At 45.1% G+C, this 115,343-nt stretch carries 110 protein-coding genes (2 of these 110 only partly in view); 53 read left to right on the top strand and 57 right to left on the bottom strand.

What is annotated here, in order from left to right; genetic code table 11:
- Positions 1 to 2,570 carry the 5' portion of a VCBS repeat-containing protein gene (locus tag GVN20_RS01495; RefSeq protein WP_166556638.1) on the bottom strand. The gene continues 859 nt to the left of window position 1, outside the view, so 2,570 of the gene's 3,429 nt are visible here — the first part of the coding sequence; the start codon lies at positions 2,568 to 2,570; its stop codon lies off the left edge, out of view.
- A 130-nt stretch (positions 2,571 to 2,700) separates the two neighbouring features.
- Between GVN20_RS01495 and GVN20_RS01490 the strand changes: the two genes are divergently transcribed.
- From GVN20_RS01490 to GVN20_RS01470, 5 genes are all read left to right on the top strand, one after another.
- The gene (locus tag GVN20_RS01490) at positions 2,701 to 3,897 is read left to right on the top strand and encodes a DUF4249 domain-containing protein (RefSeq protein WP_166556637.1); all 1,197 of its coding nucleotides are present in this window, start codon (positions 2,701 to 2,703) and stop codon (positions 3,895 to 3,897) included.
- A 28-nt stretch (positions 3,898 to 3,925) separates the two neighbouring features.
- Entirely contained in the window at positions 3,926 to 6,319 is a 2,394-nt protein-coding gene (locus GVN20_RS01485; protein WP_166556636.1) for a TonB-dependent receptor, read from the top strand.
- 144 nt (positions 6,320 to 6,463) lie between these two features.
- Positions 6,464 to 7,549, top strand: coding sequence for an ATP-grasp domain-containing protein (locus GVN20_RS01480; protein ID WP_166556635.1), 1,086 nt, complete (start codon positions 6,464 to 6,466; stop codon positions 7,547 to 7,549).
- Positions 7,542 to 8,669 carry a hypothetical protein gene (locus GVN20_RS01475; protein ID WP_166556634.1) on the top strand — a complete coding sequence of 376 codons (1,128 nt, stop codon included), beginning with the start codon at positions 7,542 to 7,544 and terminating at the stop codon, positions 8,667 to 8,669. The genes GVN20_RS01480 and GVN20_RS01475 overlap by 8 nt, the downstream gene beginning before the upstream one ends.
- Entirely contained in the window at positions 8,659 to 9,633 is a 975-nt protein-coding gene (locus GVN20_RS01470) for a Rieske 2Fe-2S domain-containing protein (protein WP_166556633.1), read from the top strand. Before GVN20_RS01475 ends, GVN20_RS01470 begins: the two co-directional genes overlap by 11 nt.
- A 5-nt stretch (positions 9,634 to 9,638) precedes the next feature.
- On the opposite strand, the gene GVN20_RS01465 is transcribed toward GVN20_RS01470, so the two are convergent.
- The gene (locus GVN20_RS01465) at positions 9,639 to 10,307 is read right to left on the bottom strand and encodes an MCP four helix bundle domain-containing protein (protein ID WP_166556632.1); all 669 of its coding nucleotides are present in this window, start codon (positions 10,305 to 10,307) and stop codon (positions 9,639 to 9,641) included.
- A 138-nt stretch (positions 10,308 to 10,445) separates the two neighbouring features.
- On the opposite strand from GVN20_RS01465, the gene GVN20_RS01460 reads away from it, so the two are divergent.
- On the top strand, positions 10,446 to 11,444 hold the full coding sequence (locus tag GVN20_RS01460) for a hypothetical protein (RefSeq protein WP_166556631.1): 999 nt from the start codon (positions 10,446 to 10,448) through the stop codon (positions 11,442 to 11,444).
- 38 nt (positions 11,445 to 11,482) lie between these two features.
- On the opposite strand, the gene rnr is transcribed toward GVN20_RS01460, so the two are convergent.
- Positions 11,483 to 13,849, bottom strand: a complete 2,367-nt coding sequence (rnr, locus tag GVN20_RS01455; protein ID WP_166556630.1) for a ribonuclease R — start codon at positions 13,847 to 13,849, stop codon at positions 11,483 to 11,485.
- Positions 13,850 to 14,157: 308 nt separating this feature from the next.
- Here rnr and GVN20_RS01450 point away from each other — a divergent pair, with 308 nt between their 5' ends.
- The 5 genes from GVN20_RS01450 (at position 14,158) to GVN20_RS01430 (ending at position 17,629) form a co-directional block, all read left to right on the top strand.
- On the top strand, positions 14,158 to 14,493 hold the full coding sequence (locus GVN20_RS01450) for an arsenosugar biosynthesis-associated peroxidase-like protein (RefSeq protein WP_114463701.1): 336 nt from the start codon (positions 14,158 to 14,160) through the stop codon (positions 14,491 to 14,493).
- Between the two features lie 92 nt (positions 14,494 to 14,585).
- Positions 14,586 to 15,650 (top strand): arsenosugar biosynthesis radical SAM (seleno)protein ArsS, encoded by a 1,065-nt coding sequence (gene arsS / locus GVN20_RS01445; protein ID WP_166556629.1) that lies wholly within the window; start codon positions 14,586 to 14,588, stop codon positions 15,648 to 15,650.
- Positions 15,651 to 15,886: 236 nt separating this feature from the next.
- The gene (locus GVN20_RS01440; protein WP_206023175.1) at positions 15,887 to 16,201 is read left to right on the top strand and encodes a helix-turn-helix domain-containing protein; all 315 of its coding nucleotides are present in this window, start codon (positions 15,887 to 15,889) and stop codon (positions 16,199 to 16,201) included.
- Between the two features lie 105 nt (positions 16,202 to 16,306).
- Positions 16,307 to 16,486: a hypothetical protein gene (locus GVN20_RS01435; protein WP_206023174.1), complete on the top strand. Its 180-nt coding sequence runs from the start codon at positions 16,307 to 16,309 to the stop codon at positions 16,484 to 16,486.
- A 51-nt stretch (positions 16,487 to 16,537) separates the two neighbouring features.
- On the top strand, positions 16,538 to 17,629 hold the full coding sequence (locus tag GVN20_RS01430; protein ID WP_166556628.1) for a hypothetical protein: 1,092 nt from the start codon (positions 16,538 to 16,540) through the stop codon (positions 17,627 to 17,629).
- Here the strand turns inward: GVN20_RS01430 and GVN20_RS01425 are convergent.
- From GVN20_RS01425 to GVN20_RS01410, 4 genes are read right to left on the bottom strand one after another with little or no spacing between them, the layout of a single operon-like run.
- Complete coding sequence (locus GVN20_RS01425) at positions 17,616 to 18,443, bottom strand: metallophosphoesterase (RefSeq protein WP_166556627.1); 828 nt, start codon at positions 18,441 to 18,443, stop codon at positions 17,616 to 17,618. The genes GVN20_RS01430 and GVN20_RS01425 overlap by 14 nt on opposite strands.
- Entirely contained in the window at positions 18,440 to 19,783 is a 1,344-nt protein-coding gene (locus GVN20_RS01420; protein WP_166556626.1) for a sodium:solute symporter, read from the bottom strand. Before GVN20_RS01420 ends, GVN20_RS01425 begins: the two co-directional genes overlap by 4 nt.
- A 6-nt stretch (positions 19,784 to 19,789) precedes the next feature.
- Positions 19,790 to 21,232, bottom strand: coding sequence for a SusD/RagB family nutrient-binding outer membrane lipoprotein (locus GVN20_RS01415; RefSeq protein ID WP_166556625.1), 1,443 nt, complete (start codon positions 21,230 to 21,232; stop codon positions 19,790 to 19,792).
- 36 nt (positions 21,233 to 21,268) lie between these two features.
- Positions 21,269 to 24,508: a SusC/RagA family TonB-linked outer membrane protein gene (locus GVN20_RS01410; RefSeq protein ID WP_166556624.1), complete on the bottom strand. Its 3,240-nt coding sequence runs from the start codon at positions 24,506 to 24,508 to the stop codon at positions 21,269 to 21,271.
- Between the two features lie 177 nt (positions 24,509 to 24,685).
- Between GVN20_RS01410 and GVN20_RS01405 the strand changes: the two genes are divergently transcribed.
- From GVN20_RS01405 to GVN20_RS01395, 3 genes are all read left to right on the top strand, one after another.
- The gene (locus GVN20_RS01405) at positions 24,686 to 25,969 is read left to right on the top strand and encodes a sterol desaturase family protein (protein WP_166556623.1); all 1,284 of its coding nucleotides are present in this window, start codon (positions 24,686 to 24,688) and stop codon (positions 25,967 to 25,969) included.
- Positions 25,970 to 26,077: 108 nt separating this feature from the next.
- On the top strand, positions 26,078 to 26,851 hold the full coding sequence (locus GVN20_RS01400; RefSeq protein WP_166556622.1) for a serine protease: 774 nt from the start codon (positions 26,078 to 26,080) through the stop codon (positions 26,849 to 26,851).
- Between the two features lie 21 nt (positions 26,852 to 26,872).
- On the top strand, positions 26,873 to 27,577 hold the full coding sequence (locus GVN20_RS01395) for an SDR family NAD(P)-dependent oxidoreductase (protein ID WP_166556621.1): 705 nt from the start codon (positions 26,873 to 26,875) through the stop codon (positions 27,575 to 27,577).
- Between the two features lie 36 nt (positions 27,578 to 27,613).
- Here the strand turns inward: GVN20_RS01395 and GVN20_RS01390 are convergent, their stop codons facing one another.
- The 4 genes from GVN20_RS01390 to GVN20_RS01375 form a co-directional block, all read right to left on the bottom strand.
- The gene (locus GVN20_RS01390; RefSeq protein ID WP_166556620.1) at positions 27,614 to 28,243 is read right to left on the bottom strand and encodes an outer membrane lipoprotein carrier protein LolA; all 630 of its coding nucleotides are present in this window, start codon (positions 28,241 to 28,243) and stop codon (positions 27,614 to 27,616) included.
- A gap of 181 nt (positions 28,244 to 28,424) precedes the next feature.
- Complete coding sequence (locus GVN20_RS01385; RefSeq protein WP_166556619.1) at positions 28,425 to 30,953, bottom strand: DNA translocase FtsK; 2,529 nt, start codon at positions 30,951 to 30,953, stop codon at positions 28,425 to 28,427.
- A 170-nt stretch (positions 30,954 to 31,123) separates the two neighbouring features.
- Complete coding sequence (locus GVN20_RS01380; RefSeq protein WP_166556618.1) at positions 31,124 to 32,176, bottom strand: quinone-dependent dihydroorotate dehydrogenase; 1,053 nt, start codon at positions 32,174 to 32,176, stop codon at positions 31,124 to 31,126.
- 76 nt (positions 32,177 to 32,252) lie between these two features.
- Complete coding sequence (locus tag GVN20_RS01375; protein ID WP_229598940.1) at positions 32,253 to 33,998, bottom strand: hypothetical protein; 1,746 nt, start codon at positions 33,996 to 33,998, stop codon at positions 32,253 to 32,255.
- A gap of 103 nt (positions 33,999 to 34,101) precedes the next feature.
- On the opposite strand from GVN20_RS01375, the gene GVN20_RS01370 reads away from it, so the two are divergent.
- A complete protein-coding gene (locus GVN20_RS01370; RefSeq protein ID WP_114463714.1) occupies positions 34,102 to 35,259 on the top strand; it encodes an acyltransferase in 1,158 nt (385 codons plus the stop codon).
- On the opposite strand, the gene GVN20_RS01365 is transcribed toward GVN20_RS01370, so the two are convergent.
- Positions 35,245 to 36,051: a polysaccharide deacetylase family protein gene (locus tag GVN20_RS01365; protein ID WP_166556616.1), complete on the bottom strand. Its 807-nt coding sequence runs from the start codon at positions 36,049 to 36,051 to the stop codon at positions 35,245 to 35,247. The genes GVN20_RS01370 and GVN20_RS01365 overlap by 15 nt on opposite strands.
- Positions 36,052 to 36,184: 133 nt before the next feature.
- Between GVN20_RS01365 and upp the strand changes: the two genes are divergently transcribed.
- Genes upp through GVN20_RS01350 form a run of 3 tightly spaced genes read left to right on the top strand, consistent with a single transcriptional unit; the run spans position 36,185 to position 40,391 of the window.
- Positions 36,185 to 36,829 carry a uracil phosphoribosyltransferase gene (upp, locus tag GVN20_RS01360; RefSeq protein WP_114067819.1) on the top strand — a complete coding sequence of 215 codons (645 nt, stop codon included), beginning with the start codon at positions 36,185 to 36,187 and terminating at the stop codon, positions 36,827 to 36,829.
- Complete coding sequence (locus tag GVN20_RS01355; protein WP_166556615.1) at positions 36,795 to 39,935, top strand: sensor histidine kinase; 3,141 nt, start codon at positions 36,795 to 36,797, stop codon at positions 39,933 to 39,935. The genes upp and GVN20_RS01355 overlap by 35 nt, the downstream gene beginning before the upstream one ends.
- Before the next feature lie 30 nt (positions 39,936 to 39,965).
- Positions 39,966 to 40,391: a barstar family protein gene (locus GVN20_RS01350; RefSeq protein WP_166556614.1), complete on the top strand. Its 426-nt coding sequence runs from the start codon at positions 39,966 to 39,968 to the stop codon at positions 40,389 to 40,391.
- A 63-nt stretch (positions 40,392 to 40,454) separates the two neighbouring features.
- Here GVN20_RS01350 and GVN20_RS01345 read toward each other — a convergent pair whose 3' ends face one another.
- The 5 genes from GVN20_RS01345 to GVN20_RS01325 all read right to left on the bottom strand — a co-directional run bounded on the left by GVN20_RS01345 (position 40,455) and on the right by GVN20_RS01325 (position 46,285).
- Entirely contained in the window at positions 40,455 to 40,808 is a 354-nt protein-coding gene (locus GVN20_RS01345) for a YraN family protein (RefSeq protein WP_166556613.1), read from the bottom strand.
- Positions 40,809 to 40,840: 32 nt separating this feature from the next.
- The gene (locus tag GVN20_RS01340) at positions 40,841 to 41,716 is read right to left on the bottom strand and encodes an AraC family transcriptional regulator (RefSeq protein WP_166556612.1); all 876 of its coding nucleotides are present in this window, start codon (positions 41,714 to 41,716) and stop codon (positions 40,841 to 40,843) included.
- A gap of 1 nt (position 41,717) precedes the next feature.
- Positions 41,718 to 43,601, bottom strand: a complete 1,884-nt coding sequence (locus tag GVN20_RS01335) for a monovalent cation:proton antiporter-2 (CPA2) family protein (RefSeq protein ID WP_166556611.1) — start codon at positions 43,599 to 43,601, stop codon at positions 41,718 to 41,720.
- Entirely contained in the window at positions 43,598 to 44,164 is a 567-nt protein-coding gene (locus tag GVN20_RS01330; protein WP_229598939.1) for an NAD(P)H-dependent oxidoreductase, read from the bottom strand. The genes GVN20_RS01335 and GVN20_RS01330 overlap by 4 nt, the downstream gene beginning before the upstream one ends.
- Before the next feature lie 210 nt (positions 44,165 to 44,374).
- The gene (locus GVN20_RS01325; protein ID WP_166556609.1) at positions 44,375 to 46,285 is read right to left on the bottom strand and encodes an AAA domain-containing protein; all 1,911 of its coding nucleotides are present in this window, start codon (positions 46,283 to 46,285) and stop codon (positions 44,375 to 44,377) included.
- 230 nt (positions 46,286 to 46,515) lie between these two features.
- Between GVN20_RS01325 and GVN20_RS01320 the strand changes: the two genes are divergently transcribed.
- From GVN20_RS01320 to GVN20_RS01310, 3 genes are read left to right on the top strand one after another with little or no spacing between them, the layout of a single operon-like run.
- A complete protein-coding gene (locus GVN20_RS01320; RefSeq protein ID WP_166556608.1) occupies positions 46,516 to 47,355 on the top strand; it encodes a sugar phosphate isomerase/epimerase in 840 nt (279 codons plus the stop codon).
- 33 nt (positions 47,356 to 47,388) lie between these two features.
- Positions 47,389 to 48,510: a Gfo/Idh/MocA family protein gene (locus GVN20_RS01315; protein ID WP_166556607.1), complete on the top strand. Its 1,122-nt coding sequence runs from the start codon at positions 47,389 to 47,391 to the stop codon at positions 48,508 to 48,510.
- A gap of 28 nt (positions 48,511 to 48,538) precedes the next feature.
- Complete coding sequence (locus tag GVN20_RS01310) at positions 48,539 to 52,330, top strand: PVC-type heme-binding CxxCH protein (protein WP_166556606.1); 3,792 nt, start codon at positions 48,539 to 48,541, stop codon at positions 52,328 to 52,330.
- 63 nt (positions 52,331 to 52,393) lie between these two features.
- Here the strand turns inward: GVN20_RS01310 and GVN20_RS01305 are convergent, their stop codons facing one another.
- The 8 genes from GVN20_RS01305 to GVN20_RS01270 form a co-directional block, all read right to left on the bottom strand.
- Positions 52,394 to 53,485 carry an acyltransferase family protein gene (locus GVN20_RS01305; protein WP_166556605.1) on the bottom strand — a complete coding sequence of 364 codons (1,092 nt, stop codon included), beginning with the start codon at positions 53,483 to 53,485 and terminating at the stop codon, positions 52,394 to 52,396.
- A gap of 45 nt (positions 53,486 to 53,530) precedes the next feature.
- Positions 53,531 to 54,715, bottom strand: coding sequence for a cytochrome-c peroxidase (locus GVN20_RS01300; protein ID WP_166556604.1), 1,185 nt, complete (start codon positions 54,713 to 54,715; stop codon positions 53,531 to 53,533).
- 64 nt (positions 54,716 to 54,779) lie between these two features.
- The gene (locus GVN20_RS01295; protein WP_166556603.1) at positions 54,780 to 55,697 is read right to left on the bottom strand and encodes a PD40 domain-containing protein; all 918 of its coding nucleotides are present in this window, start codon (positions 55,695 to 55,697) and stop codon (positions 54,780 to 54,782) included.
- Positions 55,698 to 55,898: 201 nt separating this feature from the next.
- The gene (locus GVN20_RS01290; protein WP_166556602.1) at positions 55,899 to 56,441 is read right to left on the bottom strand and encodes a dihydrofolate reductase family protein; all 543 of its coding nucleotides are present in this window, start codon (positions 56,439 to 56,441) and stop codon (positions 55,899 to 55,901) included.
- A 20-nt stretch (positions 56,442 to 56,461) separates the two neighbouring features.
- Positions 56,462 to 56,788 carry an MmcQ/YjbR family DNA-binding protein gene (locus tag GVN20_RS01285; protein ID WP_166556601.1) on the bottom strand — a complete coding sequence of 109 codons (327 nt, stop codon included), beginning with the start codon at positions 56,786 to 56,788 and terminating at the stop codon, positions 56,462 to 56,464.
- Between the two features lie 67 nt (positions 56,789 to 56,855).
- Positions 56,856 to 57,365: a YdeI/OmpD-associated family protein gene (locus GVN20_RS01280; RefSeq protein ID WP_166556600.1), complete on the bottom strand. Its 510-nt coding sequence runs from the start codon at positions 57,363 to 57,365 to the stop codon at positions 56,856 to 56,858.
- 57 nt (positions 57,366 to 57,422) lie between these two features.
- Complete coding sequence (locus GVN20_RS01275; RefSeq protein WP_166556599.1) at positions 57,423 to 57,857, bottom strand: SRPBCC domain-containing protein; 435 nt, start codon at positions 57,855 to 57,857, stop codon at positions 57,423 to 57,425.
- Positions 57,858 to 57,911: 54 nt separating this feature from the next.
- Positions 57,912 to 58,607, bottom strand: a complete 696-nt coding sequence (locus tag GVN20_RS01270) for a YafY family protein (RefSeq protein WP_166556598.1) — start codon at positions 58,605 to 58,607, stop codon at positions 57,912 to 57,914.
- Positions 58,608 to 58,812: 205 nt separating this feature from the next.
- Here GVN20_RS01270 and GVN20_RS01265 point away from each other — a divergent pair, with 205 nt between their 5' ends.
- The 8 genes from GVN20_RS01265 to GVN20_RS01230 all read left to right on the top strand — a co-directional run bounded on the left by GVN20_RS01265 (position 58,813) and on the right by GVN20_RS01230 (position 66,846).
- The gene (locus GVN20_RS01265) at positions 58,813 to 59,166 is read left to right on the top strand and encodes a YciI family protein (RefSeq protein WP_166556597.1); all 354 of its coding nucleotides are present in this window, start codon (positions 58,813 to 58,815) and stop codon (positions 59,164 to 59,166) included.
- A gap of 8 nt (positions 59,167 to 59,174) precedes the next feature.
- On the top strand, positions 59,175 to 60,422 hold the full coding sequence (locus GVN20_RS01260; protein WP_166556596.1) for an RNA polymerase sigma factor: 1,248 nt from the start codon (positions 59,175 to 59,177) through the stop codon (positions 60,420 to 60,422).
- Between the two features lie 333 nt (positions 60,423 to 60,755).
- Entirely contained in the window at positions 60,756 to 61,763 is a 1,008-nt protein-coding gene (locus GVN20_RS01255) for a c-type cytochrome (protein WP_166556595.1), read from the top strand.
- Positions 61,764 to 61,798: 35 nt separating this feature from the next.
- Positions 61,799 to 63,034: a hypothetical protein gene (locus GVN20_RS01250; protein ID WP_166556594.1), complete on the top strand. Its 1,236-nt coding sequence runs from the start codon at positions 61,799 to 61,801 to the stop codon at positions 63,032 to 63,034.
- Positions 63,035 to 63,058: 24 nt separating this feature from the next.
- Positions 63,059 to 64,000 carry a hypothetical protein gene (locus GVN20_RS01245; RefSeq protein ID WP_166556593.1) on the top strand — a complete coding sequence of 314 codons (942 nt, stop codon included), beginning with the start codon at positions 63,059 to 63,061 and terminating at the stop codon, positions 63,998 to 64,000.
- Positions 64,001 to 64,056: 56 nt separating this feature from the next.
- Positions 64,057 to 65,211: an FAD-dependent monooxygenase gene (locus GVN20_RS01240; protein WP_166556592.1), complete on the top strand. Its 1,155-nt coding sequence runs from the start codon at positions 64,057 to 64,059 to the stop codon at positions 65,209 to 65,211.
- 61 nt (positions 65,212 to 65,272) lie between these two features.
- Positions 65,273 to 65,848 carry a hypothetical protein gene (locus tag GVN20_RS01235; protein ID WP_229598938.1) on the top strand — a complete coding sequence of 192 codons (576 nt, stop codon included), beginning with the start codon at positions 65,273 to 65,275 and terminating at the stop codon, positions 65,846 to 65,848.
- Positions 65,845 to 66,846: an alpha/beta fold hydrolase gene (locus GVN20_RS01230; RefSeq protein ID WP_166556591.1), complete on the top strand. Its 1,002-nt coding sequence runs from the start codon at positions 65,845 to 65,847 to the stop codon at positions 66,844 to 66,846. The genes GVN20_RS01235 and GVN20_RS01230 overlap by 4 nt, the downstream gene beginning before the upstream one ends.
- Before the next feature lie 55 nt (positions 66,847 to 66,901).
- Here GVN20_RS01230 and GVN20_RS01225 read toward each other — a convergent pair whose 3' ends face one another.
- The 3 genes from GVN20_RS01225 to GVN20_RS01215 form a co-directional block, all read right to left on the bottom strand.
- The gene (locus tag GVN20_RS01225; RefSeq protein ID WP_166556590.1) at positions 66,902 to 67,786 is read right to left on the bottom strand and encodes a pirin family protein; all 885 of its coding nucleotides are present in this window, start codon (positions 67,784 to 67,786) and stop codon (positions 66,902 to 66,904) included.
- Positions 67,786 to 68,409 carry an alpha/beta hydrolase gene (locus GVN20_RS01220; protein WP_166556589.1) on the bottom strand — a complete coding sequence of 208 codons (624 nt, stop codon included), beginning with the start codon at positions 68,407 to 68,409 and terminating at the stop codon, positions 67,786 to 67,788. Before GVN20_RS01220 ends, GVN20_RS01225 begins: the two co-directional genes overlap by 1 nt.
- A gap of 61 nt (positions 68,410 to 68,470) precedes the next feature.
- Positions 68,471 to 69,445: a VOC family protein gene (locus tag GVN20_RS01215; protein WP_166556588.1), complete on the bottom strand. Its 975-nt coding sequence runs from the start codon at positions 69,443 to 69,445 to the stop codon at positions 68,471 to 68,473.
- Between the two features lie 331 nt (positions 69,446 to 69,776).
- Here GVN20_RS01215 and GVN20_RS01210 point away from each other — a divergent pair, with 331 nt between their 5' ends.
- Positions 69,777 to 70,730 (top strand): helix-turn-helix domain-containing GNAT family N-acetyltransferase, encoded by a 954-nt coding sequence (locus GVN20_RS01210; RefSeq protein ID WP_166556587.1) that lies wholly within the window; start codon positions 69,777 to 69,779, stop codon positions 70,728 to 70,730.
- Between the two features lie 30 nt (positions 70,731 to 70,760).
- Here the strand turns inward: GVN20_RS01210 and GVN20_RS01205 are convergent, their stop codons facing one another.
- The 7 genes from GVN20_RS01205 to GVN20_RS01175 form a co-directional block, all read right to left on the bottom strand.
- Positions 70,761 to 71,717: a VOC family protein gene (locus tag GVN20_RS01205; RefSeq protein ID WP_166556586.1), complete on the bottom strand. Its 957-nt coding sequence runs from the start codon at positions 71,715 to 71,717 to the stop codon at positions 70,761 to 70,763.
- Positions 71,718 to 71,799: 82 nt separating this feature from the next.
- The gene (locus GVN20_RS01200) at positions 71,800 to 72,672 is read right to left on the bottom strand and encodes a helix-turn-helix domain-containing protein (protein WP_166556585.1); all 873 of its coding nucleotides are present in this window, start codon (positions 72,670 to 72,672) and stop codon (positions 71,800 to 71,802) included.
- Between the two features lie 50 nt (positions 72,673 to 72,722).
- Positions 72,723 to 73,025: a Dabb family protein gene (locus tag GVN20_RS01195; RefSeq protein WP_166556584.1), complete on the bottom strand. Its 303-nt coding sequence runs from the start codon at positions 73,023 to 73,025 to the stop codon at positions 72,723 to 72,725.
- Positions 73,026 to 73,222: 197 nt separating this feature from the next.
- Positions 73,223 to 73,474, bottom strand: a complete 252-nt coding sequence (locus GVN20_RS01190; protein WP_166556583.1) for a hypothetical protein — start codon at positions 73,472 to 73,474, stop codon at positions 73,223 to 73,225.
- 14 nt (positions 73,475 to 73,488) lie between these two features.
- Complete coding sequence (locus tag GVN20_RS01185; RefSeq protein ID WP_166556582.1) at positions 73,489 to 73,701, bottom strand: hypothetical protein; 213 nt, start codon at positions 73,699 to 73,701, stop codon at positions 73,489 to 73,491.
- Positions 73,694 to 74,404: an OmpA family protein gene (locus GVN20_RS01180; protein WP_166556581.1), complete on the bottom strand. Its 711-nt coding sequence runs from the start codon at positions 74,402 to 74,404 to the stop codon at positions 73,694 to 73,696. Before GVN20_RS01180 ends, GVN20_RS01185 begins: the two co-directional genes overlap by 8 nt.
- Before the next feature lie 458 nt (positions 74,405 to 74,862).
- Complete coding sequence (locus GVN20_RS01175; protein ID WP_166556580.1) at positions 74,863 to 75,015, bottom strand: lmo0937 family membrane protein; 153 nt, start codon at positions 75,013 to 75,015, stop codon at positions 74,863 to 74,865.
- A 200-nt stretch (positions 75,016 to 75,215) separates the two neighbouring features.
- On the opposite strand from GVN20_RS01175, the gene GVN20_RS01170 reads away from it, so the two are divergent.
- The gene (locus GVN20_RS01170; RefSeq protein WP_166556579.1) at positions 75,216 to 76,070 is read left to right on the top strand and encodes a tryptophan-rich sensory protein; all 855 of its coding nucleotides are present in this window, start codon (positions 75,216 to 75,218) and stop codon (positions 76,068 to 76,070) included.
- A gap of 145 nt (positions 76,071 to 76,215) precedes the next feature.
- Here GVN20_RS01170 and GVN20_RS01165 read toward each other — a convergent pair whose 3' ends face one another.
- The 5 genes from GVN20_RS01165 to rpoN form a co-directional block, all read right to left on the bottom strand.
- Positions 76,216 to 77,649: a hybrid sensor histidine kinase/response regulator gene (locus tag GVN20_RS01165; RefSeq protein ID WP_166556578.1), complete on the bottom strand. Its 1,434-nt coding sequence runs from the start codon at positions 77,647 to 77,649 to the stop codon at positions 76,216 to 76,218.
- Positions 77,649 to 78,119 (bottom strand): response regulator, encoded by a 471-nt coding sequence (locus tag GVN20_RS01160; RefSeq protein WP_206023173.1) that lies wholly within the window; start codon positions 78,117 to 78,119, stop codon positions 77,649 to 77,651. The genes GVN20_RS01165 and GVN20_RS01160 overlap by 1 nt, the downstream gene beginning before the upstream one ends.
- Positions 78,120 to 78,165: 46 nt before the next feature.
- Positions 78,166 to 79,767, bottom strand: coding sequence for a PAS domain-containing protein (locus GVN20_RS01155; RefSeq protein WP_166556577.1), 1,602 nt, complete (start codon positions 79,765 to 79,767; stop codon positions 78,166 to 78,168).
- The gene (locus GVN20_RS01150; protein ID WP_166556576.1) at positions 79,767 to 81,242 is read right to left on the bottom strand and encodes a sigma-54 dependent transcriptional regulator; all 1,476 of its coding nucleotides are present in this window, start codon (positions 81,240 to 81,242) and stop codon (positions 79,767 to 79,769) included. Before GVN20_RS01150 ends, GVN20_RS01155 begins: the two co-directional genes overlap by 1 nt.
- Positions 81,243 to 81,392: 150 nt before the next feature.
- Complete coding sequence (gene rpoN / locus GVN20_RS01145; RefSeq protein ID WP_229598937.1) at positions 81,393 to 82,814, bottom strand: RNA polymerase factor sigma-54; 1,422 nt, start codon at positions 82,812 to 82,814, stop codon at positions 81,393 to 81,395.
- 262 nt (positions 82,815 to 83,076) lie between these two features.
- Here rpoN and GVN20_RS01140 point away from each other — a divergent pair, with 262 nt between their 5' ends.
- Both GVN20_RS01140 and GVN20_RS01135 read left to right on the top strand, forming a co-directional pair.
- Positions 83,077 to 84,471, top strand: coding sequence for a CHASE3 domain-containing protein (locus GVN20_RS01140; RefSeq protein ID WP_166556574.1), 1,395 nt, complete (start codon positions 83,077 to 83,079; stop codon positions 84,469 to 84,471).
- A gap of 29 nt (positions 84,472 to 84,500) precedes the next feature.
- A complete protein-coding gene (locus tag GVN20_RS01135; RefSeq protein WP_166556573.1) occupies positions 84,501 to 84,947 on the top strand; it encodes a response regulator in 447 nt (148 codons plus the stop codon).
- Here the strand turns inward: GVN20_RS01135 and GVN20_RS01130 are convergent.
- The 3 genes from GVN20_RS01130 to GVN20_RS01120 all read right to left on the bottom strand — a co-directional run bounded on the left by GVN20_RS01130 (position 84,940) and on the right by GVN20_RS01120 (position 86,176).
- Positions 84,940 to 85,431: a hypothetical protein gene (locus tag GVN20_RS01130; RefSeq protein ID WP_166556572.1), complete on the bottom strand. Its 492-nt coding sequence runs from the start codon at positions 85,429 to 85,431 to the stop codon at positions 84,940 to 84,942. The two genes, GVN20_RS01135 and GVN20_RS01130, sit on opposite strands and share 8 nt — an antisense overlap.
- Complete coding sequence (locus GVN20_RS01125; RefSeq protein ID WP_166556571.1) at positions 85,421 to 85,786, bottom strand: phage holin family protein; 366 nt, start codon at positions 85,784 to 85,786, stop codon at positions 85,421 to 85,423. Before GVN20_RS01125 ends, GVN20_RS01130 begins: the two co-directional genes overlap by 11 nt.
- A 78-nt stretch (positions 85,787 to 85,864) precedes the next feature.
- Positions 85,865 to 86,176, bottom strand: coding sequence for a YtxH domain-containing protein (locus GVN20_RS01120; RefSeq protein WP_166556570.1), 312 nt, complete (start codon positions 86,174 to 86,176; stop codon positions 85,865 to 85,867).
- 258 nt (positions 86,177 to 86,434) lie between these two features.
- Here GVN20_RS01120 and GVN20_RS01115 point away from each other — a divergent pair, with 258 nt between their 5' ends.
- Positions 86,435 to 86,800 carry a response regulator gene (locus GVN20_RS01115; protein WP_166556569.1) on the top strand — a complete coding sequence of 122 codons (366 nt, stop codon included), beginning with the start codon at positions 86,435 to 86,437 and terminating at the stop codon, positions 86,798 to 86,800.
- Between the two features lie 277 nt (positions 86,801 to 87,077).
- Here GVN20_RS01115 and GVN20_RS01110 read toward each other — a convergent pair whose 3' ends face one another.
- A complete protein-coding gene (locus tag GVN20_RS01110) occupies positions 87,078 to 87,350 on the bottom strand; it encodes a YtxH domain-containing protein (RefSeq protein WP_166556568.1) in 273 nt (90 codons plus the stop codon).
- 30 nt (positions 87,351 to 87,380) lie between these two features.
- Positions 87,381 to 87,650, bottom strand: coding sequence for a hypothetical protein (locus GVN20_RS01105; RefSeq protein WP_166556567.1), 270 nt, complete (start codon positions 87,648 to 87,650; stop codon positions 87,381 to 87,383).
- Between the two features lie 190 nt (positions 87,651 to 87,840).
- On the opposite strand from GVN20_RS01105, the gene GVN20_RS01100 reads away from it, so the two are divergent.
- Positions 87,841 to 88,335, top strand: coding sequence for a PA2169 family four-helix-bundle protein (locus tag GVN20_RS01100; RefSeq protein WP_166556566.1), 495 nt, complete (start codon positions 87,841 to 87,843; stop codon positions 88,333 to 88,335).
- 128 nt (positions 88,336 to 88,463) lie between these two features.
- Complete coding sequence (locus GVN20_RS01095) at positions 88,464 to 89,033, top strand: RNA polymerase sigma factor (protein ID WP_166556565.1); 570 nt, start codon at positions 88,464 to 88,466, stop codon at positions 89,031 to 89,033.
- Between the two features lie 14 nt (positions 89,034 to 89,047).
- Here GVN20_RS01095 and GVN20_RS01090 read toward each other — a convergent pair whose 3' ends face one another.
- The 5 genes from GVN20_RS01090 to GVN20_RS01070 form a co-directional block, all read right to left on the bottom strand.
- Positions 89,048 to 89,842 (bottom strand): transglutaminase family protein, encoded by a 795-nt coding sequence (locus GVN20_RS01090; protein ID WP_166556564.1) that lies wholly within the window; start codon positions 89,840 to 89,842, stop codon positions 89,048 to 89,050.
- 75 nt (positions 89,843 to 89,917) lie between these two features.
- On the bottom strand, positions 89,918 to 90,310 hold the full coding sequence (locus tag GVN20_RS01085) for a hypothetical protein (protein WP_166556563.1): 393 nt from the start codon (positions 90,308 to 90,310) through the stop codon (positions 89,918 to 89,920).
- 101 nt (positions 90,311 to 90,411) lie between these two features.
- The gene (locus GVN20_RS01080; protein ID WP_166556562.1) at positions 90,412 to 90,870 is read right to left on the bottom strand and encodes a hypothetical protein; all 459 of its coding nucleotides are present in this window, start codon (positions 90,868 to 90,870) and stop codon (positions 90,412 to 90,414) included.
- 36 nt (positions 90,871 to 90,906) lie between these two features.
- Entirely contained in the window at positions 90,907 to 92,721 is a 1,815-nt protein-coding gene (locus GVN20_RS01075) for an alpha-amylase family glycosyl hydrolase (RefSeq protein ID WP_166556561.1), read from the bottom strand.
- Positions 92,722 to 92,849: 128 nt separating this feature from the next.
- A complete protein-coding gene (locus GVN20_RS01070; protein WP_166556560.1) occupies positions 92,850 to 94,043 on the bottom strand; it encodes an AI-2E family transporter in 1,194 nt (397 codons plus the stop codon).
- 147 nt (positions 94,044 to 94,190) lie between these two features.
- On the opposite strand from GVN20_RS01070, the gene GVN20_RS01065 reads away from it, so the two are divergent.
- The gene (locus tag GVN20_RS01065) at positions 94,191 to 94,445 is read left to right on the top strand and encodes a hypothetical protein (protein WP_166556559.1); all 255 of its coding nucleotides are present in this window, start codon (positions 94,191 to 94,193) and stop codon (positions 94,443 to 94,445) included.
- 105 nt (positions 94,446 to 94,550) lie between these two features.
- On the opposite strand, the gene GVN20_RS01060 is transcribed toward GVN20_RS01065, so the two are convergent.
- The 3 genes from GVN20_RS01060 to GVN20_RS01050 all read right to left on the bottom strand — a co-directional run bounded on the left by GVN20_RS01060 (position 94,551) and on the right by GVN20_RS01050 (position 96,683).
- Complete coding sequence (locus GVN20_RS01060) at positions 94,551 to 95,210, bottom strand: porin family protein (protein ID WP_166556558.1); 660 nt, start codon at positions 95,208 to 95,210, stop codon at positions 94,551 to 94,553.
- A gap of 165 nt (positions 95,211 to 95,375) precedes the next feature.
- The gene (locus GVN20_RS01055) at positions 95,376 to 96,134 is read right to left on the bottom strand and encodes a ThuA domain-containing protein (RefSeq protein ID WP_206023172.1); all 759 of its coding nucleotides are present in this window, start codon (positions 96,132 to 96,134) and stop codon (positions 95,376 to 95,378) included.
- Between the two features lie 105 nt (positions 96,135 to 96,239).
- Positions 96,240 to 96,683 carry a sterol desaturase family protein gene (locus GVN20_RS01050; RefSeq protein ID WP_166556557.1) on the bottom strand — a complete coding sequence of 148 codons (444 nt, stop codon included), beginning with the start codon at positions 96,681 to 96,683 and terminating at the stop codon, positions 96,240 to 96,242.
- A 156-nt stretch (positions 96,684 to 96,839) separates the two neighbouring features.
- Here GVN20_RS01050 and GVN20_RS01045 point away from each other — a divergent pair, with 156 nt between their 5' ends.
- The 4 genes from GVN20_RS01045 to GVN20_RS01030 all read left to right on the top strand — a co-directional run bounded on the left by GVN20_RS01045 (position 96,840) and on the right by GVN20_RS01030 (position 100,942).
- Positions 96,840 to 98,564, top strand: a complete 1,725-nt coding sequence (locus GVN20_RS01045; protein WP_166556556.1) for a M3 family oligoendopeptidase — start codon at positions 96,840 to 96,842, stop codon at positions 98,562 to 98,564.
- A gap of 174 nt (positions 98,565 to 98,738) precedes the next feature.
- Positions 98,739 to 100,103 carry a M28 family peptidase gene (locus GVN20_RS01040; RefSeq protein WP_166556555.1) on the top strand — a complete coding sequence of 455 codons (1,365 nt, stop codon included), beginning with the start codon at positions 98,739 to 98,741 and terminating at the stop codon, positions 100,101 to 100,103.
- Positions 100,104 to 100,395: 292 nt separating this feature from the next.
- Positions 100,396 to 100,536: a type II toxin-antitoxin system HicA family toxin gene (locus tag GVN20_RS30085; protein ID WP_409033833.1), complete on the top strand. Its 141-nt coding sequence runs from the start codon at positions 100,396 to 100,398 to the stop codon at positions 100,534 to 100,536.
- Position 100,537: 1 nt separating this feature from the next.
- Positions 100,538 to 100,942, top strand: a complete 405-nt coding sequence (locus tag GVN20_RS01030) for a hypothetical protein (protein WP_166556554.1) — start codon at positions 100,538 to 100,540, stop codon at positions 100,940 to 100,942.
- Here GVN20_RS01030 and GVN20_RS01025 read toward each other — a convergent pair.
- The gene (locus GVN20_RS01025) at positions 100,939 to 102,429 is read right to left on the bottom strand and encodes a DUF1501 domain-containing protein (RefSeq protein WP_166556553.1); all 1,491 of its coding nucleotides are present in this window, start codon (positions 102,427 to 102,429) and stop codon (positions 100,939 to 100,941) included. The two genes, GVN20_RS01030 and GVN20_RS01025, sit on opposite strands and share 4 nt — an antisense overlap.
- An 83-nt stretch (positions 102,430 to 102,512) precedes the next feature.
- Here GVN20_RS01025 and GVN20_RS01020 point away from each other — a divergent pair, with 83 nt between their 5' ends.
- The 12 genes from GVN20_RS01020 (at position 102,513) to GVN20_RS00965 (ending at position 113,381) form a co-directional block, all read left to right on the top strand.
- Positions 102,513 to 103,601 (top strand): sensor histidine kinase, encoded by a 1,089-nt coding sequence (locus GVN20_RS01020; RefSeq protein WP_166556552.1) that lies wholly within the window; start codon positions 102,513 to 102,515, stop codon positions 103,599 to 103,601.
- A gap of 169 nt (positions 103,602 to 103,770) precedes the next feature.
- Positions 103,771 to 104,406 carry a response regulator transcription factor gene (locus GVN20_RS01015; protein WP_166556551.1) on the top strand — a complete coding sequence of 212 codons (636 nt, stop codon included), beginning with the start codon at positions 103,771 to 103,773 and terminating at the stop codon, positions 104,404 to 104,406.
- Positions 104,403 to 104,990, top strand: a complete 588-nt coding sequence (locus GVN20_RS01010; RefSeq protein WP_166556550.1) for a hypothetical protein — start codon at positions 104,403 to 104,405, stop codon at positions 104,988 to 104,990. Before GVN20_RS01015 ends, GVN20_RS01010 begins: the two co-directional genes overlap by 4 nt.
- A gap of 1 nt (position 104,991) precedes the next feature.
- Positions 104,992 to 105,738 (top strand): hypothetical protein, encoded by a 747-nt coding sequence (locus GVN20_RS01005; protein WP_166556549.1) that lies wholly within the window; start codon positions 104,992 to 104,994, stop codon positions 105,736 to 105,738.
- Positions 105,739 to 105,972: 234 nt separating this feature from the next.
- A complete protein-coding gene (locus GVN20_RS01000) occupies positions 105,973 to 107,607 on the top strand; it encodes a hypothetical protein (RefSeq protein WP_166556548.1) in 1,635 nt (544 codons plus the stop codon).
- Positions 107,608 to 107,826: 219 nt separating this feature from the next.
- Complete coding sequence (locus GVN20_RS00995) at positions 107,827 to 108,855, top strand: serine protease (protein WP_166556547.1); 1,029 nt, start codon at positions 107,827 to 107,829, stop codon at positions 108,853 to 108,855.
- A 59-nt stretch (positions 108,856 to 108,914) separates the two neighbouring features.
- Positions 108,915 to 109,856, top strand: coding sequence for a trypsin-like peptidase domain-containing protein (locus tag GVN20_RS00990; RefSeq protein ID WP_166556546.1), 942 nt, complete (start codon positions 108,915 to 108,917; stop codon positions 109,854 to 109,856).
- 44 nt (positions 109,857 to 109,900) lie between these two features.
- Entirely contained in the window at positions 109,901 to 110,182 is a 282-nt protein-coding gene (locus GVN20_RS00985; RefSeq protein WP_206023171.1) for a hypothetical protein, read from the top strand.
- A 322-nt stretch (positions 110,183 to 110,504) separates the two neighbouring features.
- On the top strand, positions 110,505 to 111,254 hold the full coding sequence (locus GVN20_RS00980; protein WP_166556545.1) for a hypothetical protein: 750 nt from the start codon (positions 110,505 to 110,507) through the stop codon (positions 111,252 to 111,254).
- A gap of 9 nt (positions 111,255 to 111,263) precedes the next feature.
- Positions 111,264 to 111,677: a hypothetical protein gene (locus GVN20_RS00975; protein WP_166556544.1), complete on the top strand. Its 414-nt coding sequence runs from the start codon at positions 111,264 to 111,266 to the stop codon at positions 111,675 to 111,677.
- The gene (locus GVN20_RS00970) at positions 111,674 to 112,693 is read left to right on the top strand and encodes a sensor histidine kinase (protein WP_166556543.1); all 1,020 of its coding nucleotides are present in this window, start codon (positions 111,674 to 111,676) and stop codon (positions 112,691 to 112,693) included. The genes GVN20_RS00975 and GVN20_RS00970 overlap by 4 nt, the downstream gene beginning before the upstream one ends.
- A gap of 10 nt (positions 112,694 to 112,703) precedes the next feature.
- The gene (locus GVN20_RS00965) at positions 112,704 to 113,381 is read left to right on the top strand and encodes a LytTR family DNA-binding domain-containing protein (protein ID WP_166556542.1); all 678 of its coding nucleotides are present in this window, start codon (positions 112,704 to 112,706) and stop codon (positions 113,379 to 113,381) included.
- Here GVN20_RS00965 and GVN20_RS00960 read toward each other — a convergent pair.
- The 3 genes in view from GVN20_RS00960 to GVN20_RS00950 are tightly spaced (at most 60 nt apart) and all read right to left on the bottom strand, a layout consistent with a single transcriptional unit that may run on beyond the window.
- Positions 113,345 to 113,650, bottom strand: a complete 306-nt coding sequence (locus tag GVN20_RS00960) for a DUF433 domain-containing protein (protein WP_229598936.1) — start codon at positions 113,648 to 113,650, stop codon at positions 113,345 to 113,347. The genes GVN20_RS00965 and GVN20_RS00960 overlap by 37 nt on opposite strands.
- Before the next feature lie 51 nt (positions 113,651 to 113,701).
- Positions 113,702 to 115,012, bottom strand: a complete 1,311-nt coding sequence (locus tag GVN20_RS00955) for a deoxyribodipyrimidine photo-lyase (RefSeq protein WP_166556541.1) — start codon at positions 115,010 to 115,012, stop codon at positions 113,702 to 113,704.
- Positions 115,013 to 115,072: 60 nt separating this feature from the next.
- A protein-coding gene (locus GVN20_RS00950) for a CBS domain-containing protein (RefSeq protein ID WP_114463424.1) crosses the window boundary here: on the bottom strand, positions 115,073 to 115,343 show its 3' portion. The gene runs 146 nt beyond the window's last position; only the last 271 of its 417 coding nucleotides appear in the window; the start codon falls outside the window, past its right edge; the stop codon is at positions 115,073 to 115,075.

The following is a 115,343-nucleotide window of genomic DNA, read 5'->3' as shown; positions in this document are numbered from 1 at the left end:
CTCGCATCAGTGACCATTCCCAATCCATTATTGGGCATAATTTCTTTGGTTACGTCTTTAAAATTCCCTTTACCGTCATTTTGCAACAAATAACTTCGCGGGTCCAGACCGTACTGTCCTGAAATCATCCTTGTACCAACAAACAAGTCCACGTCCCCGTCGCGGTCGTAGTCGGCGGCAGTCACACAAGAGCCATTTTCAAAAACATTGGGCAACCCGCGGCTAAGGGCAAAATTGCCTTTACCATCATTTAAATAGAGTTTATCGGCCAAAACAGCTTCACCAGTTAGGAATTCATTACCTCCCGTGACTACATATAAATCCAAATCTTTATCGCCATCAGCATCAAAAAAAGTAGCTGCGGTTTCATCAGCTAAGGCAGGAGAGCCAAAACTTGTTTTGGATATTTCTGAAAATGTACCATCGGTTTGTTGCGCAAACAATGCCCGTCTTTTTCCAGAACCTCCACCAACGTACACGTCATCCAATCCATCGCCGTTGAAGTCGGCAACAGCAAGGGCCGGCCCTTGGGTAGAATACATCTGCTTGAGCAGCCCATCACGGTTGTAGTCTACAAAATTGTTTTCTTCATGTACAAAATCAAGCTTTACTTTGTCAGTTATTTGTTCAAAAGAGTACCTGTTGGTTGTGTAAGGTATTTTCCACTGTTTTTTGGCAGTAGTATACTTTAATTGCAGTTCGGTATCGGCCTTAATGTCAGTGAAAGACTGCATTTTATCATCGGGCCAAATCACGGTTATTGAATCAATTTGCGGGTTATTCCCCAAGCCAAAGACCAAATTCAAGTCACTCGACGACTGAAACCCTCGGTTGGGCATTTGTTGTAAATACTGCATTTTCCCTTTTTGGTAGAGATATACCTTTGCGCCAATTCCATCAGGATTGGCCTGAGTCCCTTTGAGTTTTACGCGTAAAAAATGAGTACGCAGTTTTTCGACAGAATGATTTCGAAATACACCCAAAGCAGCATTATTGTTATTGACGACCAAATCCAAATCTCCATCATTATCGAGGTCGCCATAGGCAGAACCATTAGAAAAATTTGCTTCGCCCAGCCCCCATTTGGCAGCATTATCTTCAAAATGAAGATTTCCTTTGTTATGAAAAGCAAAATTTGGTATTGGCGTGGATGAAATCATATCCACAAATTTGCGGTAGTCAAACTGCAGCTGACCTTCTATCAATGCTTGGATATTATTTCGGTCTGACAAAAAAGCTACATAGTCTTGGTCTGTCAGGTTACGAACAATGCCGTTGGCCACAAACAAATCTTTTTGTCCATCATTGTCCATGTCAAAAATCAATGCGCCCCAACTCCAATCCGTAGCATGTACTCCAGCCAGTTGCCCTACTTCGGCAAAAGCAGGGGTTTCTACGGCTGACTTTTGAGGGTTAGTTTCAACTTTCGTGCCCTGATTCAGGTGCAGCATGTTGCGCATGTATTGATGCCAATAGTCTTGTTTTTCTTTGAAAGCGGTCAATTCATAGCTTTCAAAAACTGAGTTCATTTTAAGGCGTTTATCGTCTCGTGGGAGCATATCGGTCACAAAGATATCAAGCAAGCCGTCGTTGTTGATGTCGGCAATATCTGCCCCCATGGAAGATAGGCTGATGTGCTCCATACTTTCTTCAAGAGATTCTTTGAATGTGCCGTTTTGCTGATTGATGTAAAGATAATCCCGCTCATAAAAATCATTTGAAATATAGATATCAAGCCAGTTGTCGTTGTTGACATCGCCAATGGTAATTCCCAATCCGAAAGCAATCAAACTGCCAAAAATTCCCGCCTCCTCGCTTACGTCCGTAAAATGCGGTTTTTGTCCATTGGGTTTTTGTTTGCTGATCAATTCATTCCTGAACAACTTGTGACCACCCAGCGAATCGCGAACTGAGCGCAGATTTTTGTAGTTTAGCTTATTAACGGGTTGAAAGCTATTATTGAGCAGATACATATCTAAATCTCCGTCTCGGTCATAATCAAAAAAGGCGGCATGGGTCGAATAGCCTCCATCGACTAGGCCGTACTCGGTAGCTTTGTCGATAAACTTAGGAACACCATCTTTACCAATTCCCTGATTGATAAACAGTTCATTACCGCGCAGGTCACCTTTGATATTGCCCGCATTACAAACATAGATATCCATAAGCCCATCACCATTTACGTCGGCAAATGTGGCACCGGTGCTCCATGCTTTTGCGCCTCCCACCCCAGCAGGCAAGGTAACATCATCGAACTCCCAGAGGTCTGTTTTATTTTTACCTTTGTTGAGAAACAATTGATTTTTTTCAAAATTGGATGTTACAAAAATATCCGCCCATCCATCATTGTTTACATCGCCGATCGCTACTCCGCCGCCATTATAAAAATTGCGATAGTTAAATACATTGAGTTCTTTTTTATCTTCAATACGATTAGCAAAATTGATACCTGTTTTGGAGCCAGGCATTGCTTCAAAAAGGTTTTTATCAGCTGGTTGTTGGCAACTTTGCCACAAAACAGAAGCACAAAGGAGTGCAGGAAAAGGAAGAATGGACCGTTTTTTCATCATAGGTATTTTACTCATCTACAAAAATAATAAACATTTGGTCAGTACTTTTATATTAACGAAATCAATGCCCAATCATTTACCCAGAAATCATTATACTTGTATCAGCGTTAACCTATGAATGCACTTACCTATGCGTTTCAACTTAAAATTATTGGGCATAGTATTGCTCATTGCAGGGTTCATTTGGGGGTGTGTAGATTTATACAAAGTTGATATACAGACCGCTAAATCGTATCTGATTGTAGAGGGGAGCCTCAACGATTTGCCCGAGCGGCAATTTATTTCAATCTATCGGACCAAGGCAAATACGGTTTTTAAAAGTTCAGATTTTACATCTACCATTGTTGCACAAAAAGACAGCTACGATCCCGTAAGAGCAGCTAAAGTGCAAGTGGTTGAGAATGGTAGTATTACCTATTCTCTAAGTGAAGAAACTCCAGGTTTTTATGTAATGCCCTTCACTTTTTTAGGTAAACCAGGAAGCAGCTATCAGTTATTTATTGAGCTTTCTGATGGAAAAAAGTACCGCTCAACCATTGAAACCATGGCCAAAGTGCCACCTATTGAGCGTATTTACGAAAAGTTTAATCCCAAAGGTATTCTTGACCGCAGTACCAGTATCGGCAACATTGCCACCAATGACTTTTATGTAGATTTTACCGACCCCGTCGATGAGCGCAACTTTTATCGCTGGTCATCAATCACTTACGAAATTCAAAAAATATGTGCTACCTGTCGTGGCGGACTTTACTATAAAGATGCGGGCTCATTGATAGAGTGTCAGACTGACAATAGACTATCGGTCAATAACCTCTTCGATTACGAAGCAGAGAGCCTGTGTTGGGATATATTTTACGGTAATTCACTGGATATTTTTTCGGATGTATATACCAACGGTAAAACTCAAAAAGATAAATTGATTGCCCAAATTCCTCTTTATCAGTCAAATCCGTGTTTGGTCGTTATTCGTCAGGCAAGTCTTTCTCCCAATGCCTATCGCTACCTCAAATTGGTGCAGGATCAGTCAATCAATACCGGTACATTGGCCGATACCCCCCCCGCGCCAATCAAAGGAAATATTGTCAATGAAGCTGATAAAGCAGAGTTGGTATTGGGCTATTTTATGACCGGGATGGTCAATGAAAACCGCTATTGGCTTGATCGAAAAAATACATCTGGTGGACAGCCAGACGGCCTTTTCTATATTAAAAATGGTCGAGAACCTAACTTAGAACCCCCGTTTCTGTATCGTCTCAGTGTTCCTAAAGCAATTTGTGTGAATAGCGAAAATCGCACCTCAAATTCACCTTCTGGATGGCGTTTTTAACGATAACCTTGCTTTGTGCCCATGCATTATGAATTTTAAATTTTTACCTCTTCTCCTCCTGTTTACGTTTGAGGGTTTTGCACAACGTATTATCAAAATGGAAGGAACCATTGTGGACTCACTCTCAAATCAGCCTATCAGCGGAGTGGCGGTATCGACGGTTGCCAACAATAAGATTTATGGACAAATCTCCGATCAATCAGGTCGTTTTGCATTGTTTCTTCCTGCGGGAGATCATATCATTTCATTCAAATTGTCGGGGTATGTACCTCAGTGGCGTTCTATAAACGAAAAATCGCCTGACCAAACACTGACTATTTATTTTCAAAAAGTAGAGCATCAACTTGAGCAGGTGATTGTATCTACCAAGGGGTATGATGAAAATATCAGGAAGCCTCTGTTGGGCGTCAATCAAATTGACATCAAAGCTTTGAGCAAAATCCCTGCGGCCTTTGGCGAGTTGGATTTTTTGCGTGGTATACAGATGTTGCCAGGCGTTTCGAGTGTTGGAGAAGCCTCCAATGGTGTTAATATTCGAGGAGGGACCACCGACCAAAACCTGATTCTTGTGGATAATACCCCTATTTTTAATCCTACCCACATGTTTGGGCTTTTCTCGGTGATTCCGCCAGATGCCATCAGCAACTTGGATCTTTATAAGGGCAATGTACCTGCCCGTTTTGGTGGGCGTGCGGCGGCCGTCATGGACATTTCTCTCAAAACACCAGATGTAACCAAATTTAAAATGACTGGCGGTCTGAGTTTGATTTCTGAAAAATTAATGGTCAATGTCCCTATTATCAAAGACCGTTTGGCAGTGTATATTGCGGCACGAGGTGCGTTTCACGATTTTTTACTACCTGTTTTTTCAGAAGATCTAGACAGTGTCAGGACGCGCTTCAGCGAGGTAGTTGGAAAACTCTTTTGGCGGATTAATGCTAAAAATACCTTATCGCTGATGGGCTATTTCAGCAATGATTATTTTCAAACCAACCTGCTCGCCACTTTACCCAATGTAGTAGGCGAAACCACTTTCTTTGAACATAAAACCAACAACTATGCCCTCAAATGGGTGAGTCTGCTGACACCCAAGTTAGATTGGCAAACGACGCTTACCGTAGCTAACTATGACCCCACTATAGGTACCATCGAAACGGCCACTCGCAACAGAGTACGTTTAGAATCAGGCGTTTATCAAAAACAAGCTACTTCCGCTTTTAATTATCAAGGCAAAAACTCCAAATGGGAACTGGGCACAAGCTTTACCAAATACCATATTAAGCCTGGGATATTAAACCCAGGAAACAGTACAAGTGTAAATGCACTGACACTTCCTTCCGAGTTTTCGCAGGAAGCAGATGTATTTATTGATGGTGAAATTTCGAAAAAACAATTTGCGGCGACTTTTGGGCTGCGATACTCCTATTTCATGGCCTTGGGCCCTGCTGATTTACGCACCTATCAGCCCAATGAGCCCAGAGATGATTTGTCAGTAATTGAATCTCAACGCATCGACAAAGGCAAAATCATGAAGGCGTATGGAGGTTTTGAGCCGCGTTTAGGAATACGCTACGCTCCAAACAATGCACTGTCTTTTAAGATAGGATACAATTTAATGAGGCAATACATACAGATTGCTTCCAATACCACAACACCTATTCCTACCTCACGCTGGAAAACCAGCGATGTGCATATTCGTCCGCAAGTGAGCCACCTGATTACCGGTGGATTATACCGCTCTTTTAAAAATGATATTTATGATTTTACTCTGGAAGGTTATTTCCGAAAGTCAGAAAATAGCATTGACTATAAGCCTGGAGCTGATTTTTTGTTACAACCTTTTCCCGAAACCCAATTAGTGCAGGGCCTAAGCAAAGCCTATGGAGTGGAGGTAATGTTTTCAAAAAAGAAAGGGAATTTTACGGGTTGGATTAACTACACTTATGCCCGTACTTTTAACAAAACGTATGCTGATGTGAATGTGTTGGAACAGGTCAATAACGGCAATTGGTACCGGGCCAACTATGACCGCCCCCATAGTTTCAACCTGTCTATTAATTTAACGGCAGATAAGCACAACTCCTTTTCTTTTAACTTTGTCTATTCTACTGGGCGGCCGTATACCGAGCCAGTTGGGTTTATTGAATACCTCAACAATTTTTATCCTTATTTCGACGAACGCAACAATAACCGAATCCCGGCTTATCATCGCTTAGATTTGGCTTGGCATATCAAAAACCCCTCCATGAAAGAGGATAAGCGTTGGAAAGGGAACTGGGTGTTTACCGTTTATAACCTTTATGCCCGAAAAAATGCCTATTCTGTCTTTTTCAAAACCGAAAATGGTGCAGCCCGAGCCTATAAACTCCAAATATTTGGCGCTCCTATTGTTTCGCTTGCTTATAATTTTAACTATGAATAGCTTGTTTGCCCTTTCTCCTGCAAAAAATAAAACAAGAAAATAGTACAGGAACCTATGTTTCTAACTGTTTGAAAGTTATCTGGCATAGTTTTACAATAGATTAGACCGCTTTAGAAAAATCATTTTTAACAAAAAACCTTAGCTGTGCCGCAAAACATCCTTATTTTGGGGGCAAGAGCGCCCATTGCCCTTGAGATGGCGCGGAGCTTTGGCAAACAAGGCCACCGCATCGTCATGGCAGATTCGTTGCGGTTAACCTTGGCGCGGTGGAGCAAGTACGTAGCGGTTTATTACCATTTACCACCGCCCGCTTACGCATTTGGAGCATTTCAAGAAAAACTCAAGCAAATCATTATCGACGAAAAAATAGACCACTGCCTCCCCACTTGTGAGGAGGCTTTTTTCGTGGCCATGACCAAAGACTCCTTGCCTTGTCAAGTCTGGACGGCTGGCCTTCAATTGATGCACCAACTCCACCGAAAAGATGCCTTTATTGAGCTGGCTAAAGGATTTTTTATCGTACCTGATACGGTAAATGCGGCGGATTTCAACGATTTTGAAAATGCAAATGCCTACGTTTTCAAGCCCATTTATTCCCGTTTTGCTAATTTTACGCTCCTCCGACCAACGGTTGCCCAAATAAAACAAATCCCTGATTCAACGGCGTGGGTAGCTCAACGATTTATTAGTGGCAAAGAAGTCTGCGTTTATTCCATTTGGGCCCACGGAACCCTAAAAGCCCTTACAATTTATCACCCTAAATACCGCGTCGGAAAAGGCTCAGGAATTTATTTTGAACCCGTTACTCATCAAGCGCTTATCTCTTCCATCAAACGATTTGGGGAAGCGATTGGTTATCATGGCCAATTAAGTTTTGATTTTATCATTCAGCCCGACGGTACGCCTGTGGTGCTGGAATGCAATCCGCGCGGCATCAGCGGGGCGCATTTGATTGGCAATGATTTGGCGCGCTGTTTTCTAGATGATACTTTCCAACTTCTTAATCCGAGCCAAAAGCACATGGCCGTTAAATTTGCTTTTCTGATTACGCAGCCGCACTTGATGTTGAATCGGGATTTTTACCGAGCCAACGACGTGATTTTCAGCGGCAATGACCCCTTACCGTTGTTTTTACAACCGTTGAGTTTGGTAGAAATCTTAAAAATCAAGTTCTTGCAAAACAAAACGCTGTTACAGGCTTCTACTCAGGATATTGAGTGGAATGGATAAATTCATGATCAAGTGGCTGCTTCCTTCGCAAATTCCTAACCCGCAAATACGGGCGTGGGCGGAATTGTTTGAGCAGCATCCGTCCCAACAACTCATTGAAAACGTTCGTACAGATTTTCGACTTTTATCCATCAACGACCGCTGGTTTCTGCCCGTCACCATCAATAATACAGAGTTTGATAATTCTTACGTTTGCTCTCCCTACACCGCTTGCGTAACCTACTCGATTGAAGAACTTGACCGAAATATCCGAAATCCTTTTCTGAACAAATCGTTGAACCTACTCCTGAAAGGCACATCTAATTGGCTGATTCGCAACGAAATAAACAAAACCATTCACGTCAATAATTTTCTACTTTCCACCAACCCTTACCCCGATTGGCATGGAATCTATTTGCCGCAAATTGTCCGTTTTCTGACCGAACAATTCCCCCAACACACCCTCATTTTTAGGTCACTCAACCAAGTTCAACATTCTCTTTTGCTACACGAATTTGAACGATACGGGTTTCGAACTGGCGCTAGTCGGCAGGTATATTATTTTCACCCACACGCCCAAACCTGGTCTAAACACAACAACATTGGCAATGACCGCCGACTGGTACAAAAATCTGAACTGACTTACGTCTCACCCACAGAAATTGGTGGTTATGTTTCGCAAATCAGAGAACTTTATAATCAATTATACATCCAAAAATACTCCCAACACAATCCGCGCTTTACGGAATTGTTTTTTGAGAAAGCATTTTCCAATCAACTTTTTCGGCTTGAAGGATACCGCAACGACGAAGGGTTATTGAAATCGGTGGTGGGTTTGTTTGAATTAAACGGCACTATCACCTCACCCATCGTGGGTTATGACACATCCGAAAGTCTTAAAAAAGGGCTCTATATTCAAGCCATTGATTTGATTTTCAGACGAATGCACCAAACCAACCAAGTACTGAATCTAAGTTCTGGGGCGGCATCTTTCAAGCGATTACGCGGCGGACAGGGCCATTTGGAATATTCAGCCATTTATTTCAACCATTTGCCAGCCGCACGCCAGCAAATGTGGAAAACGCTGTTATTTTTACTCAACAAAATCGGTATTCCGTTGCTTGAAAAATATGAGTTATAGCGAAAATACCTGGTGGCCGCTGGGGTTTGAGCGTGATTTCAAGGCCAATCAGCCCTGTCCTGTTTCATCACGTTTTGGTGCGTTGGTTATTTATAAAACCAATAACCAATGGGCGGGATTTAAGGATATTTGTCCGCACCGTGGTGCACCGTTGTCGCAGGGCTGGGTGCAAAACGGCGAATTGGTTTGTCCGTATCACGGCTGGTGTTTTAACAATAAAGGCAAAAATACATTTGTACCCGTCATCAACAAGGCCACCGATGCTGCGTTGGAGTGTATTTCGCTTCGCATAGAGGGTGGTATTGTGTGGGCAAGCGCTTCTGAAAATGCGCCATTCCCTGCCATTTCTGCCCAAACACAGGATATAATACTGGGGGGAAACACCACCGCAAACTTGCTCAATACGTTAGAGAATTTTCTAGAAGGCAGCCATACCCACTACGTACACAACGGCTTTATTCGCTCAGAAAACACAAAACGCACTCCTCTTAAAGCGCGCCTTTTCCCAAAACCTAATGGTTTTATGGTGGTGTATGAAGCCGAACCAGCCAAAGGATTGCTCACTAAACTACTGCCCAAAAACTACCAACTTCTGACCCCAACGGCGCATTATATTTATCCCAACATCGCAATTTTAGAATACCTTACCCAAGACCAACAGCCGTTGATTAGGATTGAAGCCTGTCTCAATGAATCCAAGGCGGGATGTACTTATGCGGCGCGGGTTTTTCTGCGGCGCCCTTGGTTGCGTTTTTTGGGTAAATGGGTCGTAAAAAAACTGTTTGGAATCATTATCCATCAAGACAAGCGCATCCTAGAAATGCAGAAAAACAACCTAGATAACTTCCCACAACGTAGTTTTGTGTCTACATCGGCCGATACCGTGGGCAAGGAGTTGTATTTTTGGTTGTATCAACCCCATCAAAAGGCATCAGAAGCTATTGATTTTGAGGTGTATTGGTAAATATTTTAGTTTAATGACGGATTTTGCGGCGTTTTTGGAAACGTAGATTTTGAAGCAAAAATCAATACGTGGACCAATAATCCCAGCACAATCAGCAAAGACAGTTCAAATCGGTTTTGAGAAGCCGAGCCAAGAACGATTTGTCGCGAGCTATTTGCCACTTTTTCTCCTTCTGAAATTTGAATATTGGACAGCAAATTCAGGTCATTTGACATCACATAAAACGACTTATTCAACACTTTTTTGGCGTTTACGATGTCGGCTACCCCATCGTTTTGGTAAAAATAACGCTTTTCCAAGCGCAAGTCTTCGGCCACGTGAGATTTGAATTTGCTGAAAATAACCTCCTCCGCAGGCGTTAGCTTGGTTTTTTCAAATTCATGAATCAGCGCATTAATCGCCTCATTGTGTCGAGAAAGTTGCCCTTTAATCCGATTTACATCCTCATACGCCACACAGCCATCAATGACTATCTTCTTATCTGATAAGTGATGATAGAATTTATAAATGTAGCTTTCTGCGAGCAGTCGGTCCTCATAAACCGTAGAAAACGCCTCTCCTAACTCCGTAAAACTTTGTTTATCAAGCAGATTTTTGACAAATAACAATCCAAAAATAACCGTCAATAGCACGGCAATTTTTAATTTTTGTTGCAAACTATACGCCCATTTCATGGTGAGGAAGGTTAAAAAGTGCGACGAATCAATTATTGGAGCTATTTTTCAAAGATACAAAATCTGTATTAAACCCACGGAAAACGTTTTGGATAAAATCACCGTATATTTGTAAAAACCATTATCTATTTCGGGGAGATGAAACAGTGGCTAAAAGTAGGAATGTGGCTGAGCATTGCCGCCCTGACGGGATGCGATTTGATATTGCCCAAAGCCGAGAGAACCAACGACAATCAGGCAACAACGGGAAAATGTCTGCCCGACCAACCCGTTTCTTTTTTGGAAGAAACCAACCCCGAACGGGGTTTTTATAACCCCAAAGACAGCCTTTACTACGGCACCATCGTTTACGGCGTTTTTTACCGAGGCGGAATTACCAATCCGTGTGAGTTGGTAAAACGCCCGTTTTCCTATAAAAATGTTATTTCACGAAAGTTCAAAATCGTTTGGGAAGGACCCAAAGGCGTCACCTCCGACCGTCAGGCTACCCGGGCATTGATTCGTTTTACGGATAAAGGCTACCAGGATGACGTAGATCGTGACTTACCAAAGCCCGATACGCTTTACCCTTTTCCGTACGAAATCACCGTCAAAGAAGATTCAGGCTACGTGACCCTGCCCACCGCCCGCGAGTACAAATTAGCCCTCCGCAAAGGCTATTCAGGTTTACTCAACGAAGTTAAGTGCGCCGAGGTAAGCCTTTCGACAACGCCTGCTTTTGATACACAGCGTGTCATTTTGGAAAATGCCGGCACGGCCAGCTGGTCGTCGCGTTATTTTTTCAAAGCCGCCGATTTTGCCCCCAACGTTGAATACATCGTTGTGCGTGAAAAGGAATGTGCTACCTGCAACGTTCCCACACCTACCCTCACCGCTTCTACTACTACGGTTGGAAAAGGGGAGGAAACAATTCTCTATTTTTCAGGATGTCCCGTGGTTGATGGAGCTCAAGGACCATTGGAATGGTTTTCACAAACCGATGGAAATTCAAAAGAATTAGTCCAACGCTTCAGCTATTCGGCCCGCAATGAGCGCCGATTTTATCCCCAAGTGACCACCACTTATTACCTACGCTGCCAAGGAGATTGGTTTTGCAAACCGCAAAAAGAAGTAAGTATTCGGATAGAAGTAAAATAGTTGGAAGCTATTGGTTATCAATAGCTTCCAACGGACTACTATCTGCGTTTTCGGCGGGCGCCTTTATCTTTAGGCGATGAGCCAGCGCTGCGTTGACGACTCCGTTCGGTGGTATTTTTAAACGATGAAGTACTGCGCGTTGGGTTGGCATCGGCCAACACCAAATCCATGCTTCTACGCGAAATATTGGTCTCTTTGACCTTTACTTTTACGGCATCACCAAAAGTGTAAAACTTTTTGGTGCGCTGCCCTACCAAGCGGTAGTTTTCTTTATCGAGTTCGTAATAATCGTCGTTGAGGTCATTCATCCTCACCAGTCCTTCAGACGCGGTGTCGGTGATTTCCACAAAAATCCCGAATTCAGTCACACCCGTAATGATACCATTCCAAACACGGTCTGGCTCCATGGAAGCCATAAACTCCACTTGTTTGTACTTGATACTCGCACGCTCGGCATTGGCGGCCAATTGCTCCCGCGCCGAGGAATGCTTACAGGCCGGCTCAAGTTCGGCACGGTCGGGAGAGGGCTTTCCATCCAGATAATGTTGCAACAAACGATGCGCCATCATATCCGGATAGCGTCGAATGGGCGACGTAAAGTGCGAATACCGCTTAAACGCCAACCCAAAGTGCCCCGCGTCCTCGGTGCCATAACGGGCCTTGGCCATGGTCCGAATTGCCAACTGTTCGAGCGCATTTTGTTCGGGCTTTCCTTCAAGGTCTTCCATCAACTGGTTCAGCGACTGGGCGGCAAGTTTTTCATTCTCAAATTTCATTTTATAACCCAAACGCCCCGCAAAAGCGGCAAATATGCGCAATTTTTCCATATCAGGCTCTTCGTGAACCCGATATACCATGGTGTTTGGATGGCCTTTGTCTTTTGATTTTTGATAAATGAATTCAGGTACTCGTCGGTTGGCCAAAAGCATAAACTCTTCGATGAGCTTGTGCGCATCTTTGCGCACTTTGGTATAAATTCCGAGTGGTTTTCCTGCTTCATCCAATCGAAATTTCACTTCAACAGTTTCAAAATTAACCGCTCCTTTGGCAAATCGGTCTGCTCGAAGTTTATGCGCCAATGTGTTCAAAAGCGTCAATTCTTTGGCATACGGCAACGGCGCAGAAAGGTCAACGAATCCCTCTTCTGTGGCGGCTTTATCGGCGGCAGCCTGCATTTCCAAGATTTCCTGCGCTTCTTCGTACGAGAATCGTTTGTCGGAATGAATCACCGTACGTCCAAACCACTCGTGTTTTATCTTAGCTTCTGGTGACATTTCAACCACCACCGAAAACGTGAGTTTATCTTCGTTAGGGCGTAGTGAGCAGAGATTGTTGGAAAGTTTTTCGGGCAACATGGGCACGGTTCTATCCACCAGATAGACCGACGTGGCGCGTGCGTAGGCTTCCTGTTCCAAGGCTGTTCCAGGGCGCACATAATGCGTCACGTCGGCGATATGGATGCCGATTTCATAGTTTCCGTTGTCTAAAAACCGCACCGAAAGTGCATCATCAAAGTCTTTGGCGTCGGCAGGGTCAATGGTAAAGGTCGTTATATCGCGCATATCTCGGCGACGCCCTATCTCTTCGGCAGAAATGGTATCGGGAATTGCGTTGGCCTCGGCTTCGAGTTCTTCGCTAAAGCGAATCGGCAAGCCAAATTCCGCCAAAATGGCGTGCATTTCGGTTTCGTGCGAACCTGCTTTTCCGAGCACTTCTACTACTTCTCCTTCCATGCGGCGCGAGCGCGTGGCGTACTGGGTCAGGTGGATGAGTACTTTATCGCCATCCTGTGCCCCTTTAAGCTTATTTTCAGGAATGTACACATCTTCATACATCCGGCGGTTGTCTAAAGCCACAATGCCGTACTTCGGCCACAGTTCGATTTCACCCACAAATTCTGTTTTTCCCCGGGCAATGACCTCTTCTACGCGTCCTTCACGACGACGACCGCTGCGATAATCGCTGAACAGCGTAATACGTACTGTATCGCCATCAATGGCTCCGCGCAAATCATCGGAGTCCACCCACACGTCGGCATTTTCCGAAAGTTTGGAGCCTTCGGGCAACGGCGAATCCATGACAATAAACGCGTAGTTTTTGTTGACGTGTTCTACTTTTCCAATCAGCACATTGGCACTTACGTTGGATACGTACAAACCTTCTGGCGTACGTTTGATGCGTCCTTCTTCAATAAGCTCATCGAGTAAACCATTCAGAATCAACTGCATTTTATGGTCATCGGCATCAAAATGGTCGTGAAGCTGTTGCAGTTCAAATGGCTGTTCGTTATTGATTTCAAAAAAAGCGGCAATCTCTGATTTGAATTCGTCCAAAAAAGTAACAATCTTTTTTTGGGAGCGAGTTTTTTTGTTTTTTACCTCGCTGTTTTTTTTTCTTTTATTCATACTTAAAATTACTTCTGCTTAAATAACCATTTTTTACGGAAAAACATTACATAATAAGCTCATTGATTCCCGTCGGCTCGTCACGTGGCGGGCTTTGCTACACTTTTGGGATAATTATAGCTGCTTACCAAAAGCTACATTTCAATGTCTCTATCCGTATCTTTTTTACCCTATTAAAAGACAAAACCCTACGAAAGATAGTTATAAATACACACACTGCCCCGAACATCTTAAATTTATGTACAACGGTCCAAATCTAACATTGCTATATTTACGTAATTATAGATAACCATAAACATTCTCGCTTTATGTCGACGTATTACAATTCCGAAGACCTCAAGAAATTTGGTAGTATCGGGGCCTTTGGGGCGAAAGATTTGGCCAACGATTTTTTTAAGTACTACGGCGACGTATTTGCCGAAGGGGCACTCACCTCCCGCGAAAAATCGTTGATTGCACTTGCCGTGGCTCACGTACTCAAATGCCCGTATTGCATTGACGCTTACACGACCGATACGCTCGAAAAAGGCTGCTCAGAAGACGAAATGATGGAGGCGGTTCACGTAGGGGCCGTAATGGCAGCGGGAATTACCCTGGTACACAGCACCCAAATGATCAACAAAGCAAAAGAACTAACAATGTAAAATGAGGAGCGAGAAGTCAGAAGTGAGGAGTCAGAAGTGAGTATAAAAAACTTCTGACTCCTCACTTCTCGCTCCTGACTCCTGCCCATAATATGAATCCTGTCAAATCACTGAAAGCCCGAAAGCACGAACTGGGCGAATCTGCGTTTCAATTGGAGGTGTTAAACGACCGCCTAACTTTGGGAAAACACCTTCCGTCTTTTCGTGAGAAGCTAGAACCTATTGGCCTTTTTCCGCTGAAGCCCACCGAAATCGACATTTTTCAAGTCAACATGGGGAAAATGTGCAATCAGGTATGTAAGCATTGCCACGTAGATGCTGGACCAGACCGTAAGGAAATCATGACGCAAGAAACCATGCAGTTGTGTTTGGGTGTCCTGCAAAAACATAAATTCAAGACCATCGACCTCACGGGCGGGGCACCTGAGATGAATCCGCATTTTCGGTGGTTTATTGAGCAAATCAGGGCCATCGACAATGACATCAACATCATCGTTCGGTGTAACCTGACCATTATTTTGGCCAATAAGAAATACCACGATTTACCCGATTTTTTTAAGCAACACCGCATTGAAGTGGCTTCGTCGTTGCCGTTTTATACCGCCACCCGCACCGATTCGCAGCGCGGCGATGGCGTCTTTGAAGATTCCATCAAAGCGCTCCAAATGCTCAATGCCGTCGGCTACGGGCAGGAAGGCAGCGGCCTGACGCTTAATTTGGTCTACAACCCGGCGGGGGCTTTTCTGCCGAGCGGACAGGCAGGCATGGAAAAGGAATTCAAACGGGCGTTGAAGGCAAAATACGGTATTGAATTCAATCATTTGTTTTGCATCACCAACATTCCCATCAGTCGCTTTTTGGATTATCTGTTGGTGAGCGGCAATTACAGTGAATACATGGAAAAACTCGTCAACTCCTTCAATCCGACAGCGGCGGCCAACGTCATGTGCCGCACAACGCTGTCTATCGGTTGGGATGGGTACTTATACGATTGCGATTTTAATCAAATGCTGGACCTGAAAGTAGCAGGAAAAGCCAAGCACCTGCGGGATTTTGACATGGAGGCGTTGACCCAACGCTCCATCATCATCAACCAGCATTGTTATGGATGTACGGCGGGAGCTGGCAGTTCGTGTGGCGGAGAAGTAGCCAAATAAGTTGTTTGCAGCTTGACAGACAAATCGGTATCGGATGGCTTCGGTACCGATTTTTTTGTTTTTGAGTGGTATTCTTTAAACCACGGAGTATCACGGAGTGATAAAACACGGAGGTGCACTGAGTTTTTAGTGCATTTCTGTGTAACTCGGTGCAAAACTCCGTTGATTTGTTAATGATTTAGGTTTCAAAATTTTCTTAACTATCTGAAAGAGAAAGAATTAAAAATAAAGAAAAAATGAAAACATACACCTTAGATCAAGTGCAGGATACCTTAATTGGAAAAATCGGAACACCCGAACGTGACCTATTTGAGTATGAACTTCAAATGGACATCGTTGGCAAAGCCATTAAGCAAATACGCCGGGAAAGAAACTTGACACAAGAAGAATTAGGGAAACTTATCGGTGTGCAAAAAGCGCAAATTTCCCGACTTGAAAGTAACGCCAATAATGCCACAATGGACACTTTACTCAGAGTTTTTACTGCACTAAAAGCCAAAGTGACATTACAGGTTGAATTACCTAACCTGAATATTAATGTTGGACAATAATTTCTTCCCATAAGTGCCATATAATACACTATTTGGGCGTATATCTCGCCAAATGCAAGGCATTTACATCAAATAGTGCCTTTAAATGCTCTTTTTGATGTAATTATGTTTTCAGTAGCACAGACCGGTATCAGTGAAATCCTGTTTAGCCATCTGCTTACGGCATTGCTATCCCGCTCCGAAGCGGTTGAAAAAATGATTGCTGCTTCATTCCTCAACGAAACTACCAAAAGAAATTATTGGCAGGCTTATCAGGGGCGGTTGAAGCAGTTGGGGAAAGAGTGAGGATGCTCGGAGCACGGAAAAAGGAAACACGGATAATTTTTCTATATACAGATGAAAATAAACAAAGTTCACGAAATAACATTTGATACTAACGAGACCATTATCTCGGCAACTGTATCGAATAGAGAAGAATTGATTTTATTAATGAGTTCGGGTGGTGTGATTAGGTATAAAATCAATGAGAAAAACGGGCAATATCTGTTTTCAGTAAAAAGTGATCTTTATAGTGATGGTGGCTTCGATATAACAGCGCAATCAACTATCTACACATTAGGTACAATCGTAGTTGTGGTTAATGACTATAAAAGACATGGCTATATCCACTACCCTGAAAAATACCGCGCACTACATTTATGGCGGAAAGATTATCACGCAGATATTTCCTGTTACCCAATTGCTTTGTTTAAGAATGAAATAGGAGTTCCACATATTATTTATGGAGCGGCTTGGAATCATGTCCAAATAATGAACCTTGATACACGACAGATTCTTACAGCGGCTAAGTCGCTAATTGAAGAAAATGCAGAAGAAAAACATATTGAGTTTTATAAGGCGTTCAGCGTAGATGACGAAGAGCCATGGCCTCGTCCGTACGACTATTTTTTCGGAAAATTGCTCGTTTCCCCGGATAATAAGAGATTTTTAAGTGCCGGTTGGGTTTGGGGCTCTTCTGACGCTTATAATGTCTATGATATTGAACACTTTATTAGAAGCAACAGAATAGCAGATGTTAAAATCGATGCTTGGGAGCATGAAAATAGAGCGGTTTGTTGGATAGATGGTGAAACGGTGGCAATTGCATACAATCCATTTACCGAAGAAGATGAAAATTCAACAGCAGATTCACCTTGTCAAATCCATTTTTACAAAATTGATGGAGAAAATGCTGTATTGGAAAAGCAAATACCGATTATTGGATTAGACATTTCAGATTTGAAGATTTATTACAATAAAAATCTGAACTCAATAATTGCTCATTCAGGCAAAATAGGTATAGCAATAATCGAATTGGATGGACAAATTATATTTCAAGACACCAATTTAAAGGTTGATGAATACTTTATTGAAACAAGTTTATTCATTCAGAAATCAGACAAAACTATATCAGTTTATGAGATAACAACCACTTCTACAACTCAATAGCCACGCCCTGCAAAGCCGTTTCTTCGTCGGGCAGGATATCGCAGTTGTCCCAGAGGCCCGTTAGGAGGGTTTCGGAATAGGAATAGGGCAAGCCGTTTTCCATCATGAGTTGGTTGGCTTCGCCGGCATCGTACTCAAAACTTCTGAATTCGTACGAAAAGGTATCGTTGGCATCGTCCAACATGACGTACCACACGCGGGGTGTGCCGTCGTTGGCGGGCATTCCGATCACGCCGGCGTTGAGCCACAATTTATCATCTTGGGCATCTGCAAACGGCAATCCGCAGTGTCCCGCCAGAATGACATCCGCTTTTGCCGTTTCAAAATTGGCCGCTTTTACTTCCCACGGCGTGGATTTAAACACAAATTCCGAGATATTTTGCATCGAGCCGTGCAGCACCTTTACGCGTTTTTGGGCGTATTCAAAATCAAGGAAAAGGGGTAACGTTGCGAGGTAGTTCAGGTTACGTCGGGTCATCCGAACGGCGGTGTACGGAAACCACTGTTTGGCAAAAAAATCACACCGACTGCCTTCGGAAAAATTACAACCACAGTCGTCGGTGCCGTTGAGCAGATTTTGTTCTACGTTTCCCTGAATCGCCCGAATGCCCCAGTCTTCCAGAAAATCCAGGCACTCGACGGGCGAGGCGCAGTAGCCGGCAATATCGCCCGTGCAAATGATGTTTTGCGCGGGAATATTTTCCTTCGTTGCCCATTGATACAATTCTTCCAACGCCTGATAATTGGAGTAAACACCCCCAAAGATCAGGACTTTTCCGCGCAGGGTACCGATATGTTGCGTTTCAGGCGTCACTTTCTTTTAAACAGAACAGGTATAAAAAACAAGGTAAAACAACCTATTGTTCCGACGACGTTAATGCTGAGCAGGTCGGCGTATTTGCCGTCGGAAAATTGAATCCAATGAACATCTTTGACAAAAATGGTGGTTAGTCCGCACGCAATGCCAAACAGGACCGAGCCGTAAAAAGACCATTTCGGAGCTTTTATCCACCAAAACAGAAAGATAGGCGCCAATCCCAGCACCATCGTGCCGCTAATGGTCGTGGCCGAAAGAATTTCGGGATTCAGAAATACGGGCAATGTTCCGAACAAAGCGCACAGCACCATCGTGATGCGCCCTTTGCGCACACTGATTCCTTTTTCTTTGAGCAAGTCCAAATGAATGAGCTTAGTAGACGACGAAAAGGTTGAATCAATCGTAGAGGCCGCCGAGGTCACCATGATGGAATTCATCATCAGCATCATGGGCAAACCAAACAGTTTGGCGACTTCCACCGTGGCGGGCGCGGGCAGACCTTTCATGGAACCAAAAATGCCGACAAAACTGAACAGAATGATGCAGACAACACCAATTACCGTCGCCATCGCAAAAGAAACCAACGTAGTGCGGGGCGGCGTAATAAAGCCCCGGTCGGTCATGATGGGGTCGTGGAAAGGATAACTCAACGATTGAAGCAACGCTACGCACAATAAGTTGACGCCCTGACTCATTTTCCATTCGCCTTTGCTTGCCAAAGCCGCAATGCCGCCGGGCGTTTGGGGAATCAGCACGGCCAAAATGAACACCAAAAGTACCATAAACAGCACCAAGTGAATCATATCGGTAAAAATCGAACTCCGCATCCCGCCTTTGAGCGTGTAGGCCAACGTCAAAATCGTAAACACCGCAATGGACGAAAAATACGGAATGCTCCCCTGCTCGCCGAAATAAGTGCCGATAATGATGGTGTTGGACCAAATCTCGTTGATGAGTCGAAAGCCGATCAACAACGAAAACAGCCCTACCGCCACTTCCCCGTAGCGCGTTTCCAAAAAATGATGGATACTGCGAAATTGCCCTTTGATCCGCATTTGGTAGATTAGCACGCCCGCTACCATAAACGAAAGGTAATACCCCGCGTAGGCCACTCCACCCACGATTCCAAAGGCATAGCCCAAATCGGCGGCGTTGGTAATGGATTTGGCAAAGAGCCACGAAATGACCAAACTGCTCGTCAGCCACAGCGAATTGGGCGGTACATTATCTTTGCTTCCCTTAAAAAAATCGTTGGTTTTACTCGTCAGCGGTGAGACCACAAACAACAGGAGACTCGACCCGATCATAATCACCCACTGCCACGTAATTGCATCCATACAAAATTATTTATCCCACCAAACGGGCGAATTTACACTGTTGTTATTGGTTTTGGACGCGGCCGTTCTAAAATTAGCATTATTCAGAGCATCTTCGGTGGTAGGATAAGGCAATCGCACCGGAATCAGGTTTTGATTCAAACTCGCTGAGATGGTTTTCAGTTTTGGAAAACCCGTCCGTCGGTACTCGATCCAACCTTCGTAGCCGTTGATAATGTTGGCCAACCATTTTTGTGTAATGATCTGTTCTACAGGATTGGCCCCGTTCAGTCTATAGGCCGCCGGGGTGGTTTTGAGATAAGTATCGGGCAATGTAGTTCCCCAATACTCAAAGGCTTGGGTTACGCCCGTTTCGTAAAGTTGTTTGGCGTCGGCGGTAATAAAACCCTTTTCGGCGGCTTCGGCCATCAGGAAATTGACTTCAAAACTTGTTAGAAAATTGGCTTTGAGCCTGCCCGCCTCTTCCCGAAAGATACGTCCCGCAAAGGAATAATTTCCGACCGAAATGGAGAGTTTGGAAGCATCCGGCCCGTTGAGCAATCCTTTGTAGACGTTGGCATTATTGGCCGTGGGCCGAAAGAAAACCTGCTTACGCGGGTCATTCAGTTTTGTCAAAATCTCTTCGACTGTTTCTGACATGATAAAGAGGTTAAAGTCACCAACGCGCGCCGTGGACATGCGAAAGTTATTGGGCTGCGAGGCCGTAAATTGGTACACCGCGTTTTCGGAAGGCAACTTGATGTAGTCTCCGCCGGCGTAAATTTTCGCCAATTCGGCAGCCACATTCTCCTGCGCCGACACTCTCATCAGGTACTTGAACTTCAGTGAATTGGCCAACTTTCGCCAGGCTGACAGGTTACCTCCAAAAATAATATCTCCCTGCAACGCCTGCGCCCCTTTGTAAGCACTGATGACACTGACGGCTTTCGTAAGGTTTTCAATGATGCCGTCTTTGCCCAGATAAATATCCCGTTGTGCGTCGTATACGGGTGTTACATTTCCCTCTTTTCCTTTCAACGACTGACTGTAAGGCACATCGCCGTACAAGTCCGTCAGCACGCCGGTCAGGTACGCTTTGTAGATCAGGGCCGGGCCTTCGTAGACCGCATACGCCGGATTGGAGCGGGATTTGGTGAGTAATATCTCGTTGTCGCGGAGATTTTCGTACAGAAACGCCCAGGGATTTCCGCCGTATTGCGCTTCGGTAAGGCTGTGACGGTCGAATAAATTGAAATCAATGGCGGTGAATAATTGCCCCAGCAGATTGCCCGCCACAAAACCTTCGTACGACATTTGGTCAGCGAAATCGAAGAGCACTTTACGAAACAACAGCTCAGGCTGCACGTCTACGGGCGCTACGGGATTAACGTTGATCTTTTCAAAATCATTGGTGCAACTTCCCAACATCACCAACACGATGACTGAGAAATGAGCGATATATTTTTTCATGATTGGATGCATTTGTACAACAAAAACGTCGATGATTTAGAAGGTCAAACTCAATTTAACGCCCAAGCTGCGCGAGGTAGGATAACTCATATCTTCCACGCCCGACAAAAATTTCTGTCCCTGAAAGGCCGTTTGCTCGGGGTCAAAATGGCGCATATCGCTGATGGCAAACACATTCCGCGCTACCAACGAAACACTGATGGATTGAATGTGCTTTCCCAACGCAGAAGCGGGCAGTTGGTAGCCCAATTGCACTTCTCTCAGTTTCACATACGACGCATTGTAGGTATTATTTTCTTCGTGATTGCGGTCATAATACTGACGATAATACGTTTCGGCCGACACCGCCACGGTATTGGGTTGATAGACGGGACTTTCGGTGGTTCCGGTATTCACCACGCCTTTGGCCACAATACCCGTCTCAGGACGGTCAGCGGTTTCGATCAATTGGCCACCCACAGCTGCCAGCGCCAACGTGCGCGATACCAAAATCCCGCCCTGCCGCCAATCGACCAAAAACGCAGCGTTGATGTTTTTATAGGTGAAATTGTTATTGAAACCCACCATAAAATCAGGATTGTAATTACCCAACTTTTTCAAGGTGTTATCCGCAATGTACCCGCCCGTTTTGTTGATCACAAAGTCGCCATTGGCGTTTTTCAGATAGCCCGTTCCCCACATATCACCCATTCGTCCACCTTCCTGCACCTGGTACCAAACCGTCTGATTGACAATATCATACACGCGATTGTAAGCCAACGTAATGGTCTTGACCTGCTCAGGCAATGATTCTACCCGATTGCGATAAGCGGTAAAATTGATCAACGTATTCCATTTAAAACGCCGCCCGCGCACCGGAGTAATATCTGCGATGGCTTCCAAACCTTTGCTCCGAACCGCACCGCCGTTGACATTTTGCTGTACATATCCCGATGAAACCGCAATCGGCAGCGAGAGGATCTGATTTTTATTTAACGAGTTAAAATAGGTCACATCCAACTTCAGGCGGTCGTTGAAAAAACGCACATCGGTTCCAAATTCCACAGACGTGATGCTCTCGGGCTTGAGATTGGCATTGGGAATAAAATTTTGGTCACTGAAACTCGGCAACCCACCCACGGGCGTACGCGACGTAAAAGTTCCGTTGGTCTGGAACGGATTGGTGTCATTGCCCACCTGCGCGTAACTCGCTCGGACTTTCAGAAAAGAAATAATTTCGGGCAATTTGATGGCGTTGGAAACCACAAACCCCGCCGAAACCGACGGATAAAAAAACGACGTATTGGCCACCGAAGTAGCCGTAGCCAACGCGCTCGACCAATCATTACGGCCCGTAATATCCACAAACAGCATATTTTTAAACCCGAATTTGGCAATGCCGTACAGGCTGTTGATGCGTTTGTTATCCGCATTTTGAAAGTATTCCAACGGCGACGAAGCATTCGCCAACGAATACACGCCCGGTTGCGCCAGCGACAGAGCCTGTATCTGCTCCAAGTTGGCTTTGCGGTTCATTTGATTGCCTCCCACCGATACATCTACCGAAAAATCGCTGAGCGTTTTAGAATAATTTGCCAGAAAATCGGAGTTTATTTCCCGATAAAAAACGTTTTGCTCCGCATACGCTCCCGTTTTAAAACGATTGGAACTGAACGCTCTTCTGAACGTGCGATCTTCGTTTTGGTAATCCATGCCCGTCCGTACTGTCAGCGAAAGTTCTTTGGTGAAATCATATTTCAAGGATACATTTCCAAATAACCGATCGCGGTTGAACGCGTTGCGGTTTTCGAGTAATGTAAAATAGGGATTGTCGAAAAACGTGTAGTTGTACGAATACTGCTGCACATTTTCCAGTCCCGGCTGCCAATACTCTTTTAATGAGTTTATATCGGTAGACCTTCCCAACCAACCCACCATGGCATAGTTGGTGTTTTCGGAGCCGTATTTGGTCGCGGGACGATTTTTGCTGCCCGTATTCACATAATTGAGGGTCGACAGGATTTTCAGCGACGAAGTCGGGCTGAAGGTAAAAGCGGCTGAAACGGTTTTACGCTTCAGATCCACGCCCGGAATAATGGATTGGCTGGCTAAATCAGTTAATGAGAGGCGTGCGTTGTTTTTGTCATTGCCTGCCGTAAAGGCCAGATTATTAATACGGGTATAGCCTGTTTTATAAAAATCTTTGACGTTGTTGGGGTGAGACACAAACGGCGTCGGCGTAATGGGCAACCCGCCGTGAATCGCCAAATCACCGCCGCGCACCACTCGCCCATCGGGCAAGGTAACGGGGCTGTCAAACTGCGGAATCAAAAGCCCGGCGTCGAGTTTTGGCCCATAACTGTAGGTGATATTATCATTGACACCTCCGCCCAAGCCGTCTTTGAACGCAAACTTGCCACTGTTGCCCACGCCATATCCGTTCTGAAAAACGGGTAGTTTGAAGGCCGTTTCGGCATAGTTGGTTGAGTTGAACGACACGCCGATGCCTTTTTGAGTTCCTCCTGTTTTGGTCTTAATGATGATGACCCCGTTGGATGCCCGTGTTCCGTACAGGGCGGCGGCGGCCGGTCCTTTGAGCACCGTTACTTTATCGATGTCGTCGGGGTTGATGTCCATGGCACCGTTGCCAAAGTCAACTTCCTGAAAACCAGCGGCATCGTCGTTGACATTATTTACGATGGTGTTATTGTTGATAGGAATTCCATCTACCACAAACAAAGGGTTGGAATTGGTAAACGAAGACTCGCCCCGAATGGTAATCTTGGTCGAAGAGCCCACACCCGTGGTTCCGGCCGTGATGTTTAACCCCGCTACTCGTCCAGCCAAATTATCCAGAAAATTGGTGGATTTTACCTTGCTGATTTCACGGGCATCCACCTGTTGCACCGCAAAACCCAAGTTCTTAGACTCACGCTCCACGCCCAACGCAGTGACGATGACCTCGTCTAATAATTTACCTGGTTTCAGATAAACAGTCACATTGGCTTGATTGCCGATAGTTACTTCGGTAGTCTGAAAACCCACGAAGGAAATTTTAACTTTCTGAGTGTTTTCAGGAATAAGCAAACTAAAAACACCATTGATGTCGGTTATTACCCCCTCATTCGGTCCCGTATTAACAGATGCTCCCGCTAGTGGTTGAGCGGTTTCTGCATCCAAAACCGTCCCAGTCAATTTTTTGAGCTTTTGGGCTATAACGACGTGCGAACCCGCACAAAACAGCAACAATGAAAAACTAAAAATTTGAATGGACTTTTGTAAGTATAATAGCTTCATCGTAAAAAAATATACGTTTTAATAATATACGGTAAAACCCCATAAAGAGTTTTGACTTTTATGCACTGAGGTATTTATCCATGAATAGCACAATCAATTACTGATAAAATTAAATTATTTTTACCTTTGTACCACTAAAACAGTATGCTTGCCTACTACCTTTGAAGCACAATACGAATGGAAACCTACGGAAGAATTTTGCTCATTGCCATGCCCATTTTTTTGGGGTTAGTTTTACTGGAAAAAATCTACGGTTGGGCGGTCAAAAAACAGCCTTTCCGCACCATGGATATGCTCTCCAGCATGAGCTCAGGCTATACTAATATCATTAAGGATGTGTTGGGGCTGAGTGTTTCTATTTTAACGTACGGTTGGATGGTCGAACACTGGGCCATTTATACCATTCAGTCCACGATTGCCACTTACGCCGTGGCGTTCATCGCGCTTGATTTTTCGGGCTATTGGGTTCACCGTATGAGTCACGAAATCAACTTTTTTTGGAACAAACACGCCATCCATCACAGCAGCGAAGAATTTGATTTGGCCTGTGCGCTCCGGCAAAGCATCTCGTCGTTTGTCAGTTTGTTTACCATTTTTTTGCTCCCAGCTGCGTTGTTGGGCGTTTCGCCCACGGTCATTTCCATTGTTGCCCCTTTGCATCTTTTTGCCCAGTTCTGGTATCATACCGTGTATATCAATAAAATGGGCTTTTTAGAACACATCATCGTCACGCCTTCACACCACCGCGTGCATCATGCCATCAATCCCGAATATTTGGATAAAAACCACGGACAAATCTTTATCATTTGGGATAAACTTTTTGGAACATTTCAGAAAGAATTACCCCACGTTCCGCCCGTTTACGGCATTACACGACCAGCCCAAACGTGGAATCCCATTAAAATCAATTTCCAACACCTATGGCTGCTCATTAAGGATGCTTACCGCACCAACAGTTGGCGGGATAAACTTCGTATTTGGTTTATGCCCACAGGTTGGCGCCCAGCTGATGTTGAGGAAAAATACCCCGTTTCTAAAATTGATGACCCTTACCATTTTGAAAAATACGCTACCAAAGCCTCCACTACCCTTTTAGTTTGGACGTGGGTTCAGTTTTTGTTTACGTTTGCCCTCATCAATTATTTTTTTCTGAACATTGCCAAAATCGGCACGCCCAATATTTTTGTATACGGCGGCTTCATCTTCCTGAGCGTATTTGCCTATACCGAACTCATGGACCGCAACCCGTACGCTTTGGCATGGGAAGGGCTCAAAAACAGCATCGGGCTCTGGTTGATCTATACCACCGATTGGTTCGGCATCGGCCAGTCCTTGCCTTGGATCACGCTCGTGCTCAGTACGTATTTTGTGCTTGCCACTATTATTACCGGTCTGTTTGTTTGGTTCGATATTCGCAAAGATCATGCCGCTCAACCTGAAAAGAAATGGGCAACTGCCTGATAATCTTTGGCCCAGGCATGATTTTTTAGTGAACTGATTAGCAAAACCGCTTGTTGTTATCAGTTCACTAATCGGTTTGCCTCACTTTGCGGCAAATACCTTACAATTATGAATCGTTTACGGGTTGAAAATTCGGGGTTTGCTCCCTACCGATATATATGCCTTTTAGAAATTTTTCGCGTCGACTTTGAAGGAAACCCTCTGCCCTACGTCAGTCGCTCGACGGGCTTTTTGGTTGACAAAAATGTCATCATTACGGCGGGACATTCGCTGAATGAAACAGAATCACGCATCAGTCATTTTAAGGTGTATCCCTTCATCAATGCGGTGTTACCACCGCATATCTATTGGGTAGACATTCCCCCCTTCACGTTTAAAATCCACTCAATTCCTGACTACAAAAATCCAAATTGTTACGTTAAAGACGATTTTGGCGCAATAATGTTGGATACGGACGCCGTTTATCAGCAGATGGGAGGGCACTTTGATTGGAACGAGAACTACTTAGTAGCCGAAAATTTGACCGAAAACAGCCCCATTCACATTGCAGGCTACCCCATCGACAAGGCTGATTTTGAGATGTGGAGGGAAGAAGGCCGAGTCATTGAGGTTACGAAACACTGCCTTATCCATTCATTCACCACGACCCAACGAAACAGCGGCTCACCAATATGGATTGAGCACCAAGGCCGATTCATGGTCGTGGGCATACACGTATCTGGCAACGCTGCCTCCTGCGGCTACCGGCCCGAAAACCGTAAATTCGGAAGTGCCGTGTTGCTTACCAAGCACGTATATGATATCATTTCGGGATGGATAGCTTCGCGTAATCAAACTTTTTCGCAACAGTCTTTTAAACACTCTTCGTACACATTTGGTTAAAATGACAAACGTAAACCTACTATGTCATTTCAGGGAAAGAATATTTTGATTGTTGGGGCAAGTTCAGGCATTGGGTACGCCCTTGCCAAAACATTGGAAACCGAAGGAGCTGTGCTTTTTACCGCTTCGCGAACAGCCCCCGAAAATCTAAAAAGTCAACACATCACTTGGGACGTAACCCAACCAGCCACGGGTATTTTTGATGTCTTGCCAGATATACTCCACGGCATTGTGTATGCTCCGGGCACGATTTCGCTCAAGCCCTTTCAGCGCTTTTCGACGGCCGATTTTCAAGCCGATTTTCAAATCAATGTGTTGGGCGCGGTGGCCGTTTTGCAAGCCAATTTGGGCAGATTGCGTAAAGCAAACGGCGCATCTATTGTACTTTTTAGCACGGTAGCGGTACAGACTGGTATGGGATTTCACGCGTCAATCGCTACTTCCAAGGGGGCGATTGAAGGACTCACGCGTTCGTTGGCGGCAGAATTTGCAGCAGCCAAAATTCGCTGCAATGCCTTGGCACCTTCACTCACTGATACGCCTTTGGCGAGCGGTTTGCTTTCAAGCGATGAAAAACGGGAAGCCTCGGCCAAGCGACATCCACTGGGGCGCGTTGGCACTCCTGATGACGTAGCATCGGCTGCCAAGTGGCTGCTTTCTGACGAAGCAAGCTGGGTAACGGGGCAGATAATTGGCGTAGATGGAGGCATCGGGAAGTTGAAATAACTCCCCGATGTTATTTTTGTAAGAAATAATTCTGACTTATCGAAGGTCAATTACCTCTACCCCTTTGAATTGGGCAGGATCAAAAGCGAAGAATTTATCTTCCACCTTTACATTGGGCGTAAGCTTATCTACTTTAAACGTCAGGCGCTGTCCGCTGCGCTGGATTACTTTCCAACTCCTGACGGATTTGTCTTTTTTGTCTACTTTAATCTGGACTTTAGACACCTTACTTTCTTTCTTTTCGGGCGAAAGCTCTACTACTTCATACACGCGTCCGCTTTCGGTGACTTCTTCGATAAACACGTATTTGTAGCCTTTTTTGTAGATGGTATACACCTTCGTCGGGTCAATGTCGCCCACTTCTTTAGGATCGTAGGTATTGATGGTCGCTTCGTTGCTTTCTTTGATGTAGGTGGTCATCACCTTGCCATCATTAAAAATTTCTTGACCAGCCATTTTCAACCGAAACTTCGTTCCTTTTACGGTCGCGTCCCCTTTCAGGGTTTCTTTGGAGCCTTCATTGGTATACGTGAAGGCAACCTTGAACGAGGTCATTGTTTTGTACTTATTGCTCATCGCGTCTAAGATAGCGGTGGCACGTTTGTCATTTTGGGCTTGGAGGAGCGTAGTCGCAAAGAGCGATGCTATAACCAAAAATTTTCTCATTGTCGTAGGTTTAATTACTCTTTTTAGACAGTTTTTCCTTTTGATGGTTTAAAAACTGTACCGTAATAACAAAATATACGTTGCAAAGTTACCACAAGTCCGTTAACAAGCGACAAAACCTTTACAAACAGCTACGTGCTGTTCGATGAAAACGTCAAAGGCTGGCTTATACTTTCTTCAATTAAAAGTTTTTGAGCATTTGTTCCAACGATGCAATATCAGTAATGAGTACTTCACGCGCTTTGCTTCCCTCAAAAGGCCCCACAATACCCGCCGCTTCCAGTTGGTCCATGATGCGCCCCGCGCGGTTGTAGCCCAGTTTAAGCTTGCGCTGAATCAACGATGTACTTCCCTGCTGACTGATAACGATAACTCGCGCAGCCTCATCAAACATAGAATCACGGTCGGCCAAGTCAACGGCTTCGCGGTCGGTTTCTTCATCGTCTCCGCTGAATTCAGGCAGGTTGTAAGCCGACGGATAACCGCGTTGGTTTCCGATAAAATCACACACTTCATCAATTTCGTCGGTATCGGCAAATGCACATTGTAAACGAATCATGTCTGAGCCCGACGAAAGCAGCATGTCTCCCATACCCACCAGTTGCTCAGCTCCGCCCGTATCCAGAATGGTGCGAGAATCTATTTTTGAGGTAACTCTAAAAGACAAACGTGCGGGGAAGTTGGCTTTAATCAAACCCGTAATCACATTAACGGAAGGGCGTTGCGTAGCAACTACCAAGTGAATGCCGATGGCCCGCGCCAACTGCGCCAAACGCGCAATGGGCTGCTCTACTTCTTTGCCAGCGGTCATCATCAAATCAGCCAACTCGTCGATAACCAGCACAATATAAGGCAGAAAACAATGCCCGCGCTCGGGACTCAACTGCCTTTGCGTAAACTTAGCGTTGTACTCTTTGACGTTGCGAACGCCCGCTTCTTTCAACAAATTGTAGCGATTGTCCATCTCAATACAGAGGGAATTGAGCGTATGAACCACTTTTTTGGTATCCGTAATGATGGCTTCTTCGCTGTTGGGAAGCTTGGCCAAAAAATGCCGTTCAATTTTGTTAAACAACGTCAATTCCACCTTTTTCGGGTCCACCAACACAAATTTTAGCAACGCTGGGTGTTTTTTATAAATCAACGAAGCCAATAACACATTCAATCCGACTGATTTTCCCTGCCCTGTGGCACCCGCCATCAATAAGTGAGGCATTTTGGCCAAATCTGTGATAAAAAACTCGTTTGAAATGGTTTTTCCCAAGGCAACGGGCAAGTCAAACGTACTTTCCTGAAATTTCTTACTTGCTAATACCGACCGAATAGAGACCATTTCGCGGTTTTTGTTGGGCACTTCGATTCCGATGGTCCCTTTGCCGGGCATGGGCGCAATGATACGAATCCCCAACGCCGCCAAACTCAATGCTATATCATCTTCTAAGCTTTTAATTTTGGAAATACGTACCCCTGCTTCCGGAATAATCTCATACAGTGTAACGGTCGGCCCAATCGTTGCTTTGATGCTGGCAATACTTATACCATAGTTACCGAGCGTTTCCACAATCCGGTCTTTGTTGGCTTCCAACTCTTCTGCCGTTACTTTTGAGCTCCCTTCACCACGATTATGCAACAAATCAAGCGTTGGGAATTGGTAATTAGGCAAATCAAGCGTTGGGTCATAGGGCCCATGCTCGGCCACCAAATCGTTGGCTAAGTGGTCAGCATTCGCAAAGGGTACTACGGGAATTTTTGTGGTTGTTCCTGAAACGGGTATCTCATCCGCGGGGCTTTTCTCATCTGTCATCTCATCTGCATTTTCAACAATCAGCGTCAACCCACCAGAGACCGGTTTGGCCGCTGCTTTTCCGTTGGGTAGGTTCCCGTTCAATTCAATCGTTTTAGCTCTTTCAGCTTCAACGGTCACGGTTTCTTTTTTAGGCTGCGCAACGGCGGGAGCCACCACTTCTTCCTCCTCGTCTTCTACGGTTGGTTCAGAATATTTATCTTCTTCCGAAACCACTTCTAAATCAAGAGGCCTTGCTCTTCTTTTGATGGGGTTCTCAAATCGGTCGGCCAATTCATCAAATGAATTAATGCCGTGAAAATAAACGAGCACCGTTCCGAAGCCTCCCAAGACCACAAAGAAGCTCCCCCAGCCGATGTAATGGTCCATTAAACTATTGATTTCGTAGCCGATTCCACCGCACAGAAAACTCATCGAACGCACAGAATCCGTTTTTAAAACGAGAAATCCGAAAAACAGACTAAGCAAAAAAATGTACACTAAGGTGAGTTGTGTGGTGCGTTGGAGTGGTAATAATTCACGCTTTTGCGCAATTTTAAAACCGATCAGAAACAGCAAAAACGGAAACCCTAAAGCCGCTATCCCAAACCACCGAAAGATAAAAAAGTGGGAAAGCAACAGGCCAAAAAATCCCATTCCGTTTTGAGTCTCCTGGGAAGAGATGCGAAGTTTAGTGGTAAAAGCAGAATCCACCACGCTTTGGTCAGCCGCGCCCGTAAACAGATACCACACAAAGGCGCCCAGCATGTACAGCGACAAGAACACCAATGCCCAACCCCACATTTTTTGTTTGCGCGGATCTGAAGGCATTTGCTTAAACGGGGCGTTCGGTTGCCCCATATCGCTGCCGGCAGTGCTTTTTCGCTCACGCTTTTGGGGCGTTGAAGGAATAACATTCTTAGCCATCGATGAAAAAAGGTTAATGTTTATCAATGAATCGTTAATGAGCGCAACTATCAAAAACCGATCAAAACGAAGACAGCCAGTGCGTACGGGTTCCCTGCATCATCCATGATGATGTATTCAAGTAGGGGGTATTCATGCGCAAGCGCTTTTTATGGGGTAAAATTGAAGCTCTATTTCAAGGATTTACAAATCCGCTTGGCCAAGGCCGGTCCTTCATAAATAAAACCCGTGTAAATCTGCACTAAACTCGCTCCTGCATCCAATTTTTCGCGGGCTTCTTCTGGTGAACCAATCCCTCCTACGCCAATGACGGGAAAGGAGTGATTTGACTTCTCGCAAATATAACGAATAACTTCGGTCGAACGATGTGTCAATGGGGCTCCGCTTAGCCCACCAGCTCCGATTTTTTTTACGGTTTCGCCATCGGTTGCCAAATCTGCGCGACTAATGGTCGTATTTGTGGCAATAACACCGGCTATTTTTGACGTAGTGACAATCTCGACGATATCGTCTAATTGGCTATCCGTCAAGTCGGGAGCAATTTTAAGAAGAATGGGTTTAGGGGCCTTTCCTACTACGGATGATTGCCGATTTTCCAATTCTAGACTTCTTTTCTTTAAGGACAACAAAATCTTGGTTAAAGGCTCTTTTTCTTGTAAGTCGCGCAGGCCAGGCGTATTGGGCGAACTTACATTCACTACAAAATAGTCAACGGTATCGTAAAGCTCGTCAAAACATTTGAGGTAATCATCGAGGGCATTTTCGTTGGGCGTTAGCTTATTTTTACCAATATTTCCCCCAATCAGGATGTTGGTTTTACGTTGACGCAGTCGTTTGGCCGCCGCCGCCGCTCCCTGATTATTGAACCCCATGCGATTGATGAGCGCCCGGTCGGGCTTCAACCGAAACAACCTTGGTTTATCATTTCCAGGTTGGGGCAAAGGCGTTAGGGTCCCGATTTCAACAAAGCCAAAGCCCAAACACGCCATTTCTTCTACGAGCTCCGCATTTTTGTCAAATCCAGCGGCCAAGCCTACGGGATTTTTAAACTTCAGGCCAAAAACTTCCCGCTCCAGCGAAGGGTCTTCGTAGGTAAATAATTGCCTGAACAAAAGCGGAACGCCTGGAATTTTAAACAAGAATTGGAGGGTTCCGCACACAAAATGATGCACCTGCTCGGCATCAAAGCGAAACAAAATCGGAAGGATGAGCCACTTATACATGGCCACAAAAGTAATAAAAAAATAATCGTCGGACGGTTTAAAACCGTTCGACGATTGGATTACGGCCAATTAACCCTTAAAATACCTGTTGGCGATAGGGGATATTGAGTCGAATCCCAAACGTAGCCGAGGTTGTACTCAAGTTTTGGGATTCCAACGGACTCTCCTGTTGACGTACCATCAATCGACCATCAATGAAAAAATTATGTTTGAGCATATACGACATCCTCATGTCGGCAAAAGTGGTGTTGACGGGCGTTCCCTGGCCGATAAAATTGCCTACGTCCCGCGCCCGAAAGTCATCGTAGGGGCGATAAATATTGCCACCATAATTCCATGAATCCGAATCTACGCCTCGCTTAGAGTAGGTAAACGTGCCGTAAACCGTCAAACGGCGCGTGGGCTGATAGCGGAGTAAGCCCACCACTTCCCAAAAATTTGCCCCCAGTGGGTGCGCCAATGATTGATCATAATGCACATAATTATTGAATCCATTTTTGTGCGAATAAGTAAAAGGGCGCGCCACGTTGTATTCAGCCTGTAAATCTAAGTTCTTGATACCCAAGGCATCCACGTATTTAAGACCCGCCTGAAATGCATATTTTTTACCCCAAGAACCATTTTTTCCAAAATATTCGGAGGTTTTGAACTCATCCAACATGAATTGGCTATAAAATCCAAAGTGTTTGAGAAAATTCCAACGAAAATCCACCCCTAGCAAAGCATTGTCAGAACTGCCCAAATAGGTTTCGAGGTAGCGGTAAAAGATGATAGGATTGAGATAATTGAGGTCAAAGGTGTTGTTTTCTCTCCCAAATACTTCTGCCTCATAGATACCCAAGCTGATGTTTTTGGATAAGTTGATGCTGAGGTGGTGAATAGCGGCAAATTTTTTGTTGATAGGCTCTTCGGGCCTCCGACCCACTTGGTTGTAGAGCATGTTCGCCCAAAGGTTGGTATACTGGAATCGCCCCAACTGTGTCGTCATTTTTAGGAATAAGTAAGGCGAACTCCAGTCCGAGAGCAACATAGAGCGGTATCCGCTCCCCATCACGTTTTTATCGTGTCCAAATTGAAGATTGATTTGTTTGATAGGATTGAAAGTAATGTACCCTCTGGCCGAAATAAAATCTACCCCATACGTGCGGATGCTTTTGACAAAACTTTCACCGGGCAATACATACAGCGGATAGCCCAAATAGATTTCTCGAACGTTGAGGGTATAATCTCGTACATACTTACCAAACATTCCCTGCGTATCGGTAACGTAGGTATAAAAACCCAGTTTTTTACCAATAACGCCTCGCATCTCCACCCCCCGTGCCGTCAGCCACAAATAATCTTTGGAGCTGTTTTCTCCGCCTAAAATCAAATGCGTGACAGGGCTTAAATGCAAATCTAAATCCTTGTTTTGAATAGAATAAAAATCAGAAGGCCGCTCGTAGAAACGTTTCATAAACCGTTTTTGGCTCATTGGCGTTTTGTTAGTAGACCACTCCCAGTTATCCTGCCGTAAATAATGAAGATTAAAATAGTCTATGTCGTTGAGCGGCATGGTACGGTCAGCCTCGATACTGTCTAATAGACTCACCACCGCCTTGCGCTGAAATGGCTTCACCCCAATATGAAAATCTTCGGACAAGCGGCCCCGACGAATTTCAAAACGGTCAATCAAATGATAGTAGTCATCGTTGAGTGGCACAAACTGTGATTGGGCAAAAGAAGGTATTTGTAAAACCAACAACCATAAGAAACCGTAGAAGCTACCCCGCACAAAACACCGCTCTTTTTCCGTGCTTCTTCCCTGTTTCTGTAATCCCATAAGCAGTAGTAATTGTCTAAAACTCATATACGCTGTTAAATTATATCGCTACTTGGCGCAAATTAAGTTATTTTTGTAGCTCTTTAAACAATAGTTTATCCTCTTGAGTAAGTCTTCAAATACCGTATATTTCCCCAATCTTAACGGCGTGCGCTTTATTGCCGCCTTTTCGGTACTCATACACCATATTGAGCAAGTCAAAGAAGTGTTCAAAATTCCGCATTTTTATGATTATCACCTCATAAAAAGTATGGGAAAATTGGGGGTTGATTTATTTTTCGTACTGAGCGGCTTTTTGATTACCTATCTTTTGCTGCACGAAAAAGGCCGTTTTGGGGCCATCAATACCCGTGATTTCTACATTCGGCGTATTTTGCGGATTTGGCCGCTCTATTTTTTAATTGTCATTTTAGCTTTTTTTGTCTTTCCTCATATCCCCTTTTTTGTAGCACCAAACAACGAGATTTCGTTCATGGCGCACAATTTTTATGAGCGTTTGTCACTTTTTTTGATTGTTTTACCCAACATTGGCTTCATCCTTTACGGCTCGCCTTACTTATCAGCCCAAACCTGGTCCATCGGTGTAGAAGAACAATTCTATTACCTCTGGCCTTGGATTATTCAACACCTAACCTGGAAACGCCTGTTAATTACACTAACCGTTTTTTCACTGGGAACTTTCGGTGTGTTTTATGTTTATTACCATTGGGTGGGCAATACGTTCTATGCAAACAACGTGCCTGAAATTATCCGCTTCTTTTTCAGTCAATTCCGTATTTTAACCCTCGTCACCGGGGGCGGCTGTGCGATGCTGGTCTACTACCGCAAAGAAAAAATCCTTAATGTACTTTTTCGCAAAGATGTCCAAATCGTAGTTTACGGTCTACTGCTTTTTTGTCTTGCTACGGGTGTTCACATCAACCACGTCAACTTAGAATTTTACGGGCTATTTTTTGCGTATTTTATTCTCAACGTTTCGAGCAACCCCCGCTCAATTGTCAACTTAGAATACGGCTGGATTTCGTACCTCGGTAAAATCTCCTACGGACTTTATATCTACCAAACAGCTTTTATTGTGTTAAGCGTCCACCTCATTCAATGGGCTTTTGGCAAAGACTTACCACATCTTACCTTCAACCTCATTCTTTATCCGCTGGCTACCTTTCTAACCGTCGGTGTGTCGGCGTTGTCGTATCACTATTTTGAAAAACCTTTTTTGAAACTAAAAGAGCGATTCAGCTCACACTCAACGACCCGATAATTGAATCAGTTCCGCCATTGTGTACGATTTGAGGCCCATTCGTTGGGCTTCGGCCAGCACATTTTCCAACCGACTCACCGAAAACGCGTACGGCTCATCTGATGCCACAAACAAAGGGCGGTGCCCCAAAAGCATCAGAACGGAATGTGTATTTTTGGCACGAATCAAGCCATCCTTCAATTGCGCATCGGTGATGTTAGTGTATTGATCAATCAACAGCGAATGTACTTTAGGGTTGCCGTCAAAATGGTAGTAAATATCGTCGATGGCAAAAACGGGCTGCCGAAAAGTAAGCCAAGACACTCGTCGCTCGGTCATGGACACATCACGCAACAGCGTAAAATAATCTTTCAGCAGGCGTCGGTCCGTGTACCACGTTTGTTGGCCACCTACGTGCGCAAAAGTCACGGGATTAAAGCCCGCTTTACGCATGGAAAGCAGCTCGGCTTCGATTTCATAACGGTAAAAATCTTCCAACGCTCCTCCGCCCCGCAGCCAATCCAATACCCGAATATGCGCGGCTCCGTGGGCTCCGATTTCGTGGCCGTCGCGCACCAATTGGTGCAACTGCCCAATTTCTTTGGGCGTAAGGCTGTCAAACTGCGTAACGTAAAAAGTAGCCTTGGCGTTATATTTCTTTAATAAAGGCCGCAGGCGGGTCCATTCTTCTACGTAGCGATCATCAAACGAAAGCGCAATGCCCGCAGCCGGGGTGTTTGTGTCCAGCGTTGAATCTTGGCATCCAGATAGGCCCAAGCCAATAATTGGCAACAGAAGCAGTAGCTTTTTCATGCGTTTTGGGAGCGGAGATTTGGGTGGATTCCAAACCCTGTTCTATTTCACTTTGCTTTTCCGCAAATGAGTTCGTATTATCGTTGCTACAAATGTAACGCCACAAAACCAAACCGCCTATTTCATCTTCATTATGTTTGTCCTTACTCAACAACCATCAATTGCTAATCATTTTTTAGCCGAGCTGCGCGATGTCAATATTCAGCAGGACCGCCTGCGTTTTCGTCGTAATTTAGAGCGGGTAGGTGAACTTTTGGCCTATGAAATCTCAAAATCGTTGCCGTATCGTCAGGCCGACGTTGTTACCCCATTGGGCAAAGCCTCTACGCGGTTGTTACGACAACCTCCAGTGTTAGCCACAATTCTACGCGCCAGCCTACCTTTTCACCAAGGTTTTCTGCATTTTTTTGACCAAGCCGACAACGCGTTTATCGGTGCTTACCGAGGGCATCACATCGGCGACGACGAGTTTGAAGTAGAAATGGATTACATCACAGCCCCCGATTTGCAGGATCGCACACTGATTTTGATGGACCCGATGCTCGCCACGGGACGTTCTATTGAGAAAGTGTATCACGCCTTGTTGCGTTTTGGAATTCCCGCCCAAACCCACATTGCTGCCGTCATTGCCAGCCCAGAAGGAGTGTCGTATCTGCAAAATCGGATGTCTGAGTGCCGCCTTTGGGTAGGAGCCATTGACGAAAAACTGGACGCTCGCTACTACATCGTTCCTGGTTTAGGTGATGCGGGCGACCTCTCGTTTGGCCCTAAACTATAACTTTTCGCTCATCCAAACCATGTATTTACGGGGCTATCATATCAAACTATTGTTTTTATGGTGGGGCCTACGTTTTTCTACATTTGCCCAAATCCAATCACAACTCAACTTTGATAACTATACCCAACGAGAAGGACTAGCCTCCGATATTACGGTCGATGCCCTAAAGGATAAACGCGGTTTTCTCTGGATTGTAACCCGCAATGGATTGTGTCGTTATGACGGCCTTCATTTCAAAAATTACACCTATGACCCCACCGATATTCACGGCATCAGAGGGCGTAGACTCTACGCCATCACCGCCGACTCTACGGGCCGAATCTGGGTTAGTATGGAAACTGGAGTGTGCTATTATGACGAAACACACGACAACTTTCAGTACGTTTATTATAAAAAAAACAACGGGAGGTGGGTTTTTATGCCCATTCTGGCCGATGGCCCAAACATCTGGATAGCCGCCAACGGTGCGGGCCTGATGAAGTACAATTGGGTAAAAAAAAGACTTTTTGCCACGAAGCTAAGCGAGCGAAAAACCAACTATTTCTTACGGCTTTTTAAAAGCCGTAAAGGAGATATTTGGGTAGGCACAATTCACAGCGGGTTGTTCAGGTATTTTCCTAAAACCAATACTTACAAGGAATACGCCCACCAAGACCCAAACACCGAATACAGCGAAAAAAACGAAATTAACAGCATCACGGAAGATACCGAAGGTAAAATTTGGGTAGGGTCAGAAGGCGGGGGCGTTCAATCTCTTGAGGTAGAAAGTGGCAAATTTGCGTTGTATTATCCCGAACAGAAAAACCTCAAAAAGCCATTTGCTGTCATAAAAAAGGTAGCATTTTTTCCTCAACTTACTGGCGACTCTATTTTATGGTGCGGCACCTTCGGCAAAGGGCTATTTACTTTTAATATTCACACGCACGTTTTTACCAAAGCACTCGTCAATCCTCCCCTTGAGACGAATTTGGTCAGTCCATTTGTCAATAATTTTTACCTTGACAATCAAAAAAATCTGTGGATTATGACGCAAATGGGCGTCAGTAAAGTAGTTTTTGACGACAACCGAATTCGTTCTCTCAAGTTGCCTTTCCTACAAGAGCTGGGAAACCCTTACATCGACAACAGTATTTTTGAGTTAAAACCCGACCCCCACGATTCTAATATTTTGTGGATGGCTTCGTGGGGCTGCGGCGTGTTGAAATACGATTTTAAGCGTCAAAAACTACTCAAATCTTATCTGAATACCGATGCCAACGTGGGGCACCGAAACCTGCGCTCGGTCTATTTTGACCGCCAAAATCGGCTATGGGCAGGCACCGAAGACGGGCTTTTTTGGTATGATCCCGTTCATGATTCTTTTCAAGAATTTGCGCTTCAACCTTCCCATCAAGGTGCCAAGAAAGTAATTTATGACATCGTGGCCGACGCTTCTAATACGCTTTGGGTGGCTTCGAGCGGGGGAATTCTGCGCATTGATGCCCAAACCCAGCGCGGCCAACAGTTCAGCACGGAAGCGGGGCTTTCTGATTTTGTTGTCAACCGATTATTACTTGATAATCAACAGAATCTTTGGGTAGCAACCCGAAAAGGGCTTAATTATTTTGATACTAAAACGCACAAAATCACGCAGTTTATTCAGCAAAACCCTACCAACGACGACCTGAATGTGATTTTAGGAATGGATTTTGACCAAAAAGGTAAGCTTTGGATTGCCGCGCGAGGCGGCCTTTCGGTGTTGGATGTTCCGCAAAAAACGTTTAGGAATTTTACCGAAAAAGAGGGTTTCAATGCCAGTCAATGCAATGACTTATTTATTGATTCTGACCAAAATGTGTGGATAAGTACGCAGGGAAATTTGTATGTTTTTGACAAAAAAAATCAGAATTTTCGTCAATTTACGGTAAATGACGGCTTATTCGGCAGTTTTATGTACGACCGCATCAGCGCCGTTAATGGGCAACTTTTTGTTAATTTCATTGGGGCAGTCAGCTACTTTTGTCCTTCAAAGTTACTCCAAAACCCCGCCTCAGCCCCCTTGGTTTTTACTGGTTTTAAAGTGCTGGAGCAGGAAATTCCTTTTAATCAAAACCAAGTAGCCTCCTCGCCCATCAATATTCATTACCACCAAAATATCATTACCTTTGAATTTACGGCCTTGGACTTTATTAATCCCCAAAAAGCCGTATTTAGCCATAAACTAGAAGGGTTTGCCAACGACTGGTCAGCCCCTCACGCCAAGCATACTATTACATATACCAACCTCGACGGCGGAGACTACACTTTTTGGGTAAGAACACTCAATGATTCAGGAAAATGGAATGCCCCTATTTCCTTTAAAATATCAATTGAGCCGCCTTTTTGGAAAACTTGGTGGTTTCGTGCCCTGACATTGACGTCTCTCTTAGGGATTTTGTACTGGTTTTATCGGGCAAAATTGATCCAAGAACGCCGAGAAGCAAGCATTAGACAACAACGGGCTGAAGCAGAAAACAAGGCGCTACGGGCGCAAATGAACCCCCATTTTGTGTTCAATTGCATGAATACCATTGAGTATTATATACTTAGCAATCAGGCAGATAAAGCCTCCGCTTTTCTACAAAACTTCTCTCTTTTGGTAAGAAACATCTTAGAAAATTCACAGTATGACCTGATTCCACTCACGCAGGAGCTGGATACGTTGAAACTGTACATTGAGCTAGAAAAAGAACGCGCCGAAGGGGCTTTTTCTTACGACATAACGCTGGATGAAACCGTACCCAACAAATGCCAACTGCCACCGTTGATTCTACAGCCTTTTGTAGAAAATGCCATTCTGCACGGATTAAGGCACAAAACCAATGAAAAAGGACAGCTTTCCATTAAAATTTGGCAGGCCGATAAAAGCCTTTGGGTCGAAATTCAGGACAATGGTGTAGGCCGAAAAGCGGCCGCCGAAATTCATCAAAAACAACAACGCAAAAAACAATCGCTAGGCATGAAAGTAACCGCCGATCGAATATCAGCGCTTCCCACTACCGAAGGACAGCCCCGGGGGGCTTTTAAGGTGGAGGATATTTTTCCGACGGGTACGCGGGTTACGATTCAATTACCCCTTTATTTGTAAACAATAGTACAAATTTCAACTGATTAATTTATGGCAAACATTATCCTTTTGTCTTCCGAACAGGGCCTTACTAACTTTAAAAATTACAAACTCGCCCAAATCGACGGCACCAAAACCCAAACATTAAGCGATTTTTACAATGAAATCGAAAAAGCCCTTAATCTGCCTGATTTTGAACCAGATATGGATTTATTGGACGGCCTACTGAATGATTTATCGTGGATTAAACAAGCCAACATAGCACTCTACATCACGCATTTTGACGCTTTTCTAGCCCGCGAAAAAGAAAGAAAAATGGTTGAACTCCTCAGCCTATTGGATGCCACCGCCGAAGATTGGAAATGGCTCGACGATGATGATGACATCCCGAAGAAAAACATCAAAATTCTGATTCAACACAGCGAACGAGCAACGGCTATTTTAGAAAAAGAAGAAATCGCTTTTGTTACCATGTAAAAAGTGTGTTAAATCCATGGCTACGATCCGACGTTTTTGAACCGTCAGACCGTAGCCATTTTTTTAATAGAAGGCGTCTTCAATGTGCTCAATCCGGGTGGTATGCTGCGTAATAATGACCGAGATTACGTCAAAACGAATGTCACCCTGCCAGTCCGTATCAAAAATATACTGCTCGGCGGCTTTCATAATGAGCCGGCGCTTGGTGGCATCCACAAACTCCTCGGGCATTCCAAAACTGACGTTGGTGCGGGTTTTTACCTCAACGAAGGTCAGGATTTTGTTCTTTTTGGCAATAATATCAATCTCCGAATGGCGAAAACGATGGTTACGAACCAAAATTTCGTAGCCTTTGTCCTGCAAAAAAGCCGTCGCTTTGTCTTCACCGAGCTTACCCGTTTCTAAGTGTTCTGCCATAATTTGCCCTGTTACGATTGAGGGTTAATAATTTATTCCCCACCTCTCATATACACCTTCTGGTACTGCAAAGGTGACTTCCCCGTTTGGTTTTTAAACTGGCGGTTGAAATTTGAGACGGTGTTGAACCCGCTTTCGTAACATATTTGGGTAACAGAATATTTTTCTTGCACCAACAGCTTGCACGCGTGACCGATGCGAATTTCGCTCACAAAGTCCGAAAAAGTTTTGTTGGTACGACTTTTAAAGTACCGACAAAAAGCCGCTTCTGTCATGTTGGCCAGTGCAGCGACTTCGTTCAGACGAATCTCTTCTTTGAAGTGTTTCATCACGTATTCATACACCCGCTGCATCCGCTCGGTCTCCGATACTTTATGGGTATTGACGTACCCAACGCTCGTAATGTACATCACTTCCGAAGAATTTGCCAAGTGATGTAGCGTGGTCAACAATTCTAAAATGGTCTCAAAACCTTGATTAGACGCTATTTTTTTGAGGTTTTCTCTTACCATTTGGCGGGCCGCTCCCCTAATGTCCAACCCTCTTTGCCCTTTTTCCAACAACTGTTTTAAAACGTGCATTTCGGGTTTATCAAAGAAACCCTCGCCCAGAAAATCTTCTGTAAAGTACGCCACGATACCGTGGGTTTTTAGTTGTGGGTTTCCCTCAAAATACGCCCGATCGCTCCGCCAGAGGTGCGGAATATTAGGTCCTAAAAAAACGGTATCACCCGCCTCAAAGTGCCTGATATCGTCACCTATGAAGCGTGTACCAGTTCCTTCAAGCACCGTAAAAAGTTGATAATGTGGATGAAAATGCCAATTGGGGTCAAAATGAGCTTCTTGCAGCTCAATCGTCGTAAACGATGCCGATGGCAGTTGTAGTTCTTTTCTTACAGGAATACGCATCTCATTTTTTGGGGTCGTTTTGGGTTACTACTTGCCTTAAGTGTTCGCTGTCCCAGCTTATATCTGTCTCTTCTTTGGCCAGAAATAAGTCGTTTTGCAGGATTTGCTCCTGCCACTGTACTTGCTCACGTACCGATAATGCATACTCTTTCACATTATGGCGATTTTTTGATAGTTTTTCTAGCGATTGCTCATCGTAATGAATAAATTTTTGCCCCTGCCGGGTGGCGGTGTATTTTCGAAAGCCCAACTTGACCATTGCATCCACCCCTAATCTAACCGCCGTATCGAGCGTTTCGCGATAGATATGCTCCACATGCATGTCCATAAGGTCATAGGCATCATAGCGATTGCGTGCCCGGGCAAAAATGCGCAGATTAGGATATTTTTTCTTGGCGGTTTCCACCAACAGATGGTTCAATTCTGGCGGGTCGATGGCCGCAATCAAAATGGCCGCTTCTGAAGCCCCAGCGGCTTCCAGCAAGTCCACTCGGGTAGCATCGCCAAAATACACCTCAAACCCCATTCGCCGCAGTAAATCTACCCGGTCCGAATCATTATCTAAAATTGTAGCTTTGATTCCATTGGCTCGCAAAAACCGCCCGACGGTACTCCCAAAATGCCCAAACCCGGCGATGATTACTTTGTGTTGGGTATCAATCGTGTCGGATTCTTCCTGCTCATCGCCCTTGGTTTTTACGCCAAAATAAGGCTCTATCAGCTTTTCATTGAGCAATAAAACCAACGGAGTGGAAGCCATCGTAATGGCAACGACGGCCATCAGTTTTGCATTCCAAACGGCGTCCAATAAATTAATTTGGCTAGAAAATGACAACAAAACGAAGGCAAATTCTCCCACCTGACTAAGTCCAAAAGAAAAGATGAGGTTTTGGTCACTGCTCATTTTGAACAGTTTGCCCGTAATAATCAAAACGATAAATTTTAAGACCAGTACCAACACCACCAGCAGCGCAATGGTGGCAGGGTCGCTCATGATTTGGTCAAAATCAATGGTGGCACCCACGCTCACAAAAAACAATCCAAGCAATAATCCCTTAAACGGCTCAATGTCGCTCTCCAACTCATGCCGAAACTCGGTATTGGCCAAAACCATTCCAGCCAAAAATGTACCCAACGCAGGGCTTAATCCTACCGCCTGCATCAGCGCCGCTACGCCTACCACGATAAACAACGCCGCTGCCACAAACAACTCGCGCATTTGGCTTTTGGACACAAATCGCAGAAAAGGAACGACCAAGAACTTCCCGATTAGCAAAATCAATCCCACCACAACAAAAACCGAAATCGCCTGAATCCAAGCGGGTTGCTCCGAAAAAAGCGACGCATGGGTCTCTGCCCCCGCATGTGGTGTACCCAAAAGCGGCAAAAGTGCCAAAATGGGAATGACGGCAATATCTTGGAAAAGAAGTACCGAAAAGGAGGCTTCCCCAGCGATGGTTCTTGATATATTTTTTTCTTTCAATGTTTGCAAGACAATCGCCGTCGAAGACATCGAAAACGCCAACGCCACCGCTAAGGCCATTTCCCATTGCCATTTCATCAACAGAAAACTGATAAAAAGTAAGACAGTTGTCCCCGCTACCTGAAGTCCTCCCAACCCGAGAATGGCTTTTCGCATTTCCCAGAATTTGCGGGGATTAAGCTCTAAACCAATCAAAAAAAGCATCATCACCACCCCAAATTCTGAAGCGTGCATGATGTCTTGCCCGTTTTCACCCACAAAACCCAACACAAAAGGCCCAATCAATATACCTGCTACCAAATACCCAAGCACGGAACTTAACCCGATTTTTTTGGCAATAGGCACAAGGACAATCGACGCCCCCATAAATACTAATGCTTGAAATAAAAATCCTGTGCTCATTTTGAGGTCGCTATTTTTTTGAGAAGATCATTAATGTACGTGTGTTGATATAGGTTTGGTTGGTATTGAATATCCTGCCAATTGTCCAAAAATAGCCCAAGCTCAGTAGCATAGTCCGCAAAACCCTGTTTGTCTAAGCGGTGGGTACCGTGAATCACAAAAGGAGGGAAATAATTCATCTTGCAGAGATTCGCCGTTTGTTCAAAAGGCCGAAGAAACTCTCTGATAGTAAACCGATTATGACCACTTTCTTGATACGCCTGTACACCTCCCCCTACCGTAATGGTCTGTAAAATGGATTTTCCTTCTAAGGCATCTCCACCTGGCCCATACGCCCAACCTACCTCCAGCACCATGTCTATCCATTGCTTCAACAACGGCGGACAACTATACCAATAAAAAGGATGATGCCAAATAATCATCTCGTGTTGTAAAAGGAGCTCTTTCTCGTACTCCACATCAATGTTAAAATCAGGATAGCGTTCATATAAATCATGAAACGTGACATCCTCTCGATCGGAGTACGACTTTAAAATCAAACGATTGGCTCGGGATCTTTCCAAAAGTGGGTGCGTGAAAAGAACAAGAACCTTATTTTTTTCAGGAAGCATGATTGAGTATATAAGGTATAATGGGTTGCGTAAAATCGGATGTAAAAGCCGAGATGCTGGCTAATACAACACAGTGTTTTTCATCGTTGTTAGCGAATATTGGCATTTTTTGCCACAAAAGAAAGAAAAACTCTTTTTTCTAGTTAAAATAAAGTCATATTTCTACATCAATTCCCACGCGCTCTGATACGCGTCGAGGCATTCGACGTAGGTAATAAAATCAGCGTAAAAGGGAAATTGCGCCAAGGTAGCGCTATCGCCCACTACGACGAGTTTCTTGCGGGCGCGGGTCATGGCCACGTTCATCCGGCGGATGTCGGCCAAAAAACCAATGATTCCTTCGCTATTGCTGCGGGTCATGCTGATATAGACCACGTCGCGTTCTTGTCCCTGAAAACTATCCACGGTATTGACGGCAATCTGAGCCCGATACTGTTGCAGTTCGGGCACGTGGCTGAGTTGTTCGGCCAGCACCTGAATCTGCTGTTTATAAGGGGCAATCACGGCAATGCTCGGAAAAGTTTCGGCCGTTTTTTTGGTTTCCCATTCGGCCGTAAGGAGCACGAGGTGCTTGAGGAGCAAGGCCGCCTCTTCAGGATTGGTACTGCTGGTGCCTTCCAACTTTTCTTCAAAGCCACAACCAGCAGTGTCAATAAACAACACGGGTTTATCGTCTGCAAAAAGCCGCCGCTGCGCCACCGACGCGTGCGCTTTGAGTTTGTTATGATAAAAGATCTGGGAAGAATAACCCATAATTTGCTCATTCATTCGGTATTGTTCTTCGAGCAACGTAACGGCCTCGGGATGCGTGTTTACGCACTTTTCGAGCAAGGTTGTACTGAGTCCGTTTTTGGCCGCAACGTCCGATTTTATGGTGGGAGATAATTGGCAATGGTCGCCCGCCAGAATCACTTTTTGGGCTTTCAGCACTGGAATCCAACACGCAGGCTCAAGCGCCTGGCCCGCCTCATCAATCACGACCGTATGATAACGCAACTCCCTGACTGTGTAATGATTGGAGCCAACCAACGTAGCCGTAACCACCTGCGCTTTTACCAACAAATCATCGATGATGTACTGCTCAGTATTGCCCACTTCTTTCATAATCTTATGGGCTTCGTCAAAAAGTAACTTGCGTTGGTCACGTTCGGATTTGCCAAAATTACGTTTGTACTTGTGGGCCATACCCTTAAACTCCTGCGCCTGTTTTTTTAGGCGCTTCGCTTCTTTCATTTGGGGGTGTTCGGCCATTTTGCTGTCGAGCGTCAGCGCCATCAATCGTTCGGTGACGCGGGCAGGATTGCCAACGCGCAGCACATTGAGCCCTTCTTCGTGCAGTTTTTCACTCAACAAATCTACCGCTGTATTGCTCGGCGCTACTACAAGCACCTTTTGATTTTCGGTCTTGACCAACGCCTTGATTGCTTGCACCAAGGTCGTGGTTTTCCCCGTTCCTGGAGGCCCGTGTACGATAGCAAGCTCGTTGGCACTCAAAATTTTATGGACGGCAGATTGCTGCGAAGAATTTAATTTTGGAGCGTTGAAGTAAGGAATGTGCTCTTGAAAAGTCGGCTTTTGTTCTCCCGTTAAAATATGAACCAGCCTCGCAGTGGGTTCGCTTATGCTTTTGTCATACACCGCCGCCGCCTGCTTTAGGGCAGATTGCATTTCTTCGTAACTGTTATCGTCAAAAAGAACGTCAATGCCTAGTTTCCCATCCCGCGACCACTCTGGCAGCTCATCAATGCGCAAGGTTATTTTCAGGCGATTGCCGTTTTGATGCGTTACGGTTCCTTCAACACGGTCATTTTTGGGGTCGTGGTTACAAAAAAATACGGCAGGCATCCCAAACCGAAATTGGTGCGAAATATCTTGGTGGGTGGTGCGTTCGAGTTCAACGGTCAAATAATCTCCCCGGCTCATTTCAGATCCTCTGATTGCTACCGGATACCACGTCAAGCCGTTGGCCCGGCGCTCGGCCACTGAAGATTGCTCGGTGAGTTTACGGTACTGATTATGGTCTTCTTCCCGTTCGGTTTTTAATAAATCAAGCAGCTTTTTAAAATACTCCATGCCCAAAGGTACGAGATAGTGGCCTAAATGACGTTTTTAATGCGTTGATTTTTCCATTTATTGGCTTTTTAGGAGCTATTGAATTAACTTAATTTTAACAATAATTATATTCATTCATTTATTTTTGGTCAAAATTCAGTCAAAACAAGCAAAAGGAAGGGAAGTTTTTAGCATTATTTTACTATTATTTTGTACTTGAAATTTTTTGCCCCTGTCCATTCCTTTTCTATATGAAATTCAGCATGAATCTGCTCCTATGGGGCACCCAAATTGACGAAAGCCTTTTCCCAACGCTTGACCTGATTCAGGAGATTGGGTTTGAAGGCGTAGAAGTTCCGATTTTCAACCCCAATCCCGACGCTTGGCATGGCTGGCGCAAAAAACTCGATGAACTCGGCCTTCACCGCGAATGTGACACCTTTTGCGGCCCTAATGAAAACCTCATCAGCGCCGATGCTTCCATCCGCGCCAATGCCCTTACCAACCTCAAAAGAACCGTCGATTGCGGTGCCGTTTTGGGCGCCACGAAGCTCATGGGGCCGTATCACTCGGCATTGGGCGTTTTTACGGGCCAACCCGCCACGGCCGACGAATGGAAATGGGGCGTAGAAGGTATTCACCAACTAGCCGAATACGCCCAAAATCAAGGCATTTTGCTCGGATTGGAGTACTTAAACCGGTTTGAGTTATACCTCACAAGCTGCGGCGACGAACTCATTCATTTTGTGGACGACGTCAATCACCCAAACTGTAAAATTATGTTTGATACCTTCCACGCCAATATTGAAGAGAAAAACATCGGCGACTGTATCCGTAACATGGGCGACCGCATTGCGTTTATTCAACTTTCCGAAAACGACCGCAGTACCCCGGGCAAAGGCAATGTTGACTGGGCGGGGGCGTTTCAGGCCATCAAAGACATCAATTACGACGGTTGGCTGAGCATTGAAGCCTTTAGTCAGAAGCTTCCTGCCGCCAATATTTGGCGAAAAATGTTTGACTCCGAAGAGCAACTGATGCGCGACGGACTGGCATTTATCCGCAATTCATGCAACAGCATAGGAATATAAAACACATTTTTTGATAAAAAATCAAACCATATCATGTCTAAAAAAATCAACATCGCCATCGTAGGACTCGGTTTTGGAGCCGAATTTATCCCCATCTATCAGCGTCACCCAAACGCCAATATGTACGCCATTTGTCAGCGGAATGTTGAGAAACTCAACGCCATTGGTGACGCTTTCAACATTGATGTGCGTTATTCCAATTATGATGAATTATTGAAAGACCCCAACATTGACGCCGTCCATATCAACTCTCCCATCCCCAACCATGCCGAGCAAACCTTAAAGGCATTGCGCGCGGGTAAACACGTGGCCTGTACCGTTCCGATGGCTACCTCGGTAGAAGACTGCATGGAAATCGTAAAAACCTGCAAAGAAACGGGCAAAAAATACATGATGATGGAAACAGTAGTATACGCCCGTGAGTTTTTGTTTGTGAAAGAGTTATATGAAAAAGGCGAACTCGGTAAAGTGCAGTTCCTGAAAGCATCTCACCAGCAAGACATGGATGGATGGCCTGACTACTGGCCCGGTTTGCCTCCTATGCACTACGCCACGCACTGCGTAGGTCCGGTAGCAGGCTTGCTGCGGTTGGAAGCAGAATATGTTTCATGTTTCGGTTCGGGAACAATTCGCGAAGAATTGGCCAAAATCCACAACTCACCATTTGCCGTGGAATCAGCCCATATCAAGTTCAAAGACAGCGATTTGAGCGCGTATGTGTACCGTTCTTTGTTTGACGTAGCCCGCCAATACCGCGAAAGCTTTGAGGTTTATGGCTCTAAAAAATCATTTGAATGGCCGCTTATCGAAGGAGAAGAAGCCGTGATTCATACCGCCAAAAAAGAAGAGCATGAGATTCCAGAACGCGTAGCTACACCTGATTACGCTCATTTGTTACCCGAAGAAATTCAGGCATTTACCACGAGAGGTGTGTATGATGTTGAAGAAAATACGCACCTTTCGTTTACCCAAGGAGCTGGCCACGGTGGCTCACACCCTCACTTAGCCCATGAATTTTTGACGGCTCTGGTCGAAGACCGTGACCCATTCCCCAATGCGGCCCAATCGGCCAACTGGACATCGGTAGGTATTTTGGCGCACGAATCGGCCATGCAGGGTGGCAAGATTATGTATTTGCCTGATTTTAATGCGTAACTTCGAAATCATCTGAATGAACCATACAATGAAACGTCTCCTACCCATTGTTTTACTCGCGATTTTGACGTGGCAATGCGCTACGCAAAAACCCGCACAAACGGCCCAATCCAACCAACCCGTGACTCCACGCCGGTTGGAAATTCTGTTTCTGGGCGACAATGGCCACCACCGCCCCATCGAGCGTGTGCCCGCCATCATGTCTGCGCTGGGAAGCAAGGGCATCAACTTTACCTATTCTGACCAATTGGAAGACCTCAATCCGACCAATCTGGCCAAGTATGACGGTGTATTGCTTTATGCCAACTGGGATACTATCAGCAAACCTCAGGAGCGTGCATTGGTAGACTACATTGCCAGTGGCAAAGGGTTCATTCCAGTTCACTGCGCATCGTATTGTTTTCGCAATTCCGATGAATTGGTAAAAATCATGGGTGGCCAATTCTGGCGGCACACGTGGGACACCATTCGTCCTGTTTGGACCAATCCCAACCACCCTGCCATCATGGGCGTGAAGCAGTTCAAAACACTCGACGAAACCTACCTCCACAGCAAACTCCAACCCGACAATCTGGTATTGACCGAGCGCGAGATTCAGCCCGACCAGTACAAAGATAAGCCCAACGCCAAAACGGAACCATACACATGGGTACGTACCCACGGAAAAGGTCGTATTTTCTACACGGCTTATGGTCACGACGACCGCACTTGGAGCCAGCCCGAGTTTATGAAAATGCTCGAAAAAGGAATTCGTTGGGCCGTGGGTGACCAAGCCGTCAAAAACCTAGATGCTCTTGACCCGCTACCGTTTACATATAAAGAAGCTAAACTTCCTAACTACGAAAAACGCCCTGGCCCGCAATTGCAGCAAAATGCCGTCACGCCTGAGCAATCTATAAAACATATTCAGGTACCCGCCGATTTTACCTTGGAGTTGTTTGCAGCAGAGCCTAACGTAATGCACCCCATTGCCATGAGCTGGGACGAGCGGGGTCGTTTGTACGTTTTGATTACCAAAGATTATCCCAACGAACGCAAAGATACAGGGGGCACTGACTATATCCTCATTTGCGAAGACACCGACAAAGACGGTAAGGCCGATAAGTTTACGCGGTTTGCCGAAGGATTAAGCATTCCAACGGGCATGGTATTTGCCAATGGCGGGCTCATCGTCAGCCAAGCACCGCACATGCTTTTCCTGAAAGATACCAACGGTGACGACAAAGCGGACGAAAAGAAAATCCTTTTCTCGGGCTTTGGTACGGGCGACACCCACGCGGGTCCAAGTAACTTACATTATGGTTTTGATAACTGGATTTGGGGTTGTGTGGGCTATTCTGGATTCGAAGGAAAACTCAAAGACAACACCGACAGTCTGAAATTCGGACAGGCATTTTTCCGTTTCAAACCCGATGGTTCTAAAATGGAATGGATTACCAGTACCTCCAACAACACGTGGGGAATGGCTTTCAACGAAGCTGGCGATGTGTTTGGCTCCACGGCCAACAACTCACATGGCTGGTACATGGCCATCCCGCACCGTTATTTTACGGGCAATACAGGCATGGGCCGCGACAATGGTAGCCGAGGTACCGATACCCACAAAGACATGAAGCCCATCACCCCACGGATTCGTCAAGTAGACGTTTTTGGGGGCTTTACCGCCGCCGCAGGACATAATTTTTATACCGCACGGGCCTTTCCTAAGAAATACTGGAACCAAATTGCCTTCGTCGCTGAGCCTACCGGTCACGTACTGCACCAAAACCAAATGGTAAAAAAAGGTACTGATTACGAAGACAAAGAAGCCTTCAACCTCATGGCGGGTGCCGACGAGTGGTTTTCGCCCGTTTTTGCCGAAGTTGGACCCGACGGGGCCGTTTGGGTAGCCGACTGGTACAGTTTTATTATTCAACACAATCCTACTCCACAGGGCTTTGGCAACGGTAAAGGAAATGCTTACGACACCGATCTTCGCGATTATACCCACGGACGAATTTACCGAGTAGGCTACAAGCAGGCGCCTGCCTACACACCAATCTCATTGAGCAAAGACCGCCCAGCGGAATTGGTGGCAGCCCTGAAAAACTCTAATATGTTTTGGCGAAATCACGCCCAACGTATGTTGGTGGAAAGAGGCAATAAAGACGTGGTACCCCAACTGATTGCGTTGGTCAATGATACATCTGTGGACGAAATTGGCCTGAACCCTGCCGCAATTCATGCCCTCTGGGCGCTAGAAGGTTTGGGAGCTATGAATGATGAAAGTGTTTTGAAAGCCGTTACTTCTGCTCTAAAACACCCAAGTGCGGCCGTTCGCAAGAATGCCGTGCAAATTCTGCCTCCTACGGCCGCTACTGCACAAGCGCTGTTGACCAATAATACCCTGAACGACAAAGAGCCGCTCGTGGTGCTGAATTCTCTTTTGAAATTTAGCGAAACACCACTAACTCCCGAAGCTGAAAAAACCATTTTGGCTCGTTTCGAAAGCTCAAATGAAGCCGATGACCGTTGGCTTCCAGATGCATTCTCGATTATCCTGAACGCACACGGCGGAAAATTAATGAAAGCCTATTTGGCAAAACGTACCGTCGGCATGAAAGCAGAGGTCGCACCGTCGCACGGCGCACCGTCGAAGGCATCAGCACCCATGAACCATGACCACAGTGCTATGCACGGGCCCAATGCAGCCCCACCGCAAGCATCGACTACCAATCATACTGCACACGCCGCCACCAAGCCTGACTTAGCAATTACCAACATTACCACCACTCCCGCTCAGCCTTTTGTACGAGAGTATGCCGCTATCGCGATTGAAATAACCAACAAGGGAACTGCCATTCCGAAAGAAACCGTTCCTGTGGTGAAAGTTCAAATCGAAGGCTTGGGACTCAAAATCAATTTGGTAAGTTATCAATTGAAAAATGGTATCGGCGCGGGTGAAACCATTCAATTGGTCGAAAGTAACAACGGCCCTTGGGTTGGACGGATGGGATTTACGGCCGAACAGGCGGGAAAATTGCGCATTAGCGCCAGCATCGACCCCGATAACCTGATTTCCGAAGAAGATGATGTTAAGAACAACTCATTTGCCAAAACCTTTGAAGTAAAACGCCCCGCCAAACTTTCTGACTTTGCGTTGGAGCGCGCCGCCCGGAGCTATGCTTCCTCTACGGTAAGCCCAGATTCGGTTATTGCGTTGATTGTCAAAGCCAATACGCTAGACAGCGAAGCTCGTTATGCAGTGTTGAAAGGAATCGTAAATGGTTGGAATCCGCGTCGTAAAGTGACAACCAACGATGCCAACAAAATGCTGTTGGTCAGCACCAAAGAAACTATTTCGGAAGATTTGAAAGCCAAATTCACGGGAATTGTAGAGTCTTTCGGAGCAAATACATTGGTTCCCGTTGACCCGAATTTGCAGGTTATCAAAATCAAATCTATCAAGGAGGCGATGAAGTTTGACATCAAAGAATTTACAGTCATTGCGGGCAAACCCGTTGAGTTGGTTTTTGAAAACCCCGACGCTATGCAACACAACTTGGTGATTATCAAACCTAAATCAACGGATATTGTAGGAAATGCCGCCGACAAGATGATTACGCAAAAAGATGCGGCCGAGAAAAACTACGTTCCCAATCTGCCGCAGGTAATCGCGTTCACGCCGTTGGTCAACCCCGACCAAACCTATCGCCTTACCTTCACGGCACCAACTGAACCAGGCAATTACCCGTACATCTGTACGTTCCCTGGCCACTGGCGCCTGATGAGCGGGGTGATGAAAGTGGTGAAAGAGGAAGTGAAGACGACGAGTAAGTAATCAAATCTATAGAATTGTAAAAAAGCGGCGCTGCACGATTTGCGGCGCCGCTTTTTTATATTGTTACACTTTTATAATGATTCCTTTTTTATACATCACGTACAGAATTACAAACCAAATCGTGATAAACGTGAGCGCTCCTGCCAAGGAGGCGTTGTAAGGGTTATTGAACCAAACGCTTATCAGATTTTTCTGCATCCAAACCTGCAAACCTACGGGCCCTTCTGGCGTATTAATTTTAAAAAGTGGTAAGGTACGAGGAATAACCCCTGACAGAAAAAAGACCGTAATGGCATTGACGCCAAAAGCCACGAAAGGAGCCGTCCAGCGGCGGTAGCCCTGCACATCAATCAACCAATAACAGATTGCTAAAGCGACCATGGCCCAGCCCCCCGCATAAAGTACAAAAGAACTCGTCCAGAGGGATTTGTTAATAGGGAAAAATTCGTTCCAAATTAGCCCGCCGATGATGAGCGCATTGCCCCAAAGAAATAGCCACGCCATTTTTTCGGCATCGGTTCGTTGGCTTCGCAACCATTGCCCCGTCAACACACCCAACATGCCAGTGCCAATGGCGGGGATAGTACTAAAAATTCCTTCGGGGTCCCATACTTTTGCCGACCGCCACAAATGCGCAGTAGTCAGCAGATTGCGGTCTACCCACGCGCCCAAGTTGGTGGTAGGCTCCAAATTGGCGTATCCTATCCCTGGCACGGGCACCAACGTCATCAATAACCAGTAGGCTGTAAGCAGTATAACAGTGATAAGCATTTGCGTATTGCGAGAGGTTTTGATAAAAATCAACGAGCAAACCAAATACACAAGGGCAATCCGCTGCAAAACGCCCGGAATACGAACGTTGGCAAAATCAAACTTTGGATACAAATTTAGGAACAATCCCAAGCCAAATAAAATCGCACTGCGCCTGATAATTTTAGAGATAGATGGCGTGGTCTTGGCCATGGCGAAGGATATAGATACCCCCACAATAAACAAAAAAAAGGGAAAAATGAGATCGGTGGGCGTGCATCCGTGCCAATGAGCGTGGAGTAAAGGCGCATAGACGTGCTCCCAATCGCCGGGGTTATTGACCAAAATCATGGCCGCGACGGTAATGCCACGAAATACGTCCAAAGAAAGTAAGCGGTTTTGCATAGTTTGATGACGGAGGGGGTTTACTATGCAAGTTAAGCAAAATTATCAGTTGAGATTGCCCCCGGGCTTCAAGCCACTAGGCACGCGTTGGGGCACCGAACGGTCAAATTGGTCGTCATTGAGGGTATTCAGAAATTCGACAATCAACGAAATATCTTTGAAATCCACTTTGAGATTTTCAACAATCGGGTCGAGTTGCTCTTTTTTTACCTTCGGATTACGGATTTTATCCCCCGCCAAATCTTCGTAAAATTCGAGCACATGTTCTAGCGTTTTGAGCGTACCGCTGTGCATATACGGTGCCGTATAGCGCAAATTCCGCAAGCTTGGCGTCCTAAATTTGTATTGATTATCCACCCCAGCATCCGACTGTGCTAGCTTTTCGTTATCAGCAACGCCCAATGCGTGCAATTGATAATCCGAAAGCATCGGGCCATTGTGACACTTGGCACATCCCGATTTCAAAAATGCCTGCATTCCATCCACTTCATTGATAGAAAGTGCATTTTTATCGCCCCGCAGATATTGGTCAAAACGAGAATTTCCACCCACCAGCGTACGCTCGTAAGCGGCAATGGCTTTGGCCATATTTTCTACCGTAATGGGTGATTCCATCGGAAAAGCCGCCCGAAAAAGGGATTGGTATTCTTTGTTTTTTCTCAACCGATTCACCACGCTGTCAAGCGCTGCTTCCGAAGCATACTGATGCCCGCGCATCTCTTCCAAGGCTTTGATGGGTTCCAAGGCCTGATTTTCAAGACTTTTGGCTCGCACATCCCAAAACATGGGCGCGTTGGAGGGAGTAGTAGCGGTAGCGAGCGTAATCCCATTAAAGGCCGCATTCAGAATGGTTTGCGAATTTCGTTTGACGAAAGGAATATCATTTGGAACATTAAACGTCCGCTTACTGCCCATACCTCGCCCATTTGCCCCGATAGAAAGCTCAAGACTTTCGGCAAACCCAAACTCTGGATGGTGACAAGTAGCACAGGCAACGTCTCTATGACCAGATAAAATGGGATCAAAAAACAGCAGACGTCCAAGAGCAACTTTCTCATCTGACGGAGCATTATCGGCGGGAAAAGGCACTTCGGTGGGCAAAGCGGCCAATTTGCTTATATCGTCTTGCTCCACTATTTTCTTTTGAGTCTTTTCTTCTCCACAGCCCCACACCGTCACCGTCATCCATAAAGCCACCGCCATCAATGGACGCAAAGCCCGTTTATTCATACATTTATACCTGATTTTGGAAGGCAAGAGTACAAAGATGCTGAATATCAGGCAATGACTTGTGTCACTCTACCTTATAGGTTACAAAAATAATCTTTTTCCCATCCGGCGACCAACATGGCACATTCAGCGTGCCTTGTCCACCCACAAAAGTCTCCGTTAGGTCTTTGACCTGTTTTGTTTTAAGGTTCAACAATCGCAATTTTACTTCTTTTCCTATCGGATGTTTTCCTTTTTGATCTTCCAAATAAGACATATACACCAGCCATTTACCATCAGGGCTTGGGTGCGCAAACCAGTTATCAAATTCATCATCGGTGAGTCGTTCTTGGTCAGTTCCGTCGGGCTTCATCCGAAAAATCTGCATTCGGCCCGTTCGATTGGAGTTAAAATAAATAAACTTGGAATCATGCCCGTATTCGGGGCCCTCGTCTAAGCCAGTAGTACTGGTCAACCGAATCTCATCGCCTCCCGCCGTGGGTAATTTATAAATATCCCATTCGCCGTTGCGCTGGGCTGAGTAAAGTATATTTTTCCCCGAACGGCTCACGCTGTGCCAAAAAGAAGGGGCTTTTTCGGTCAACAAAAGGGGCGTTCCGCCTTCGATAGGAACTTTAAAAATGCGGGAGTTATTGTTGATACCCGCTCGAACATCGTTGTAACTAAAAAAAATACTTTTACCGTCGTAGCTGATGCCGTGTGCGTTGTTGCAACGGTTGGCAAATTCGGTGTCAACTACACCCAACGATTCGCCTTTTAGGGATATTTTCTCCAGCAAACCTTTACTATTAATGATAAAATACTTTCCATCCCGCGACCAATTGGGTGATTCCAACAGGAAACCAGCCGTCAAAATCACCTGTCTTTTGCCACTCCTAACGTCCATTACCTCGACATTACTTTTTATTTTTCCGGTAACGGGCGCTTGAGATAAAGCGAGTTGCGCACTTAAAAGGCTTATTAATACAATGTACTTTTTCATAAAGGGCGATATTAAACAGCGTATATCACGAACAATAGCATAAACTTTGCCAAAAGCAAAAAACTTAGATTTTAGCTCATAATTAACCACAAAAAATGAGAGAATTTAAGTAATCAAATCTACTTAAACTCTCTCATTTTTTATACTCTTCTGACTTTAATTAAAGCATAATAAGGTTTTTTGCAAACATCCCATTCTCCCTTATGCGGTCTCTGTCGTATCCCACTTGCAGTCGTATTTCAAGGATACTAATCCTGTTTCATACACTTTTGAATCGGTCAATGTCAGCCATCTTCGTTCTTTTAAACTACTAAAAAGTGGCTTTCCTGCCCCCAAAATAATGGGGTGAATCGACAGCCAAATCTCATCTACCAGACCAAGATCCATGAGGGCATTGGTAAGTTCAGCGCCCCCAAAAAGCCAAATGTCTTTGCCTTTTTGGTTTTTGATTGCTTTAACTCTCGCTTCAATATCTCCGCTGATGAGTGTTTTTTGGGGGCTTATATCGGCCTCGGTGAGGGTGGTGGAAAAAATATATTCCCTCATTTTGGGAAGCCAGCTCTCCTGCCCATCCCCTGCCAAGGCCATTTCGTAGGTTTTTCGACCCACAAAAATGCTATCTATCCGCTTAAAAAACTCATTTAATCCATAATCCTGATCGGTAAAGCACCAGTCGTATTCTCCATTAGGGCCTTCTATGTAGCCGTCTAAACTTACAGCTAGGCCTAAAACAATTTTTCTCATAGTTATCGGATTGTTTCTACTTACCTTTTTCGCTTTGGTTTTTCTGCAATGATATTGTTGTACGCAGTTTCGATGGCTTCGATAAAAGCACTCTTCCTGACTCGGTTGAGGTCAACGTGCGTCCAACCATACACTCCCCATTTGTTGGGGACGGGATAAAATGACGTGTCTTCGCAGTAAATTACCTGTTGTTCAGGCGTTAGTTTCAAGGTTACCCACTTGTTTTCGATGTTGAACGTCGCAAAAATTTTGCCGTTGATTTTGTAAGCAGGTTTATCAAAATGAGGTACCTCCACCACGTTGGGCATTGAAGATAAAATTTCATGGGCTTGTTCTAAATCAACCATAGCATAAAAAAAACAATAAGCTGTCAAAAGGAATGGGGAGCAACGAAATTACTTCATAGGTCGACGTTTACTTCTCTAGGTCGCGAAAATACCGCAAGGTTTCGCCATAATTCAACCCCATCATCATGCCCTTGATCATCATCGAAATGCGCTTGGTTTTGGTTTCTATCGTCTTGGCCGATTCAATCCATTTGCTGTAATAATTTTGGTGACTGGTAGGCAAACTATTGAAATACGCCAATGCTTTAGGTTCATCTTCCAAACACGCCAGCAAATCGTCGGACTGTGGCAAGGGGTCGGTATCTATTTCAAGCTCGACCTCAATGGTTGCGCCTTCTTTTTTTCGGATGCCGCGCCGCATATCGACATTGACAGGAATAATAAAACCGCCCTCGCCCATGGGCAAAAGAGCCACCAGTTTGATAGAATACCCATCTAACATGCCCTTTACCCGGTACGACGTTCTAACGCCAGGGTTGAGTTCGTTGGCAATATGGGCTGGAATTTCAAAATAGGTCCAGCCCGTTTTTTCTCCTTTTTTATCAAATTTTAGCAGCAATGCCTTGAAAGAAACCATTCGTTCATCGGTTGTCGGCGGCCAATTTACCCCTTATTCAGCTTATTAACGAAGCGCTCACGCTTTATTTTCCACCAACTTTTGCATTTCTGCCAAAATAGCCTGCCAGTTACTTTCAGAGTGGGCAAGGGCTTCTTCGTCTTTCAGATTGTCCTGCGTGATGGTCAACTGTGTTCCACCCTCGGCGGCCTCCAAAATGTATTCAATGTTGGCATAATTTTCAGGAATATCCTCCGTACCGCTGAATGAACTCCAATAGTTGTACGACAGATAACGCTCAGGTTCAAAGGCCAATACCGTTCCTTTGTCTTCGTAAGTTACACCATCCCACTCGCCCGTAAAGCGGACTGGCCCACCCACTTTCCAATCGGTAATTAGGGTGGTCCCGAAAAAATATTCTTTTACAACGGCAGGATTTGTAAGGGCATCCCAAACGGCAGAAGCTGGGGAATGAATGAGAATTGGTGTTTTCAGGGCTAATTTTGTATTCATAAAAGTGCTGTTTTTTGGTTTTCGTAGCAAAGAAAACACCCTTCACTGACAACCCTATGTCAGTACCATTCGCATTTCTTGTTGTTTTATATAATCGTTGAGGTGCTGGTGGTTGGCTTTTCGAAAAGGTTTATACGTATTCTGTAATTTCAGGATGCGAGCCACCTTAAAGTCACGGTAGTCATTTCGTAGCCAACACCACCCAATTACGTGCCACGCCATAGAATAAAAAACCATCCCAATCGGCTCAATTTCACGCAAGCTTACCTCTTGACCCGCATTTTGATAATGTAGTTGCAAAATGGTCTGGGTCGTAATTGACGTTTGAATTTCGGCCAAGTATTCAAAATTATGATTGGGGCAAGACACACTCGTCACCACCTTATCTTCCAGATGTTCAACGTGTTCTTTCTGCTGATGTTTAAGCACGGCCTTCACTTTATTGAGCGCCGAATGATAATGCCGTCGGATAGATTTGTCAGTAAAGCGCTCCACAATCGACTCCACCAACACCAGCGCATTGGCTTCTTCGGTGCTGAACATGACGGGGGGCAAAAAATAGCCCTGCATAATATAATATCCCTTGTTTGACTCAAACCCAATCGGAATCCCAATTTCTTCCAGTGCCTTTAAATCACGATAAACGGTACGAACACTCATACCAAAGCGCTCAGACAATACCTCGGCTGAGGTATATTTTCGAGATTGCAGGGTAATGGCAATAGCCAATAAACGGTCGATGCGGTTCATGGGAAAAAACAGAAAAATGATAAACAGAAAAATTCAAAAAGTAAAAGTATTGGCTCGCAGATTCAAAATCGATTGGGGAACACGAGGTTCGAATAATTTATTTTTAAAATTAGAAAAAAAAATCTTCTTGGCTGTCCAGTTTTGATTGAGTCGTTCGTCATTCGTACAAATTCAATAAATTCGTTCACAAAAAACACAACTTACCATGAACAAGTACATGCTCGCCTTCTGGAATGCCATTCCTTCTGAAGAGTCTTTTGCCCAACTGTCGCCCGAAGCGATTCAGGTGGAAATCGAAAAATGGAATAATTGGATTGGAGGAATTGCCGCCCAAGGCAAAATGGTGACCGCCGAAGCACTGCACAATACGGGAAAAACAGTCTCTGGCTCCGCCAAGATTGTTACTGATGGTCCTTTTACGGAAGGCAAAGAAATCATCGGTGGCTTTATGATTCTCACGGCCGACAGCCTGGAAGAAGCCGTAGAACTATCAAAAGGCTGCCCTATTTATGACTCGGAGGGTCGGGTGGAAGTGCGTCAAATTCAAGTTTTTAATTAATCTTCAGGATGACGGAAGTCAATCGGATGGCGGAGCATCTTTTTCGACATGAGTCGGGAAAGATGCTCGCTGTACTCACGCGGGTATTTGGTTTTTCCAACTACGATACCGCCCGCGATGTGGTTCAAGATACTTTATTGGCCGCTCTGGAACAGTGGAAACTGAACGGCATCCCCGAAAACCCAACGGGATGGCTCTATACTTCGGCCAAAAACCGAGTGCTCGACCGGCTCCGCAGGGAGAAAAAAATGGCCGAAATAAGCCCCGAAATTGCCTACGAATTCCAATCAGAACAGCAAATGCAGCAGCACATAGACCAATTGTTTCTGGAACATGAAATGGAAGATAGCCAGCTCCGGATGATGTTTGCGTGCTGCCACCCAAGTTTACCTCCCGAAGCCCAAATAACGCTTATTCTACGAACACTCTGCGGGCTAAGCATTACCGAAATCGCCAACGCTTTTTTATCCAACGACGAAAACATTACCAAACGCCTCTACCGGGCCAAAGACAAAATCCGCAGCACGCCCATTGAGTTGGAAGTGCCCTACGGCAATGAACTTCCAACGCGACTAGATACGGTTTTAAAGGCTGTTTATCTGCTTTTCAACGAAGGTTACAATTCGCAGCACCCCGACCGGCTTATCAGGCAAGACCTGTGCGAAGAAGCCCTCCGACTAGGCACACTATTGAGTCAGCATCGGTATACCGACCTCCCCAAAACCGCCGCGCTGCTATCGTTGATGTATTTTCAAGCGTCAAGGTTTGATGCCCGACAGGATGAAGAAGGAAATATTATTTTGTTAGCCCATCAAGACCGCCAAAAATGGAATCGGGGGCGGATAGACGCAGGAATTGCCTTCTTAAATAGAGCCTCTCAAGGACCCGACATCAGCAGCTACCACCTCGAAGCCGCTATTGCCTCCTATCACGCCCGGGCTGAGCGTTTTGAAAGTACTAACTGGCAGGCCATTATGTATCTTTATCGGCTGTTGGAACAAATCAATCCGAGCGTAATGGTACAATTCAACAAAGCCATTGCCACGGGGTTTGCAGAAGGGCCACAACGCGGCACGGAAGCCTTACTGAACATAAAAGGGCTTGAAAACAATGCTTATTATCACACCGCACTGGGTGACTTTTTTGCGCAATTGAAAGACCCTAATAATGCAAAAACGCACTATGAAACCGCCATTCTGTTGACAAAGTCAAAGGCTGAATGGCAGTTGATATGGAAGAAAATAGAGATGCTTTAATTGAGACTTTCTGAGCAAATTCAAAACATCGGTAATACCAACACGCCAACTATTCTATACTGCTTCCGATAAAGCCTACCCAAAATAGGCCTGCCGTTGTACAACGACTGAACGGGCGGTTGTTCCGTTACAGCTCCTTCAAATGACGTTTCATCAGGGACGCTATTGAAAATCCCCCTTCCCATTGCCCAATTTTGTATCGTCAATCAGCCAAACAAAGGCCTCTTGACGCAATGCAGCCATAAAACATACCGCAAAAACCCTCCGTTGGAAACGCCGCCGTTTGCCGCTGCAGTGCTATAATTCAGCCATTTTTTCCAACAATTTCAAGTCATGAAAACCATCCTTCGTTTCATTTTTATCGGTCTGGCCGTGGTGGTCACGGGCGTTAGTCTTGTACTGGTCTATGTTAAATTTTGGTTGCCCGATGTAGGTGCCGCTCCCGAATTAAAAATCAATACTACGGCCGCCCAGATTGAACGGGGGCGCTACCTAGCCAATCACGTCAGTGTGTGCATGGATTGCCACAGCACCCGCGACTGGAACCTTTTTGCAGGCCCACCCAAGGCGGGTACCGAGGGCAAGGGGGGTGAGCGCTTCGGCCCAGAGATGGGATTGCCGGGCACTATTTATTCGCGCAATATCACCCCTGCTGGCGTGGGCCACTGGACCGACGGCGAGTTGTTTCGCGCTATTACCTCAGGGGTAACCCGCGAGGGCAAAGCCCTGTTTCCGTTGATGCCTCACCCTTCCTATGGCCGTATGGATCAGGAGGATATCAAATCCATCATTGCCTACCTCCGCTCTCTCAAGCCCATTTCAAACGAGGTGCCTGATTCAGAATTAGAATTTCCAATGAATTTTATTGTCAATACCATTCCGCAAAAACCCAATTTTCAAACTCGCCCCGACACAACCGACCAGATAGCCTATGGACGCTACATGGTCAATGCCGCTGGCTGTGCCGAGTGCCACACCAAAAGAGAAAAAGGAGAACATGTGGCAGGAATGGAATTTGCGGGAAGTGCAGAATTTGCCTTACCGGGGGGTATTGTACGTTCGGCCAACCTTACGCCTGATGCCGAAACTGGGCTAGGACGCTGGACCAAAGCTGCCTTTATAGCTCGTTTCAAAGCCCTCGACCCAGCCACTGGCTATAAACCACATCCCGTAAAACCCGGCGACCGACAAACGATTATGCCTTGGCCAATGTACGCAGGGATGAGCGAGCAGGATTTGGGGGCCATTTATACCTACTTACAAACGCTTAAACCTATCCCAAACAGAGTGGTAACCTTTACCCCTACCACTTCTGAAAAGGAAACCATTGCATCAAAATAATCAACTAACAGTAAAACAATCAATTGCTCACAGCCATGAAAAATATTACAAATACACTACTGGGTCTTGCGCTCATCACCCTCTCGGTTTCGTGTACCGAACCCGACCCCGCTCCCACCACTTTGCCAGAACCCACTGGGCACGTTACGGCACAGGGCACCCCAGATGGTACAGCAGTAACGGCCGCCATAGGTCCCGCAGGAGGTACTATCGAGTCGACCGACAAGCGTATCCGGGTCGAAATCCCCGCGGGTGCATTGACTGCTACTCAGACCATTACCTTACAGCCCATTACCAATAAAGCTCCTAACGGCCAAGGACAGGCCTTCCGGTTTACCCCACACGGATTGCAGTTTGCCAAACCAGCCACTATTTCTTTTAAATACACCGATGAAGACCTCAATGGTACTTTTGCCGAAGCATTGGGGATTGCTTACCAAGATGATAAAGGTATTTGGAAAGTACCAAAGGGACTTACGCTCAAGAAAGAAACCAAAACCGTGAGCGTCACAACTACCCACTTCAGCGACTGGAGCTTTTTTGAATCGGTTTCGCTTGAGCCTAGCTATAAAGCTCTTGACCTCGGCGAAAAAACGACTTTGGCCGTTAAACACGTATTAAAAGATATTATTCCTCTTGTACCTCTAACCAGTGAAGACCAAGAACTCGAACTCCTTAACCCCGAATATCTACTTGATGCCCAATACATTGACAAATGGGAGTTGAAAGGTGAAGGTGACTTGAAAACAACCAATAGCACCGCCGTTTATCAGGCCCCAAACTACATCCCGGGTCAAAATCCAGTCCGCGTAGAGGTTAGTATTAAGTCAAAAGGAAAGGCGGTAGGGCTACTCATCAGCCGTATGTACGTAATGCCAGAAGGTATTACTCTTCAAGTTGACGGCGGAGATTGGATAACACTACGTGGTGGAGCCAACATTAACAGTACTCACAATATAATAGAAGGCCAATTGGCGGGCACATTTGTGGTGTTGGGATGGGTGGGTAGCCCTCGCGGTCAGTTTCATTGGACACTCGGCACCAATGTCAGTTTCGTTTATACTGTCGGCCTAAGGTCATACCAAAACCGATACGGTACTGGGCCTTCCCTCAGCGGTGGTACTTTAAACGTAGATGATGCTGGCAATCAATCGCCTTACGTACTCGGGACTTTTACGGTCACACCCGCAGGTTGGTATCATGCAGACCCTTACAATCCCCTGGGTACGGCGCAAATTCGGGGGATGTTCCGCGTAAAAAAGGTAAATTAGTTTCATTATCAACGATTTATAGCCATGAAATACATACCTATTCTTTGCACAATCCTCTTTTTGGCGGCATTAATGGCCATGAAGCCGCTCGATGCCTTGACCGATACGGGAGTCACTCTCCAAAATGTACGTCAGGGAGTATTGGAAAATTTGGCCGAAGAAAATTACTTTTTATTTAACAGCACATCGGCCATGCGTAAAATCGCCAAAGGGATTCCCGAAAACGCGCAGGCTACGACCGTAAGAGCTTTAGGCAAATGGGTTCGTTCGTATGTCGAGTCTGATAACTTCAAACAGGAATATCGGCAATGGCTCAAACAAAAATACCCCGTTGACGAAACTTACAGCGACGCGGTTGTAGCACAACGCGAACAGGCAGTAGGTGGAATGGATTCGGCTATTAGCCAACAAATGGCGCTGATTCAGCAAACGTATGCACAACTCGACCCGGCCATGTTGCAAATGAGCATTAAAGCACAACTTTCTCAGCAAGAGGCTCAATTGACGACCCTTGAGGGTGAAGAACGCGCCGCAAAAGCTCGTGAGTTAGCGGAACTCAAAAAGATTTTGGCCGCCACAGAAGGGAAACCTACGGAATTTAAAAAGCAATTTATCGCTTACCACAGTAAATTGCTGAAACAGGGAAGCGACCAAAACAAGAGTCAACAACAAAAGGATTTGGCCAACGCCCAAGAGCGCAATATAGAATACAAAAAACAGAACGCTATTTTGGATGCCCACAGCGATTTTCGGCCGCTGTTGCGGCAACGCCTCAAAAACTTTATTGTCCTTTGCGATGACGTAGATTTCAACGCCAAACTGATACCTTCTGGCAGGAAACAGGATTTTATCAACTCCTTGTATCAGCGCAAACCCGCCGAATGGAAGTTTTTGTACCGTCTTGGTAAAACACCCGTGATGGAAGCCCGAGCGTTTGCTCAGGAATGGTTAACCGACTTAAAATAGAAGGAACCATGTAGTCTCTATCTTTACAATGTACGCTCAGCAAACAACCCAGTTTTATGAAAATCGCTATCATTGGGGGAGGAATCGCAGGTCTGACCACCGCGATTGCTCTCCGGCAAATTGGAATCAACGTAGGCATTTACGAAGCCAATCAGGAACTTCGCCCCGCAGGAGCAGGTATTGCCTTGGCTGCCAATGCGGTAAAAGCCTTTGAATTGCTCGGTCTCCGCGATAAAATATTGGCTCACGGAAATCCCTTCGAGCTCTTTTCTATCTTAGATAAACAAGGAAAAATCATTACCGAATCAAATTACTTTGCAGCGGTCGAGAAATACAAAGTAATAGGCAGTTTTTCCATTCATCGTTCTGATTTACAAAAGACGCTTTTAGAGGCAATCGAGGATATTCCACTGTACTTAGGGCATCAATTTCTTACACTCACCCAAAACAATGAAGGAGTCACCTTGGTGTTTCGTAACGGACATACTGCTACTTTCGATTATGTTTTGGCGGCCGATGGTATTCATTCTGCCGTTCGTCAGCAATTGGTACCCAGCACCAAAATAAGATACGCCGGATACACCTGTTGGCGAGGAGTAACCGACACTGCACCGTCAGGCCTGAATCCCAAACAAGCCTCCGAAACATGGGCGTCAGAAGGAAGATTCGGCATTGTGCCGCTTCAGGGAGGGCGTATTTACTGGTTTGCCTGCGTTAATGCACCAACAGGCGATGAACCCCGTTTCCGAAAATTTACCAAAACTGATTTGTTGCACCATTTTGGTCAATTACACGCTCCGGTAGCCGAAATCATAGGCCTTACGCCCGAAAAACGGATTTTGCACAATGATATTATTGATTTAAAACCACTTCGTCAACTGGCCTACGGCAAAGTATTGTTGATGGGCGATGCCGCTCATGCCATGACCCCCAACATGGGGCAAGGGGCATGTCAGGGAATTGAAGATGCGGTGGTACTTCAACGGCTGATTAGGCAATACCCAACCGACTTGTCGGAAGTCTTTAAGAAGTTTGAAGCAGTACGTTTACCTCGAACAACAACCATTGTGAACCGCTCTTTTACACTTGGTAAAATTGCACAGGCGAGTCAGCCCTGGCTTATTGCTTTACGCAATGCACTTTTTAGGCTGATGCCTACCCATATGAACAATCGACAGTTAGATTTTATAATGGATATGAATGCCGCCTAAACTGGTACACTCAACAGATTGAGTCATCGGAGAAACATTGGCAAAATCAGAAAACTAAGCCATGAAAAACATTCATTTAAGCCTGTATTTGATGCTGGGGCTACTTATCCTCACCAAAAAAAATACACAGGCGCAATCGCTCAGGATCAGTTATTACGGCGAAACCATTTCGCATTATGGCCTCAAAACAGCATATGAATACCCGCTTTTCAGTAAAATAAAAGAGCGTAATCAATCGCTTAAAATGCTTTTGATTGCGCCAAGCGCGGCACTTTATCGCCATCCGCATAACCATTTAGGTATCATCATTGCCCCCGAGTTGATATATCGACGTATAGGCAAACGGGGTACGCTGCTTGAGGCAGGCATTGCCCCTGCGTACTTTCGTTATTTTTTGGAGGGTTCTACCTACCAAGTAACTGCCAATAGTGAATTAGAACGCATACGCTATGCTGGAGGAAATGCTTTCTTGCCTACTGTTTTCGTAGGCACTGGACGCGCTCTTTCAGTGCGTCGCGGTCTTTCTTTTGATTGGTATACTCGGCTGAATATCAGCCAACAACGCCCCTATAACACATCCGCTCTTAACCGATTCAGCCTGGAAATAGGGGCTATTTTTCCCTTCAAAAAGCAATGAAAACAATTCATAAGTTATTTACGAGCCTCGCAATTATCCTAATTTTGGTTTCCTGTAAAGACCAAGATGTAGAGCCAACCGAGCAAAAAACACTTTTTCTCCGTCATAAAGGAGCCGATATGCCCGTTTGGGTACACGGAAATGCCCAATCTAACAAAATTGTGCTGTATTTGCACGGTGGACCGGGCGATTGTGCAATGTGTTACCGGTATTATTTTAAAGAACTGGAAAACGACATGATGGTGGCCTATTGGGACCAACGGGTAGCGGGAGCATCGTCTGGCAAAGTAGATTCGGCAACGTTACGCTATGCTCAATTCAGTGAGGATGCTTTTTATGTTGTCAAACTGCTCAAACAACAGTACCCCAACGCTCAGATTTATTTGTTAGCGCATAGTTTTGGCGTTGAGCTGGCTTGGCAGTTTTTGACCACAAACAATAATCAGCAAATGATTTCTGGATTAATGGCCGTCAATGGGATGTTTTCTTATTATCGTTGGCTGTATCATGTTCGGGAATGGGCATTGCGTGAGGCAAAAAAGCAAAATAATGCCGAAGCAGAACGTGAATTAATGGCCAATCCAGTAACTCTTGAAAATACAGCAACCGTTAATTGGGAGCTTATTTATCGGTGGATGCACAAACTGGGCGGTAATCCAGTGTCCCTTTATGACGATAAAAAATACCTAGCAAATTACGCTTTTGCTTCACCCAATACCGCTTTAGCGCAGTTTACTCATTCCAAAGCCTACAGTTATTACGGTGAAGTTGAAAGTCGTCTTTTTGAAAAAGGAGCTTTATTGAAGAATATTCGGATTCCAGTCAGGCTGTTTTGGGGAGTAAAAGATGGTATAGTACCCGTAGAAGTAGGACGTGAAACCCAACAATTGCTGACCAATACTTCGGTGTCAACGGTGGAGTTCAGTCAATCATGGCACGAACCTTTTATCACTGAAACTCAAGAATTTAATAATGCCGTACGCAGTTTTGTGAAGTAATCATTTTCAACCATCGCATCGCGGGGCCGCGATGCAATGGTTGAAAAAAGAAGGCTTATTCAGAATATTCCACTGGCTCCAAAAAGCCCATTTTGCCCGATTGATAATCCTGAAGTGTTTGCATGATTTCGGCTTGCGTGTTCATCACAAACGGACCATAACTTGCAATCGGCTCATTGATAGGCTCTCCGCCCAAAATCAATAACCGCGCCCCTTTTGTGCCAGTTGACACCGAAATCCATTCTCCTTGCTGACTGAGTTTGGCAATGCGCTTGGCAGCGGCTTTTTCGGTATTGTTCAAAACCACTTCTCCCTGCCCCACATGAATCGCCACGTTGAATCCTTGGGGCAGTTGCAGCTCAAATTGACTTTCACCTGACACAATCACCTCCGCTAAAAGTACGGGCGTGTAGGTAAGCGCGGGCCCTTTGATTCCGTTCAATTCGCCCGAAATAACACGTAATTGGGTGTTTTCATTGACCGCAACCGCTGGAATTTGAGCAGAGGTAAGTTCCTGATAACGCGGTTTCTCCATTTTATGCGCCCTCGGGAGGTTCACCCACAATTGGACAAAATCCAAAACTCCACCCTGACGCGAGAAGTTGGCCTCGTGTTTTTCTTCGTGAACCAAGCCCGATGCCGCCGACATCCATTGCACATCACCCGCAAAAATAACACCCTTATTACCTGCCGAATCGCGGTGCTGAAGTGCTCCTTCAAACACTACTGTGACGGTTTCGATACCACGGTGTGGGTGTTCATCTACGCCTTTCGGAATCCGTGAAGGCTTCACCTGCATCGGGCCGTGATGGTCGAGCATCAGAAAAGGGCTAAAGTCTTGAAATCGTTGGGAAGGAATCATGCTTTGTCCTACAAATCCATCGCCCACCTGCTGCGGACGGCCTTCCCATACGTACGAAATGGTTTTGAATGTTTTCATTATGCTTGGTTTAACACCTGATTAATGTGATTGATTTCGTCCTGAAAAACACTGTGCGGGGCGTTCGGATAGATTCGTTCCGTTACATTAGCCCCTAAATTTTTGAATACTTCGGTACTGTCCTGAACGCGGTGCAAAGGCACGTGCGAATCTACATCCGAACATCCCAGAAAGATGGGCGTTCCTTCAAAATCGCCCGAGTAACGCTCCGCCTTAATGGAATCGCCAATGACACCACCGCTTAAAATAAATACTCCTCCCAACGGCTGAGCATTCCGCGCCGCAAACTCTGCCGTCAAACACGCGCCCTGCGAGAAGCCCAACAAGTAAATCTGCCGCGAATCAAACCCTTGTCGCTTGATATCTTCCACCAATTGGCTCAACACCTGCAACCCTGCCGATAGGCCCGGTTCATTTTGATTTTCGGGTGCCAAAAAACTGTACGGATACCAAGTGTTGCCCGTGGCTTGAGGCGCTGCCAGAGCGGTGTTTTCCACGTTGAGTTCAGCAGCCAAACTCAGAATGCTTTGCGCACTCGCCCCGCGTCCGTGGGTCATGATGAGTACGCGTTTGGCTTGGGCAAGCGGCTGGCCCGCCCAAACGGTATTTTTTATGTTGTGCATGTTAGTATATTTTTTTCAGGGTTAGGGATGAAAGTTTTTGCCTCCGCAACCCTGACTCTAATTAGCCAATATTATATTTTTGATAAACGGCTTCCAGCGAAATTGGTTGCAACAATTGCTCAATTTGCGCACGATTGCGTTCTTGCCAAGGCGGCAATTTGAGGGCTTCACCCAATTTTGCTTTTTCTTCGTCCAATAAAAAGCCAGGAGGCGTAGTGGCTACCTCAAACAGCACCCCACCTGGTTCGCGGAAATAAATGGAATGAAAATACTGACGGTCAAGCACATGCGTTGGCATAAAACCCGCCGAAAGTACCGCTTCGCGCACTTCCAGTTGAGAATTGTCGGTCGGAGTATCAAAGGCCACGTGGTGTACGGTTCCCGCGCCGTTCATTCCCCAACGGTTGTTGTTGTCCCAAACAATATCCACAAACTGACCTGCGTGACCGCCTTTGGGAGCATAACGACGACGAGCGCCTGCTTCGGCAATAAACTCATAATTGAGCGAATTGGCCAGCAACGCTTCCGTGCGTTCATAGGTGGTTTCCCACAATTCGATATTCCAAAAACCACGAATCGAATACTCCAACGGAATATGTCCGTAAGTAAAACCTGGGCGCGTATCCACATCGTTGGCAATCAATTCCAGGCCTAATCCATCGGGGTCTTCAAAGTAGATAAACACTTCGTTGAACCGTTGTTGAGGATTTTTGTACAAAATACCGTATTGGTCAAAGCGTTTGGTCCAGAAGTCGATGGCCGACGTAGGAATGGAGAAGGAGGTAGTAGCCGCCTGTCCTTTGCCGTGGCGTCCTTTCTGGCTGCCTTGTCCAAACGGAAAGAAGGTCAAAATACTGCCTGCATTGCCCGTTTCGTCGCCGTAATAAAGGTGATATACGTCGGGGGCGTCAAAATTGACGGTTTTTTTGACTAGCCTCAATCCGAGTAAACCAACGTAAAAATCCACGTTTTGTTGAGGGTCAGCGGCGATGGCCGTTACGTGGTGTATGCCTGTGATTAAATTGTTCGTTTCCATTGTCTTGGTTGTTATTGCTTAAATAGCGGTTGTTTCTTTCTGTTGATCAACTTTTTTGTTTTATTGACTCTGCAAAGGTCATGCAATAATATAGGTTGAACAATGGCGAAAAGAAGGAATGCGTTGTCAAAATCATGGCTTTGCTTGTATTTCAGTAGTAAACAGTCAAGGCTAAAGTAGGTTTGTGCAAGCGGATTCTCAAATCCACCAGTGAGGTTTCTCAAAACCGAGTACCCATTCATTGTCCATTTCCTAAAAATTTATCCAGGTTATTGGTTTTTACATAACCATTATTTTAATTTACGTAATTGCTTACGTAAATAATTTATTCATGGAATTGTATCGAACATTAGGCTACGTGGCCTTAGGAAGTTATATGCGCCGACTGGGTGAAATCAGTCAGCAAGCCTCTGCACAGGTGTATCAAATGTATGGAATGGATTTTGAGGTAAAGTGGTTTCCTGTATTTTTGGCCGTGGCACAAAAAGAGGCCGAGACGGTCTCGAAAATTGCCGAATGCATCGGGCAGTCGCACGTGGGCGTTAGTTTGATGGTCAAGGAAATGGCAAAAGCAGGCTTTTTGGAAAGTCAGAAAGGATTGGTCGACAAGCGCGAAACCACCGTCAAGCTGACCCCAAAAGGGGACCAAATGCACGCCCGCATGAAAGAACTGCTGGAGGATTTGGAAGACACCATGAACGAAGTAAGAAACGAATGTGAAACCGACGTGCTACGCGCCCTGATGGAATACGAGCAGGTGATTCTGCGCAAAAGTCTACCTGAGCGCATCAAAAGCAGATTGAAAACGCGCGAACGAAACAAGGTTAACATCATTTCTCTGAACCCTCAAAACGAAATCCACCGCGCAGGATTCAAACGCATCAACTACGAATGGATTGAACGGTACTTTAAGGTCGAACCCCTCGACATGGAATCGCTCGAAAATCCTGATAAATTCTACCTCAACAAAGGTGGACTGGTGCTATTGGCCGAATACCAAGGCAATATTGTGGGCACTTCGGCGCTCAAACCCATGACCGAAGACAGCATGGAGCTTTCGAAAATGGGCGTCGACAACAACGTCAAAGGGCTGGGAATCGGCGAGTTGCTGGGGCAATCTATCATTGACGAAGCCCGAAAGATGGGCTTGAAACGTTTATATTTGGAAACCAATTCGCGTTTATTACCCGCTTTGAATCTCTATCAAAAACTTGGATTTAAAACCGTCAAAGACTTTAGTTCGCCTTATTCGCGGGCGGATGTGGCCATGGAGCTGTTTTTGTAAATCCCACACGCTCTTCATTTTCCGTCTAGTTTACAATTGAATTTTCGGCAGCCCCGCTTCAATGACGGCACGGTTGTGTTCTTTGTCGTTTGGCAGCATAAGGTGCGTGCCCAATTCTTCGACCGTCTCATCGACGTCAAAGCCCGGGCCGCTCGTGGCAACTTCAAACAATTGGTGCGAAGGCAAACGAAAATAAATGGAACGAAAATACTTACGGTCTTTGATTTCGGTCACTTCCATGCCCAACTCCTCGACCAGTCGGTGACGCAGCGCCTGCTGCGCTTCTTCGTTATCAATTTTCCAGGCTACGTGATGTACAGTACCGATGCCATTTTTGCCGCGTGGGGTGTCCGCAGCTGCCCGGAGCAATTCTAGGGCGTTTCCTGATTGACCGCCTTTTACCTCCAGACGAACCCGGTCGCCGTATTGCGCCACTTCGGTCATGTTCATTTCGGCGGCCAAAAAGTGCCTCACGGGTTCCCAATCATTCTGCGCTACCCACAACGTGACATGGTGAATGCCCCGAATGGCCACTTCTTCGTTGACTTCATCGGTGATGAAAGGCGTACGAGTGTCGTTATCGTCGGTCATTAATTCAATTTGAAGTTCGGCAGGGTCACGAAACCACAACACTTGCTGCCCAAAACGAACTGATGAAACCACGGTAATACCCGCATTTTCTAAACGACTTTTCCAAAAACCCAGCGCCGTCGAAGGAATCGAAAATGTGGTGGAAATAATCATCCCCGTTCCTTCCACACCTTTACGAACTCCCTGATTTTGATACGGAAATGTAGTAAAAATCGTACCAGGAGTGCCATTCTTATCGCCATAATACATGTGATATACGGCATTGTTATCAAAATTTACCGTTTTTTTAACTAGCCGAAGGGCTAACAATTTGGTGTAAAAATCATAATCTGCCTGCGCTTCGTTGACGGTGGCGGTCACGTGGTGAAGTCCTTTGATGAATGGCTTGGTTTCCATGGGGGAAAGTTTTTTTTGATTGCAAAATTGACGCAATAAATCACCTCTATCAACGTAAAAACCACGGAAGTTGTTGGCGTTTTTACGGTTCGGTGTTTTCGCGGAACTCACTAAACGCCATTCCTTCGCTTTTTTTGAAGAATTTGCTAAAATGGGCAATGTCGTCATATCCCAATTGGTAAGCGATTTCTTTGGCGTTGAGTTCCGAGTAGCGCGCCAATCGCTTTGCTTCCAACGCCAGTCGGTTCTGAATAAATTCTTTGGCCGACGTACCCGTTTCACTTTTAATTACATCGTTGAGGTGATTGGCGGTCAGGTGTTGGCGGTCGGCGTATTCATTGACTTTATGGTATTTCCGAAAAAAAAGCTCAACATCACTTTTAAACTGTTTTACAATCTCCGCCTGACGATTGTCCCAGGTTTTGTTCAAGACTTTTTTGTCGGATTTGAAACGTTTGCATTGCAGTAAAAACAACTTTAGCCACGCACCTACCGCCTCCCATTTTTGAGAGCGTTCCGACTGCGCTTCGTCCTCCATACCCCTGACCAACGGCAATAATTCATATATTTCATCGGGGGTCAGTTCCAACGGCAGCGACTCATCACAGTTGAAAAACAGGTCCATATCGTACAACTGCGAAGGCGAAAAACTGTATTGCTGCAAAAAATCTGGTCTAAAAAGAATAACGTGCCCGCGCGGATTGGGCTCCGTCACGGTCAGGTGATGGATTTGTTCGGGAGAAACAAAATACACCGTATTTTCCCGCAACGTATATTCTTTAAAGTCAATCTGGTGGGCTCCTTGGGCGCGCTCAACCACAATGACGGTGAAGTAATCGTGCCGATGCGGCAAATCGGGGGTTTGAGAACGGCGTTCTTCCACCTCTGCCATACTGCGATACGCAAACGGAGTAGGAAGATGCGCCTGCCGAATATGGGTTTCAGGTTTTTGCATGGGGGATAAGAACAAAAACGGCATGACTTACGCCATGCCGCGGGTATCCATTAAATATCATCTGAATCGTACACAATGACCTTTTCCCACAAGTGCGCGCAGTTTTCCACAAATTTATGGTGAATGGGGTGGTCTTGATACACATCCTGCTCGGCTTTGGTTTCAAACAGCATCAGCCACGACACCGAATACGAACGGTCAATAACTCCCCGGTGGGTATCGGCTACTTTGCCGATGTGGGCAAGTTTTACACCCTCAAGCGCGGTTAAGGTCTGAAGGCCTGCCACCAATTGGTCGCGGTCGGCGGCGCTGTCGGGATTTTTCAAAAAAAAGAAAACGTGATGTACAAACATGGTTTTGGAAGGGGGTTTTATAATGAGAAGCAATTCTACCCAAAATCTAACCATCTAAAATCACCTAAAAGTTCACCACCAAGCCCATTTCAGCACAAAACACCGCAGTCTATTTTATACAAAAAAAGAGCCGGGGGACAAAATCTCCCGGCTCTCACCCATTCCTAAACCCTTTACCTTATGAAAAATCTACTACACTATTTTTTGATTGGAACCGTGTTGGGTACTTCATTGTACCCACGATTGCCGCTCATGTTTTTGCTCTTTGAATAGTCGATGCTCTCCTCTTCGGAAGTGTGCGCAACATCAGACTTGATTTTAATTTCTTCGGGCGTTTTTTCTGGCACAATTGTGTCCGAAAACAGCGCATCGGTTGAGTTTTCTGTATTTCCGGATATCATTTTTGTTTTATCCGCAATTATTTCGTCTTCAATCAATGTCTTTTTCATGGCTATTGTCTTTTCTATCCGCCCGTGTATTTTTCGGCTTCTTCGGCGTTTTTCTTTATCTCTTTGTACAACTTGATGTCTACTTTTTCGGGGTCTACGTCAGTTGTTTTGGGCAACGTTTCTTCCTCTTTTTTGTGAATTTCACCCGTTTTAGGGTTCTTTTCAAAATCCTGAGGTGTGATGAGGCTCTCTGGCATATCGTTGTTTTTTAAGGACTTATTAGCCATTTTTCTTACTAATCTTATCTTGTTCTGCTTGGCGCTTGGCGTCTTGTTTCAAGGTTTGATTGGCCACGATAGCTATCTCAATCCGCTGATTCATACGTCGTCCTTCATCGGTGCCATTAGAGACCTTGGGCGTTTGTTCACCAAAGCCTTGTGTCACCATTCGTAATAGCGGCACGTTGTGGGCCAGCAAAAAATCTGCGAATGATTCGGCCCTTTTTTCGGATAAAATTTGGTTTTGCTTGGCATCTCCTACTCCATCCGTATGACCCGCAATCAACAGCTCCGTATCTTTGTAGGTAATCAGTGTTTCGGCCATTTTTTTCAGTTGTTCCTGAGGTGTATTAGAGAGGGCATAACTATCACTTTCAAACAACACAACTGAACTCACTGTAATCTTTATGCCCTCTCCGATACGTTCTACTAAGGCTATTCCGCTCAAATCACGGTTCAGGACTGTAGCCTGTTTTTCCATGTATTTTTCAATAACAGCACCCGCAGCTCCACCGATTGTTGATGCCACGATGGCAAAATTGGCGGGGTTTTTAGACCTGCTGATTGTCTGTTTGGATGCTCCCGAGGTATCGTTCCCCGATTTTCTAACGTTTGGTGTGGATGTACAGCCGGAAAGCCCTGCGATAGACGAAAGACTCATCGCAAAAATGAACAATCTTTTAATCGGTATATTGATATTAATTGTTTTCATGGCTTGTTTTCCCAATTAGACAGCCTGCCTCTCGGCTTCGTCACTCATCTTGGTGATAATTCTGTATATTGTATTTCCTTAGGCTGAGCTCAATATATATCCTTAAAAAGTCGTGCCGGGCATCAATGTTCAAATGGGGTTACGTTGGTATTTTTATAACAAAATATGCTGTCCGTAGTTATTTAATTCGGTGGGAATTCAGTTTGACCTTTCGAAAAAAATCATCCCGCTTTTGTTGGCTAAATCTTCTAATCGAATCCGCAGTGTGCGTAGTGGGTGAATGCGATAGATACAACATGCCTACCGAGGTGGCCAAACCCACAAATCCGGTAATAGTAATTAACAAAGCAATTTCCATAACATTAAGTAAATTAGAGTTTTACGATGTCATATCTACGCACAAACCACTTTTATATATAACGCTGAGTAAAGTAAAAGTTCGGTGTTATATCTACGCACTATATAGTTCCCCGGCGAATAAAACCGATGATTAGCGAAATAACTGCTAGTACCAAAAGGATGTGAATAAGTCCTCCAGCACTGTAAGCAAAAGTTCCAATAAGCCAACCAACAACCAGAATAACAGCGATGATATATAATAGAGAACGCATGGCTTTAAAAATTAAAAGGTTTCATTTCGTTTAGACAACTATATTTTTAAAACACTTGTGCCACAAGGCAATACGAGTAAAAAATGTAGAAAACTGGGTTCTACACAACCTAATATGAGGAATATTTTCCCCATTTTCGCAGTGGATATCCGCGTGGAATAATTGTTGACTTCAGCCTTCTAACCTTAACTATCACTTATATGACAACGCTTTGGAATAAATCTGCCGTAAAAACCTATCAAATTTTGAATTGGGTCTTTTTTTTAGCGATGGTCTTTGTGAATTACCTGGCAAATGCCTTGCCGATTAATGACAAGACCACTGGGCAACTCTCTAATCAATACCCCAACTTGTTTGTCCCCGCCCCCGTCACTTTTTCGATTTGGGGCGTGATTTACCTGTTGTTATTGGTCTTTTGTATCAAACAAAGTAAATCACTCTTCAGCGCTCAGGTCGACCCCGCCACGGCCGAAACGGTCACCGTGATTGGGCCTCGTTTTATCATTACCTGTATCTTGAATATGGTCTGGATTCTGGTCTGGCATTATGAATACGTGGCTTTTTCGGTTTTCATAATGGTATTATTTTTAGGCCAGTTAATCAATATCAACGCCAGAATTGACTCCCTAACGCCTTATTTAGCCAAAAACTCCCGTTTTTCCGTCAAAGCACCATTTGGGCTTTATTTGGGGTGGTTGTGCATTGCCACCGTTGCCAACGCGACTACTTTGTTAGTGATTTTAGACTGGAACGGCTGGGGACAAAGTGAAGTATTCTGGGCCTCCGCCATGGTGCTGGCTGGGGCGATTATCGGCAGTTTTGCCTTGCTGAAATTAAGAAATGCCTACATCGGTTTGTCGGTTATTTGGGCGCTTATCGGGGTCATTATCGCCCGGCTCGATGCAGACGTGTACCACCGTTTTGTGGTGTGGTCTTCAGTATTCGGCATTATCGTTGTTAGCGCGGCGGTCATTGCAGAAATCACAGGCTCTTTGTTCAGAACCAAAAAAGTAAAAGTCGTCGAAACAACTCAAACCATTATTAACTCCAATTAACGTAATGGCACAAAATAGACTTTCCAAGTTTTATTCAACAATCAAAGATTCAAACTTGGAAAGTCTACAAGTGACAATTAGGATTCTAACAACTTAGTCTAAATCTCCAATTACGATCAAATCAGTCTCTTCGAGTATACCTTAATTAATTCAAAGGAAACGTAACGGTAAAAGTTGTTCCTTTTCCTTCCTCCGACTCGACCTCAACTGAAGCCCGATGGGATTGCAAAATGGTCAGCGTAGCCGCGAGTCCTAACCCCAACCCGTTTGATTTGGACGTAAAATAAGGCTCAAACAGGCGGTTAATGTTTTCTGGACTTATTCCAGAGCCATTGTCCTGTACTTTTACACAGCAGGAAGTTTTAGACATTTCCATCGACAACGTCAACACGCCTTTGTTTTCTTCCATGGCCTCAATCGCGTTGATAATTAAATTGAGTAACGCGATTTTAATTTTGGGTTCGTCTAGGAGCAACAAACAGTCTTTTCCATAAACTTTATTGAGTATAATTTTTTTTAGGCTCAGTCTGTCTTCGGCCTCATTGACGGTCTGATCCAATAATTCATGAATAGAAATTCGCTTAAATACGGCTTCATGTGGCTTAAACGAATTGAGAAGCTCCGTAATAAGGGTATTGATACGCTTACCGTTTCGACGAATAATATCCACAAATAACCGCTGGTCATCGTCCTGTAAATCAGTCTCCAGCTGGTCGAGCGATAAGTGAATATTGGTGAGCGGATTACGGACTTCATGCGCCAACGTACGCACTAAGCGAGCCGTCGATGCTGATTTTTCGGCTAATAGCCTGTCACGCTCCACTTTTTTTCGCTCAGTAATATCCTGAATAACAAGCAGATAGTACGCCTTTCCTTCGCTATCATTTTGTTTGCTGGCGTGCAGAGAACAAAGTACGCGCTCCCCGCTTTTGCGCACCAGCCACATTTCCAGATTTTCGACCAAGCCCTTTTCTTCCAGCACATGTACATACATAGAGTGCTGCGCCGGAATCGCAAACAAATCCTGCGAGTGCAATTGCAGGATTTCTGCTTCTGTATACCCCAATAGGTCAAGGGCAGTATCATTGTGATAAAAAACGAGTCCTTTGGGCCATTTGAGCAAAACGGCATCTTTCAACTGGCCAAAAATTCCCCGCAAACGCGTTTCACTTTCGCGCAAGCGCTGCAAAACCGCCGAGCGTTCGAGGGCGTATCGGATGCAGCGTTCAAGCTTTTCGGAATCCAACTCACTCTTTACGAGATAGTCCATTGCGCCTAATCGCATGGCCTCCACATCCACTCGCTTATCACCTTTGCCCGTCAGGAGCACAATCGGACAGCTTACGCCGCTCTGAATCGCCGCTTTCAAAAGGTCAATTCCAGTTTTGGCACCAAGCAGAAAATCAAAGAAACATAAATCAAATTTGGCGTGGGTCAGTTGTTCAATTCCTGCGGAAAACGAACCCGCCCACGTAATGATAAATTTTTTGTTGCGAATATCTTTGAGATAATCTGACGTAAGGAAAAAATCATCTTCATCATCATCTACAATGAGTAGTCTAATGGTGTCGTTCTGCATCAGTCGAGGGAGTTGGGAAGTTGGACAATATCAAACCAATAATGCCCGACAGTGCGGGCTACTTCTATAAATTCTGCAAAAGACACGGGCTTTGTAATGAAACAATTGACGCCTAAATCGTAGGTTTGCAACACATCTTGCTCGGCCTTCGAGGTAGTGAGTACCACAACGGGGATGGCCCAGAGGTCAGGGTCAGATTTGATTGCCTTCAACGCCTCCCGCCCGTCCATTTTGGGCATATTGAGGTCTAGCAGGATAATTCCTGGACGGGGGCTATCGTCAGGATTGATGTATTTATTACGGCGCTTCAGGTAGTCCAATAATTCCACACCATCATTTACAAAGCGAATTTCGTTCAGCAGATAATTCTCCTCAAAAGCCTCCTTCGTAAACATCCGATCATCCTCGTCATCGTCGGCAATCAGAATCATAACACTTTTTCGCGCTTCACGCATCTCTGTGGTGTCCATAGTACGTCAGATTAGTTATAAGCAGGGTTGTTTTTCACAGACCAGCTCACCTTGTCTCATGCTGTCTGAGGGGTAAATAAAAAATAAATTCGGCTCCACCACCTACTTTTCCGTGCGCCTCAATGTACCCATGATTGGATTCTACTATTTTACGGCAAATAGCAAGCCCCAAGCCTGTACCTTCGTATTCGGAGCGGCCATGTAAACGTTGAAAAATAGTAAAAATCCGCTCGGCATATTCTGGTTCAAAACCAATTCCATTGTCAGAAACACTTACTCTGTAATAGGTTTCATGGGGGTTAATCTGCATGATTCCCTTGATTTCCTGAATGTTGGCCTTACGCGCCTTCACTGTTACCACTGGAGCCACCGATGGCTGGGTAAACTTCAGGGCATTCTCAATTAAATTGAGAAACAGTTGATGCATTTGTACTGGGCGTGCCTCAATAGTAGGGAGTTTGTCGATACTAATCGTGGCATTTTTGTCCTGAATTTTTACTTCCAAATCTTCAATTACATTCTTTACGACTTCTTCAAGCGAGATAAAAGTAAGCGATTCAGTTTGCCGCGACACCCGCGAATAAGTAAGTAAATCTTCAATCAGGCCATTCATGCGATAGGCTGCATTGGTCATTCTTTCTACAAAAAACTGTCCCTCGGTCCCGAGTTGTTCTTTGTATTTTTTATCCAACCGTTCGCCGAATGCAATGATTTTACGCAGGGGTTCCTGCAAATCGTGCGAGGCTACATACGCAAATTGCTCCAAGTCTTGGTTGCTTTTTTTGAGGGCTACCAGCCGGCGTTCCAATTCTTTTTGATAGGTTTCTATTTCGGTACGGTCGGCGGCTACGCCTATCACGCGTTCCAATCGCCCATCTTCTCCGTATTGGCAGCGCGCCCTCAACGTCAAGTATTTTAGGTTTCCAGCGGCATCAATGATGCGGTGCTCTATTTGAAAAGTATCATTTTTTTCGGCCAATACCGTTTTGGAATAATTTTGGACGCGGGCCAAATCTTCGGGCACAATGAAGCTTTCAAAAAAAGCCCTCGTCACGCATTTGTCAGGATAAGCCTCTGGCGCAAGCCCCATCAGTCTAAACAGCCCCTCAGACCACCGAATCCCCTTTTCATTCTTTTGCCACTCCCAGCTTCCGCATTTAAAAATAACCTCAGTTTCGTTGATTTGATACTGCTTTTTTTGCAAGTCCATCTCATGAGCAAGCGCATCCGTGACATCTTCGGCCACGTTCAGGATGAGGTGGTTTTTTCCTTGCTCATCGTACGTCAATACCGTTGCTCGACTGCGTATACTGCGAATACTACCATTTTTGTGGCGTATTTCAAACGTAAATTTAGCCGTTTCTCCTTCTTTCAGGGCCGCAAAACGTTGGTAGGTTTCCGCCACAAAACGATTTAAGTCAGGATGGATCAATACCGAAATCAGCGACCCGCCCATCTGCTGAATGTCGTCGTAAGTATAGCCCAGTATGTCTTGTACACGATTGCTGATAAACACCATTTTGCGTAGGTTCACGTCAATGATGTACACCAAATCGGGCGAAATCTGAAACAACCTTTCTACTTGTTTCCCGGTTAGGTCAAGTCGAAAGGGGTTTGGGACAGCAACGGGGACTTCGGCAAGCGGCATCAGTTACTTAAGTTTATATTTTTCATTTTATTGTAAAGCGTTTTCCGATCAATGCCCAAGGCCTGAGCCGCTTTACTTTTATTAAAATTTACCTGTTTAAGTACGTTCAAAATCATTTCATATTCGGCTTCCAACGCCGCCGATTTGAGGTCAACCTTCGAACTGGTGTATGGTTTGGGAGCGGCGGGCGCTTCGTAATAAGGCTGAGGGGGCGGTAAATCTTGAACGGAAGGGGTTGTTGAAGTCCCTGAATCAAAAAAGAGCAGTTTTTCATAATTTAACAATTCAAACGGCAACGTACGGGCATCTACGTAATCGCCTTCGGTGAGGAGCGTAGACCGCTTGATGACGTTGCGCAATTCGCGTAGATTGCCCGGCCAAGGGTATTCGCGAAAAGCCCTTTCAACTTCGGGCGTAAATCCTTTTACCTGCTTTCCAAGTTCAATATTTGTTTTATCCAGAAAGAATTGGGCAAAAATCATCAGGTCGGACCGGCGCTCACGCAGGGGCGGCACATCAATGCTAAACTCGTTGAAACGGTAATATAAATCTTCCCGGAATCGGCCGCGGCGGGCGGCGTCCATTAATCGCTCATTGGAAGCCACAATCAAGCGCACATCGACGTCAATTTCGCGGTTGCCGCCAATGCGCCTAAGCTTTCGTTCCTGCACCACCCGCAAAAGTGACACTTGAACGTCGTAGGGAAGATTGCCTACTTCATCCAAAAAAAGTGTCCCTCCGTTGGCCATTTCAAAGTGGCCAATTTTCTGGGCAAGGGCACCCGTAAAAGAGCCTTTTTCGTGTCCGAAAAGCTCACTTGCCGCGAGCTCTCGCGATATAGCACCGCAGTCCATTGCCACAAAGGGACCAGAAGCGCGTTTGCTTCGCTTGTGGATTTCGAGCGCAACGGCTTCTTTTCCAGAGCCGCTTTCGCCGTAAATAAGCACGCTATAATTGGTCGGAGCTACCAAATCAACCTGCTTGTAGAGATAGGTTGATTCGGGACCTTCCCCAAAAATATAATGAGCTTGCGTGCTTTTTCGGCGCGTTGCGCTTCCGGGCGTCGCAGGGGCTGCTTCTTCGGCAAACTGCCCACCCTGCTCATGGGCCTGTGAGTGATTGAGCGCTTTCCGAATCGTAAGTAAAATCTCATCTGGAAAGAGCGGTTTTGTGATATAGTCATACGCCCCCTGCTTCATGACATTGATGGCCGTTTTGATGTCAGAATAGCCCGTGATAATCAACACAGGCAGGTGAGGGAATTTTTCTTTGATGCGCGTCAAAATCGTGGCCCCGTCCATGTCGCCGAGTTTGAAATCGGTAAGGACCAAATCGGGATGAAATTCTTCCAAAATTGCCAAGCCTGTGACACCGTTGTGGGCCACCGCCACCTCAAAACCGTGTTTGCTCAAAAAACGACGTAATAGTAAGCAAATGTCGGTGTCGTCGTCTATAACCAAAATTTTCTGTGCCATCTAACTTAAACGTTCAAGAGGTTGTTTCGCTTTTATTGATAAAGGCTCGCTGGTTTGAGTAACGAAGGCCATTTATACAGCTGCGATTTGATTTATTTTCAACTCTATTTTTCTCATCTGCCCAACGTATACGCGGTTGGCCGATTCAGGTTATAAAACTCTCCGCAACGAAGCGGCTTGAATATCCATTTGTTCGCGGTATTTGGCTACTGTCCGGCGGGCCACGGGATAACCGCGCTCGGCCAACATTTCAGCCAATTGAAAATCATTAAAAGGATGCTGCTTGTCTTCTTTAGACACTAATTCGGCCAATACCAACTGAATCTGACGATTGGAAACTTCTTCGCCACTTTGGGTCAGAACTCCCTCCGTAAAGAGGTCTTTGAGGTGAATAACGCCAAAAGGTGTTTGGGCGTATTTGCCGCTAGTCACCCTCGAAATCGTCGAAACATCCATATTAATGCGCTCGGCTACATCACGCAATACCATGGGTTTGAGCAATCTCACATTGCCCGTTTTAAAATAGTCTTCCTGAAGTTTTACGATGGTTCGCATCGACTTCAGCATGGTATTTTCGCGCTGCTGAATAGCTTCAATGAGCCAATTGGCGGCGTTTAGTTTTGAGTTTACGTACGTATTGGCGGCCCGAGTTCCTCCCACTTCTTTGGCGTACGACTTGTTGATTTTCAAGGGGGGAATCCGCCGATTGTTGAGTTCTACATCAATCAAATCTCCGTCAACGGTGATGATATAGTCAGGCACAATATTGTCCTTGATGACCAAACTATCCGTTTGGCTACCAATTACCGGTTGTGGGTTAAGCGTACCGATGAGGGCTACAATAGATTTGAGTTGGTCGGAAGTGATGTTGTTGGATTTCATCAGTTTCTCGTAATTACGAGCCGCAAAATCCTCAAAATTATTTTTAATCAACTTCGTTGAGATGGCCACATCGGGGCCTTGCAAACGCTCCAACTGCAACAACAAACAATCCTGCAAATCGCGTGCGCCCAGCCCCGGCGGGTCCATTTTTCGAAGCAACTGAATGATTTCTTGCACCTCCTCCTCTTCCACAAACATCCCGCTCGTAAACGACACATCGTCGGCAATGGCACCGGCGCTGTAGGTGAGGTAGCCGCTGTCGGTCAATGAATCCACGACAAAATCCGACAATAACCGCTGACGTTCGTTGAGCGCCAAGAGGTGAAATTGCTCTTTGAGTTCGTCGCGCCAAGTGGTGATTTCTGCCATCATGGGCGTATACTCGTTATCGTCATCTGAAAAATTATTGATTCGGGTGCGATAATCGGGGGTATCATCATCCCTAAACTCGTCCCAGTCCATATAGTCTTGGGTTCGGTCTTCGGCTTTTGTGATTAATCCGCCCTCATCAGCCGCATCAAATTCCTCATTCGAATCCTCCGGTCCTTCTTCCAGAATAGGATTGTCTTCGAGTTCATTTTTTATATGTTGCTCAAGTTCGAGCGTATTGAGTTGCAGAAAATTGAGCAGTTGTATTTGCGCTGGAGATATCTTCAGCGTTTGTTTCTGCGATTGAATAAGGTTTAGCATGGGAGCCGCCATGGTTGGACAACATTTTTTGGTAGTTAAGTACCAAATCGGATGCCTCAGAGATTCAATGAATTACGTAAAAGCCTTCTTTCTTTATGTAACTTTCAACAAAATACTTCTAATCAGGCATTTATACTTAAAAACTTTTTTAATAAAACAACGTTACTAATTTTATAGTTTTCTCATATTGCTGTTTTTTGCCCAAAATGGGCAATTTTTTCCACAAAAATATGTGGACAAAACACCTCAATTATATTTTCTTATGATTTTACGAAATGCTCTTTTAGGAATATTTTTAGCAATGGGGGTTAGTTTAGCCATGCTGATTTTCTTAAGTTGGTTGGCTTATGATCGCAGTGTAGAGTCAAATAATCGTACTCAATCCGTCAATCACACCTACCGAGTTAGACTCAAAAACAAAGATATACTTGCCACCATTAATACAATCGAAACGGGCGAACGCGGCTATTTATTGACCAAAGATGAAAAGTATCTACAACCTTATGGCGAAGGACGAAGCAGTATGAAAGGAATTTTGAGGTCGATGGATTTACTGGTAAGAGATAACCCGCGCCAACAAAAAAGAGTAGACAGTATCAAAAAAGAAATAAGCCGGCGAATTACCCTGATTGAATTTAATATTGAAAGAACACGCAACGGATACGGAATTGACACGGTGAAATTGAGTGACGGCAAAAATCACATGGAAAATATCAGAAGCTTATGTAAAGAACTGGACAACGAAGAGCGGGAGCTTTTGACCTACCGGAGCATCCTTCAAAAAGAAGCCGATGAGAATACCAACTTTTTTCTGCTGCTGCTCTCGGCGGTTTCACTAGCGTTTTTATTGGTGTTTTTTCGACTTCTGTACATTGAGCTACGTCGACGAATTGCTTTTCAGAAAACCCTCGAAGAAAAACTGACCGATTTGGAACGAGCCAACGCCGAACTGGAACAGTTTGCATACGTGGCCTCGCACGATTTGCAAGAACCGCTGCGCAAGATAAGGGCCTTTGGCGAACGCCTGAAAATGAAACAAAGTGACCTGCTGACAGAAGATGGCAAAACCACTCTTCTTAAAATCAATCAATCGGCGATTAGAATGCAGCAACTGATTGATGACTTGCTGATGTTTTCACGAACGGCTAATTTGCGCGAACGTATATTTGAAGAGGTAAACCTGAATTCAGTTTTTAGGGATGTAAAAGACGAACTAAACGATTTGATTGAACAAAAAAAGGTAACAATTATTTCTGAAGTTTTGCCTACTGTACAAGGCGTAGAATTTCAACTTTTTCAATTATTTAACAACCTGATTTCCAATGCCATTAAATACAGTAAAGCTGACACGCCACCCATCATTGAAATCGACTGCCAAAAAGTCAATGGCAGTGAGCTGCCCAATCTAGGAGATATCCAAAAGGATAACATTTACCACCGTATTTCGTTTATGGATAATGGGATTGGATTTGACCCCATCTATTCAGAAAAGATTTTTATTATTTTTCAACGTTTACACAACCGAACGGAATACGAAGGAACTGGCATTGGCCTTGCACTTTGTCGTCGGATTGTGACCAACCACAACGGATTTATTGTTGCCGAAGCAAAACCAAATCAGGAAGGTTCAATTTTTCATGTATATTTACCTACCTGAAACTCTGGCGATAACCCCGTCAATAATTTATGAACAAACAAGCCACCATTTTAATAGCTGACGATGACGCCGATGACCGTTTTTTGCTCCAATCGGTGTTTGATGATTGCGGATTGGTTAATCCTACCGTCTATGTGAAAGATGGGCTTGAACTCATTGAATATATTCGCCACAGTAATAACGAATATTCGGTAGGTCTGATTTTACTGGATTTGAATATGCCCCGAATGGACGGGCGAGAAGTGTTGAGAATTCTAAAATCAGAACCTCATTTACGAAAAATACCAGTAGTGGTTCTGACAACCTCTAAATCTGAGCAAGACATCAACGACTGTTATGAATTGGGGGCCAACTGCTATATAGCCAAGCCTTCGTCTTTTGATGTTTTTAACGATACCATCTCTACCCTCATTAAATTTTGGGTAAAGGTTAGCCAACTTCCCGTGGTTCCAGAAACCGCTCGGTTTCTTAATTGACGCTCACAACTGGGGGAACAACTTGATTCCCAGCGCTTGATGTATATCCGTTGGCCACAACATCTTTAGCGGGCGGCAAAAATTTTTGCTGCCCATCTGTCTTTAATTCGGGTTTCTTTTCGGTCTTCTTTTTCACCCACATCAGGGCGTTTTCAAGGAGCGAAGTTCGATTTTTATAGATAAGATTGGTGGCCAAATTTCGCGCAACAAAAGGTACAACCAATCTCGGTAGCCATCCAGCACGCGCCAATAGCCCCCTTTTAAGTAAAATATCCACTCCGATACCTACCCCAACGCTGAGCAATCCTTTTTTGGGGGTCGTCAACAAATCACGTAATGCACCCACCGCCTGACGCGCCGGGTTTATTTCTGTTTTAATGGCCGTAATGTCTTTCCGCATTTTCACCTGCGACAGTGCGAGTTGGTTTTTCAAACGGGCCCGTTCGGCGCGTACATCGTCCAACGATTCGAGCTTAGTTTTCATAATAAAATCTTTTTATAAAAGCATTGACGATAGGCACTTTGATTAAACTGTCTTTCACTAAAAACAGGATAATGCATACAAGTGCATAAAAACCTCCTACAATCAAATACCCAAAGGCGGGACTGTTGAGGCGCTCACCAATGAGCCAAGCCACTCCCAAACTCACAAAAAGTAACGCAATGGTCCCGACGGTCCCTATAATAAGCACCGAAGCAAGGCTTGATACGGCACTCGCCGTTTTTTCGGACATATCCAAAACGCCCAAGTTCCAACGGGCTTCAAAATAATCGGAAGCGTTGTCAAACCAGTCGGTTGCACGCTCTTTAATCTCATTGGCAGAATCTATTACTTGCATGGCTCAACTGGGGTTTTAATTTCTGCGGGATGGCCAAAACAAAGGCCATCCCGCAGAAATTAATGGGTATCTCATTCACTAAGCGTAACGTTGCGCTTTATTTTTGACGTGGTCTACTTCATCGCTTACGCGGTCTTTTACTTCCGAGATTCTGTCTTCTGCTTTCGATTTCAGTTCTTTTGCGGTGTCTTCAACATTGTCTTTTATCTCAGTATACTGTTGGCGACCGCGCTGAAGTGCATCCAGCAAATCTGACGCAAATCCATTGGCGGTTTCACGTACTTTGTCACGGATTTCTGTTCCTTTTTCAGGAGCAAACAATAGCCCAATCACTGCGCCCGCCGCCGCAGCGGTAACGAGGCCTAATACTATTTTTGAATTACTTGTCATGGCAATGTGCGTTTAAAGGATTTTATAAAAATTAAACAATTTGACATAAGCAGTAATAAAAACTTTATTCCACCCCTGACTTTGCCACATTATGCAGGCACTAAAAAAAATCCGTAGACACTTTTCCCCAAATTGGGATATATTGAGCAGCTTCTATCCTGCCCCTCTGATAGTCTGGCACGGTTTTTTTGATTAGACCATTCACAGTAAACTTAAAATGTAAAATGTATTTATTAACCACCTAATTAATTAACTAAAATGAGTAACAAGGCCTTTTCCAGTTCTAATCAAAAGGCTGTAATTATTGACGACGAAATAGATACTTGTCTTTTGTTAGGAATGGTATTAAAACGTTTCGGGATTGTCTCCCTACGGGCGCATACCCTCGCCGAGGGACTTCAAAAAGCAACCGAAGAACAACCCGCTATCATTTTTCTGGACAACAACCTTCCCGACGGGATTGGAATTGAACAAATCAAAGAATTTCGTAGAAAAGCCCCTGCTTCTAAATTAGTCATGATTACGGCCATGAGTGGCCTGCGAGATCGGGCGCTGCTTTCAGGCGCAGACGGTTTTGTGGAGAAGCCGCTAGATATGACCAAAATTGAAAAAATCATTATCTAAATAAATACATTTTTATCTACGCGGCTAACGCTATTTCCCACACCTTCCTCTTTTTCGTTCAAATTCGACGACCTTCACGGATTTTCTATGCTGCTAGCTCACTGCCGATACGCTTGTGTTGGTGGATGATTGGTAAACAAGAATAATAAAATGGGCAATTGTGCCCATAAATCCCCGTCATAATGCTCAATGATTGGGCCATAAAAATGCTCCAGAACAATACTTTAAAAGTACCGTCTGGAGCATCGTTCTATCACCGTGAGATTTTGTACCGATTTCAGCTCAAATCTTCTTTCATTTCTTTCTTTTTAGCCGCCGCCCGGTCGGCAATTTCTTCGGCTTTGTCTTTGGTATCTTCCCATACATCTTTGGCCTTATCTTTGACATCTTCCCATTTATCTTTGGCTTTTTCGGCCAAATCAACGGCTCCTATTTTTAGGTCGTCCACCTTTTCCTTCAATTCTGATTTTAGGACTTCCCCTTTCTTTTCGGCAGTTTCGGCTTTGTGTTTTGCCGCTTCTTCGAGCAATTCTTCTTTGGTCGTTTTCATGTAGTTTGAATTTATGGTGTATTGAAATAATTAATTCCCAATGATGGTATCACTTTTGTTGACCATCGCTGAATCTTGCGCATTTACGGGGCCCATTCTTCGGTCTCCTTGGGGGCCTCCAGCCGTGAAATAACCGCTTGCATACGCAAATATCATCAACACGATACCAATGATTATTACAAACAAAAAGATTGTTTGAGCGGACATTTTTTGGGATTTCTTATCGTCACTCACGCTCTCTTTTTCCAGCTCTTTTCTTTCCGCTTCTTTTTTGAGACCGCTATTTTCCAATTCGTCCATGATGTTGCTGCGTTAGGTAAATAGTCTTGTTGAACTGATAACACACAAGAAAATCAAGTGCCAGCGCCAAAATGTCTAAAATCAGGGGCAGAAACGCCTCATTAGCAGCGGAGATTTCCTCAATATTACCCTAAAATGGGCGGGTATTGATTTTTATGATGCAATACAACACCCTCAGCATCAACATCTCATGAATCCCAATCAACAAGATACAATCGGCATCCTTAATGGGCTCGTTCAAATCAACAATGATCGGATTGCAGGCTATCATCAGGCCTCTCTTGAAACAAAAGATGCCGATTTGGAACAGCTCTTTTCGAGCCGCCTCAACGAGAGTATTAATTTTTCAGAAACTTTAAGCGCATACATTAAGGACATGGGCGGCGAGCCTGCCTTGGGCGGCACAACCGCGGGCATAATTCACCGAACGTGGCTGAATTTTAAAGCAGCTCTCCAACAGCATGACCGAATCGCTCTTCTGGAATCTTGCGAGTTTGGGGACAAATCGGCCATTGAGGCGTACGAAAAAGCCCTCAACGACGAGTCTATCAAAGCTGATGATGAACTTAAAGGAGTGCTGCTTCGCCAACAAGCCGACATTGAAAGTTCTCTCAAAATTATTCAGACCCTTACTCCCCGCACCAACAGTACCCAAGCGGAGCAGGATGCTTTGAAACTACGTTAGTGATAGGTTAAGTCAACAATTAAATAGCAACTAGACTTTACCTCACAGCCCTCCTTAACAAATCATTAAGTACATAAACCTTGCCTTAACCAAGTCCTCGACACCATTTATTTATAAAGAATCGCCCTATGAAAAACAATGTACTTATCTATTCAGAAAGCGAGCTAATCGGTAGGCTTCTCACCCAAGACCGCCATGCGTTTAACTATCTGTACACAAATTATTCAGGCGCGCTGCACGGAGTAGTCCTCAAAATTGTGGTAAAGGAAGAGCCTGCCCAAGACTTACTCCAAGAAATATTTATCAAAATCTGGGCAAATATAAACCGATACGACTCAGAAAAGGGACGTTTTTTTACGTGGATGCTCAACATCGCTCGCAATAGCTCGATTGATTATTTGAGAGGACAACGCAATGATATTCAAGACCTTGATTCCTCTATCCATTGGATTGAGAGCAATCAGACGGTATTTGGTGAGATAGAGCACAACGAACTCCGGGAGTTGGTCTCACGCCTCAGTTATGAGCAAAAAACCCTCATTGAGATGGTCTATTGGGGAGGCTACACGCAAATCGAAGCCGCCAACCGCCTCAAACTACCGCTGGGAACCGTCAAAACCCGTTTACGTCTCGCCATCAAAAATCTGCGGCTTCATTTGGCCCATACCTCTTCTTGTTCGCCTTCTATGGCAATTTAGCACCTCAACACTCTTCAGTCCATTATTTCTTCCGTTGTCACTTCAAGTGATAAAAGCTGCGCATTTCCAAATTGCGTAATCATCGCCACATCAGCCGCATCACGGCCGTATCCAATCACAATTCTGCTTCCGTGCGTTTGGGCCTGCACCGCATCAAACGTGTACCATTTTCCGCCCACAAAGGCATCAAACCACGCATGTAAATCCATGTATTCCAGCTTGTCCAAATAGCCCACTGTCATACGTGCCGGAATCGAAAGACTACGGGTTAGGGCAAGGCCCAGATGGGTAAAATCACGACACACGCCCACGCGCTGATAAATAGTATCCAAAGCCGTAGTTACGGAGCTAGAGGTGTTGTATTGGTAGCTAATATTTTGATGAATCCAGTTTCTGATAGCTTCTACCTGCGCGTAGCCTGGGTCAAGATTTCCGACAATTTCAAAGGCTAAATTGTTGATTTCGTACAGATCTGATTGGCAATAACGGCTGGGCAACAAAAACATCATGACTTCATCGGGAAGTTGTTCTACGGGTACATACGCGGGCAACGGTTGCGGCGGAACCAAACCCGGCTCAACAAGCGCTTCTGCTTCCATGGTGATAGTAACATCACCCACAGGCAAAACGGCTCGTTGGCACTGATTGCCGAACTGATCGATAAATTCTACAAAAGGTATGACAGGGTCAATGCTGAATTCTTCTCTGATGATTGATTGCCCTTCTTGCCGCCTCGACCGCAGCAGCATTTGTACGGGCGTAGGATTATTGACAGTGTATTTAAACACACTTTTTCCTTTGAGTTTCATGACGGTGGGTGATGCGTAAAATGAATAAAATTTAGAGAAGATAAAGGTAATGCAAAATGTTGAGTATCGTTTTGTTTACAATCCTGATGGGGTCAAATAACGCAATAATCGAAGCGAGGCCCTTATTCGGCTCAAATTACGCAGTAAAAAACGGGCCAATTCTGGGTATTCTAGCTCCCATGATGCATCTGCCTGTAAGCCCGTGTAGGTCTTGAGTAGCTGTCTATCGGTATCCTGCAAACTTTTACAATCCTTGACAATTGGCAGACACACATGCCCCCTTACCCAATCAAACTGGCTAACTTCCTTCAAAAAAAGATCGGTTTCATTGTAAAAATGCCGGACAAATGCCTGCCTGTCATCAGAAAATACCTCCTTTTCGAGCTGCTTGCACAATTGCCGGCGGCACAGGTACAGCGACCACAGTTTTCTAAACTGCATCTTTATCGACTCTTTCACACTTTCCATTCTCCGCTTTCGATTTAATATTTATATTCTCAACGTTGAGTATTCTGTTTTAAATAGAGCCAAGCCGTGAGTGTCACAGCTTGGCTCTCGCTACGTACGCATTACTTTTCGATGTCTTCCTGAATCTTGTCAATTTTGGCATTTACATCCCGCTTAAACTGTTTCCAGTCGCGTTTTACGTCTTTTTTCACTTCTGCCAATTGCATATCCAATTCGTTCATATCTTCTTTCAAGTCGTCCCGGCGAGCCTGCCATTTTTCTTTTTCTTTGGCCGAAGTCGTTTTGATTTTTCGGTCAATCCGGTCCATTTCATTTTTAAGAGCCACTTTGCGCTCTTCTATTTTTGCCGATATTTCCTTGCGTTCGGCTTCTATTTCAGCAGCCGTTTCATTGCCTGCTTCTTTGACATCTTCGGCTACGTTATCGGCCGTATTTTCTACTTTTTCCTGAGCGTCCTGTACGCTGTCGGCGGCTTCGCGCTTATCGTCGCGCGAGCAACCTGCCATTATCAGTACCCCAGAAACCATCATTGATATTGTGAGCGTTTTTACCGTTTTCATACTTTTTTGTTTGGTTGGTTTTAAGTGAAACATGCATTATTCTTTTGAATAAATAATTGTACTATACGGTCCAATGGACACTGTTGCCACAAATAGGGCGTTCTCGCGATGCCCTAAGGCTTCGGTATCGAAGCTGAAATAGTTTTCAAAGTCACTGTCATAACCCTCCCAGTCGCTGTTGAATCTGATTTTCCAGACTCCCTCTTCAGGAAACGTTAATGAATAATTGTCAATGGCCTGATGCGAGAAGTTCATCACTACCACCGTGGTATCTCCTGCGCCGCCGTCTTTCCAACGGTGAAAAGCAATCAGCTTACGGTCATTATCTACGTTTAATATCTGCACATGTTGCCCCGAAAGGCCCCGCGTATAACCCCGCTTATTGAGCCTTAAATGAATCAGGTCGCGGTGCAGTTTTGTAATCCCTTTAAATTCTGAAAAACGATTCCAATCAAGGGGATCTTGGTCATCAAACCACCGATTGGCCAAAATTGTCTGCCCCTGAAACAACATCGGAATTCCCGGGGCGGTCATCATCAGTGCCACTCCGAGCGTGGCGCGTTTTTTGGCGTACCACGTGTTGACATCGTCCTGACCAGCTATTTCCTGTACCACTCGGGCCTGCCCGTTGGATACTTCATCGTGCGACTCAGTATAAATCACGCGTTGAAATGCGTCATTGTTGTAACGATGCGTAATAGACGCCGCCACTGCATTCATATTGCGGCCTTCATCGTGCATGTCAATAATTGCTTTCCGAATCGGATGTACAAAGCCACCATCCCACTGACTACTGTAGCCCAATCCGCCGTGTTCGACGGGGGCAGTGATAAAATCTAGGCAGTGGAGGTCTTCCGCTACGGTAAAACGCCCTGGAAACCGATTGTGAATTTCAGAATTAATCCACTGAATCAGGCTATACCCATCTTTCAAATCGTTGGCAGGATTTTCATCTGCGTTCACATTCCTAATGTAAGGCACCATATCCATTCGTAATCCATCAATATGGTAGTCTTCCAGCCACATCAAGGCATTATCTCTAATGTATTGACGCACTTCTGCACGGCCATAATCGGGTCGGGTATCGCCCCACGGGGTTTTGGCACGCCAGTCGTTGTAAAAATAAATACCGCCCATTCCATTTTCCTGCCAGCCGTCAAACTGCCACAAGTCCATATCGGTGGGGCCAAAATGGTTATAAACCACGTCAAGTATCACCGCGATTCCTGCAGCATGAGCAGCCTTCACCAAAGCTTTCAGCCCAGTTGGACCGCCGTATTCTGATTCAACCGCAAAAGGATGAGCGGGGTTGTAGCCCCACGAATGCCCGCCTGGGAATTCAGCCACGGGCATAATTTCGATGGCATTGACACCCAGCGCTTTCAAATAATCGAGGCGTTCGATGACTCCATAAAAATCTCCAGGCTTTCCTTTTTCCTTGACATTGAAAGTGCCGACGTGAAGTTCATAGATTACCATTTCGTTCCAATCAGGAATACGAAAATCTTCGCTTTCCCAGTCAAAAGCAGGATTATGTATAATACTGTTGCCGATTGAATTGGTCAATTCTCGCGCATAAGGGTCATTTTTTATCAATTCTCCCGCTTTTGTCTTCAATACATATTTATATTGCTGTCCAGCGGTTGCTTCGGGTACTTCTACCGACCAATAGCCGTTTTGTTCCTGCAACAGCGGAATGGTACTTCGGTCCCAGTCATTGAAGTCGCCCATGACAAATACTTTTTGGGCGTTGGGTGCCCAAACCCTAAACGATACTCCTGTTTCCGTGGCATTTGCCCCCATGCCGGCGACTTCGCTTTTAGGATACTTTGCTACAGATTCGATTTCCATGGTTGTGTAGTATTAAACATAAAGTTTTCATAATTATGCCCTAGAAATCAAAAATTTCATGCCAAATAAGTCCCGTTCCGAAAGTGGGGAAACCGCATCAAGAATGGGCAATAATTTCCCCATCTTTACTAAACAGTCGATTTCCCAGCGCGTTTTTTCTTAAAAAGTGACTTTACTTCGTTGGTTGTATCAGTAATGGTGTCCACAACTTCGCGTTCGATTTGTTGTACTTTCCGGCTTTTTACGGCGCGTTCTTTCGAGATGTCTGGTTCTCCCATCAAGTATCCGTATGGTTTTAAATAATCTACGGCATCAAAGACCACCTTAATGATGGCCGTAAGTGGCAGCGCCAAAGCCAGCCCCGCAATCCCCCAAAGAGAACCGCCTAAAAATAAGCCAACGATGGCAATTAAAGGGTTTACACTTATCTTTGAACCTACAATGTAGGGGGTGATGACGTTTCCTTCGAGCATTTGTACAAAAAAGAAAATACCCGCCACACCCAACGCATACATGGGTGAATCCTTGGTAACTAACGCCACAACAATGGGCAAAATAGAGCCAATTAAAATACCTATGTAGGGGATAATCAGCAACATTGCCGCCAGAAACCCAAAGAAAATCGCCGACGGAATCCCTAATATCAATAGGCCGACCGAATTGAGCGTACCTACAATGAGTGTCACGATAAAGAGCCCTGATAAGTAGCTGTGTACCACTTCATAGATTTTGTCCAGCACTTCATGGACTTGCGTTTTTTTGGCAGAAACAAACACTTTACAAAAAAACTGACGAAACATATCCCGGTAATACAACAGAAAAAAGATATAAACGGGCAAAATCGACAGATTTCCTAGCATAGAAGTAGTTGTAGTGACAGCAGTCCCTACCAGCGCACCGCCGCCTTCGGCCATATTTTGATAGTACTTTTGAATTTCTTTCAACTGACGACTGGGCGGAATATTGAACCTATCGTAAGCCCAAAGCTGCAATTTGTTGAGAGAGGCATTTATTTTTTGAATCAATTGCGGAAGCATCGTCGTAAAATCAGTGACTTGATACACCAACAAAGTAGCAATACCCGCCGCAACCAGCGAAAACGCCAAAATAGAAACCGTAATGGCCAGCATCCGGGGAAAACCCTTTCGCTCAAGCCAAGCCGTAAGCGGATACAGCGCAATCGAAATAATAACTGAGAATAAAAGAAGTGTTATAATCGAATCTAAAACATACATCCAATAAACCAGTATCGTAATACTGATAAGTGCAAAGGCCAACCGGGCCACGTACGGCAACTGAAAATTTTGAGGAATTGGAGGCATAGCTGTTCACTGTTTTGATTACCCTCTCAATAAAATTCCCATTCCAAAGCGAGAAAAAACGAATTTGAGGTAAATGTTCCCCAAAAAGACTGGCATGGGTTTTTGATTTTTCTACACATTCATATCACTAAAATAAACACCAAAATCATGCAAACACCAGCTCCAGGGCAAGAGCCCACACCGCCACCTGCGCCACCGCACCCGTCGCCCGAGATTAAGCCACATCCGGCCCAGCCAGAGATACACCAACCTGAGGTACCTATTCCCTCGGTTCCGCCCGAAATAGACCCCGACAAACAAACAAATCCAAACCCACAAAAGCACGAGATAAACGGGCAGGAAGAAATCTTAAACAAGTCCAACGAAGTGGTAAATGGGCAAAAAGACGTTTTTGAGAAATAACCTTGTCAGGAATAAAATAAAGAAGGGTTAAAGGGGATGAAAGCAGAAAATTGCTTTGGCCCTTTAACCCTTCTTTATTAAGCCGTTAGGCTTTAACTATGTAGTCTAAAACGCAAAGCCAATGGTGGCTTGCAACAGATTAAGTTTGCGTTCAAATTGCGCCTGTGCCTGCGGGTTATCCAATTTAAGTTTAACAACATCCGTTAAATTTCCCTCGTAGCGCAGGTCAAAATTCAACTTACCTACGTCAATTCCAATCCCTGCCTGATACCCCAACGATGCACGACGAAAAGCGTCATCAAACGTATCTTCGTTGGTATAATCATTGAAAGCATCTTTCAAATTTCCGCTGTTGCCGATATTAAACGCCGCTACAGGGCCCGCATTGATACGCAAAAAACGCGCAATTTTAACCCCAAACATCAATGGAAAATCTATATTGGACATTTTGAAACTCTTGGTAGTGGTGGCAGTACCATCGTACAGGCTAAATTGTCCGCCTTTTTGGGAAAACATAATTTCGGGTTGTACATAAAAAGTACGGCCAATTCTCATAAAAATCCCTCCCGTAGCTCCCCATACTCGGTTGCTTTTATCACTCAATTGCCAGGTGTTGGCGTTATTACCGAGTGATAAATCATTGCCTCTCACCTGCGAAAGATTCGCCCCTGCCCGAAGACCCAAACTAAAAAATTTTGTTCCATCCTGCGCCCAAGATACTCCCTGAACCAAGAGTAATGCCAGCAGTAATACATTCGTTTTCATGATTTTACTATTTTGTTTCGATTCATAGTAAAAAACGCATTCCAACGCGTATCAGGCGTTAAACTGGGGAATTCTCTCCTCAAAAAAGCCCAAAAAAAACGCAGCCGGCCCTTTAAGATAAAGAACCGACTGCGCGTGATTGTACTAAATTACCAACGTAACCCCTTACATCGGTTTCTTTGCGGATTTACGACCCATCGCATACTCTATTCCCCCCAGCAAATGTTGCACAAATAAGGGTTCAACATACGACTCATCTGTATGGCCTCCTCCTGTATAGAAAGAACGGCCTCCATCAAACTCACGGTACCATATAAACGGGTGGTTTACGCCATTGGCACCTCCCTGGTACGTACTTTCATCGAGCGTAGCTAAGACTTTGATACCTAATATTATCTTTTTATAACTGTAAAGTTCGTCAAAACGCTTCCAGCGGTCGGGCAGCATCACCGTAGAAGGGTGCGTATGGTCATGGACTACCACATCCACATTTTGCTGCTTGGGGTGACTCAAAAAATAAGCGCCAACCAATTGATTGTACCAAGGCCAGTCATATTCAGTATCAGCCGCTGCGTGGATGCCCACAAAACCGCCACCACCGCGAACGTATTGTTCAAAAGCGGCCTGCTGTGTTTCGTCCAGAATATTACCCGTGGTACTCAAAAACACAACTGCCTTATATTTTTTTAGATTTTCGAGCGTAAAAACGGAGGCATCCTCAGTAGTATCTACCGAAAATTTATTCTGTTGCCCCATCAGCACTAGGGCTTCTCTTCCCTTCGGAATAGACGCATGACGATAGCCTTTTGTCTTGGAAAAAACCAAAATGGCGTCTTTGGTCGCAGCAACTTTTTTCTTTTTCTGTCCAAACGAACTGATTGAAAGCGCAAAAAGTAACGCGCAGAGATAAAACGTATTTCTCATAATTGTCCAGTATTTTCAGATAAAAGAAAGGCTCTCCACAAAACTACTATTTGACTTTTAAAGAAAAAGGGCCGAGGTAAACAGCCCCACGATTCGGCCCCGCCCCTACGATTTTTCGTATTTTTTGGGGGCGTATAAAAATCCGAAGGCTTCCGCGCCGTCGCGCTCATGCACTTTGTGGTGTACATAATGCGCCCGAATGATGCGGTTTAAGTAACGATTTTTGGTTTTGAATTTGATTTTAACCCGCCGATGCACAATCACATCATGAAAAATAAAGTAAGAAATACCATAAAGCGTAATACCAAAGCCCACGTACATCAACCAACGCAGGGATTCAATTTCAGAACCGATCACAATTAGGGCTGTGGCCGTAACTCCAAAAATAATCCCGAACAAATCATTGGTTTCCCACCATCCTTTATGATGCACATGGTGCGATTCGTGCCAATTCCACATCAATCCGTGCATAATGTACTTGTGCGCAAACCACGCAAAGCCCTCCATAAAAACAAATGTTCCGACAACCAGAAGAATATTTAAAAACATAACGGCTAGTAGTATACTGATAAACAAAGATTTACAAATAACTTTTCAACGGTCTTTATCTAGGGTCAATTACTTGTTTGACATTCTTTGTTGATAAAACCATTTTTTGGCTTCCTTTGTTAGTGAACAAAACCAAAACATTGCAAAATTAGCTTTATGTCAGCAATAACCATCCCTCAACGTCCCGCACGTACCTTTTTGGGCGAAGAATTTGAATTAACAACGTGGGAGCAACTGCAGCCGTTTTACGAAAACCTTAAAAAACGCGCAATTTATTCCGTAGATGACCTGCGCCAGTGGTTTCTGGACAAAAGCGAATTAGAGTCTTACCTTTCCGAAAATTTTGCGTGGCGTTATATCCGCATGACCTGCGACACCGCAAGTGAGCAGTACCAAAAGGAGTTCAACGATTTTGTGGAAAATTTCCAACCCCACCTTTCCGCTTACGGCAACGAGTTGGATAAAAAAGCGTTGGAAAGCCCGTATTTGGGCGAATTGAAAGACAGCGGCTTCGACATTACACTGCGGAGTATGAAAAAAGCGATTGAAATCTTTCGTGAAGAAAACATACCGATTCAAACCCAAATCCAAACCGAGCAGGCCAAATACGGGGCCATCGTTGGAGCCATGACCGTCAACATCGATGGCGAAGAAGTAACCCTTCAAAAAGCCTCTGATTATCTCCAATCCACCGACCGTGTCCTGCGCGAACTGGTCTGGAATAAACTTCAGGTGCGCCGATTTGAAAGCAAAGACCAATTGGATGAATTACTAAACACACTACGCGATTTACGGCATCAACTGGCTGTTAATGCAGGTTTTGCCAATTTTCGTGATTATATGTTTGCCGCACTGGGCCGCTTTGATTACACGCCACAAGACTGCTTTAACTTCCATGAATCGGTGGCCGAAGCCGTGGTGCCTATGCTCAACGACATGGCCGCTGAGCGCAAAGAAGCCCTCCAACTCGACAGCCTGCGCCCGTGGGATTTTAAGGTAGACCCTCAAAACCGCCCGCCGCTCAAGCCGTTCAGCACGGGGGAAGAATTGTTGGAAAAAACCATCACCTGTTTCACCCTTCTTAATGCCGAATTGGGTGATTATCTACGCGTAATGAAAGCCATGGGCCACCTCGACCTCGAGTCGCGCAAGGGCAAGGCACCGGGCGGGTATAACTATCCGCTGGAAGAAATCGGTGTGCCGTTTATCTTCATGAACGCCACCTCCAACCTCCGCGATTTGGTCACGCTGCTGCACGAAGGCGGCCACGCCGTCCACAATTTCGTCACGCGTGATTTGCTGCTCAACTCCTTCAAAAACCCACCCGCCGAAGTGGCTGAGCTGGCCTCCATGAGCATGGAATTGTTGACGATGGACTATTGGAACGTCTTTTTTGACAACGAAGAAGACCTGCGCCGCGCCAAAATTCAACATTTAGAGTCTATCATCGAAACCCTTCCGTGGGTGGCTACGATTGATAAATTCCAGCATTGGCTATACGAAAACCCTGCGCACAGTATTGAAGAGCGCCAGACGATGTGGCTTCAAATCTACGAGCAGTTCAGCGATTCCATCACCGACTGGAGTAGTTTTGAGGAGTTTAAAAAATACATTTGGCAAAAGCAGTTACACATTTATGAAGTGCCCTTTTATTATATCGAATACGGCATGGCGCAGCTGGGAGCCATCGGCGTATGGCGGAATTATAAGCAAAACCCACAAAAGGGTTTGCAAGGCTACCTGAATGCCCTCAAACTCGGCTACACGGCCCCTATCAGTGCCATCTACGCCGCCGCCAACATTCCGTTCGATTTCTCCAAAGAATACATTACGGAGTTAATGAATTTTGTGAGGGAAGAATTGGAAGGGTTGAAAGGATAAGAGTTAGCTTCTTCACCATTCGCCAACTATAAATTCCTGTAAATCAAAAATTTACAGGAATTTATTTTTTAAGTCCTTCGTGTTATGCCAATTTTCTACTTTGCTAGGCATAACAACTCTAAAGCCCTATTTTTGTACGCTTTCGATTCTCCAACCGATAAACCGTCAACACCTTTGAAAAAATCGCTCTTCCTCCTCCTCTTCATCAGCACAACCGCTTTATCCCAGACCCGCGAAGATTCCATCATGATTCGCAAAATCTACAACGAAGTACTCACCAACGGACAGGCCTACGAATGGCTGCGGTATCTCTGCAAGCAGGTCGGCCCGCGCCTCAGCGGCTCCATCGGCGCCCAAAAAGCCGTAACCTATACCAAAGAGCTTATGGAAAAACAGGCTTTTGACCGCGTGTTTTTGCAGGATGTCAAAGTGCCGCATTGGGTGCGTGGGGCCAAAGAAAATGCCTACATCAAAGTTGGCAAACAAAAGATCAACGTTCCCATCGCCGCTTTGGGGGGCTCGGTCGCTACCGCTCCCAAAGGCGTAGAAGCTGAAGTGATCGAAGTAAAAAGCTTTCAGCAACTGCGCGAGCTGGGCAAAGACAAAGTGAAAGGCAAAATCGTCTTTTTCAACCGTCCCATGGACCCGACCAAACTCAATACCTTTGAAGCGTACGGCGGAGCCGTAGAGCAACGCGCCAACGGGGCCACCGAAGCCGGCAATCTCGGTGCAGTAGGTGCCATTGTGCGCTCGGTCACTACTTTACAGGATGACGTGCCGCACACGGGCAGTATGCGCTACGCCACGGGCGTGCCGTTGATTCCGACAGCAGCCATCAGTACCAACGCCGCCAACTTATTGAGTCAGAAGCTGAAAGAAAACCCAAGCCTTACGTTCTATTTCCGTCAACACTGCGAAACACTCCCCGACGCTGACTCACACAATGTAGTAGGCGAACTCAAAGGCAGTGAAAAGCCCGAAGAAATCATCGTTGTGGGCGGGCATTTGGACTCGTGGGATTTGGCCGAAGGTGCCCACGACGACGGCGCGGGCTGTGTCCAATCCATCGAGGTTTTACGCCTTTTGAAAGCCATCGGCTACACGCCCAAGCGCACGATTCGGGCGGTGATGTTTATGAATGAAGAAAACGGTCTGCGCGGCGGTGTGAAATACGCCGATTTGGCCAAACAAAACAACGAAAAGCATATTGCGGCCGTAGAATCCGACAACGGGGGCTTTACCCCTCGCGGCTTCGGCATTGTCGGAAAAGCCGAGCAGAAAGCCAAAATAGCCGAATGGAAATATTTACTCTCCCCATACCATCTTCACGAAATCGGGCCGGGCGGGGGCGGGGCCGATATTGGACCACTGGCGCAGTCGGGCACGGTACTTTTTGGCTATAAACCTGATACACAACGGTATTTTGATTATCACCACGCTGCTAATGATAATTTTGAGAACGTCAACAAACGCGAGCTAGACCTGGGCACTGCGTCAATGGCAGCCATTATTTATTTGTTGGATAAATACGGGATTTAAACTTGTGGGTGCTGCGCTGCTCGTGCGGCAGGTTACTCACAACCTGCCGAGAGAACGTGCCAAAGATTTTCGGATTTGAGAATCCAGAAGCACATTTCCACTTTAATTTTGATAAGTAGCATAAAAGCTACCTGAAAATTTGCAATCAGGTAGCTTTTATGCTACCTTTGTATAATAACTCTCAAACGTATACTCCTCCCGATAAAAACTATGAAAGAAAAAACTAATTTACCCCCCAATAATTTCTATGAATGCCAAACAGGTCATCAGACTTTTAGAAGAAAACGGATGAATTGAAGTAAGACAAAAAGGCAGTCACCGTATTTTCAAACATCCAACGATTACCGACAATATTCCGGTAGCAGATCATGGAAATAAAGATATTCCGATAGGCACATTGAAAGCTATCCTGAAAAAAGCAGGCATTAAATAAAATGCGATTAACAATAATTATAGAAAAAGGAGACGGTGAGATCTGGGGACGTGTAGAAGCTCCGGGATTTCTGAACGTCACCGTGGGCAATTCTGAAGCAGAAATTACCCAAAATATGCTTGAATTGATTGAAGATTTTTTAGAAAACGAGGGAAAAGAACACGAATATTGGAAAGGTGTCACCCTTGAAAGTATAGAGTTCGATTATCGCTACGATTTAACAGCGTTTTTCGATTTATTTTCCCCTCTAAAAATCAATTCCATCGCTGAAAAAGCAGGTATCAACAAAGCATTAATGAGACAGTATGTTTCGGGTGTGAAGCATCCTTCCGCCCAGCAGGTTCAAAAAATTGAATCTGCCATTCATGCTTTTGGTCAAAACCTGATGAAAGTATCATTAATTTAAGCCAAAATCGGCTTGATGACCTTCCCCGCCACATCCGTCAAACGGAAGTTTCGTCCTTGGAAAGGATAGGTAAATTTTTCATGATTGAAGCCCATTAAATGCAGAATCGTGGCCTGTAGATCGTGGACGTGGGTACGGTCTTTGACGCCATAATAGCCCAACGGGTCGGTTTCACCGATGGAAAAGCCTTTTTTGACACCCCCGCCCGCCATCCAAACCGTAAACGCCTCCAAATGGTGGTCGCGGCCTGAGTAAGGTAGCACCTGTCCATCGCGGTTTTCCTGCATGGGGGTCCGACCAAATTCACCACCCCATACGACGAGCGTCTCGTCCAATAAACCCCTCATTTTAAGATCTTTCAGCAACGCCGTCACGCTTTGGTCGGAGGCTTGGCACTTTTTATGAAGGCCAATTTCTACCGAGCCATCTTCACTTGTGCCATGCGTGTCCCACCCCCAGTCAAATAATTGCACAAAGCGCACCCCGTTTTCGACGAGTTTACGGGCCAGTAAACAGTTCATAGCAAAAGAACCTTCGCCCGGTTTTACGCCGTACATATCCAAAATGTACTGCGGTTCTTTGCTCACATCCATCACTTCTGGCACCGACATCTGCATCCGAAACGCCATTTCGTATTGGCTAATACGCGTCAGAATTTCGGGGTCTTTGACTTCTTCATAAGTCTGTTTATTGATTTCGTTGATGGCCTCAATGGTTTGCTTCCGAATGTCGCGGTTCATCCCCTGCGGGTCTGAAACGTACAAAACGGGGTCACCACCCGTTCGGCATTGTACACCCTGATACACCGTTGGCAGAAAGCCGCTCCCCCACACAGATTTACCAGCGTCGGGCTGTTTCCCACCCGATGCTAAAACGATAAAACCGGGCAGATTTTTATTCTCTGACCCCAGTCCATAAACTGTCCAAGCGCCAATGCTCGGGCGGCCCAAACGGGCGCTGCCAGTGTGCATCAGCAACTGCGCGGGTGCGTGATTGAACTGGTCGGTATACATGGCCTTGACGAAAGAAACATCGTCGGCCACGGTTTGTAAATACGGCAGATAATCCGAAATCCACGCGCCAGATTGGCCGTGTTGGGCAAATTTTCCCTTCGGCCCCAACATCTTGGGAACGCCTTTAATGAAGGCAAACTTCTTTCCCTCCAGAAATTCCGCTGGACAGTCTTTGCCGTGGTATTTTTCGAGTTCAGGTTTATAGTCAAACAGTTCTAACTGTGACGGCGCGCCCGCCATGTGAATATAAATCACTTGTTTGGCTTTGGGTGCAAACTGCGGCAGTCGTACTCCCATGGCATCAGCTGACTGAAGCGGTGCCGAGCTCGCCTCTTCTTTTCCAAAATACCCACAACTGCTTAACAATGAACCAAATCCTAACGACCCGATTCCTGCGCCCAGTGTTTGCAGAAAATACCGCCGCGTTTGGCGCTCCAACTCGGCAGCTTGAAGTTCTTTCAGTAACTTTTCCATGATTAAAAAAGGGAACAATAGAGGAAAGTTACCCAAAAACCTTAATTTGCAAAGGCATTATCCTGCGAATTATTTTTAAAATCATGAACAAAACGGCGATCGGGGCAGGCGCGTGGGGATTGATTTTTTTTGTTTTCATAACGGCAACGGCGCAATCCACGCCCTCCATCGTATCTATTCAATCCAACGGGAAAGCAAAAGTTGTTTCTACCGACTCCGTGGTAAAACTGGCCGCGTTGGAAAATGATCTGCACATTGAATGGAAACCCTGCGATTGTACCTACCGCTACTACACGGCTGGATTAGACCCCGATACAGTTACATTAAACCACCCTATTGCACGCTACAACAATCTTAAAGGAGGTGAGTATCATTTTTGGGTACAGGCACAACAAAACGGCCAATGGTCAGAGCCCGCCCAAATCACGCTCGAAATAGAAGAAAGCATCATGGAAGAATGGTGGTTTTGGCCCGCCGTAGCGGTGTATGTATTGCTGTTGGCAGGCGCGGCGATTTACTTTTTTCTGCTGTATAATTTTCGCCAAAAACTCAAACTGCAAAGCCTCCGCAACCGCATCGCCGCCGATCTCCACGACGAAGTGGGCGCGACCCTAAGTAGCATTGCCATTTCGACGCGCTTGGTTGAAAAAAAATACGGGCAACAAGCTCCAGGAATGCTGTCTATTTTACAACAAATCAAAACCGACTCCGAAGAAACCATCCAAACCATCCGCGACACGGTCTGGACACTCAACCCCAACAATGATTCTACGGAGCAGTTATTTGAAAAAATGCGCTCGTTGGCGTTTCAATTGCTCACTCCACAGGATATTTCACTGAGTTTTAATAATCAACTTTCTTCTACCGAAACAACCCGACTCCAATTCAGCATGGAGCAACGTCAAAATCTTTACCTAATTTTCAAAGAAGCCCTCAACAACATCCTCAAACACGCTGAGGCAACCGTGGTGAATGTTACGCTCAACATGAACGGACAAGAACTTCTCATGACCATAGCTGACAACGGCAAAGGATTTGACGCTACCCAACGTTATGAGGGCAATGGCCTCAAAAACTACCAAAAACGTGCCTCCGAGAGCTTTATGGAGGTAAAACTGGGCTCAAACCCAGGAAAAGGCACCCAATTGGAAGTCACAGTCATATCTATATAACCTCATACTCACCCCACCCAAATTGGGGGGGTGACCGTTCGATAACTTTCGGGATTTTTGTTGCAAAGTATCAAGCATAAAACTTTACTTTTAACAAAGGGTAAAAGTCATAGGAATAAGTGCTATTTGGACCTCTTTCTTCGTCTCTTTGTTTCTGACTCCCAAGCCTATGATTCGCGTCGTACTCTTTGAAGATAACAAAAGCTTTCGCCAAAGTCTGTCGCTGTATCTGGCTGGCTCTGACGAGGTATTTATGTGCGCTTCGTTTGGCGACGCCGAAGGCTGCGTGGGCAAAATCAAACGCTACAAACCCGATGTAGTGTTGATGGACATTCAGATGCCGGGTATCTCGGGCATTGAAGCCTTACAGGAAATAAAAGCGGCCTTACCCGACACGAAAGTGCTAATGCAAACGGTTTTTGATGATGACCACCGGGTCTTTGCGGCCATCTGTGCGGGGGCCAACGGTTACGTACTCAAAAACCCCGACCCCGAAGTAATGTTGCAAGCCATCCTAGATGTACATAGCGGCGGCGCATGGATGACGCCAAGTATTGCGGCTAAGGTACTACGGATGTTTCAACACCAATTTGTAAGAACGCAACCGACTTACGTATCGCTCACCGACCGCGAACGTGAAATTTTAGGCTGTATGGTCAAAGGAATGAGTTACAAGATGATAGCCGACGCCTGTACCCTGAGCTTCCATACCGTGCATTGGCACGTTAAGCATATTTATGAAAAACTCCACGTCAACTCCGCGCCTGAGGCCGTAGCCAAAGCAATTGAGGGGCGATTGATTTGAAAAATAAACAACACTTTACACAAAACAATACTATGGACTTTTTTTTCGACCAAGGAAAGCTGCTTCGCAGCAAAAAAACAAAAACAATCCGAGCATTTTTTAGCCCGATTGACCGCCTGTTCGGTGATTATGAACTCCGCAAATTATATCCACCACGTAAGAAAAAAAGTGAAAGCTTAGCAAAGCTGCTTTACCGTAAGAATTCTTCAGGTGAATTATTTCAAATCAAATGTGACGAAGTAATAAAACAACTGGAAAGCTCAAGTTCCCTTTTGGGCCTTATTATCAGTGAAGTAAATCACGAATTGATCCTAGATTATTTTTGGGCTTCCCCCGAACACCTAGCAGACGAAATAAAAAATTCCATCTCAAAAACCGATTCAGCAAGAAAAAAAGCGAATATCAAATTTCCTATTCTCATTTTAGAACCTACTTATCTAAGACAGATAGTTTTTGAAATTGAAGAATATATTGATGCCCGCATTGGTCAATACAAGGATGGAAGGTATGTAGTGTTTTTACATCCTAAGCGCAATGAATCTGATATGCCTATTCGAATACCACGACCACCTCAAGAAGAATAACATGTTGGACATCTTAGAAGACTCCCTGCGCTATTCAGCACTATTTATTCTAACACTCAAAGTAGGGATTTGGACTTTTGCCTTGACCAAGCAGAAGTATCTATCCTCTTATCCAACCAAATGGTTTACCGTTTGGATAGGATGTTGTGCTTCATTAGCACTTATTGAATGGGTGTTGGTTGAATATATTTTTCATGACTCATTTCCCTACTATACGACCCATATTAGGCCTTTTACGAAAGCGCATAATGTAGATCATATGACTTTCCTTAACCCTCTTCACTATTTTGCCCGTTTTACTTTTATTGGCCTTTTTTTTCGAGATTTAGTCAAAAACAAAAATTGGAAGGCCTTTTTTGGTTATGCTGTTTTAGGGCTTATTATGTTTGAATTGATACAGGTTTTTGTTTTTAAGAGTTATCGGGGCTACGATTCGGTATCCCCTACCGTAAAAAATATTTTCGTTTTAGCTGGTTCAGGGCTAATGTTATATCGCATTTATATTCACCCTAATATAAGTGTAACACTCCATAAAAATCTTTATTTCTGGATTTTTATGGGCCTTTTCCTTCCCGCTTTGGCTGAAGTGTTTTTGGAATTTATTTTTACAAAACTCTATCAAACCGATACCATAAGTTTCTATAAATGGTACTTGGTACGGAATGCAAGCCAAATTCTGGGCCTCATCTTACTAATGGTCGGCATCTGGCAGTACAAATTCTTGCGTTTTCTGCCCAAAGAATATTGAGATTTTGAAAACTCAGGACTCAAATCCTGCCTATCGTTTTATCAACAACCACCCCCTTCAGGGTGGTTGTTGGCATTTTAATGACTTTCAAATACCCCCCAAATTGGTGGGATAGACAAATAAGATTAATGTGGAATTTTGAGGCATTGAACATGCTTTCTTGCTGGCACCTGCAATAGCATGCGTGATAGGTTTTTACGACAAATAAACCCGAAACATTAATCTTTTACAATCATGTTAAACCTCAGATTAAAGCCAATCAAAGACAATTTTAAACCTGTTGATTTCGACAAAATTATACTTTGGCCATGGCGAAGGTGCAAGGTTAGAATTTTAATTGTGTCAGATGGTGGTATCGCATTTGGCAATAACGATTTTGGGTTAGCAGAACTCATCACCAAAGCCCTCAATACAAGTAGCAGACCCTTTGTGGATTTTGTGATTACAAAGGCACATCGAGGGGTAGGTACAGGAGCTGATATAAATAACTTTAAGTTTGACAACTCACAGGTGCCCGCACCAGCCGCCGCTAAAGCCTTCAATAATACTAACTATGACCAAGTTTGGCTTTTTGGTGTTCAGAGAAGCCCAATACTCCCCACCGCAGAATTGCTGGCTATTACCAACTTTATGGAAGCAGGTGGGGGAGTTTTTGCCACTGGCGACCACGAAGATTTAGGGAAAGCCATGTGCGCAGAGATACCGCGTGTCAGGAGTATGCGCAAATGGTATTGGCCTAATGCTCCAGCAGGCCGACAAGTAGCCCCTGATGGAGGCTCCGCAAATAGACTAGACACAACCGTCGTTGGAGATACTGCTGGTTATCAATTCAATGACCAATCAGACGAAACCCCGCAAAATATTATTCCTCGTTTTTTTACGATCGGGACGTCGGCTGTTCCTCACCCACTACTTAGTAAAAGTAGAGGCGTGATTCGATTTTTACCAGACCATGCACACGAAGGCGAGTGTGTAGTCCCCAGTAACCTAACTGAGAAAGTGCTGCCAGGCGATATGCGCGATGAATACCCCGCCGCGATTGGTGGGGGCTCAAGAGTAAGCCCCCAATTGGTGGCAATTTCATATTCTGGTGCAGGAGCCTTAACAGATAGCTTCAAACCTGCGGTTAATCCGCGATGTTTTGGGGCAATTGTAGCCTATGATGGGCATTTAGCGGGCAAGGGGCGTGTTTCGGTTGATGCCACTTGGCACCATTTCTTAAACATAAATCTAAATGGAGAGGGAAGTACTCGGGCAGGAGATACGGGTTTTTACGTCAATGGCAATCCGACCCCAGAATATGAAGACATCAAACAATATTTTAGAAATATAGCTTTGTGGATTAGCCCCACCTACCTACAACGCTGTTTTAGATTTAGATATATCTATTTTATCCGTTATAAATTCCCGCTTATTTGGGAGGTTAGACCTAATCCAAAACCCAAATGGGAGGAAATAATAGAGGTAGGTCAACAAACCCGTAAAATGATACAACAAACCTTCTCCGACACCGAAGTAGTGGAAGCAGCAAAGACATTTGTGGATTTTCTGGGCGAAAAAGAGCCACATGTGTTGAGTAAACTCCTTAATATTTCTATTGCAAATGAAGAAAAAGCCAAAACAAAAACGCCCCTTTTGTCGGAAGATACGGTTATAGATGCCCTCCTGGGGGGAGTAATGCAAAGCATTGTAAACTCGTTACCCGAATTTCCGCAAGAATCTGCACAACTCTTTACTGACAAATCAGACGATAAAAAACTGGAAATACTCGTTCAAGAAGGGGTTAAATTGGGCGTAGATAGCATAGTAACAATACTAGACGAACAGGTAAATACCACAAAGGTTCTGAAAGAATTGCTGAGTAAATAGGTACTTGTTTTTTCAACAGGTATGAAGCCACTTCCATAGAAGTGGCTTTTTTTAATTTATATACCCTCCCAAATACCACCCGAATTGGCGGGCACAAACCGCCATAAAAGTCAAGAACTTTGTCAAGGTATTTAAAACGGCTTCCAGCTAAGCACTGTGCGGCTGGCGTGATAAGTTTCTACAAGAATGTCACTTTTCAACCTTTAACTTTTTCTAAAAATGGCAACTGATTTGGTAGTTGGACAGCCTATGTCGGCTGAGGAAATTAAAAAAATGACTGCTCAAAAAGCAAAGACAACGCCTCCAATGATAAGCCCTGTGGTTAGCGAGGCCGTGATTTCTTCGGAGCCCGTTCCTTTGGGTACCCGGGTGTTTCCTGTGGGTGGTAAGTCGGTCGGTTTTAAAGCATTTACAAAAGCAGAATTAGCAACCATTGCTGAGCCTTTAGAAACAAAAGGCTTCATTCCAAGTTTTGCAGATTTTGAACCTAAGGCAGCGGCTGAATCTAAAAAAGATGCCCTTCCTGCTTTTATTGACCGTAAAAGCTTCATGAACGGTGCAGATATTGAAACGATTTTCAGTCCTGACGACCGTCGCGTGTTCAACAGTACGGCTTATCCCTGGCGCTGTTTTGGTCGGGTCGAATCTTCACTTGGCTCGGGTAGCGGCGTAATGATTGGCCCACGTCACTTATTGACGTGTAGCCATATTGTGGATTGGAAACCCAACAATACCACTGGCTGGCTGAAATTTACCCCTGCTTATTACAACGGCAGTGCTCCTTTTGGAGCAGCTTGGTCGACCTTGACCTATTATAAATACAAAGTTTCTGGAGCAGGGGGCGTGGATTACACGGAGCTTCAATACGATTATGTGGTGATTGTTTTGGATAGAAGAATTGGTGATCAAACGGGATGGCTGGGCAGCAAATCTTACACCGACAGCTGGGATGGCGGCCTTTATTGGTCTCACGTTGGGTATCCAGGAGATTTAACGGGGGGCCAACGTCCTACTTTCCAGGGGAATTTTGCCTTAAACGGTGCTGATGAACTTGCCGACGCCCACCAATATTTAACCCATAAAGCCGACGTTTGGCCGGGCCAATCGGGAGGCCCCTTCTTTGGTTGGTGGAACAGTTCACCCTATGCCGTAGCTATTCAAAGCGCCCATAATGCTTCGGCCAATTTTGCGAGCGGTGGCAGCGATATGGTCAATCTGGTCATTCGAGCACGAACCGACCACCCCTAGTCCAAATTTATTTTTCATCTGATTAACATTCATTCTTTAAACCCTTAAATTCTATCAAAATGATGAATCTTTTTGAAATGAAAGGTGAGTACCTTTCACTTGCTGAAACGCAGAATGTAGAGCAAAACAGCCTCCTCGCCCGTCAAAATGTTGTAGGTGTTGCCATTTCGCACAAAGTCAAAAATGGAAAAGAAACAGGCGACCCTTGCTTGACCGTTTATGTTGAAAGTAAACTGGACAAAAGGTTGATTGATACTGACGAATTAATTCCTTCTACAATTGGCAACTTCAAAACCGATGTAATTGAAAGCGGCACCATCATGGCAGGCAGCCTCTTAGAAACCACCCGTCGCCAGCGGCCTGTACAGGGTGGCCTGAGCGTGGGCCATTATAAAATTACGGCGGGGACCATTGCTACCTGTGTAAAGGACATTACGCCGTCGATTGGCAAAACCCCACGGTTTTATATCTTAAGCAATAATCACGTGTTGGCAAATTCAAATGATGCCTCACTAGGAGACGCCATCTTACAGCCGGGCCCCTACGACGGAGGGCTCAATCCTGCTGATGTAGTAGCGAAATTAGCGCGTTTTGTCCCGATTAACTTCGCCGCAGGATCTACCAATTTGGTGGATGCCGCTATTGCAGAAGGCGATTTCAACGTACTCAACCGCGAAATCAACTGGATAGGCTATTGCAATGGCACCGCGTTAGCGAGTGTAGGGATGATTGTTCAGAAATGTGGCCGTACTACCGCACATTCTACTGGCAAAGTCCAAGCCATAAATGGTACAATAAATGTTAATTACGGAGGCGGCAGAGTGGCTCGATTTGTGAATCAAATCATCACCTCCGATATGAGTGCGGGCGGCGATTCTGGAAGCCTAGTATTGAACATGCAAAACCAAGCCGTAGGATTGCTTTTTGCGGGCTCTTCAATTATTACCATCGTTAATCCTATTGCCCCCGTTATGTCATCATTGGGTATCAAATTTATCTAATATTATTCCGACCTTTGCCTTCCCTGGCAAAGGTCATTTTTCTTATGAAACAAATTCTGCTGTTTTTCGGGATTTTTGTAGCTACTTCCTGTTCGTTTGAAACCAAAAAAGATAAAACCATGAAAATCGAAGATGTTGTTCAAAAAGCAAATCCTTGGCTCGATTATGCAGGGGTAGTGGGGGTTGCCCAATCGGTGGAAAAAGGGAAAGACATTATCTTGGTACTTGTATCAAGCAATACTGACTCTCTGAAAAAACAAATCCCTAAAACGTTTCATGGGTATCCTGTCATTTTAAAGTACGTAGGCGAAATTAATGCCCAATAAAATAGTACGTCTGTGTTTATCATACTCCCAAACACATATTTATGACCCAAAAACCATCGTGCTAACGCGATCAAAGTTTTTTAAAAGGGCCCATTATTCATCCTTGGGCCAATGATTAAAGTACTGTTTATTCATTCAAAGTTATTGTAAAACCACGGCTCACCTCAAAGTTATTGACTTTGCCCACAAACTCCGCTGCTTTGGCCACAAACCCTTGCTAAAGCATCCATCGGTAGGTTGATTTGTATCGTCTAACTGGCACGCCTGTTAGCAGCCCTGAAAAATTTTTACAATCCTTTGAAAGATAACCAGTACAACTTTTATGAAATTATTTTGTCTATTCCCCCTGATTGTTTTTAGCACGTTTGTCAAAAGCAACGCCCAACAGGATTCTGTAGCCATTCCCGATCCTGATGAATTTAAATGGCATTCACATATTTACATCGGAGCGCCGTTCGTCAATTTTAACATAACGCATTATCCACACCTGAGGCAGGCATTTAAAAGTCAGGGGGTTGGGTACTCAGCCGTCCAATTCAACACCATCGCTTCCTACGGCGGTGCTTTGCAGGGAGGTCGTTATAAGTTTGGGGTAGAAGCCATCTATGGGCTTCCAGGAAGCGATACAAAAAAACAAACCAAAGTCACAGGGAGTTATATAGCGTACTTGTTGAATGCTGGCTATGCAGTTTTTTTTGAGCGAAACCGGCAGTATTTTATCAACATAGGCGTAGGCAGGGTTGAATCCACCGCCAGCGTATATACGACCGATGCCTCCCAAACACTGGCCTTTAATAATCTCCTTTCTACACCCATCGTTGGGCAATCGCCCGCATTGGTCCATAAAAATACTTTTTTTGAACTTTCACTGGAGCGAACCATCCGGCCCTCTCGCCCCGTCAGCCTAAACTCGGTCTTTCGGATAGGCTACCGCTTGGGAATAAACACCGTACCCTGGAAAACAGACAATAATATCCTCCTTTCCAACGCCCCCGTTGACCGCATACATCAGGTATTTATCCAAAGCATCTTCGTCATCAGCAAAAGCCATAAACGGAAGTCAAAAGTCTGATATACAGCCATGAAACTCCGAACAATTATGCTGCTTTGGCTTTACTTTCCTAGTTTTGGAGAGGAACTACCCTCTGTCGAACGGGCAACAGTGGTGCTGTACCGAAGAAAAGATTATTTTGGCTCAGACTTTACGGTGAAAATAAACAGTCAGGTGGTTACACAACGGTTCAGCAATAACGAATACTTTCGGCTGGAAGTCCCAGCGGGAAAGATCAGGATAGAGACCGAAGGCGATTTTATTACCGAAAAGAAAAGCATGATATTTACCGTCAATGCCAACGAAACGCTTTTTTTGAAAGGCATTGTCGATTATGATTACTTGAGCAATGCCCTCTATTTTAAACGTACCGCCAGTGACCAAGCGGCCAAAGAAATGACCAAATTGAAACCAGACGAAACCGCCCTCAAAAAAGTCGAATGAAACCCTTCCCTTACAGCCGCTTAGTGTTCCTGTTGTTGATGATTACGTTCAGCGGTTACCTGGGGTTTTTGCTGTACGTAAGTCTAAAAACGCAATTCAGCAATGATGGAGAAAGCCTGAGCGGATTCGGTAAGTTTTTGGCGAGCTATGTACTGTTGGTCGCGGGAGTTTGGACAATAGGCTGGCTCAATTATCGTGGTCCTTTTCGGTGGTGGCTCTTAGCCTCTGAAAAACGTTGGTGGTATTGGACGTGGATAGTGGCCCTTACTTGGTTGGTGTTTGAACTACTGCAGCTCCGTCAAGACAGAGAGCTAGAATTTGTGGACGAAAACAGCTTGGTCACGCTGGTGTTGATGGGAATCATCATCGGTTTTGGGTACATCGCCGATGCTTTTCGGGCACGTCGGGAGCAGTTGGTGTTGCAGCAACAAAAAACGGAAGCCGAACTGACCGCGCTGAAATCGCAGATCAACCCCCATTTTTTGTTTAATACCCTCAACACGATTTACAACGAAGCCGCCGGAGCCAACAACGATACCGTTGCTGATTTGGTACAACAATTGGCGGGTATCATGCGCTTTACCTTGCAGGAATCAGCCAAACCGTATATCAGTATTGAAAGTGAGTTAGCTTTTTTGGACAAATATCTCACCCTACAACGCGCCCGATTGCCCCACAGTGACAGCATTCGCTTAGACATCCACATTGAATACGACGGCCAGCCTGCCCAAATCGCCCCGTTGCTGTTGATTCCCTTTGTGGAAAACGCGTTTCAATACGGCATCAGCATGAAGCATCCATGTTTTATTCGTATGAAACTATACGTTGAAAATCAGACCCTTGATTTCTATCTTCAAAATAGCACAATTGCCAAGGAAGCCCATCGCAAAGGCCACGGCGTGGGCATCGCCAATGTACAACAACGCCTGAAATTACTCTATGCCCACCGACATACACTGAAGATAAAAGAAGAAAACAACGTTTTTGAAATACATTTACAAATGGATCTTTACTGATTTTGAAACGATGATTGCCATTGCCCTTGATGATGAACCCGCTGCCCTCGAAATCTTGCGCCGGCACGCCGAAAAAGTACCCTTTATCAGCCTCACACACACGTTTGTAAGTACGGCAGATGCTTTGGCATTTCTGGGCCAAAATACCGTTGATGTTTTGTTTTTGGACGTGCAAATGCCCGATATGCTCGGAACAGACTTTGCCCGATTGCTCAATAATACTAAAACACACATCATTTTTGTGACGGCATATCCTGATTATGCCGTGGAAGGTTTTGCATTGCACGCCCTAGATTACCTGCTCAAACCCGTCGAGTTCGGGCGCTTTTTGCAGGCTTGCAACCGCGCACTGGGGCAGCACTCCAAAAAAACGGGTGAGTCGTCGGGTATTTTTGTCAAAGACGGCTACGATTGGGTCAGGGTCAATGTGGACGAAATTTTGTATATTCAGTCAGACACCAACCTACTGTTTATCCATGAACGCACCCGCAAGGTCACGACCCGCATGACGCTCAATGAAATGTTGGCCCAGCTGCCGCCCGACCGCTTTTTGCGCATTCATAAATCCTATTTGGTGGCGCTCAACGCCATTCAGAAAATGGAACGCCATCAGGTAACAGTTGGCAATGTCACCATTCCACTGGCGGGGAGTTATAAAGGAGAACTGGAAGCGCGGCTGTTGAAGTGAAGGGGGTTTTTACGAGGCACATTTTCATCAAGCAGCACTTTCATATAACTGACGGATGTCTTTTCGGAAGAAAACGTCTGCTGTACTATTTCCAATAAAGCAACCGCATATTCATGCTTCACGGTCGGAAAGTCATCCAAAAACTCTTCCAGTGATACTCCTTTTTCTAAATGTACAAACAACGACCACACCGGCACACGCGTTCCCGTGAAAACAGGCGTGCCGCCCAATGTTTCCGGGTCAATCGTAATAATATCCTTGAGTTTCATTCTTTTAATCGGTTTGCTTATGCAATTTAAACAAACAGAACGACAAAACAATTATATGCCTTTCAACGCCTTCTGATACACTTTCAAGCACCGCTCCCGCGCAAACGCATGATCGACGATGGGGCGGGGGTACTCAAAACTATTGATTTCAGGAACCCATTTTTTAATATAAACAAGCTGTGGGTCAAACTTTTGGGTTTGAGAAGTGGGGTTAAAAATCCGGAAATAAGGCGCCGCATCTGTTCCCGAGCCCGACGCCCACTGCCAGCCGCCGTTGTTGGCCGACATATCATAATCCAATAGTTTTTGGGCAAAATAGGCTTCGCCCCAACGCCAGTCAATGAGCAAATGTTTGGTCAGAAAGCTCGCCACTACCATCCGGACGCGGTTGTGCATAAAACCCGTGACGTTTAGTTCGCGCATACCCGCATCCACAATCGGGTAGCCCGTGCGGCCTTCGCACCACGCCTGAAATTGGGCATCATCGTGTCGCCATTCAATTTTATCATACTCGGGTCGGAAGGCTCTGCCCTGCCCTACGTGCGGAAAATGCCAGAGAATCTGCATGTAAAAATCCCGCCAAATCAGTTCGTTCAGAAAGGTTTCGTTCAACGTTTGGGCTTTACGGGCCAATTCTCGAATCGAAATAGTTCCGAACCGCAAGTGTACACTCAAGCGTGAAGTGCCCGGAATCGACGGTATATCCCGACGTTCTTTGTAGTGCTCAATGAGCTCATTTCGCACCGTTTTCGACGGAAACGGTTGGCCCGTCGGTTCAAATCCCATGCGTTCGAGCGAGGGAATCTCCAATGGTTTTGTTTTGAGAAACGCCTCAAAATACGCCTCAGTCGGGTACGAGCGCAGATAAAAATCGTTGACGGTTTCTTTCCACTTGCGACTATAAGGCGTAAAAACAGTATAAGGCGTTCCCGCGCCGCTTAGCACTTCGCTTTTTTCAAATATACACTGGTCTTTGTGGGTATAAAAAGCCGTCCCTCGACTGTTCAAAAACTCACCGATTGCTTTGTCGCGGGCAAGGGCGTAGGGTTCGTAATCGTGATTAGTATGCACTTCAGCGATGTAGTATTCGTCCGAAAGCTGCTGCCATACTTCTGAGGGCTTGCCGTATTTTACAATGAGTGTACTGCCGAGTTGCGTTAATTGCGTTTGAAGTTCATGAATGGCCAGATGAATAAACTCTACCCGACGGTCTTTTTTGTCCTCCAATTGGTCCAAAATCTCGGTATCAAAAATAAACACGGGCAAAACTGGATTGCCTGACTTGAGCGCGTGATACAATCCTGCATTGTCGTGTAAGCGCAAATCGCGACGAAACCAAAAAAGCGTAAGAGGAGTATGCATAAAAAAAACGGCGTATTTGTATTGCTACAAACCACGCCGTTTGGTAGATTGTTTTAAAAGCTAGTATTGTTCCAGCATATATTTTATCACGTCGGTGGTGGTCACAATGCCCGCCAAATGACCATTTTCAACCACTGGTAAAGCGTGGTATTCTTCGGTCGTAAGGATTTCGGCCACTTCTCTGATGCTCAGAGAAGCCTCTACCGTACGCGGCTTTTGGGTCATTACCTGTTGAATGGAAAGCATTTCTAAAATGGCTTCGTCGGCCCCCTCCTGATTCTCAAACAACGAACTGAATGTTAGCCGATTAATGTCCGTGCTACTTATGATT

Source organism: Runella sp. CRIBMP (assembly GCF_009905605.1).
GTDB lineage: Bacteria > Bacteroidota > Bacteroidia > Cytophagales > Spirosomataceae > Runella.
This window is presented reverse-complemented; position numbering and strand designations above follow the sequence as displayed.

Excerpts from the sequence above, each read along its gene's own strand:
- GVN20_RS01390 (WP_166556620.1), bottom strand. The coding sequence starts at position 28,243 with ATGAGAAAATTTTTGGTTATAGCATCGCTCTTTGCGACTACGCTCCTC.
- GVN20_RS01105 (WP_166556567.1), bottom strand. The coding sequence starts at position 87,650 with ATGGACGAATTGGAAAATAGCGGTCTCAAAAAAGAAGCGGAAAGAAAA.
- GVN20_RS01080 (WP_166556562.1), bottom strand. The coding sequence starts at position 90,870 with ATGAAAACGGTAAAAACGCTCACAATATCAATGATGGTTTCTGGGGTA.
- GVN20_RS01490 (WP_166556637.1), top strand. The coding sequence starts at position 2,701 with ATGCGTTTCAACTTAAAATTATTGGGCATAGTATTGCTCATTGCAGGG.
- GVN20_RS01150 (WP_166556576.1), bottom strand. The coding sequence starts at position 81,242 with ATGGCACAGAAAATTTTGGTTATAGACGACGACACCGACATTTGCTTA.
- GVN20_RS01400 (WP_166556622.1), top strand. The coding sequence starts at position 26,078 with ATGAATCGTTTACGGGTTGAAAATTCGGGGTTTGCTCCCTACCGATAT.
- GVN20_RS01170 (WP_166556579.1), top strand. The coding sequence starts at position 75,216 with ATGACAACGCTTTGGAATAAATCTGCCGTAAAAACCTATCAAATTTTG.
- GVN20_RS00970 (WP_166556543.1), top strand. The coding sequence starts at position 111,674 with ATGAAACCCTTCCCTTACAGCCGCTTAGTGTTCCTGTTGTTGATGATT.
- GVN20_RS01180 (WP_166556581.1), bottom strand. The coding sequence starts at position 74,404 with ATGAAAACAATTAATATCAATATACCGATTAAAAGATTGTTCATTTTT.
- GVN20_RS01300 (WP_166556604.1), bottom strand. The coding sequence starts at position 54,715 with ATGAATAAACGGGCTTTGCGTCCATTGATGGCGGTGGCTTTATGGATG.
- GVN20_RS01185 (WP_166556582.1), bottom strand. The coding sequence starts at position 73,701 with ATGGCTAATAAGTCCTTAAAAAACAACGATATGCCAGAGAGCCTCATC.
- GVN20_RS01295 (WP_166556603.1), bottom strand. The coding sequence starts at position 55,697 with ATGAAAAAGTACATTGTATTAATAAGCCTTTTAAGTGCGCAACTCGCT.
- GVN20_RS01320 (WP_166556608.1), top strand. The coding sequence starts at position 46,516 with ATGAAATTCAGCATGAATCTGCTCCTATGGGGCACCCAAATTGACGAA.
- GVN20_RS01345 (WP_166556613.1), bottom strand. The coding sequence starts at position 40,808 with ATGGCAGAACACTTAGAAACGGGTAAGCTCGGTGAAGACAAAGCGACG.
- GVN20_RS01050 (WP_166556557.1), bottom strand. The coding sequence starts at position 96,683 with ATGTTTTTAAATATTCTTCTGGTTGTCGGAACATTTGTTTTTATGGAG.
- GVN20_RS01305 (WP_166556605.1), bottom strand. The coding sequence starts at position 53,485 with ATGCAAAACCGCTTACTTTCTTTGGACGTATTTCGTGGCATTACCGTC.
- GVN20_RS01465 (WP_166556632.1), bottom strand. The coding sequence starts at position 10,307 with ATGAAATGGGCGTATAGTTTGCAACAAAAATTAAAAATTGCCGTGCTA.
- GVN20_RS01015 (WP_166556551.1), top strand. The coding sequence starts at position 103,771 with ATGATTCGCGTCGTACTCTTTGAAGATAACAAAAGCTTTCGCCAAAGT.
- GVN20_RS01315 (WP_166556607.1), top strand. The coding sequence starts at position 47,389 with ATGTCTAAAAAAATCAACATCGCCATCGTAGGACTCGGTTTTGGAGCC.
- GVN20_RS01285 (WP_166556601.1), bottom strand. The coding sequence starts at position 56,788 with ATGGTTGATTTAGAACAAGCCCATGAAATTTTATCTTCAATGCCCAAC.
- GVN20_RS00960 (WP_229598936.1), bottom strand. The coding sequence starts at position 113,650 with ATGAAACTCAAGGATATTATTACGATTGACCCGGAAACATTGGGCGGC.
- GVN20_RS01430 (WP_166556628.1), top strand. The coding sequence starts at position 16,538 with ATGAAAATAAACAAAGTTCACGAAATAACATTTGATACTAACGAGACC.
- GVN20_RS01310 (WP_166556606.1), top strand. The coding sequence starts at position 48,539 with ATGAAACGTCTCCTACCCATTGTTTTACTCGCGATTTTGACGTGGCAA.
- GVN20_RS01045 (WP_166556556.1), top strand. The coding sequence starts at position 96,840 with ATGTCAGCAATAACCATCCCTCAACGTCCCGCACGTACCTTTTTGGGC.
- GVN20_RS01195 (WP_166556584.1), bottom strand. The coding sequence starts at position 73,025 with ATGTTTGTACATCACGTTTTCTTTTTTTTGAAAAATCCCGACAGCGCC.
- rnr (WP_166556630.1), bottom strand. The coding sequence starts at position 13,849 with ATGAATAAAAGAAAAAAAAACAGCGAGGTAAAAAACAAAAAAACTCGC.
- rpoN (WP_229598937.1), bottom strand. The coding sequence starts at position 82,814 with ATGCTAAACCTTATTCAATCGCAGAAACAAACGCTGAAGATATCTCCA.
- GVN20_RS01085 (WP_166556563.1), bottom strand. The coding sequence starts at position 90,310 with ATGGAAAGTGTGAAAGAGTCGATAAAGATGCAGTTTAGAAAACTGTGG.
- GVN20_RS01440 (WP_206023175.1), top strand. The coding sequence starts at position 15,887 with ATGAAAACATACACCTTAGATCAAGTGCAGGATACCTTAATTGGAAAA.
- arsS (WP_166556629.1), top strand. The coding sequence starts at position 14,586 with ATGAATCCTGTCAAATCACTGAAAGCCCGAAAGCACGAACTGGGCGAA.
- GVN20_RS01270 (WP_166556598.1), bottom strand. The coding sequence starts at position 58,607 with ATGAACCGCATCGACCGTTTATTGGCTATTGCCATTACCCTGCAATCT.
- GVN20_RS01435 (WP_206023174.1), top strand. The coding sequence starts at position 16,307 with ATGTTTTCAGTAGCACAGACCGGTATCAGTGAAATCCTGTTTAGCCAT.
- GVN20_RS01265 (WP_166556597.1), top strand. The coding sequence starts at position 58,813 with ATGAACAAGTACATGCTCGCCTTCTGGAATGCCATTCCTTCTGAAGAG.
- GVN20_RS01475 (WP_166556634.1), top strand. The coding sequence starts at position 7,542 with ATGGATAAATTCATGATCAAGTGGCTGCTTCCTTCGCAAATTCCTAAC.
- GVN20_RS00965 (WP_166556542.1), top strand. The coding sequence starts at position 112,704 with ATGATTGCCATTGCCCTTGATGATGAACCCGCTGCCCTCGAAATCTTG.
- GVN20_RS01115 (WP_166556569.1), top strand. The coding sequence starts at position 86,435 with ATGAGTAACAAGGCCTTTTCCAGTTCTAATCAAAAGGCTGTAATTATT.
- GVN20_RS01350 (WP_166556614.1), top strand. The coding sequence starts at position 39,966 with ATGGCAAACATTATCCTTTTGTCTTCCGAACAGGGCCTTACTAACTTT.
- GVN20_RS01230 (WP_166556591.1), top strand. The coding sequence starts at position 65,845 with ATGAAAACAATTCATAAGTTATTTACGAGCCTCGCAATTATCCTAATT.
- GVN20_RS01385 (WP_166556619.1), bottom strand. The coding sequence starts at position 30,953 with ATGGCTAAGAATGTTATTCCTTCAACGCCCCAAAAGCGTGAGCGAAAA.
- GVN20_RS01450 (WP_114463701.1), top strand. The coding sequence starts at position 14,158 with ATGTCGACGTATTACAATTCCGAAGACCTCAAGAAATTTGGTAGTATC.
- GVN20_RS01410 (WP_166556624.1), bottom strand. The coding sequence starts at position 24,508 with ATGAAGCTATTATACTTACAAAAGTCCATTCAAATTTTTAGTTTTTCA.
- GVN20_RS01020 (WP_166556552.1), top strand. The coding sequence starts at position 102,513 with ATGAACAAAACGGCGATCGGGGCAGGCGCGTGGGGATTGATTTTTTTT.
- GVN20_RS01215 (WP_166556588.1), bottom strand. The coding sequence starts at position 69,445 with ATGGAAACGAACAATTTAATCACAGGCATACACCACGTAACGGCCATC.
- GVN20_RS01240 (WP_166556592.1), top strand. The coding sequence starts at position 64,057 with ATGAAAATCGCTATCATTGGGGGAGGAATCGCAGGTCTGACCACCGCG.
- GVN20_RS01470 (WP_166556633.1), top strand. The coding sequence starts at position 8,659 with ATGAGTTATAGCGAAAATACCTGGTGGCCGCTGGGGTTTGAGCGTGAT.
- GVN20_RS01210 (WP_166556587.1), top strand. The coding sequence starts at position 69,777 with ATGGAATTGTATCGAACATTAGGCTACGTGGCCTTAGGAAGTTATATG.
- GVN20_RS01205 (WP_166556586.1), bottom strand. The coding sequence starts at position 71,717 with ATGGAAACCAAGCCATTCATCAAAGGACTTCACCACGTGACCGCCACC.
- GVN20_RS01095 (WP_166556565.1), top strand. The coding sequence starts at position 88,464 with ATGAAAAACAATGTACTTATCTATTCAGAAAGCGAGCTAATCGGTAGG.
- GVN20_RS01125 (WP_166556571.1), bottom strand. The coding sequence starts at position 85,786 with ATGCAAGTAATAGATTCTGCCAATGAGATTAAAGAGCGTGCAACCGAC.
- GVN20_RS01110 (WP_166556568.1), bottom strand. The coding sequence starts at position 87,350 with ATGAAAACGACCAAAGAAGAATTGCTCGAAGAAGCGGCAAAACACAAA.
- upp (WP_114067819.1), top strand. The coding sequence starts at position 36,185 with ATGTTTGTCCTTACTCAACAACCATCAATTGCTAATCATTTTTTAGCC.
- GVN20_RS01100 (WP_166556566.1), top strand. The coding sequence starts at position 87,841 with ATGAATCCCAATCAACAAGATACAATCGGCATCCTTAATGGGCTCGTT.
- GVN20_RS01250 (WP_166556594.1), top strand. The coding sequence starts at position 61,799 with ATGAAAAATATTACAAATACACTACTGGGTCTTGCGCTCATCACCCTC.
- GVN20_RS01120 (WP_166556570.1), bottom strand. The coding sequence starts at position 86,176 with ATGACAAGTAATTCAAAAATAGTATTAGGCCTCGTTACCGCTGCGGCG.
- GVN20_RS01280 (WP_166556600.1), bottom strand. The coding sequence starts at position 57,365 with ATGGTTTCTTTCAAGGCATTGCTGCTAAAATTTGATAAAAAAGGAGAA.
- GVN20_RS00990 (WP_166556546.1), top strand. The coding sequence starts at position 108,915 with ATGATGAATCTTTTTGAAATGAAAGGTGAGTACCTTTCACTTGCTGAA.
- GVN20_RS01485 (WP_166556636.1), top strand. The coding sequence starts at position 3,926 with ATGAATTTTAAATTTTTACCTCTTCTCCTCCTGTTTACGTTTGAGGGT.
- GVN20_RS01220 (WP_166556589.1), bottom strand. The coding sequence starts at position 68,409 with ATGCACAACATAAAAAATACCGTTTGGGCGGGCCAGCCGCTTGCCCAA.
- GVN20_RS01005 (WP_166556549.1), top strand. The coding sequence starts at position 104,992 with ATGTTGGACATCTTAGAAGACTCCCTGCGCTATTCAGCACTATTTATT.
- GVN20_RS01335 (WP_166556611.1), bottom strand. The coding sequence starts at position 43,601 with ATGAGCACAGGATTTTTATTTCAAGCATTAGTATTTATGGGGGCGTCG.
- GVN20_RS01235 (WP_229598938.1), top strand. The coding sequence starts at position 65,273 with ATGAAAAACATTCATTTAAGCCTGTATTTGATGCTGGGGCTACTTATC.
- GVN20_RS01245 (WP_166556593.1), top strand. The coding sequence starts at position 63,059 with ATGAAATACATACCTATTCTTTGCACAATCCTCTTTTTGGCGGCATTA.
- GVN20_RS01395 (WP_166556621.1), top strand. The coding sequence starts at position 26,873 with ATGTCATTTCAGGGAAAGAATATTTTGATTGTTGGGGCAAGTTCAGGC.
- GVN20_RS01415 (WP_166556625.1), bottom strand. The coding sequence starts at position 21,232 with ATGAAAAAATATATCGCTCATTTCTCAGTCATCGTGTTGGTGATGTTG.
- GVN20_RS01075 (WP_166556561.1), bottom strand. The coding sequence starts at position 92,721 with ATGGAAATCGAATCTGTAGCAAAGTATCCTAAAAGCGAAGTCGCCGGC.
- GVN20_RS01155 (WP_166556577.1), bottom strand. The coding sequence starts at position 79,767 with ATGCCGCTTGCCGAAGTCCCCGTTGCTGTCCCAAACCCCTTTCGACTT.
- GVN20_RS01065 (WP_166556559.1), top strand. The coding sequence starts at position 94,191 with ATGCAAACACCAGCTCCAGGGCAAGAGCCCACACCGCCACCTGCGCCA.
- GVN20_RS01190 (WP_166556583.1), bottom strand. The coding sequence starts at position 73,474 with ATGAAAAAGACATTGATTGAAGACGAAATAATTGCGGATAAAACAAAA.
- GVN20_RS01325 (WP_166556609.1), bottom strand. The coding sequence starts at position 46,285 with ATGGAGTATTTTAAAAAGCTGCTTGATTTATTAAAAACCGAACGGGAA.
- GVN20_RS01130 (WP_166556572.1), bottom strand. The coding sequence starts at position 85,431 with ATGAAAACTAAGCTCGAATCGTTGGACGATGTACGCGCCGAACGGGCC.
- GVN20_RS01025 (WP_166556553.1), bottom strand. The coding sequence starts at position 102,429 with ATGGAAAAGTTACTGAAAGAACTTCAAGCTGCCGAGTTGGAGCGCCAA.
- GVN20_RS01380 (WP_166556618.1), bottom strand. The coding sequence starts at position 32,176 with ATGTATAAGTGGCTCATCCTTCCGATTTTGTTTCGCTTTGATGCCGAG.
- GVN20_RS01200 (WP_166556585.1), bottom strand. The coding sequence starts at position 72,672 with ATGCAAAAACCTGAAACCCATATTCGGCAGGCGCATCTTCCTACTCCG.
- GVN20_RS01140 (WP_166556574.1), top strand. The coding sequence starts at position 83,077 with ATGATTTTACGAAATGCTCTTTTAGGAATATTTTTAGCAATGGGGGTT.
- GVN20_RS00980 (WP_166556545.1), top strand. The coding sequence starts at position 110,505 with ATGAAATTATTTTGTCTATTCCCCCTGATTGTTTTTAGCACGTTTGTC.
- GVN20_RS01055 (WP_206023172.1), bottom strand. The coding sequence starts at position 96,134 with ATGAGAAATACGTTTTATCTCTGCGCGTTACTTTTTGCGCTTTCAATC.
- GVN20_RS01255 (WP_166556595.1), top strand. The coding sequence starts at position 60,756 with ATGAAAACCATCCTTCGTTTCATTTTTATCGGTCTGGCCGTGGTGGTC.
- GVN20_RS00985 (WP_206023171.1), top strand. The coding sequence starts at position 109,901 with ATGAAACAAATTCTGCTGTTTTTCGGGATTTTTGTAGCTACTTCCTGT.
- GVN20_RS01165 (WP_166556578.1), bottom strand. The coding sequence starts at position 77,649 with ATGCAGAACGACACCATTAGACTACTCATTGTAGATGATGATGAAGAT.
- GVN20_RS01340 (WP_166556612.1), bottom strand. The coding sequence starts at position 41,716 with ATGCGTATTCCTGTAAGAAAAGAACTACAACTGCCATCGGCATCGTTT.
- GVN20_RS01355 (WP_166556615.1), top strand. The coding sequence starts at position 36,795 with ATGCGGGCGACCTCTCGTTTGGCCCTAAACTATAACTTTTCGCTCATC.
- GVN20_RS01375 (WP_229598940.1), bottom strand. The coding sequence starts at position 33,998 with ATGGGATTACAGAAACAGGGAAGAAGCACGGAAAAAGAGCGGTGTTTT.
- GVN20_RS01405 (WP_166556623.1), top strand. The coding sequence starts at position 24,686 with ATGGAAACCTACGGAAGAATTTTGCTCATTGCCATGCCCATTTTTTTG.
- GVN20_RS01070 (WP_166556560.1), bottom strand. The coding sequence starts at position 94,043 with ATGCCTCCAATTCCTCAAAATTTTCAGTTGCCGTACGTGGCCCGGTTG.
- GVN20_RS01225 (WP_166556590.1), bottom strand. The coding sequence starts at position 67,786 with ATGAAAACATTCAAAACCATTTCGTACGTATGGGAAGGCCGTCCGCAG.
- GVN20_RS01135 (WP_166556573.1), top strand. The coding sequence starts at position 84,501 with ATGAACAAACAAGCCACCATTTTAATAGCTGACGATGACGCCGATGAC.
- GVN20_RS01030 (WP_166556554.1), top strand. The coding sequence starts at position 100,538 with ATGCGATTAACAATAATTATAGAAAAAGGAGACGGTGAGATCTGGGGA.
- GVN20_RS01420 (WP_166556626.1), bottom strand. The coding sequence starts at position 19,783 with ATGGATGCAATTACGTGGCAGTGGGTGATTATGATCGGGTCGAGTCTC.
- GVN20_RS00975 (WP_166556544.1), top strand. The coding sequence starts at position 111,264 with ATGAAACTCCGAACAATTATGCTGCTTTGGCTTTACTTTCCTAGTTTT.
- GVN20_RS01275 (WP_166556599.1), bottom strand. The coding sequence starts at position 57,857 with ATGAATACAAAATTAGCCCTGAAAACACCAATTCTCATTCATTCCCCA.
- GVN20_RS01160 (WP_206023173.1), bottom strand. The coding sequence starts at position 78,119 with ATGGACACCACAGAGATGCGTGAAGCGCGAAAAAGTGTTATGATTCTG.
- GVN20_RS01175 (WP_166556580.1), bottom strand. The coding sequence starts at position 75,015 with ATGCGTTCTCTATTATATATCATCGCTGTTATTCTGGTTGTTGGTTGG.
- GVN20_RS01000 (WP_166556548.1), top strand. The coding sequence starts at position 105,973 with ATGTTAAACCTCAGATTAAAGCCAATCAAAGACAATTTTAAACCTGTT.
- GVN20_RS00995 (WP_166556547.1), top strand. The coding sequence starts at position 107,827 with ATGGCAACTGATTTGGTAGTTGGACAGCCTATGTCGGCTGAGGAAATT.
- GVN20_RS01090 (WP_166556564.1), bottom strand. The coding sequence starts at position 89,842 with ATGAAACTCAAAGGAAAAAGTGTGTTTAAATACACTGTCAATAATCCT.
- GVN20_RS01060 (WP_166556558.1), bottom strand. The coding sequence starts at position 95,210 with ATGAAAACGAATGTATTACTGCTGGCATTACTCTTGGTTCAGGGAGTA.
- GVN20_RS01365 (WP_166556616.1), bottom strand. The coding sequence starts at position 36,051 with ATGAAAAAGCTACTGCTTCTGTTGCCAATTATTGGCTTGGGCCTATCT.
- GVN20_RS01290 (WP_166556602.1), bottom strand. The coding sequence starts at position 56,441 with ATGAGAAAAATTGTTTTAGGCCTAGCTGTAAGTTTAGACGGCTACATA.
- GVN20_RS01460 (WP_166556631.1), top strand. The coding sequence starts at position 10,446 with ATGAAACAGTGGCTAAAAGTAGGAATGTGGCTGAGCATTGCCGCCCTG.
- GVN20_RS01260 (WP_166556596.1), top strand. The coding sequence starts at position 59,175 with ATGACGGAAGTCAATCGGATGGCGGAGCATCTTTTTCGACATGAGTCG.
- GVN20_RS00955 (WP_166556541.1), bottom strand. The coding sequence starts at position 115,012 with ATGCATACTCCTCTTACGCTTTTTTGGTTTCGTCGCGATTTGCGCTTA.